Below are 104,239 nucleotides of genomic sequence, written 5' to 3'. Positions count from 1 at the left end.
GGCTACTCCGGCTCCGGCGGCATCGGCGCCCCCTACACCCTGCCGAACGGCCAGGCCTTCGCCGACGACTTCCACACCTTCGCCGTCGACTGGGCCCCCGACTCCATCACCTGGACCGTCGACGGCAACGTCTACCAAAAGCGCACCCCCGCCGACCTCGGCGGCAAGACCTGGGTCTTCAACAAGCCCTTCTTCCTCATCCTCAACCTCGCCGTCGGCGGCTACTGGCCCGGCGACCCCGACGCCTCCACCAGCTTCCCCCAGCAACTCATCGTGGACTCCGTGTCGGTCACGACGAGCTGACGCCGACCGTCCCCTGCCGAGCGGCACGTCCTGCGTGCCGCTCGGCTTTTCCATGCCGTGCGCCCGGGTCCGCTGCCGCCCGATCGACCGTCCACGCGGTGCGGTGCGCCCGTCGCTGGGGAACCCTGGTCGTGGAGGTCACCATGGATCCCGTAGAGGCACTGGACCGGATCGCCTTCCTGCTGGAGCGGTCCCTGGCGCCGACCTATCGCGTCCGCGCCTTCCGCACGGCGTCCCGCGTCCTCGCGGCGCTGCCCGCGGGCAAGGTCCGTGAGCGGGCCGACGACGGGTCCCTGGAGTCGCTGAAGGGCGTCGGCCCGAAGACGGCCCAGGTGGCGCGGGAGGCGCTGGCCGGGCAGGTGCCGGAGTATCTGCGCAAGCTGGAGGACGAGGCCGGGGCCCCGCCCACCGGGGCCGGGGCGGAGCTGCGGGCACTGCTGCGCGGCGACTGCCATCTGCACTCCGACTGGTCGGACGGGGGCAGCCCGATCGAGGAGATGGGGCGGACCGCGGCCGAGCTCGGGCACGAGTGGGCGGTGCTGACCGACCACTCGCCACGGCTGACCGTCGCGCGCGGCTTGTCGCCCGAGCGACTGCGGGAGCAGCTCGACGTGGTGGCGGGGCTGAATGCGGCCTGGGCGCCGTTCCGGCTGCTGACCGGCATCGAGTGCGACATCCTCGACGACGGCTCGCTCGACCAGGAGCCGGAGCTGCTGGAGCGGCTCGACGTCGTGGTGGTGTCCGTGCACTCCAAGCTGCGCATGGACGCCCGCTCGATGACCCGGCGCATGGTGGCGGCCGTACGCAATCCGCACTCGGACGTCCTGGGGCACTGCACGGGGCGGCTGGTGACCGGGCGCGGGCGGCCCGAGTCGGAGTTCGACGCGGACGCGGTGTTCGCCGCGTGCGCGGAGACCGGTACGGCACTGGAGATCAACAGCCGCCCGGAGCGGCTCGACCCGCCGCGGCGGCTGCTGCGCCGCGCGGTGGAAGCGGGCGTGCTGTTCTCGGTCGACACGGACGCGCACGCGCCCGGGCAGCTCGACTGGCAGATCAACGGCTGCGCCCGGGCCGAGGAGTGCGGGGTGCCCGCCGAGCGCGTGGTGACCACCTGGTCCCTGGACGAGTTGCTGGCGTGGACCCGGGAGCGGCGTACGCCGGAGGGAGTGGCGGGGCCCTGACGTGGTACCCGTACGGTGAGCGAACCAGGGAGTGTGCATGGAACGGGCGGCCGTGTTCGACGTCGACGGGACCCTTGTCGACACCAATCATCTGCATGTGGCGACCTGGTGGGAGGCCTTTCGCCAGGCCGGCCACACGGTGCCGATGCACGCCATCCACCGGGCCGTCGGGCTCGGCTCCGAGGATTTGGTGGCGCGGCTGCTCGGCGACCGGCGCGACAAGGACCAGGACGCCGAACTGAGCGCCGCGCACACGGCGTTGTACGGCCAGTACTTCGACCGGCTGCCCGCGCTGCGGGACGCCGGCGAGCTGCTGCGGCGCCTCGACCGCGACGGCTGGACGGTGGTCCTCGCCACCTCCGCGAGCGGCCCCGAACTGTCGGCCCTGCGCCGCGCCATCGACGCGGACGACTCGATCACCGCCACGGCGAGCGCCGACGACGTCGAGGAGGGCAAGCCGGCGCCCGAACCCGTCGAACACGCCCTGGAGCTGGCCGGGGTGCCCGCGGACCGGGCGGTCTTCGTGGGCGACACCGTGTGGGACATGCGGGCGGGCCGCAAGGCGGGGGTGCGCTGCGTGGGTGTGCTGTGCGGCGGGATTCCGCGCGCGGACCTGGAGGAGGCGGGCGCGCAGGCCGTGTACGACGACCCGGCCGATCTGCTGGCGCGCCTGAAGGACAGTCCCCTGGGGCAGAGCTGACCAGCGGCGCCGTCTTCCACTTGACTTCGAGAGCACTCGAATTCGTAGCGTTACGGACATGAGCACTGCACAGCACAAGATCGGATCAGGTTTCGGCGCCACCAGCACCGCGGACGACGTCCTCGCGGGGATCGACCTCACGGGCAGGCTCGGCGTCGTCACCGGCGGCTACTCGGGCATCGGCCTGGAGGCGACCCGCGCGCTCACCAAGGCGGGCGCCCATGTCGTCGTCCCCGCCCGCCGCCGCTCCACCGCCGAGGAGGCGCTGGCGGGGCTCGACGGCGTCGAGGTGGACGAGCTGGACCTCGGCGACCAGGACAGCGTGCGTGCCTTCGCGGAGCGGTTCCTCGCCTCCGGGCGGACCATCGACATCATGATCGACAGTGCCGGGATCATGGCCTGCCCGGAGACCCGGGTGGGGCCCGGCTGGGAGGCGCAGTTCGCCACCAACCACCTCGGCCACTTCGCCCTGGTCAACCGCCTGTGGCCGGCCATCGCACCCGGCGGCGCCCGGATCGTCTCCGTCTCCTCCCGCGCCCACCACTTCTCGGGCATGCGCTGGGACGACGTCCAATGGACGACCGGCTACGACAAGTGGCAGGCGTACGGCCAGGCCAAGACCGCGAACGTCCTGTTCGCCGTCCACCTCGACAAGCTCGGCCGCGACGCCGGCGTACGCGCCTTCTCGCTGCACCCGGGCGGCATCATCACGCCGCTCCAACGGCACATCCCCAAGGAGGAGATGATCGAGCGCGGCTGGATCGACGAGGCCGGCAACGTGCTCAACCCGTCGGGCTTCAAAACCCCGCAGCAGGGCGCGGCGACCCAGGTGTGGGCGGCCACCTCACCCCAGCTCGACGGCCTCGGCGGCGTCTACCTGGAGGACTGCGACATCGCCGAACCCGCCGTCGACGGCAACCAGACCTCCGGCGTCAAGCCCTGGGCGACCGACCCCGAAGAGGCGGCCCGCCTGTGGGAACTGTCGGCCCGCTTGACGGGGGTGAACGCTTTCGGCGCCTAGGAGTTGCCGGGCTCCTTGGGGCCGTAGACGGCGGCCTCCGTTCCCCTCATGAGCGCCCAGTACCGGTCGCCGTACGACCAGTGCCACCGCTCGGTGTTCATCGGCGTGCCGAGATCGAGTTCGCGTCCGTCCGCGTCAGCGAGGGTGAGATCGACCGCCGCGCCGGCGCCGTGCGGGGCTATGTCGGGCGAGGAGACGTAGCGGGTGGCGGCGGTGCGGACGCGTTCCGTCGGCCACTCCGGATGCGCGGCCCGCAGCTCGTCCGCGTACCGCTCGAAGTAGTGACGCTGGAGTGCCGGCGTCCGGTATCCCTCCACGAACAGCAGACGCAGGCCGTCGGGCAGCCGGGACTGCGCGACGAGGAGGCGGTCCACGACGCCTGCCGCAGCAGGGTCTCGGCCCCCTGGGAGTCCTCGTGCTTGCGGTCGTCGACCAGCAGGACGTCGCGTACGTCCACCAGGGGGCTCGCCGTTTTCCTTCACCGTCACGGCGGCGACCCGCGGGTCGGACATCAGGATGATCTCGCTCATGACGTGATCGTCCCCTGGTCGCCGCGTGTCCGGGTGTCGGTTCGGGTACTCGGTGGGCTCTCTGCCGCTGGGCGGTGGGGTTGTCGACCGTGTGGCCGGAAGGAGACGAAGGTGAGCAGTGCAACGGGCAGCAGGATCGTGGTCACGGGTGCCACCGGGAATGTCGGGACCAGTGTGGTGCGTCAGCTCGCGGAGAACTCGCAGGTCGGCTCGGTGCTGGGGCTGGCGCGGCGGATTCCGGACTGGTCGCCCGCGCGAACCGAGTGGTCCCCGGTGGACATCGCGTCCGAGCGGTCGGATCTGGCCGACACGTTCGCGGACGCGGACGCGGTGATCCATCTGGCGTGGGCGTTCCAGCCGACGCACGATCCGGCGACGACGTGGCGGACCAATGTGCTCGGCAGCATCCGGGTGTTCGACGCGGTGGCGGCGGCGCGGGTGCCGACGCTGGTGCACGCCTCGTCGGTGGGTGCGTACTCACCGGGGCCGAAGAACCGCACGGTGAACGAGTCCTGGCCGACGCACGGCTGGCCGGACGCCGCCTACACCCGGGAGAAGGCGTACCTGGAGCGCGTCCTGGACCTGTTTGAGCGCGAGCATCCCGAGGTACGGGTGGTGAGGATGCGGCCCGCGTTCCTCTTCAAGCGCCAGTCCGCCAGTGAGCAGCGCCGGATCTTCGGCGGCCGTTTCCTGCCTGGCCCGCTGGCCCGTCCGGAGCTGCTGCCGTTCCTGCCCGACATTCCCGGACTGCGGGTGCAGGCGCTGCACACCGACGACGCGGCGAGGGCGTATCTCCTCGCGCTGGAGGCCGAGGTGCGCGGCGCCTTCAATCTGGCGGCCGAGCCCCCGGTCGACGCGGAGCTGCTCGGCGAGATGCTGGGCACGCGTCCGGTACGGCTCCCACGCGCCGCCGCCCGCTCGGCGATCGCCGCCGCGTGGGGCCTGCATCTGCTGCCGGCCTCGCCTCACCTGTTCGACGCGGTGCTGCGGCTGCCGCTGATGGACTGCACACGTGCGCGGGTGGAGCTGGGCTGGCGCCCGGAGCGTACAGCGAACGAGGTGCTGGAGGAGTTCCTGCAGGGCCTCCAGCAGGGCGAGGGCGCGAACACCGTGCCGATGCGGGGCCGCAAGGTGGGCTGACGGCGCCGCGTCCGGCCCGGTCAGGCGGTGGAATCGTCCGGGTCCGGGTGCTCGGGCGAGGTCCTGCAGGGCCTCCAGCAGGGCGAGGGCGCGAACACCGTGCCGATGCGGGGCCGCAAGGTGGGCTGACGGCGCCGCGTCCGGCCCGGTCAGGCGGTGGAATCGTCCGGGTCCGGGTGCTCGGGCGAGGTCCTGCAGGGCCTCCAGCAGGGCGAGGGCGCGAACACCGTGCCGATGCGGGGCCGCAAGGTGGGCTGACGGCGCCGCGTCCGGCCCGGTCAGGCGGTGGAATCGTCCGGGTCCGGGTGCTCGGGCGAGGTCCTGCAGGGCCTCCAGCAGGGCGAGGGCGCGAACACCGTGCCGATGCGGGGCCGCAAGGTGGGCTGACGGCGCCGCGTCCGGCCGGGTCAGGCGGAGGACTCGTGCGACTCGGTCAGGCGGCGGCCGCATTCGGCCCAATCAGGGGCGGCCGCATCCGGCCCGGTCAAGGGCGGCCGCATCCGGCCCAGTCAGGCGGAGGGCTCGTCGGACCGGTCAGCGGAGGGCTCGTCCGGCCCGGTCAGGCGGTGGACTCGTCCGGGTCCGGGTGCTCGGGGTGCACGGTCGCCGGGCGCGGGCCGTCCTTGCGGCCGGTGCCGGCCTCGTCGGTCTCGGGTACGTCGTCCGTCTCGGATTCCTCCGTGGGCGGTGGTGGGATGTCCAGCGGGTCGTCGTCCTCGCGCACCTGCTGGTCCGGCAGATCCCTGGGTACGGGCTCCCCGTCCTGGCCTGTGTGATGCCGATCGGCCACGGCGCACTCCCTTCGTGGGGTCGGGCGCCACGCGAGTACCTCCCGGGGCCCGAAGCAAAACTCCGCGCTCAGTGCGGAGCCCGCTCCTGCAGTGCCGTCCGCCAGGCCGGCGCCGGTCCCTCGGGGGCCGGTTCCGGGCGACGTCCGCCGCGGGCGAAGAAGTCCGCCAGGGGCAGGATCGCCGCCCCCACGGTCACCGCGTCCGGCCCGAGCCGCCCCAGTTCGACCGTGACTCGCTCGGCCGGATGCCGCAGCGCGTACGACGTCGCATACCGGCGTACCGCGGGCAGGAACCGTGCGCCCAGCTGAAGCCCGGCCCATCCGCCGATGAGGATGCGCTCGGGCTGGAACAGGTTGATCAGGTCGGACAGTCCGGCGCCCAGGTACTCGGCGGTCTCCTCCAGCACCGCCAGCGCGACCGGGTCCGGCTCCTCCCCGGCCAGGGGATACGCCGCGGCCAGCATCGCCGTCAGCGCCGTCTCCTCGTCGACGCCCTCGGGCGGACGTCCGCCCTCCTCGCGCCAGCGCTCCAGCAGCGACTCGGCACCGGCGTACGCCTCCAGGCAGCCGAGGGCACCGCAGCGGCAGCGGCGCCCCCTGACCCGTACGGTCAGATGGCCCCACTCGACCGCGCGACCGTGCTCGACCTCGGGAGTGACGAGGCTGGCGCCGACACCGGAACCGAACAGCACGACGACCGCGTTGCGCGCGCCCCGTCCGCCGCCGAACCACATCTCGGCCTGGCCGAGGGTCTTGGCGCCGTTGTCGATGAAGTACGGGATCGTCTCCGGGAGCTGGGAGCTGGAGCGGAGCAGATGCTCCAGCTCGACGGCGTTCCAGCCGATTGTCTGGCCGTGGACGACGGCGCCGCGGTCCGCGGTGCGCTCCACGATGCCCGGGACGCCGATGCCGACGCCGAGGAGCTGCCCGGCGTCGATGCCGGCCTCGGCGAGCACCTCGGTGATGCCGTCGCGGATGTGGCCGACGATGACCTCGACCTCGTAGCGCTGCTGCTCCAGGGGGCGTTCGGCGCGGGCCAGTTCGGTCAGGGTCAGGTCGAACAGCTCGATCCGTACGCGGGTCTCGCCGACGTCGACGCCGATCATGTGGCCGCTGGCGGGCGCCACCCGCAGCAGCGTGCGCGGGCGGCCGCCGTCGGAGTCGACGCTGCCCGCCTCCTCCACCAGGCCGTCCGCGACCAGGTCCGCGACGACGTTGCTGACCGAGCCGGAGCTGAGTCCGGTGGCCGGGCCGAGCTCGAAGCGGCTGAGGGGTCCGTCGAAGTAGAGCCGCTGCAGCACGACCGTGCGGTTGGCCCGCCTGAGGTCGCGTACCGTGCGTCCGTTCCGCCCCGCAGCCATGTGGCTCCCTTCGCACCCTGTTCGACCTGCAACATACCTCCCACCGCGGGCCCCGCGCGACTTCCTCCTACCCTTAGTTCATGATGTGAGCTAAGACGCCTCACGTCATGCTCCCTCAGGACACGGCCAGTTCCTCGATCTCGTCGAGGGCGGCGACGAGTTCGGGCGCCACCACGTCCTGCACCCAACGGGTGTGCTCCTCGTCGGCCTTTCGCGGGATCGTCTCGGTGAGCATGATCAGGTAGAGATAGGCGCGGTAGAGGGCCAGACGGAGCAGCGCCGGGGTGTCGAACTCGGCCCGTCCACCCTCCTGGCGGTAGCCCGCGAGGAACGCCTCGTCCTTCTTGATGTCCCCGAGCAGCGCCAGCGAGACGAAGTCGGCCAGCGGATCGCCCCAGAACATCCGCTCCCCGTCGATGAGCCCGCCGATGCGGGGCTCCCCCGCCGTGCGGTCGACCAGGATGTTGCCCTGCCACAGGTCGAAGTGGACGAGGCTCGGAGTGGTGACCTCGCCGAGCGCCGGGTACGCGGCGCGAAGGGTGTGGGCCACCTCGTCCGCGGGACGGGGCAGTGTGGCCCGGTAGTGATGGGCGTCGTCGAGGACGGCATCGAGCATCCCGCGAAAGGCGGTCCGCCAGTCGCGGGCGAGGGGGCCGAGCGCACCGGACGGATAGCCGAAGCCTGGTCCGGTCACCCGGTGCAGTCGCGCCACCTGCCGCCCCAACTCCGCACGCAGCAGCTCCCGTTGGGCGTCGCTGAGCCAGGACCCCCAGGCCTCGCCCGGACAGGCCGTCATCAGCAGATGGCGCCCCTCGGCGTCTCCCCCGACGCACACGAGGCGCGGCGCGGGTACGTCCGCCTCGGCGGCCCGGCGGTAGAACTCGGCCTCGGAGACGAGCAGTTGTTGCTCGTAGCTCAGCCCCGGCGCGTCCGGGGCGAGCTTGAGCACATAGCGGGTGCCGTCGGTGAGCCGGAGTTCCTCGACCGTGTTGTACGTCCCGCCGTCCAGGAGGCGCAGCCCGGCGAGACGTTCGGGTGGGATCTTCGAGCCCTCCAGGATGCGCCGGGCCCGTTCCCAGGAGTCCACCACCGTCCGCCCCTCCCCCTTCGGTCAGCCGGCCGCGTACACGTCCTCGACGTAACGTCCGTCCGCGATCAGGGCGTCGAGCCATGCGTCGGCCGCCGCCGTGTCCGTGCCGGGCGTTCGATCTCGGTACAGCGTACGGAAGGCGTCCCGGACCCCGGGCGCCATTCGCGAACCGTCGCCGCAGACGAACACCCGCGCCCCGGCGCCGAGCAGCTCCCACACCTCGTCGCCCTCGGCGGCGACGCGGTGCTGCACAAAGGTCCCCTCGGTGCTGAACGCGGGGCGCAGCGAGACGGCTCCCGCGGCCTGGGCGGCGCCGAGCTCCTCGGCGTGCAGGAGGTCGGCGTCGGCCGCGTCGCAGCCGAAGTAGCAGAGCGCGGGGGCGAGTCGGGCGCCCGTGGCGAGGGCGGCCGTGCGGTCGGCCACGGCTCCCCGGAAGGGGGCGAGTCCGGTGCCTGCCGCGATCATGATCACGGGGGTCGAGGCGTCGTGTGCGTCGATACGGAAGGCTTCGCGGCAGGGCTGGACCCGGGCGTACACCGTGTCGCCCGGTGCGAGACCGGCCAGGTGACCGGATCCGGTGCCCCGGTAGACGCCCTTGCCCGAGCGTGCGGGGGCTTCCAGCAGGGAGACCATCAGGTCGGCGTGGCCGGGGTCGACGGCGGGCGAGGAGGAGATGGAGTAGTGGCGGGGGCGCAAAGGGGTGAGGATCTCCAGCAGCTGCTGCCAGTCGAGGGCTCCGCGCAGGGCCGGGTGGTCCTCGATGACCTCGACGAGGGTGCGCGGGTCGTCGCCGGTGAGGGCCGCGAGGGCCGTGCGCTCGGGCGGGCAGGGGTTCGCGGCGGCGAGAGCGGCCAGCTGGGCGGCGGTCGGGTGCTCCTGCAACTCGACGTGATGAGTGAGGAGTTGGTGAACCGTCAGGGGCCGGTCCACGGCGAGTGAGTCGCGTCGGGGGCGGGCGGCCCTGATGTCCAGGACGCCGGCGGGGTCGACGCCGAGTGCGGCGGCGGCCCGGTCGACCAGGGCCGGGGCGTTGGCCGGCAGCACGGTGAGGTGGTCGGCGGTGCGGTAGGCGGTGCCGTCGGGGAGCGCGACGCGGACGTAGCGCTTGCGGCGGGGGTGGCCGGGGGCCGTGAGGTCGTACGCCTCGGTGACCGTCATCGGGACGAGCCCGTGCCGTTCGGCGAGCGCCTCCAGGGGGCCGCCGGTGAGGGTGCGGACCTCGTACGCCGCGGTGGGTTCTCCGGGGGCCTCGGCGGCGGCGTCCGGGTCGCCGTACTTCTCCAGCAGGGCGGTGCGCAGCCGAGACGTGAACTCCCTTACGGCGCCGGTCAGATCGCCCGAGGCGTCGGCGGCGACACGGTCGACCAGGCGGGTGGCGCCCAGTTCGGCGAGACGCTCGTCGAAGCGGGTGGGGACCTGCTGGTAGGTGGCGGCCCAGTTGCGGTCGCCGACGCCGAGGACGGCGTAGCTGACGTCCGTCAGGTCGTGGGTGTCCTCCAGCCGGGCGGCGAAGGCGCCGGCGTCGTCGGTGGGGCGGCCGTTGTAGGAGGCGGCGGCGATGACGACGGGCCGGTCGGTGGGCAGCGCGCCGGCGTAGTCGTCCAGGGGCGCGACCTCGGTGGCGCAGCCGATCGCGGCGGCGTCGTCGGCGAGTGCCGCGGCGAACTCGCGGCAGGTGCCGTAGTTGCTGCCGTGCAGCAGCAGGACGCCGGTGCCGGGGCGGACGCGGGCCGGGAGGGCATCCGCGGCGTGCGGCGCGCTCGCGGGTCCTTCGGCGGTCGCACCCGGAAGCGGTGTGTGCCGGCGGTCCGCGGCCGTACGGGGAGTGAGCCTCAACGTGAAGCCCTCGGGTTTGAGGGTGAGGGTCTCCTTCACGCTGAGCGCGTAGTCGGCGTGGTCGTGCAGCCGGTAGCGGTGGACCAGCATGGCGAGCAGCATGGTCGCCTCGTGCAGCGCGAACTGCCGCCCGATGCAGGCGCGTTCGCCGGTGCCGAACGGCTTGAACGCGTGCACCGGCCGCGCCGCCTCCGCCTCGGCGGTGAACCGCGACGGGTCGAACAGCTCGGGGTTGTCGCCCCACACGGGCTGCCGGTGCAGCATCGGGGCGAGTACGGTGACGGCCTGTCCGGCGCGCAGCGGGATGCGTCCGCCGAGCAGCGTGTCCTCGACGGCGTGCCGGCTGAACGCGGCGGCCGTGGGCCACAACCGCAGTGTCTCGTTGAGGACTTGGCGGGTGTACGTCAGCCTGCCGACCTCGTCGTAGGTCGGTTCGGGGTCGGGTTCGTCGCCCCAGAGGGCGTCGGCCTCGCGCTGCACGAGCCGCAGCACGGTCGGATGCTTGGCGAGGTAGTGGAGCGCGAAGGACATCGCGCCGGACGTCGTCTCGTGACCGGCGATCAGGAAGGTGATGACCTGGTTGCGGATGTTGGCGGCGTCCAGGGTGCCGCCGTCGGCGGGGTGCCGTGCGGTCAGCATCAGCCCCAACAGGTCCTCGGCGTACGCCTGTTCGGTGCCGGTGCGTGCGGCGATGACGTCGTCGACGACCTGGGCCAGATAGGCGGCGTCGTCCCGGAAGGCCGCGTCGGCCGAGGAGTGGTCCTGGCCGGGGACGCGGGCCAGGCGGTTCATGCTCCACTCCAGGCAGCGGACCATCGACTCGACGAAGGGGTGGGGCTCGTCCCGTGCGAAGGACCCGAAGTCGTAGCCGAATCCGGCGAGTCCGATGGTGTCGAGGGTCATCCGGGTCATGTCCTCGGGCACTTCGACCGGCCGCCCGGCACCGGCGGCGCGGTCCCAGGACGCGATGAGCCTGCGCGCCACCTTCAGCATCACGGGGTGGTAGGTGCGCATCGAGCCGAGCGCGAAGGCGGGCATCAGGATGTCGTGCGCCCGGGCCCAGTTGGGCTCGTCGTTGTACGCGGTGAACAGTCCGTCGGCCGCGAACTCCCGGACGTTCTCCAGGGCCGGTCCGATGTGCTTGGCGAACCGCCGCTCGTCGGCGAGGTCGGCCACCAGATCCAGGTCGGAGACGAACAGCACCTCGCGCCCGTGCAGCCGCCGTACGAGCACCGGCCCGTGCTCGCGCATCAGGCCCATGACCTGCTGGATGGGGGTACGGCCAGGTCCGGTCGAGGTGATGTCGACGACGGGGACGCCGGGGAGGGTGTCTGCTGTGCTGGGGTGCAGCGCGGTGGGGGGCATGGCGCGACAACTGCCTTTCGCGGTACGGAGGTACTGCGCTCAAGCCTGGTCGAGCACGGCGGGCCGCCCGCGCCGCGCCACTACACGATCGTGTAGTGACAAAACCCCGCGTGCACTTGCGCGGAGCGCCGGTCTGCGCCTCACGTCCGGTCGGCGGGCGGTACGTGTGCGGGTCCGGTGGTGGCCCGTGGGATCAGATGTGTCGGCAGCACCACATGGCGCGCGGGGTCGGCTTGGGGGTCGTTGATGAGTTCCAGGACCAGTTCGCCGGCCACCCGCCCCATGTCGGAGGGCGACTGGGCGATCGTGGACAGATCGAACCAGTCGGCCGGCGGCTGGTCGTCGAAGCCGAGGACGGACATCCGCTCGGGCACCCCGATCCCGGACCGGCGCAGGGCCCGGAGCAGGGAGGCGGCCAGCTCGTCCTGCTCGGCGAAGACGGCGGTGGGCGGCTCGCGCAGGCTCAGCAGCGCGCCGAGAGCCTCCACGACGGCCCGCTGGTCCGCTGGCGGAGCGGCCACCACGAGCGCGTCGTCGCGGGGTACGTCCGCCTCGGCCAGCGCCTGCTGGTAGCCGAGCAGCCGGCCGTACGAACTGAAGGAGAAGCCGGTCGCGCCCTGGCTCTGCACGAAGGCGATGCGGCGGTGCCCCAGGTGCAGCAGATGGCGGGTGCCGTTGCGGGCCGCGGCCACGTCGTCGACGTAGACGCTCGGCCGGCCGTCGGCGTGCTGGCTGACGTAGACGACCGGCATCCCGAGGTCGTCGAGGCGGGCGCTCTCCTCCTCGGTGAGGTCGAAGGAGAACACCAGCAGGGCGTCGGCGTTGCGCCGGGCCGGGAGCTGTTCGAAGAAGGCGGCGCGCTCCGCCAGGTCGGGTGTCACATAGACCGTCAGCTCCATGTCGGCGGCGCGCAGCAGCGGGCCGAGGGCGGACAGGGCCGAGCCCATGAACCACGAGTTGAGCGTGGGCACGAGCACCGCGACGACGCCGGTCCTGCCGGTGACCAGGCTGGAGGCGTGCCGGGACACCGCGAAGTTCAGCTCGCGCGCGGCCTGTTCGACGCGGGCCCGCACGTCCGGCGACACGCTCGACAGTCCCCGCAGGGTGCGCGAGACGGTGGACGCCGAGACCCCGGCCCGTTCGGCGACGTCGGCCATCGTGGGGTGCCGTTGAGCTGCTGGCATGGGCGGACGCTAGCACAGGCGTACAGACCTGCTCAGGGTCTCGTGACAGCGCTGCCATGGGGCTACCCGCGCGTAACGCATTGACGCGTGGCGCGCGGTCCTCAAAGCTTGCAATCGTTGTCTCATGGAGTCGAGCAGAGAATGCGGGGAAGGCTTCGAAAGCCATCAGGAGGTGTACTGAACTGCACAGATGCTCGTGAGATTGCCGTGACAGCGCAGTCAGAGATCCGGTTTCAGCCCTCTTGAACCACAAGGAGCAGGCACCGACATGTCCACCAGCACCGCACCTTGGTGGCGCGACGCCGTCATCTATCAGGTCTACATCCGCAGTTTCGCCGACGGGAACGGCGACGGCGTCGGCGACATCGCCGGCATCCGCTCCCGGCTGCCGTATCTCAAGTGGCTGGGCGTCGACGCGATCTGGATCAACCCCTGGTACAAGTCGCCGATGGCCGACCACGGTTACGACGTCGCCGACTTCCGCGAGATCGACCCGCTGTTCGGCACGGTCGCCGAGGCCGAGCAACTCATCGAGGAAGCGCACGAGTTCGGCATCCGCGTCATCCCCGACATCGTGCCGAACCACACCTCCGACCAACATGCCTGGTTCCGGGCGGCGCTGGCGGCCGGACCCGGAAGTCCGGAACGGGAGCGCTACGTCTTCCGGAGCGGCCGCGGGCCCGGCGGCGCCGAGCCGCCCAACGACTGGGTGTCCTCCTTCGGCGGCCCGGCCTGGACGCGGCTGCCCGACGGCGAGTGGTATCTGCACCTGTTCGCGCCCGAGCAGCCGGACCTGAACTGGGAACACCCGGAAGTACGCGCGGAGTTCGAGTCCGTGCTGCGCTTCTGGTTCGGGCGGGGCGTGGACGGCTTCCGCATCGATGTGGCGCACGGCCTGGTCAAGCACCCCGAACTGCCCGACCTGCCGCCCCGCCCGGACCGGCCCGCCGACGGACGGCGCCGGCACGTCGACCATCCGCACTGGGACCGGGACGAGGTGCACGACATCTACCGCGCGTGGCGCCGGGTGGCCGACGAGTTTCCCGGTGACCGCTCGTTCGTGGCGGAGGCCTGGGCCGACACCCCGGAGCGGCTGGCCGCCTACGTGCGCCGGGACGGACTGCACACGGCGTTCAACTTCGACTTCCTGATGTCCGGTTGGGACGCCAAGGACCTGCGGGCCGTGATCGACGACTCGCTCGCGATGCTCGGCGCGGTGGGTGCTCCGGCGACCTGGGTGCTCTCCAACCACGATGTCGTGCGCCACGCCAGCCGCTACGGCCGTACGGTGGTCAAGCGCTGGGTGGCGAACGAGACGTACCGGCCCGAGGGCCCACTCGACCTGGAGCTGGGCACGCGGCGGGCGCGGGCGGCGGCCCTGCTGATGCTCGCGCTGCCCGGCGGCGCGTATGTCTACCAGGGTGAGGAGCTCGGGCTGCCGGAGGTCGAGGACCTGCCGGAGAGCGTGCTGCAGGACCCGGTCTGGGAGCGGTCCGGGCACACCGACCGGGGGCGCGACGGCTGCCGGGTGCCGATCCCGTGGTCGGGCAGGAGCGCGCCGTACGGCTTCAGCCCGGAGGGTGCGACGGCCGCGCCCTGGCTGCCGCAGCCCGCGCTGTGGGGGGACCTCAGCGTGGCCGTGCAGACCGGGGACGAGCAGTCGATGCTGGAGTTGTACCGCAGCGCCCTGCACCTGCGCCGCGAGCATCCCGCGCTCGGCGACGGCGACATGACCTGGCTCGACGCCCCGGCCGGCGTCCTCGCGTTCGGCCGCGACCCCGGCTTTCGGTGCGTGGTCAACCTCTCGTCCGAGCCGTACCGGCTGCCCGAACACACCTCGGTCCTGCTCGCCAGTGGACCGGTTCCGGACGGCCTGCTGGCGCCGGACCACGCGGTCTGGCTGACCGTGTAGCGGCGCGCCGACCCGCATGATGGGTGGGGCGCACAGGGAGTGCGCCCCTCGCGCCAGGTCGCGCGAGGCGCGTGCGGGAGGTGTGTGTGCGGGAGGTGCGCGTGGAGGACGGCAGCCCGGAGGCCGTGGTGTGGCGCAACCGTGCCCTCACGCTCTTCGACCGGGTCGCCGTGCCCGTCGCCGTGTGCGATGTGTACGGCGCCGTCCTGCTGGCCAATCCCGCGTTGGCGGCCGAGTGCGGTACGACGCCGGGGCGGCTGCGCGGCCGTGATGTGCTGGAGCTGTTCCGGCCGCAGCAGGCCGGCCAGGTGGAGCGGATCGCGGAGGCGCTGCGGCTGCGGCACCGGTCGCGGTACCAGGTCTCGGTGCGCTGGGAGGCGCCGGGCGGGGCCGAGCGGTTCGGGGAGCTGACGGCCGATCCGGTCAGCGACAGCGTGCAGGACACGCCCGCCCTGCTGGTGATGCTGCGCGTGCAGGGCGAGCGCGAGCCGCTCGTCGAGGAGCCTGTGCGGGTGACGCCGGTGGAGGCCCGCATCCTCGCGCTGCTCGCCGGGGGCGCCACCACCGCCAAGGCCGCCAAGGAGACCGGTCTCACCACGGACGGCGTCACCTACCACCTGCGGCGGCTGTCGGCGCGCTGGGAGGCCTCGAACCGCACCGAACTGGTCGCCCGGGCCTATGCGCTCGGCGTGCTCACCCCCGGGGTGTGGCCGCCCGGCGCATAGGCGGTGCCCGCACCCTCGGGGGCGCCGAACCGGGCGAGGGTGTGCCACACCTTCTTCAGATCCTGCAACTCGTAGCAGCCAGTGCGGGCCGCGTCGCCGATGATCCGCGGATCGACGACGCCGTCCTGGGCTATCCGGGCGCCCAGTTCCACGTACTCCTGCCCGCGGAAGTCGGCGTGGCGCAGCAGTTCCGGCACGGTCAGCCGGTAGCCAGGGTGCCACTCGACGGGGCAGGGCAGCAGACGGGCCGCCGCCTCGACGGGTGTGCCGCGGTAGCTCGCGTCCAGGACGAGCGCCTCCGCGTGCGTGGCGAGCAGGACGCCGCCGTGGACCTGGGCCTCGATGTAGTCGTCGAGGGCGTCCTGCTCGTCGGCCTCGGCGAGGGCGATCAGGGACATCCCGGAGGCGATGCCGAAGTGGGTCGGCTCGGCCGCGCTGTCGGGATAGCAGAAGGTGGCACGCGCGAGGGCGTCCGCGCCGAGCCGGAAGTGCGACGAGCCGAACCGCGGTGCCGCGCCGACCACTTGGTGCCGGAAGTTCAGCGCCCCGTACACGGGTCTGTCGTGCGGGTCGGCATCGTCGTAGACACCGCCGAAGATCCTGCTCTCCCAGCGGTGACGGTCACCGCCCGGGTGCGCGGTGAGGCCGCCGTTGCTGGTGCCGGTGACGAACTGCGAGTGGTACGAGCCGTCCTGGGCGAGCGCCCGGAGGATCGGCAGCCCGCCGACGAGCCGGTCGGGGTGGAAGTTCAACGTGATCCGAACACCGGGCTCGACCGCCGGCCCCGCGGAGAGCGCGGCAACATACCGCAACGCCGCCCGCGCCCTCGGTGCCCCGACACCCCTGAAGTCCACGCCTGTCTCAGTCCTTTCCGGTCCCACGGTCCCGGAGCGACGCGGCCGTCACCCGGTGGAAGTGGATCAGGACCCCGCGGGTGGAGGCGAGGGCGACGTCTTACGGGCCGTCCGGGTGGTCGCTGCCGATGGTACGGATCACTCGCGGCTGCGCCAGCCATTTCATGGGGACGATGGCGGTCCGATGCCCCTTCATGATCCAAGGCTCGCGGGCCGCGCTGCCCGTGGACCCGCCGGTGGGCCTCCCTGCCGGGGTACGGGCAGCCACGGGGTGAGGGCGGGGGTTTGCCTCATGGATCGGCGGGGTGTTCGGCAGGGACCATGCGGTGCATGACTACTCGGCGGCACGGCGGCCCCGCCCGCACGGCTACGGTCGGCGCCGATCTGCGGCTGTTCCTGCTCTCGGGCATCGCCACCGTTCTCCTCACACGCCGGCTCCTGGCGAGCACCGGCTATCCGAAGCTCGGCGGTCACGGCACCGGACTGCACATCGCGCACATGCTGTGGGGCGGACTGCTGATGGCAGCCGGGCTCGTGGTGCGGCTGGCGTTCCTCGGCCGCCGGGCGCGGCTGTGCGGTGCGGTGGCGGGTGGGGTGGGCTTCGGGCTGTTCATCGACGAGATCGGCAAGGTGGTCAGCGACGGCGGCGGCTATCTCTACCGGCCGGCTGCCGGGCTGATCTATCTGGCCTTCGTCGCCCTGGTGGTCCTGAACCGGTGGCTGGTACCGCGTGGCGAGGCACGGGACGAGCGGGCACGGACGGCTCGCGCCGCCGACACCGCGCTCACCGGTGTCGTATCGGGGCTGACCGACGCTCAACGCCGTTCGGCGCTGGGGATGCTGGCGGGTTCGACGCGGCCCGTGGACGTGGCACTGGTGCGGTTGCTGGAGTGCGTGGAGACGGCGCCTGAGCGGAGTCGGGTGCGGGTGCCGGGGGTGCTGCGGGCCGCCGCCGTCCGCGCCCGTGCGGCCGTCTCGGCGTCGGTCGCGCATCCTGCCACGCTGTGGGTCGCGCTCACCTGGACCCTGCTGCAGGGCGCCGCCCTCCTCTTCGGCGTGGGCCGTGATCTGGCGGCCGGGCGGCTGCGGCACGAACCGGAGTGGGGTGCCGTGACGGGGCTGGTCGGGTGTTCGGCCGTGATGCTGGCGCCGGCCGTGGCCGGGGTGGTGCGGCTGCGCCGTGACCGGGTGCGCGGCCTCGGCCTGCTCCGTGCCTCGCTCCTGGTGGACCTGCCGGCCGGGCAGGCCTTCAACTTCGTCGTCAACCAGTTCGCGGCCGTGACGAACTGGTTGATCGGACTGTGTCTGCTGGTCGTCGTCACGGGTGCGCTGCACCGTGCGCGTCAGGAGGCCGGGGGCGTCCAGTGCGGGTCGCGGCCGAGGAAGGCGAGCAGGGTCTCGGCGCTGTCGTAGTCCGGCGCGGTCGGCCGCGCGGGCGCGAAGACCTGGTGGGCGTCGCGGAGGTGGTCGACGAGGTGCTCGGCCACCGGCCGGATCCCCTCGGCCGGCTCGGTCGGCAGCGGCCGGTCCTGGCCGGTCGCCACCGCGATGTCCCAGGCGTGCACGGCCGCGTCCATGGCGGCCGCCGCGGCGGCGAACGGCAGGGGCAGCGGTCCCAGCGGCGTGGGCACCCGATCGGCGTCGGCGGGCAGCCCCGCGTACGCGTCCGCCACCGCGCGCAGCACCGTGTCGAGTTCCGCCGCCGGGTCACCGTCGAGGGCGTCGGCCGGGTGGAACGGGTCGGAGTCCGGGCGTCCGCCGGTGATCGCGAGGCCGTAGCCCTGCTGATCGATCCGCGCGTGATGGAGAACCTGCCGCACCGTCCACTCGGTGCACGGCGTCGGCGCTCCCCACGCCGACCGCGGGACACCGGCGACCGCCGTGCCGAGATATCCGTGCGCAAGCGTGAGAACCTCGATGCCCTGGGTGTTCCCCATGTCCGCTCCCCCTTCTGTCACCTTCGACCGACACCGACAATCCAGGTTCCCTTGCGGTCAGTTACGGTCCTCAATGACAGCCGGGACGGCTGTGTCCGATACGCCCGTGGAAGGAGTACGGCCCGAGAATGCGACATGTACGTGAGTGGGCGGCGTCCCTCGTGCGCTTTGTGAAGCTGCGCCGGGACCCGGTGGTCGTACAGACGCTGCGGTCCGCCGCGGCGGCGACGATCGCCTACGTCGTGGCTCTGCGTCTCAGCCCCGAGGCGGCCCCCCTCACCGCCCCGCTGACCGCGCTGCTCGTCGTCCAGGTCACCCTGTACGCCACCCTCACCAACGGCATCCGCCGGGTGAACGCGGTGGTGGCGGGCGTCCTGGTCGCCATCGCCTTCTCCCTGCTCGTCGGTCTGACCTGGTGGAGCCTGGCCCTGCTGATCGTGGCCTCGCTGGCGGTCGGGCGCCTGGTGCGGGTCGACGAGTACGTGCCCGAGGTGGCGATCAGCGCGATGCTGGTGCTCGGCGTCACGACCGTCGGGGACACGGCCTGGGCGCGGGTGGTGGAGACGCTGATCGGCGCGGTGGTCGGCTTCGGCTGCAATCTGCTGTTCGCGCCGCCCGTCTGGGTGGACGAGGCGGGCGAGTCGATCGAGGGACTGGCCCGGCGGGTGCGGCAGCTGATGCTGCGCATGGGCGAGGAGGCCTCGGGCCGCACGCCCGTCGAACGGGCCACGCAGCGGCTGTACGAGGCGCGCCGGCTCGACCACGACATCGTCGAGGTGGACGCGGCCCTGAGGCAGGCCGAGGACAGTCTGCGGCTCAATCCGCGCGTGAGCGAGGGTCTGCTGCACCGGGTGGTGCTGCGGACGGGCCTGGACACGCTGGAGATCTGCACGGTCGTGCTGCGGGTGCTGGCGCGCACCCTCACCGACCTCGCCAAGGAACGCGAGCCCGAGCGGCTGTTCGCGCCCGCGACGGGTGCCGCCGTGGAGCAGCTGCTGTCGGAGATCGCCGACGCCGTGGTGAGCTTCGCGGTGCTGGTGACCAGTCATGTCACCGCCAGCGCCGAGTCGGCGGAGTCCCGGCTCGCCGCCGAGCTGCGGCAGGCCGCGGCCACCCGCGACAAGCTGGCCCAGCTGCTCCTTGAGGAGGTCCAGCGCGACGCCAGGAGCTGGCAGCTGTACGGCGCGGTGCTGACCGAGGTGAACCGCATCATCGACGAGATGGACACCGAGCACCGTTCGCGCCGCCTCTTCGAGGAGCTGGACCGCACCTCCCGCGAACAGCGCGAGCGCCTGCGGCGGCTGACCAGGGTGCGGGAGGGGCTGCGCGACTCCGACCGGCTCCGCGTGCCGGACGTACTGCGCCGGAACCGGTCCGGGAGCGCCGAGGGTTCCGACTGAGGACGCCGACGGACGCGTTTCTTCATTGCACGGTGCGCAACGCCTGTTGCCGGTCTTGCCTGCACCCCTTGGCCCGCGCGATGGTGGCTTGTCACGAACGGGACGAGCGACCACGTGAGGTGCGGACATGGGCAGTGGTGCTGGAGCGGCGAGCGGCGGCTGGAGCAGGCGCCGCTTCGTCGGCGCGCTCGGGGGCGCGGCCGCGGTCACGGCACTGCCGGCTCCCGCACCGCCCCGGCCCGAGCCCGGCCACGGCGCCACGAACCCCGACCGGGCCACGCCCGCCGACCCTCAACCGCACGCCACGGCACCTCGCCCGCTGTACCTCGGCACGTACACCTCGGTCGAGGGCGGCGGCAAAGGCATCGGCCTCGCCACGTACGACCCGACGAGCGGGAGCATCACCGGCACCGGAGTCCTCACCGGGGTCGCCGACCCGTCGTATCTCGCGCTCCACCCGGACGGCCGCACGCTGTACGCGGTGGACGAGCAGGACGACGGCGCCGTCACCGCCGTCCGTCTCGCCGACCGCGCGATTCTGGGCTCGCGGAGCACCGGCGGGGCGGGACCCTGCCATCTGTCCGTGCACCCGAGCGGCAATTGGCTGCTCAGCGCCAACTACACGTCGGGCAGCGTGGCAGTGCACCCGATCGACGGCTCGGGCGCGCTCGGCGAACGAACCGACGTGGTCAAGCACTCGACACCCGCGCCCGGCCCCGGCCAACAGGGCCCGCACGCCCACCAGTTCATCACCGCCCCGGACGGCGGCCACGTACTCGCCGTGGACCTGGGCACGGACACCGTCTACACCTACCGGCTCGACGAGCGCCGCGGCACGCTCACCGAGGTCGCGCAGGCGCACACCCGGCCGGGCGCGGGTCCGCGCCATCTCACCTTCCACCCCGGCGGGCGGTACGCCTATCTGGCCAACGAGGTCGACGACACCGTCACGGTCTGCACGTACGACTCCACCACCGGCGGCCTGACGATCGGCGAGCCGCAGCCCACGGGCTCCGGTTCGGGCACCAACTACCCGGCGCAGATCCTGGTGACCGCGGACGGCTCGTACGCCTATCTCGCCAACCGCGGCCACAACAGCCTCGCGCGCTACGCCGTCGAGGCGGACAGAGCGCAACTCAGGCTGCTCGACACGGTGCCGGTGTCCGGTGACTTCCCGCGCCAGATCGCCTTCTCCCCGGACGGGACGCTGCTGTTCGCGGCGAACCAGAAGTCCGGCACCGTCAGTGTCTTCCAGGTCGATGCCGGCAACGGTGAACTGCGGCTCGCGGGCGAGCCGTTCGCCTCACCCGTCGCGGTCTGTGCGCTGCCGCTGTAGGGGGCGTGGGCAGGACGCGGCGCCGGCCTGCGCGAGCAGGGCGTGCATGCGCTCGGTGAGCTGCGCGACGTCGTCGGCGGGAGTGTGGAACGGCAGTCGTACGTCGCCGTCGGCGCGGTTGCGCTCGATGCGCAGGGTCAGTCCGTGCCGGTCGACGGCGAGGGGCTGGACGCGGACCGCGCCGTGCAGGCTGGCGTGGTCGACGAGCCGGGTGAGCCGTTCGACGGCGTCGGGATGGCAGTCCGCGAGATGCGTCAGCAGGTGGGCCTCGGCGAGTGCGAGCGGGTCGGGCTCGGCGGCGGCGAAGTCGTCGAGGTCGACGACCACCGCGCCGGACGACTGGCGCAGCACGATCCTGGTGGCCCGGAACGCGAGTCGACCGTCCTCGGGCACGAAGTACCCCGCGAGCCAGAGCCTGGCCCGGATACGGTCTCTGACCGGGACGGGCGCGACGTCGGCGAACTCCAGCACCGCGTGCGGCTCTCCGCGCGGCGCGCAGATCGCGGCGGCGAGCAGCGCGCTGTCCTCGGGCACCTCCAGCAGCACCCGACCGTCCTGGTCCACGGTGTGCGCACCGACGAGTTCCTCGCGGCCGCCGTCCGCGGTCACCGCGCAGGACCAGGCGGTGGCGAGCACCGACCGGGCCCGTTGGGCCGCCGAAGGCGCGGCCGTCCAGCTGGGGCTGTCACCCATCCCGAACCTCCTTAGGTAAGGCTCACCTAACCTATCGAAGATCGGGGTGAAGGCCAACCCTGAGAACACGCCTGCCTCAGGGCGCGATGACCCCGAGCAGTGCCCGTGCGCACAGATCACGCACCTGTTCCCGCGGCAGATCCGAGCGCCGCAGCCACTCCAGGCAGACGGCCGTGGTGAAGGCCAGCCAGCCGCGGACGGCCAGCTGGAGGTCCGGACGCAGTCGGGCGGCCTCGCCGAGTTCGGGGTCGGCGGCGATCGTCGCGAGGATCTGCCTCTCCTGCGCGGCCAGCGCCCGCTGGTAGATCCGGCGGATGGTCGTGTCCCCCGCCGCGTCCGCGCGATGGAAGGCGCGGAAGCCATGGGCATGGGCGTGCGCGTACTCCAGGAACGTGTCGAGGCCCGCCGCGAGCTGCTCGCGCGCGGGGACCCCTGGCACGGCAGCCGTCATCCGCAGCATCCGCCCGCTCTCGCGCTCGACGACCGCCGCGAAGAAGTCCCGTTTGGTCGGGAAGTAGTGGTATAGCAGCCCGCGTGAGACACCGGCGATCTCGGCGACCTGCTCGATCCACACGTCGTCGTACGGGCTCTCCGAGAACAACCGCGCCCCCACCGACAGCAGCTGCTCCCTGCGCTCCTCGGTGCTGAGCCGACGCCGTGCGCGTTCGCCCTGGTTCGCGGCCATGTCCGCACTTTACTTGACGTCGGTTCAACGGCAGGACCAGACTGAGCCACGTTATTGAACTCACGTACAACAGCTGCACGACAGCTCAACCTGCCGCTGATTCAAGGGAGATCGCGTCATGGCGGAGACGACGGCGGGGAGCGGACCGGCGACGGCGGCCCCGCTTCCCAAGGGGTTCCGGAGCGCCGAACAGGGCTGGCCCGAACTGCACCGCGTGCCGCATCCCCCGCACCGCGTCCCCCTGCTCGGTGACGTCCTCGGCGCCGACCGGCGCACCCCCGTCCAGGACTCCATGCGCTACGCACGGCAGCTGGGCCCGATCTTCCGGCGCAAGGCGTTCGGCAACGAGTTCGTGTTCGTGTGGGGTGGCGAGCTCGCGGCCGACATGGCGGACGAGTCGCGGTTCGCCAAGCACGTGGGCCTGGGCGTCGCCAATCTGCGCCCCGTCGTCGGGGACGCGCTGTTCACGGCGTACAACCACGAGCCCAACTGGCAGCTGGCGCACGACGTCCTGGCACCGGGCTTCAGCCGTGAGGCCATGGAGGGCTACCACCCGATGATGCTGGCGGTGGCGGACCGGCTCACCGACCACTGGGACCGCGAGCGGGCGGCGGGCCGGGCGGTGGACGTGCCGGGCGACATGACCAAGCTGACGCTGGAGACGATCGCGCGCACCGGTTTCGGGCACGACTTCGGATCCTTCGAGCGCTCCCGGCCGCACCCCTTCGTGTCCGCGATGGTGGGCACGCTGTCGTACGCCCAGCGGCTGAACACCGTGCCCGCGCCGCTGGCCCCGTACCTGCTGCGCAAGGCCTCGCGGCGCAACGAGGCCGACATGGCGTACCTCAACAGCACGGTCGACGAGCTGGTCCGGGCCCGGCGCGCCTCCGGCGGCCGCGGGGACGGGGACCTGCTGGACCGGATGCTGGAGACGGCCCACCCGAGGACCGGGGAGCGGCTGTCCGCCGAGAACGTACGGCGGCAGGTCATCACGTTCCTGGTGGCGGGCCACGAGACGACGTCGGGCGCGCTCTCCTTCGCCCTGCACTATCTCTCCCGGCACCCCGAGGTGGCCGCCCGCGCCAGGGCCGAGGTGGACGCCGTGTGGGGCGACACCGCTGCGCCCGGCTACGACCAGGTGGCCAAGCTGCGGTACGTGCGCCGGGTGCTGGACGAGGCGCTGCGGCTGTGGCCGACGGCTCCGGCCTTCGCCCGGGAGGCCCGCGAGGACACCCTGCTGGCCGGGGACCATCCGATGAAGCGCGGTGCCTGGGCGCTGGTCCTGACGATGATGCTGCACCGCGACCCCGAGGTGTGGGGCGCCGACGCGGAGCGGTTCGACCCGGACCGCTTCGACCCGAAGGCCGTACGGTCGCGTCCCCCGCACACCTTCAAGCCGTTCGGTACGGGCGCGCGGGCCTGCATCGGGCGGCAGTTCGCGCTGCACGAGGCGACGCTGGTGCTCGGCCTGCTGCTGCGCCGCTACGACCTGCGACCCGACCCGGACTACCGGCTGCGCGTCACCGAGCGGCTCACGCTGATGCCGCAGGGGCTGCGGCTGCATCTGGAGCGGCGCACGGCGAGCGCCGGGGCGGTGGCTGGGACGGCCGTCGACGCCGGGACGGCCGTGGACGAGGCGCCGTCAGAGCTGCGCTGTCCAGTGCACGGGGCGGGTGACTGACTCCGGCAGCCGGGTGCCCGTGCCGCCGCGGGCCGCGTTGACCTGGGGCTGGGTGAGGAAGAAGGCGCCGGTCAGGTCGGCGTCGGTGAGATCGGCGTCGCGCAGGTCGGCGCCGATCATGTCCGCGCCGCGCAGATCGGCCCCGGTGAGGTCGGCGGCGATGAGGTAGGCGCCGCGCAGGTTCGCGCCGCGCAGATCGGCGCCCCTGAGGCGGGCGCCCATCAGGTCGGCGCCGCGCCGTTCCTTCTTGCGACCGCGGACGCCCGCCCGCGCCAGCTCGCTGGTTTTCAGCAGCAGTACGTTGACCTCCTGCCGGTGCGCGGCCACGTCCAGCGCGGCCAGTTGCTCGGGCGCGAGGAGGGTGAGTTCCTCGGTCGCTTCGAGGGCGCGGCGCAGGTCGGTCGCGAGCGGACGGGCGGCCGGCAGGGTCAGCGCCTCGGTGAGGTACCAGAGCAGTTCGTGCAGCTGTCGTACGACGGGGAACACGTCGAACATGCGCCGGGCCTGCTCCGGTGGCCCGGTCCGCCAGTCCTGGCCACCGAAGGTGACCTGCGAGACCTTCTGCCCGGCGCCGAAGCAGTCGTAGACCGTGCAGCCGGTGAAGCCCTTGTCGCGCAGCCGGGCGTGGATGCCGCAGCGGTGGTCGGTCCGCAGGTTGGGGCAGGGCCGGCCGGCCTCCTTGTCGATCGCGAAATCGGCGGAGGCGGTGAAGGGCAGGGCGACGCAGCACAGCCCGAAGCAGTGCTCGCAGTCACCGCGCAGGCCGGTCCGGTCGGCTGTCTGATCCGGCATGACGCCCAGCGTATCCGGGCGGGGCGGGGCCGCCGTCCCGCCCGCTGTCGCGGCCGTTCTCCTCGATCCGCCGGATCTCCTCCCGCAGCTCGGCGATCCTCGCCCGCTTGGAGCCGATCCCGCGCTCGATGAGCCGCAGATGGGTCGGCGACCGCGGTACGGCCGCTTCGAACTCCGCCAACCGGCGCCGCTCGACGGCGAGTTCGGTCCGCAGCCGGGACGCGGGGTCCGCGGGCGGGGGCGGGTGGCTGTCGTTGAAGACGACGTTGTACTTGGGGCGTTCGGTGAAGACGGCCTCCCGCTCGGCGGCCTCGGCGTCCTCGGGGTAGTCGATCTGTATGCCGATCACGCTAGGACCCCACGGCTGCTCCCGCAGATGCGTGCGGACGCGCGTGAGCGGGGAGACCGAGATGCCGACGTACAGCAGGCCCTCCGGGCCGTGCAGCCGGTACAGCGCCGTCCGGCCCGCCGTGTACAGCGTGCCCTCCTCGTCGAACAGGCCCCGCAGGAACTGCGCGTCGACGTCACCCACGTCACCGCCCCCCTTCGCCCGCGCCCCTCTCCTCCTCCCCCAAAGGTCGCACGCGGGTCTGACATCGACGTCGGCGAGGCCCGGGCGCACCGATGAGATTCAGTACCGCTGCGCCTTCACCAGCTTCGGGGTCAGCACCGGCTCGGGCGGTTTGCGGCTGATGGCGATCGGTCGGGCCTTCTCGCCCGGGTCGAGGTTCTCCGCGCCGACGTAGCGGGTCTCCACGGTCTTGCCGGAGGAGTCGAGGAAGTCGACCTGGACGGCGTAGGACGCCTTCTTGGCGGTCTTGTTGGTGATGGTGACGACGACGGCGAGCAGGCCGCCGGTCTTGGAGCGCGGTTCGCCGGTCATGGCGACCTCGGACATGGCGTTGCCCTGGCCCTTGACGTTCTTCAGTGCATTCTCGGCGGCCTTGTCGGCCCGCTTGGTCTCAGCCGACACGGACGCCTCGAAGGAGGACGCGGCGGCGGAGGCGGACGAGGCCGCCGCGGAGGCGCGCGCGCGTGCGGACGCCGCGGCCGACGACAGGGCGGAGGGCGCCGTCCCGGAGAAGGACGCCGTGTCCGGGGGTGTGGGCCGTTCGGTGGACGGTGTGCTCGAACCGCCGCTGTCGTCGTCCGAGCCGCACGAGACCAAGCCGATCGTGCTCGCCGCGACCGCGGCCAGCGCGACGGCGACCGGCCGGGACGGGCCCGCTCGCCGCGCCCGGTGGGATGCCCCTGACCTCATCGTCGACGTCCTCTCGCGCGATCACGGAACACAGCGAGATGAACCTTATGTCCGAATACGGCGCGGGGCATGTCGTCGGGGAGCGTCGGGGAGCGGTCGCGCGCCGGTCCGTGGCCGGGAGGTCAGGCCTCGTCTCGGGTGAGGGCGAGCAGCCGGTCGAGGACCCTGGGCCCGCCGGCTCGCACCCCGTCGTGCTCGAACTCGTCGGTCACCCAGGTGCGCAGGCCGCGGATGCCGCGCGCCGTCCGCAGGGCGTGGGCGGTGTCGACGTACATGTCGTCGTGGTAGACGGCCGCCGCGACGGGCACCTCGTTGACGGCGAGGCGGGCGGGGTCGTAGAGGGGGCGCCAGTCGGTGCGGGCGGCGAGGAGTTCGGCGGTTTCGCGCAGGGGGCGCAGCGCCGGGTCGCACTCGAACATCCAGGGGTGGACGGACTCGCCCGTGAACAGCAGGGGGCCGTCGCCGGTGAGCGCCTTCGCGGCGTCGAACTGCGGGAACTCCGCGCGGACGCGTTCGGCCGACCAGGCCGTGGGGCGCTCGTCCTGTGCGTAGCAGGCCTCGTGGACGAGGGCGTAGAGCGGATGGCTCGCGTACGACAGCATGCCCTGGACGTCCTCCTGGAAGGCGTCGGAGAGCGCCGGGCCCTGCGGGGTGCGGACGAAGGCGTGCTCCAGGAGGAAGTGCAGCCGGTGGCTGCCCTCGCTGCCGCCGAGGACGGTGCCGAGGGACTGGAAGGCCTCGACGGTGAAGCGGTAGCCGTTCGGCAGGGTCACGTCGTGGGTGAGGAGGTGGTCGGCGATACGGCGGGCGCGCTCGACGTCCTGCGGGTAACGCGCGTAGTGCGCGGCGACCTTGCGTTCGATACGGGGATAGGCGGCGCGGTAGACGTCGTCGGCGTGCGCGTCGAGGGAGGGCAGACCGCCGGTGATCACGGCGGCGGCGAGGCCCTCGGGGGCGGTGGAGAGGTAGTTGACCGTGCAGAAGCCGCCGAAGCTCTGGCCGAGGGCGGTCCAGGGGGCGCCGCCGGTGACCTGGGCGCGGATCGCCTCGCAGTCGCGGACGATCGCGTCGGCGCGGAAGTGCGCGAGGTAGTCGGCCTGTTCGGCGGGGCCGCCGCGCAGCGGGAGCGTCTGGCGGTTGGCGGGCGTGGAGTGGCCGGTGCCGCGCTGGTCGAGGAGGAGCACGCGGTGGTCCTTCAGGGCGCGGCCGAGCCACGCCTGCTTCCCGACGAAACGATTCGCCCCGAAACCGGGCCCGCCCTGCAGATAGACCATCCACGGCAGGTTCTGCTGTGCCTTGTCGCTCGCGACGACTTCACGCGCGTAGAGCTCGATGGTCTCTCCGGCCGGGTCGTCGTGGTCGAGGGGCACGGTGAAGTACCGGTCGGTGAGGACGACTCCGGGCTGGCGGTAGGTGGCGGTCAACTGGTCTCCAGGGACGGACGGGTTTCGGGCCGCGTCCCACTTCATCACATGTTCGTCCGGTAACCGAGCCCTGGGATCATGAAATCCTACTGAACGACTGATCAGCGGACGGAGAGGCTGGAACGCCGTACGACCAGTTCCGGCTGGAGCACCACCCTGCGGTGCTCGTGCCGCTTGGTCCCGGCCTCCGCCTCGCTCTCCTCCAGCAGCAGTTCGGCGGCCAGGGCGCCCATGGTGACGGCCGGCTGGCGGACCGAGGTGAGCGGGACGGCCGCGGCGGCCGCGAACTCGATGTCGTCGTAGCCGACGATCGCGAGGTCGTCGGGGACGCCGACGCCGGCCGCGTACATGGCCTGCAGGACCCCGAGGGCCAGCAGGTCGTTGGCGCAGAAGACGGCGGTGGGCCGATCGGCGAGGCCGAGCAGCCGGGCTCCGGCGTCGCGGCCGGCGGCCACGTCGAGGCGCTCGGTGGGCAGTTCGCGCAGGCACTCGGGGTCGAGGCCCGCCTCGGCGAGCGCGTTCAGGGCGCCGGTGCGGCGGTCGCGCACCTGGTTGAGTCCGGGCGGCCCGCTGACGTACGCGATGCTGCGGTGCCCGGCGTCGGCGAGGTGCCGCACGGCCAGCGCGCCGCCCGCCACGTCGTCGACCGACACCGAGCACTCGGTGGTGCCCTCGGCGACCCGGTCGACGAGCACGAAGGGGATGTTGTGCCGCCGGAACGTCTCGATGTTGCGGCCGGAGGCGTCCGACGGCGTCAGCAGCACGCCCCGCACCCGCTGCTCGGCGAAGAGCGCCAGATACTCGGCCTCCTCGCCGGCGCTCTGGGCGCTGTTGCAGACCATCACGCCGAGCCCGGCGTCGCGCGCGGCGCGCTCGGCACCCCGTGCGACGTCCACGAAGAACGGGTTGCCCATGTCCAGCACGAGCAGCCCCATGATCCGGCTGCGGCCCGCCCGCAACTGCCGCGCGGACTCGCTGCGGACGTAGCCGAGCCGGTCTATCGCGGACTGCACCCGGGCCCGGGTCTCCGTGGCGACCGTGTCCGGACGGTTGATCACGTTCGACACCGTGCCGACGGAGACTCCGGCGGCGCGGGCGACGTCCTTGATACCCACCGACTGGGACATCAGGCAGGGACCTCCAGGGGAGAACAGGACGGCCTAAAGGCCATCACATTACCGTCAACATCCGGCGTATCGTGCCCGGTCACGCGGGCAGTCCGAAGTCGACGACGTGGAGTGCCGAGGGTGTCGTACCGCTCGACTTCTCCTGGTACATGAAGGACAGGACGCCGTCCGCCCTGACCCGCGGCTCGTCGATGACGACCTCGCCGAAGGCGTTCAGCCCGCCGCCGTCGTACAGCGGTGTCCAGTCCGTGTATCCGGACCTTTTCGAGGCGCCCGCGATCCGGCCGCGTGGGAAGACCGCGTAGGCGTTGTCGTGGCCGTCCAGGACCAGCTTGGTGCGTTGGCTCGAGTCGAGTGGGACCGGGATCTCGGTCTTGCGCCAGTCGCCCGAGGCGTCCTTGCGCAGGTGGAAGGCGCGGCCGTGGGCGGTGCGGTCGGCCACGTAGTCCGTGGTGCACGGGCCGAAGCGGTCGGGGACGTGGCTGATGATCGCGTGCGGGAGGCCCGCGGAGTCCGTCCACTGGCTCTCCTGGTTCATCAGCGCGTGGTCGGGGTCCAGGGCGTCGACGACCAGTCCGCCGTCGGTGACGGCCACCGTGTCCGACGTGCCGGTCCTGCCTACGACGGTGCCCGCGTCGTTGTGCCAGGTGCGGCCGCGGTCGGCCGAACGGACGTAACCCGTGTCGTGGTTGGTGATGCCGCCGCCCGCGCCTACGACGGCGGGGTTCTGCTCGCGCCAGGTGAACAGGGCGTGCAGGACGCCGTTCGCGTCGTAGTCGATGCCGTGCAGATACATGTTGCGGGCGGTCGAGGAGCCGTGCGCGCTGGTGTACGTCCCCGTGGAGCCGGTCCACTCCCCCAGTTCCGTCCAGCCCGAACCGTCGTACTCCGCAAGGGCGTTGCGGCCGTTCCCGGAAATCCCTGCGCGGTAGCTCAGCTGCAGCCGGCCCTCCGGGGTGGAGATGAACTGGGGGTAGGTGAACGCGGTCGTGAGCGGCAGGCCGTCGAGCGAGGTCTGCACGGGGCCGAAGACGGACGGGGTCCAGGGCGTGTTCGCCGGGTCGTCCAGGAGCCCGGCGACCGAGTTCATGTAGAAGAAGCCGTCGCTGTGGGCGTCCATGACGATGTGGAGCCGTCCGTCGGTCCCGGAGGCACCGAGACAGATGACGTTGTGCGAGTCGTCGCTCTTGAGCCGGTGCGGCAGCGTGAGCGTCGACCAGTGCGATGTGCCCGTCTCCCGGCGGGCGACGACGGCCTCGCGCGTGGCCGTGTACCAGGCGGCGTACTGGTGGCCGCCGTGGGTGAACAACCCGTTCTTCTGGAAGGAGTTGGTGTTGACCAGGCCGTCGTAGGAGACGAAGTAGAGGGCGGTGGCGTCGAGTCGGGTGCGGCCGAGGAGGGTGACCGCGGGGACGACGAGCCCGGTGTCGGCGGCAGTCATGCGAGGTGGAACACCTCCGTGAGAGGCTTCATGGCCTCGTCGGGGCGGGCGCCGTCCAGCGACTCGAAGAACGGCGCCATCTCCGCCTGCCAGCGGGCGTTGACCTCGGTGGCCTCCATGCCGGCCTGCGCGGCCGCGAAGTCCTCGGTCTCCAGATAGCCCACCAGCAGACCGTCGTCGCGCAGGAAGAGCGAGTAGTTGTGCCAGCCGGTGGCGGAGAGTGCCTCGCACATCTCCGGCCACACGGCTGCGTGCCGTTCGCGGTACTCGGCGAGCCTGTCCTCGCGGACCTTGAGGAGGAAACACACGCGCTGCATGAGGTACCCGCTCCCGAACGGTACGGAAATGCCTAGAAGTTGAACTGGTCGATGTTCTTCGCGTCGAACACGGTCGGCTTGCCGAGGGTGATCACGCCGTCCTTGCCGATGGTGTACTCGGTGGAGCCGGCCTTGAAGGTCTCGCCCTCCTTGCCGGTGATCTGCCCGGAGGACAGCGCGACGGCCGTGCGGGCGGCGAGGTCGCCGAGTTTGGCCGGGTCCCACAGCTCGAACGCCTCGACGGTGCCGTTCTTGACGTACTTGCGCATGTCGTTGGGGGTGCCGAGGCCGGTCAGCTTGACCTTGCCCTTGTACTTGGAGCCGGACAGGTACTGGGCGGCCGCCTTGATGCCGACGGTGGTCGGGGAGATGATCCCCTTCAGGTTCGGGTACTGCTGCAGCAGGCCCTGGGTCTGCTGGAAGGAGGCCTGGGCGTCGTCGTTGCCGTAGGCGATCTTGACCAGCTTGACGTTCTTGTACTTCGGGTCCTTGAGCTCGTCCCTCATGAACCCGATCCAGGTGTTCTGGTTCGTGGCCGTCTGGGCGGCGGACAGGATCGCGATCTGGCCCTTGTAGCCGATCTGCTTGGCGAGCAGCTGCACCTCGGTGCGGCCGAGGTCCTCGGCGGAGGCCTGCGAGACGAAGGCGTTGCGGCAGTCCGGCTTGGTGTCGGAGTCGTAGGTGACGACCTTGATGTTGTTCTTCATCGCCTGCTTCAGCGCGGTGCACAGGGCGCCCGGGTCCTGCGCGGAGACCGCCATCGCGTTCACCTGCTGCTGGGTGAGCGTGTTGACGTAACTCACCTGGCCCGCGGTGTCGGTGGCGCTGGAGGGGCCGACCTCCTTGTACTTGCTGCCCAGTTCACCGAGCGCCTTCTCACCGCCCTTGTCCGCCGAGGTGAAGTAGGGGTTGTTGACCTGCTTGGGCAGGAAGCCGACGGTCAGGCCCTTCTTGAGCGCGGCGTTCGGGTCGGCCTTGGCGGTCGAGGTGGCCGCCGCGTCGTCGCTGCCGGAGTTCTTCTTGGTGGTGCCGCCGCAGGCGGTCACGGCGAGCGCGAGAGAGGTGACGGCGGCCAGGGCCGCGCAGGTACGGCGGATGGATGACTTGCGCATGACGGAGGTCCTTTTCGAGCGGGGTTCAGGAGGTCGGAGTCGAGGCGGCTCTGCGCCCCGCACGTGCTATTGAGATCTGACGCGCGACCCGGGGGCCGAGCACGGAGATGACCAGCAGTACGCCGGTGACGACGATCTGCGACTGTGCCGAGACGTTGAGCAGGCTCATCACGTTCTGCAGTGCGCCGAGCAGGAACACGCCGGCGATGGCGCCGCCGAGCGTGCCCTTGCCGCCGTCGAAGTCGATGCCGCCGAGCAACACGGCTGCGACGACGGAGAGTTCGAGTCCGGTGGCGTTGTCGTAACGGGCGCTGGCGTAGTGCAGCGCCCAGAAGATGCCGGTGAGGGAGGCCATCAGACCGGTCACCGTGAACAGGATCAGCTTGTGCCGCTTGACGCGGATCCCGGCGAAGCGTGCCGCCTCCTCGTTGGCGCCGATGGCGAACAGGGAGCGGCCGAACGGGGTGGCGTGCAGGACGACGACGGCGATCGCGAGCAGCACCAGGAAGGGCAGGAAGGCTTGCGGGACGAAGGAGTTGCCGATGCGTCCGGACGCGAAGTCCAGGTACTGGCTGGGGAAGTCGGTCACCGCGTTCGAGCCGAGCACGATCTGTGCGATGCCCCGGTAGGCGGCGAGGGTGCCAATGGTGACGGCGAGGGAGGGCAGTCCGAGCCGGGTGACGAGCAGGCCGTTGACCAGCCCGCACACCACACCGAGCAGCAGGCACAGCGGGATGATCGTCTCGATCGCCATGCCGTCGTTCCACAGCTTGCCCATCACCGCGCCCGACAGACCGGCCGTCGAGGCGACGGACAGGTCGATCTCGCCGGCGACGACGAGCAGGGTCATCGGCAGGGCGATCAGCGCGATCGGCAGGGTGTTGCCGATCAGGAACGACAGGTTGAGCGAGTTGCCGAAGCCGTCGACGGTGCCGAACGACAGCAGGAGCAGAACGACCAGGAGCGCGCCGACAACCGTGTCCCAACGGACCGCGCGCGTCAGGGAGTCAGGCATGGCGGGCGTTCCTCTTCTTCAGGGCGGAGGCCACGCGCAGCGCGACGATCCGGTCGACCGCGATGGCGAGGATGAGCAGGATGCCGTTGATGGCGAGCACCCACACGGAGCTGACGCCGAGGGCGGGCAGCACGCTGTTGACGGAGGTCAGCAGCAGGGCGCCCAGCGCGGCTCCGTACACGCTGCCGGAGCCGCCGGTGAAGACGACGCCGCCGACCACGACCGCGCTGACGACGGTGAGTTCGTAGCCGTTGCCGGTGCCGGAGTCGACGTTGCCGAAGCGGGCCAGGTACAGGGCGCCCGCGAGGCCGGCGAGCGCGCCGCAGAAGGTGTACGCGGCCAGGATCCGCTTGCGCACCGGGATGCCGGCCAGCCGCGCGGCCTCCGGGTTGGAACCGAGCGCGTACAACTCCCGTCCGCTGCCGAAGTGTTTGAGGTAGTACGCCGTCGCCACCAGCACCCCGAGCGCGATCAGCGCCAGCCAGGGCACCGCCGACAGGCCGCCCGAGCCGAAGTCCACGAAGCCGCCGGGCAGGTCGGCCGCGGTGATCTGGCGGGAGCCGACCCAGATGGAGTCGATGCCGCGGATGATGTAGAGGGTGCCGAGGGTGACGACGAGTGCGGGTACTTGGCCGAGGCTGACGAGCAGGCCGTTGAGCAGGCCGAAGCCGATGCCCAGGAGCACCGCGAGGACGAGGGCGACGAACGAGTTGCCGCCGCCGTGCAGATAGTCGCCGGCGGCGAAGGCACAGATGCCGAGGGTGGAGCCGACCGACAGGTCGACGTTCCTCGTGATCACCACCAGGGACTGGCCGGTGGCGACCAGCACCAGGATCGTCGCGTTCAGGAGCAGGTCCTTGATGCCCTGCTCGGACAGGAACTCGCTGTTGCCCGCCTGGGTGATGGCGATCATCACCAGGAAGACGAGCAGGATGGCGAGTTCGCGCATCCTGAAGACGCGGTCGACGAGGCGGGTGCCGCTGGACTTGGGCACCTCGGCGACGGGGGTCTCGTTGGGAGTGGTCACCGTCATGCGGCGGCCCTCCCGGTTGCTGCGGCCATCACGGTTTCCTCGGTGGCTTCGGCGCGTGGGATCTCTGCGGTGAGCCGGCCCTCGTGCATCACGAGCACGCGGTCGGCCATGCCGAGGATCTCAGGCAGGTCGGAGGAGATCATCAGGACGGCCACGCCGTCCGCGGCCAACTCGCTGAGCAGCCGGTGCACTTCGGCCTTGGTGCCGACGTCGATGCCGCGGGTGGGCTCGTCGACGATCAGCACCCTGGGGCCGGTGGCGAGCCACTTGGCGAGCACGACCTTCTGCTGGTTGCCGCCGGAGAGCGTGGAGACGGTGTCGGCGATCCGGGCGTACTTGACCTGGAGTTTGACGGCCCAGTCGAGGGAGCGGCTGCGTTCGGCGCCGCGGTCCATCAGCCCGGCCCGCACCGTGGTGCGCAGTCCGGTCAGGCCGATGTTGCGCTCGATGGACATGCCCATCACCAGGCCCTGGGCGCGCCGGTCCTCGGGAACGAGGGCGACGCCGGCGGCCATGGCGGTGGAGGGGGCGCCGTTGGTGAGCTTCTTGCCGTGCACCTCGACCTCGCCGCCGTCCCAGCGGTCGATGCCGAAGACGGCGCGTGCGACCTCGGTGCGTCCGGCGCCGACGAGCCCGGCGAGTCCGACGATCTCTCCGTGGCGTACGTCGAAGGAGACGTCGGTGAAGACGCCCTCCCGGGTCAACCGCTTGACCCTCAGGGCCACTTCGCCGGGCTCGACGTCCTGCTTGGGGTACAGCTCGTCGAGGTCACGGCCGACCATGCGCCGTACGAGATCGTCCTCGGTCATGTTCGCGATCGGCTCGCTGGAGATCCAGGCGCCGTCGCGCAGGGTCGTCACCCGCTGGCAGATCTCGAAGATCTCCTCCAGCCGGTGCGAGATGAACAGCACCGCGGCGCCCTGTTCGCGCAGGGTGCGTACGACGCCGAAGAGCCGGGCCACCTCGCTGCCGGTGAGCGCGGCGGTCGGCTCGTCCATGATCAGGACGCGGGCCTCGAAGGAGAGCGCCTTGGCGATCTCGACGATCTGCTGGTCGGCGATGGACAGTCCGCGGGCCGGGCGGTCGGGGTCGAGCTCGACGCCGAGCCGCTCCATCAGGGCCAGGGTGGCGGCGTGGGTGGCCTTGTGGTCGATACGGCCGAGGGCGCGGCGCGGCTGGCGGCCCATGAAGATGTTCTCGGCGATCGAGAGGTCGGGGAAGAGCGTGGGTTCCTGGTAGATGACGGCGATGCCGGCGTCGCGGGCGTCGCCGGGTCCGTGGAAGACGACGGGCTCACCGTCGAGCAGCACCCGGCCGGCGTCCGGCCGGTGGACACCGGCGAGCGTCTTGATCAGGGTCGACTTGCCCGCGCCGTTCTCTCCGGCGAGCGCGTGCACCTCGCCGGGGAACAGCTCAAGGGAAACGTCCCGCAGGGCGCGCACCGCGCCGAAGGACTTCGAGATGTCCTCGAGCGCCAGCACCGGGGCCGGACCCGTGTCGGACGGGTGGGTCATGAGGGGCTCCTCGACGACGTCGACCGGTTGCTCGCGACGTCGTGAAAGGTTTCAACTTGGTTGCCGGGACGTTAGGCGCGCAGCCCGCGTTCCGTCAATGGGTGCGCCTCGAAAAAGTTCCGAGACCCCTTCGAGAGCCAAAGGTCACGGTCAGGCCACGAGCAACAAGGTGTGCGAGAGCGCTTGACACCCCTGCTGACGCGCCTAAGCTTCGCTTTCTGAATCGATTCACACGGATGCCGTTCCGGCCCGACGTCACAGGAGCCCTGAAGTGACCGAGCTCGCCGCGGTGAAGGCCGCACTCAAGACCCAGGCAGTCGAGACGCCGTCATGGGCGTACGGGAACTCGGGGACCCGGTTCAAGGTGTTCACGCAAGCGGGCGTGCCCCGCGATCCCCAGGAGAAGCTGGCGGACGCGGCCCAGGTGCACGCGTTCACCGGCGTGGCCCCGACGGTCGCCCTGCACATCCCGTGGGACAAGGTCGACGACTACGGCGCACTGGCGAAGTACGCCGAGGACCACGGCGTGAAGCTGGGAACGATCAACTCCAACACCTTCCAGGACGACGACTACAAGCTCGGCAGCATCTGCCACCCGGACGCGGCGGTCAGGCGCAAGGCGCTGGACCATCTCATGGAGTGCGTCGACATCATGGACGCCACCGGATCCAGCGATCTGAAGCTGTGGTTCGCCGACGGCACGAACTACCCCGGCCAGGACGACCTCCGCGGCCGCCAGGACCGGCTCGCCGAGGGACTGGCCCAGGTCTACGAGCGCCTCGGCGACGGCCAGCGCATGCTGCTGGAGTACAAGTTCTTCGAGCCCGCCTTCTACTCGACGGACGTGCCCGACTGGGGCACCGCCTACGCCCACTGCCTCAAGCTGGGCGACAAGGCGCAGGTCGTCGTCGACACCGGGCACCACGCGCCCGGCACCAACATCGAGTTCATCGTCACCACCCTGCTGCGGGAGGGCAAGCTCGGCGGCTTCGACTTCAACTCGCGGTTCTACGCCGACGACGACCTGATGGTGGGCGCGGCGGACCCCTTCCAGCTGTTCCGGATCATGTACGAGGTGATCCGCGGCGGTGGGTTCACCTCCGACATCGCCTTCATGCTCGACCAGTGCCACAACATCGAGGCCAAGATCCCCGCGATCATCCGGTCGGTGATGAATGTGCAGGAGGCGACGGCGAAGGCGCTGCTCGTGGACCGGGACGCGCTGGGTGCCGCTCAGCGTGACGGTGACGTGCTGGAGGCGAACGCGGTGCTGATGGACGCGTACAACACGGACGTACGGCCGCTGCTCGCCGAGGTGCGCCAGGAGATGGGGGTCGATCCGGACCCGATGCGGGCGTACCGGCGCTCCGGCTGGCAGGAGCGGATTGTTGCCGAGCGTGTGGGTGGCACTCAGGCCGGCTGGGGGGCGTGAGGCTGCGCCGCTTGTGCCGGGTTCGGTTGTTCGCAGGCTGCGGGTGGTTCGTGGCTTGTCGCGCAGTTCCCCGCGCCCCTTTGGGGCGCTTTACATCCGTATCGTTTTGAAGGACTGAATGGACATGGCATCGCATCCCGAAGCCGCTGCTCTGCTGGCCCGGTCCCATCGGTTGGGCGCTGATCCGCGCAACACCAACTACGCCGGGGGGAACGCCTCGGCGAAGGGCACCGCGACCGATCCCGTGACCGGTGGTGACGTGGAGCTGATGTGGGTCAAGGGGTCCGGTGGCGACCTGGGCACGCTCACCGAGGGCGGTCTCGCCGTGCTGCGGCTCGACCGGCTGCGGGCGCTCCAGGGCGTCTATCCGGGCGTCGAGCGCGAGGACGAGATGGTCGCCGCCTTCGACTACTGCCTGCACGGCAAGGGCGGTGCGGCGCCGTCCATCGACACGGCCATGCACGGGCTCGTCGAGGCCCCGCACGTCGACCATCTGCACCCCGACTCCGGGATCGCGCTGGCCTGCGCCGCCGACGGGGAGAAGCTGACCGCCGAGTGCTTCGGCGACTCGGTGGTGTGGGTGCCGTGGCGGCGCCCCGGGTTCCAGCTCGGCCTGGACATCGCGGCGGTCAAGGAGGCCAACCCGCAGGCCGTCGGCTGCATCCTGGGCGGGCACGGGATCACGGCGTGGGGCGACACCTCCGAGGAGTGCGAGCGCAACTCGCTGCACATCATCCGCACCGCCGAGGCGTTCCTCGCCGAGCGGGGGAAGGCCGAGCCCTTCGGGCCGGTGATCGAGGGCTACGAGCAGCTGCCCGAGGCCGAACGGCGGGAGCGGGCCGCGGCGTTGGCGCCGTACGTCCGTGCCGTCGCCTCCCAGGACAAGCCGCAGGTGGGGCACTTCACCGACGCGGACGTGGTGCTGGAGTTCCTGGCCCGCGCCGAGCACCCGCGCCTCGCCGCCCTTGGCACCTCCTGCCCGGACCACTTCCTGCGCACCAAGGTCCGCCCGCTGGTGCTGGACCTGCCGCCCACCGCCCCGCTGGAGGAGGCGATCGCACGGCTCAAGGAGCTGCACGCCGGCTACCGCGAGGAGTACGCCGCCTACTACGAGCGGCACGCGGCCCCCGACTCCCCCGCGATGCGCGGCGCCGACCCGGCGATCGTGCTCGTGCCGGGCGTCGGCATGTTCTCCTTCGGCAAGGACAAGCAGACCGCGCGCGTGGCGGGCGAGTTCTACGTCAACGCCATCAACGTGATGCGCGGCGCCGAGGCCGTGTCGACCTACGCGCCCATCGAGGAGTCGGAGAAGTTCCGCATCGAGTACTGGGCGCTGGAGGAGGCCAAGCTGCAGCGCATGCCCAAGCCCAAGGCGCTGGCCACCCGGGTGGCACTGGTGACCGGCGCGGGCAGCGGGATCGGCAAGGCGATCGCGCAGCGGCTGGTCGGTGAGGGCGCCTGCGTCGTCGTCGCCGACCTGAACGCCGACAACGCGGCAGCCGTCGCCGAGGAGTTGGGCGGCCCGGACAAGGCCGTCGCCGTGACCGTCGACGTCACGTCCGAGGAGCAGATCGCCGAGGCCTTCAAGGCCGCCGTGCTCGCCTTCGGCGGGGTCGACCTGGTGGTGAACAACGCCGGTATCTCCATCTCCAAGCCGCTGCTGGAGACGTCGGCGCGCGACTGGGACCTGCAGCACGACATCATGGCGCGCGGCTCCTTCCTGGTCTCGCGCGAGGCGGCCCGGGTGATGACCGCGCAGGACCTCGGCGGCGACATCGTCTACATCGCCTCCAAGAACGCCGTCTTCGCCGGCCCCAACAACATCGCCTACTCCGCGACCAAGGCCGACCAGGCCCATCAAGTACGGCTGCTGGCAGCCGAGTTGGGCGAGCACGGCATCCGCGTCAACGGCGTCAACCCGGACGGCGTGGTGCGCGGCTCGGGGATCTTCGCCGGCGGCTGGGGCGCGCAGCGTGCGGCCGTCTACGGGGTGCCGGAGGAGAAGCTGGGCGAGTTCTACGCCCAGCGCACCATCCTCAAGCGCGAGGTGCTGCCCGAGCACGTCGCCAACGCCGTGTTCGCGCTGACCGGCGGGGAGTTGACGCACACCACCGGGCTGCACGTCCCGGTCGACGCCGGCGTCGCGGCCGCCTTCCTGCGATGAGCGCGCAGCTCCAGTCGTACGCCGCGGTCGACCTCGGCGCGTCCAGCGGGCGCGTCATGGTCGGCCGCGTCGGCCCCGACAGCCTGGAACTCACCGAGGCACACCGGTTCGTGAACCGGCCGGTGCGGGTGCCGGAGGGGCTGCGCTGGGACATCCTCGCGCTGTACGGCGGCGTCCTGGACGGGCTGCGGGCCGCGGGCCGGGTGGACTCGGTCGGCATCGACAGCTGGGCCGTGGACTACGGACTGCTCGACGCTGACGGGGCGTTGCTGGGCAATCCCGTGCACTACCGGGACGCGCGCACCGAGGGCGTCGCGGAGAAGGTGTGGGCGACACTGCCCGCCGAGCGGCTGTATGCGGCGACCGGGCTGCAGTACGCGCCCTTCAACACGCTCTACCAGCTGGTGGCGGCGCGCGAGTCGGCTCAACTGGCAGCGGCGGAGCGGTTGTTGCTGATCCCGGATCTGCTGTCGTACTGGCTGACCGGCGAGCAGGGCACCGAGCTGACCAACGCCTCCACCACCCAGCTGATCGATCCCCGCACCCGGGACTGGTCGTACGACGTCGCCTCGCGGCTGGGAGTCGACCTCGGCCTGTTCGCGCCCCTGCGGCAGCCGGGCGATCCGGCGGGTCTGCTGCGGCCCGGGGTGCTGGAGGAGACCGGTCTGCGCGGCCCGGTGCCGGTGACGACCGTCGGCTCGCACGACACGGCGTCCGCGGTGGCCGCCGTACCGGCCGACGGCGAGCGGTTCGCGTACATCTGCACGGGGACCTGGTCGCTGGCCGGTCTGGAGCTGGGCGCGCCGGTGCTGAGCGAGGCGAGCCGGGCCGCGAACTTCACCAACGAGCTGGGTCTGGACGGCACGGTCCGCTATCTGCGCAACATCATGGGGCTGTGGCTGCTCCAGGAGTGCGTACGGGCCTGGGGCGAGCCGGAGTTGGGCGGGCTGCTGTCGGCGGCGGCCGAGGTGCCGGCGCTGCGGTCGGTGGTGGACGCGGGCGACGCGGCGTTCCTCGCGCCGGGCCGGATGCCGGAGCGGATCGCCGAGGCGTGCCGTGCCTCGGGGCAGCCGGTGCCCGCCTCGCCCGCCGAGACCACCCGCTGCATCCTCGACTCCCTCGCCCTCGCACACCGCAAGGCCATCGAGGACGCCCAGCGGCTGGCCGACCATCCGGTGGACGTCGTGCACATCGTGGGCGGCGGCACCCGCAACGCCCTGCTGTGCCAGCTGACCGCCGACGCCTGCGGGCTGCCGGTGGTGGCCGGTCCGACGGAGGCGGCGGCACTGGGGAACGTCCTGGCGCAGGCCCGGGCCCACGGGCTCGTCGGCGACCTCGCGGGCATGCGGCGCCTGCTCACCCGCACCCAGCAGCTCACCCGGTACGAGCCGCGCGGCGACACCGCGCGCTGGACCGAGGCGCAGACCCGGCTCGCCGGACGGTGAGCGGGGTCTCCCCCGGACCCTTGCGCCCGGACTACGCTTCACCCATCCGATGATCGACAACTAGGAGCCGCGATGCGTGTCGCCCTGTTCCTGACCTGCGTCAACGACACGCTCTATCCGGACACCGGGCGCGCCGTGGTGAAACTGCTGACCAGGCTGGGCGTCGAGGTCGACTTCCCGATGGCCCAGACCTGCTGCGGGCAGGCGCACTACAACACCGGATACCGCCATGAGACCGAGCCGCTGGCCCGGCATTTCTCCGATGTCTTCGCGGACTACGAGGCGATCGTGACGCCGTCCGGTTCCTGCGGGGCGATGGTGCGGGAGCTGTATCCGCGGATGGGTGAGCGGGCCCGGGCCGAGGGGCGCGGAGACTCGCTCGCGGCGACCCTGGAGCGGGTGGTGCCGAAGACGTACGAGCTGACGGAGTTCCTGGTGGACGTCCTGGGCGTGACCGACGTCGGCGCCTGCTATCCGCACCGGGTCACCTATCACCCCACCTGTCACGGGCTGCGCAGCCTCGGTCTCGGGGACCGTCCGCGCCGTCTGCTGGAGGCCGTGAAGGGCCTGGAGCTGGTCGAGCTGCCGGGCGCCGAGGAGTGCTGCGGGTTCGGCGGCACCTTCGCCCTGAAGAACGCCGACGTCTCGGCGGCGATGGGCACGGACAAGGTGCGCAACGCCGAGTCGACCGGCGCCGAGGTGCTGTGCGCGGCCGACAACTCCTGTCTGATGCACATCGGCGGCACGATGACGCGGCTCGACAGCGGGATGCGGCCGGTGCACATCGCGGAGATCCTGGCCAGCACGGAAGAGGAGCCTGCGGCATGAGCGGGACGTTCGTCGGGATGCCGGCCTTCCCGAAGGCCGCGCACGAGGCGGTGGGCAACCAGACGCTGCGCGGGAACCTGCGCCACGCCACGCACACCATCCGGGCCAAGCGGGCCAAGGCCGTGGCGGAGGTGTCCGACTGGGCGGCGCTGCGGGAGGCCGGCAAGCGGATCAAGGACCACACGCTGCGTCATCTCGACCGGTATCTGGAGCAGTTGGAGGAGTCGGTCACGGCCGCGGGCGGCACGGTGCACTGGGCGGCCGACGCCGAGGAGGCCAACCGGATCGTCGCTCAACTGGTCAAGGAGACGGGCGAGTCGGAGGTCGTCAAGGTCAAGTCGATGGCCACACAGGAGATCGGGCTCAACGAGGCTCTGGAGGCGGAGGGCATCCGCGCCTACGAGACCGATCTCGCCGAGCTGATCGTGCAGTTGGGCAAGGACCGGCCCTCGCACATCCTGGTCCCGGCCATCCACCGCAACCGCGGTGAGATCCGGGACATCTTCGAGCGCGAGATGAGCGAGTGGGGCCGCCCGGCACCGGAGGGCCTCACCGACACGCCCGCGGAGCTCGCCGAGGCGGCCCGTCTCCATCTGCGCGAGAAGTTCCTGCGCGCCAAGGTCGGCATCTCCGGCGCCAACTTCATGGTCGCCGAGACCGGCACGCTGGTGGTCGTCGAGTCCGAGGGCAACGGACGGATGTGCCTCACCCTGCCCGAGACGCTGATCTCGGTCGTCGGCATCGAGAAGATCGTGCCGACCTGGCGGGACCTGGAGGTCTTCCTGCAGACCCTCCCCCGCTCCTCGACGGCCGAGCGCATGAACCCGTACACCTCGATGTGGACCGGCACGACCGACGGGGACGGCCCGCAGACCTTCCATCTGGTCCTGCTCGACAACGGCCGCACCGACACCCTCGCCGACGAGGTCGGCCGGCAGGCCCTGCGCTGCATTCGCTGCTCGGCCTGCCTCAATGTCTGCCCGGTGTACGAACGGGCGGGCGGCCACGCCTACGGCTCGGTCTACCCGGGCCCGATCGGCGCCATCCTCAGCCCCCAACTGCGCGGCACGGCAAGCGAGATCGACGCCTCACTGCCGTACGCGTCGAGTCTGTGCGGTGCCTGCTACGAGGTGTGCCCGGTCGCGATCGACATCCCCGAGGTGCTGGTGCATCTGCGCGAGCGGGTCGTGGAGGGCGGGCAGGTGGTCCGCGAGGGCAACAAGGTGGTATTGCAGCCCGCGAAGGGTCATGCCGCCGAGCGGACCGCGATGCGTGCCGCACGCTGGGCGTTCACCCACCCCGGCGCCCTGCGCACTGGCCAGCGCCTCGCCTCCCGCACGCGCCGACTGCATCCGCGCACCCTGCCCGGGCCGGGCAGGGCATGGAGCGACAGCCGGGACCTGCCGGCGGTTCCGGCCGAGCCGTTCCGGGACTGGTGGCAGCGGACCAACGGTGGAAAGGGCGGCGCCAAGTGAGCAGCAGGGAACGGGTTCTGGGCCGGGTGCGGCGGGCGCTCGCCGACGTACCGAAGGACGACACGCCGTACGAGCAGGTGGTTCCGCGCGACTATCTGCGGGAGCACGGCGAGCGGAGTGTCGAGGAGACGGTGAACCTCCTCGCCGAGAATCTGGCGGACTACCGGGCGCTCGTGCACCGCACGACGACGGACGAACTGCCGTACCTCATCATGCGGTTGCTCGCCGAGCGGGGACCCCAGTACGTGCTGGTGCCGCCGTGGCTGCCGCCCGAGTGGATGTCGGCCGCCGACCCCACCAGGGTCCACGACCGTGCGGTGAGCACGCCGCACGAGCTGGACAAGGTGGACAGTGTCGTCACCGGCTGCGCCGTCGCCATCGCCGAGACCGGCACCATCGTCCTCGACGGCTCCCCCGACCAGGGCCGCCGCCGCATCACCCTGGTCCCCGACCACCACATCTGTGTCGTACGGGTCCCGGAGCAGGTCGTCTCCTCCGTGCCCCAGGCTCTCGAACGCCTCGACCCGGCCCGCCCGTTGACGTGGATCTCCGGTCCGTCGGCGACCAGTGACATCGAGCTGGACCGGGTCGAGGGGGTGCACGGTCCGCGCACCCTGGAGGTGGTGCTGGTGAGCGATCAGCCGAGCGCCGACGTCAACTCGTAGGCCCCGGACGGGAGTCGGTACGAAGCCGTGCCGTCCGCGAAGCCCAGGAACTTCACGCCCCGCACCCGGGCGAGCGGGGTGCGGCCCTCGCGGACGGTGTCCGGATCGGTGGTGGGGATGCGCAGGGTGGCCGTGCTGTTGGCGGGCACGGTGGCCCGGTAGGTCAGCCGCCGGTCCGTGGCCGACCAGGCGCTGGTGATCTCGCCGTACGGGGACAGGTGCGAGCCCGACACCTGGGTGATCTTGCCCGTCGGGTCGACGTGCGGCCGCAGGAAGAAGTGCTTGAATCCGGGCTCGGCCGGATCCTTGGCGATGCCGGCCATGCTCTCGTACATCCACTCCATGATCGCGCCGTAGGAGTAGTGGTTGAACGAGTTCATGTCGACCGGGCCGAACCCGTCCTTCTTGGAGTACGAGTTCCAGCGCTCCCAGACGGTGGTGGCGCCGTTCTCCACCGAGAACAGCCAGGACGGCATCGCGTCCTGGTGCAGCAGTTTGTACGCCAGGTCGACGCGGCCCTCGTCGGTGAGGACCGGGGCCAGGACGTTCACGCCGAGGAAGCCGACGGAGAGGGTGTTCTCGGCGTACTTGACCCGTGTGCTGTCGGGGTGGGCGGCCTTGTAGGCCGCGTCGTTGCCGATGTTGTCGGCGAGCATCGCCACCAGCTCGCGGCGCTGGGCCTCGGTGTCGTAGAAGCCGAGTTTGAGGATCCACAGCAGCGACGTCTGCGTGTTGTCCTCCGGCTTGCCGCCCGTGGACGGCGCGTTGCCGAGGCTGGAGCGGACGGTGATCTTCCCGGTGGCCGGGTCGGTGACGACGTACTTGGTGATGAACGCACGCTTGATGTGGCCGAACAGGTCCTCGTAGGCGGCGGTTTCGGCGGTGCGGCCGGTGGCGCGGGCCATGTCGATCATGAGGCGGGCGCTGTGGCCGTAGTAGAGGTCGCTGATGAACTGGGTGCTGGTGTCCTGGAAGGCGAGCCAGTCGCCGAAGATCGCGCCCTGCCCTGCGTAGGTGTCGCCGGTGCGCGCGTGGATCCAGTCCATGTACGCCGTCATCGCCGCCCAACTGCGGTCGACGATCGTGGTGTCGCCGGACATCTGCCAGACGGTCCACGGCACGACCACGCCGACGTCGGCCCAACCGCTGGCCGGTTCGGGCCCGTTGTAGCGGTTGCCGGGGGCGACGTGGGTGAACTGGGTGCCGTCCGCGCCGTAGGTCTTCTGGGACTCGATCAGGGTGTCCTCGAAGTGGCTGAGGAAGTTGACGGCGTCGGCGTTGTAGAGGCCGGTGTTGGAGAAGAGCTGGGTGTCGCCGGTCCAGCCGAGGCGTTCGTCGCGCTGCGGGCAGTCGGTGGGCACCCACAGGTAGTTGCCGCGCTGGCCCCAATGGACGTTGCTGATGAGCTGGTTGACGGTGGCGTCGTCGGTGCTGATCGCGCCGGTCTCGCGGATCGCGGAGGTGGCGACCTTGCCGGTCAGTCCGGTGAGGGTGACGGTGTCGGTCGCGGTGACGGAGGCGTAGCGGAAGCCGTAGAAGGTGAGGGAGTCCTGGTGGGTCTCCCCCGCCGGGTCGCCCTTGAGGGTGTAGGTGCTGGTGGCTTTGGCGGAGCGCAGGTTGGCGCGGTAGACCGAGCCCTCGGGGCCGTCGGCGCCCGCGCTCGTGTCGTTGAGCATCTCGCCCAGTTTGAGGGTGACTTGGGCGCCGGCCGGGCCGCGCAGGCTGTAGCGGGGGACGCCGACCATGTTCTGGCCGAGGTCGACCACGGCGGTGTCGCCGGGGTGCAGGGTGACCTGGGCGGTGGCGGCCTTCGCCGGGTCGGTGACCGTGCGGGCGGGGTCGACGACGACGTGGCCCCTGCCGTTGGGGCTGCCGGCCTCGCCGGTGACCCCGGTGTACACGGTGACCGACTGCGGGCGCCGGTCCCAGCGGGACATCAGCCGGGCGCTCTCGCCCGGGTAGGCGACCAGCTTGGCGTCCGGGAACCTGCGAGCGTACGGGTGTTCCTCGGTGCCTGCCCACGCGGAGGCGTCGAAGCCGCTCGCGGTCCAGCCGGGTATCTCCTTGCGGGCGTCGTAGGTCTGCCCGTCGTAGATGTCGTCGGCGCGGTAGGGGCCGGTGTCCGTGGCCCGCCAGTCGTCGCCGGGTGTGGTCACGACGGTCTGCGTGGAGCCGTCGGCGTAGCGGATCAGCAACTTGGCCTTGAGGGCGAGAGGGTTGCCGTCCCTGGACCAGTAGACGCTGTTCTCGCCGATGCGGCCGTTGTACCAGCCGTTGCCGAGCACGGCCGCGAGCGTGACCTGTCGGTCCTGGCCGATCAGCTCGGTGACGTCGTAGGTCAGGTAGCTGACGGTGGTGTCGTAGTTGGTCCAGCCCGGGGTGAGCAGTTCGGGGGTCGTGCCGCCGTCCTGCGGTGCCTCGACGCGCCGGCCGTTGACGTAGGCCTCGTACACGCCGAGAGCGGAGACGTAGAGCCGGGCCTCGCTCACCCGGCGGCCCTTGAGAGCCGTCTCCCGTCTGAGCAGTGGCGATCCGGCGCTGCCTGGCGCCTTGCCCGCCATGCTGATCCACTTCGCGCCGTCCCAGCCGGTCACGCCGTCGGTGCTGAGCAGACCGGTCTCGAAGTGGGCGGGCGGGGCGGCCGGGAGGGGACGGCCGCGCTCGTCCCACACCTGAACCGTCCAGTGGTGGCGGGTCGAGGGGCGCAGCGCGTTTCCGGCGTAGCGGATGGCCACCGAGTCGGCGGCGGCGATCCGGCCGCTGTCCCAGACGTCGGCGCGGCCCCGGACCAGGCGTTCGGCCGAGGACGCGACGAGGATGCGGTACGCGGACTGGCGCCGGCCCCGGGCCGAGGAGGCCATGCGCCAGCCGAAGCGCGGGTGGGCGGCGTCCACGCCCAGGGGGTTCGTGCGGTGCTCGACGGTCAGGCCCTCGACGGCAGCGCGCTCCCCGAGCGGCGCGGCCTCGGCCGGTACGGCGCCTGCCGTGCCACCGGCGAGGGCGACGGGCACCACGCCCAGCGCGGTGGTGAGCACCGTTCTCCGGCGCACTGTCCTGCCGTTCCTGTTGTCGACTCCGTCGGTCATGCCGTGTCCCTTCGGCTGGTCGGAGTTGTAACGTTTCAGAGCGGTCGACGGTGAAGCTAGTGGCAGTTGGGGCGGCCGTCTACCGTTCGGGCAGCGGAAATTGCGTACAGGCTCCAACAATGGCCGAATGCGTCAAGCCCGTTCATTGAAACCGTTCAAAAACGGAGCGAGGGCTTCATCCCCGGTGGGACGCCGCTGAAGGGCCGAGCGGGAGCCGCGCCGTTAGCGTGTGATCATGATCCGGTTCGAGCAGGTCACCAAGCGGTATCCGGACGGTACGACGGCCGTGGACGACCTGAGTTTCGAGGTGTCCGAGGGCGAACTCGTCACGCTCGTCGGGCCCTCCGGCTGCGGCAAGACGACCACCATGATGATGGTCAACCGGCTCATCGAGCCGACCTCCGGGCGGATCCTCGTGAACGGCGAGGACATCGCCGGGGTCGACCCCGTGCGGCTGCGGCGGCGGATCGGCTACGTCATCCAGCAGGTCGGGCTCTTCCCGCACCGCACAGTCCTCGACAACACGGCGACCGTGCCCGCGCTGATCGGCTGGAAGCGGGCGAGGGCCCGCGAGCGGGCCGCCGAGCTGCTCGATCTGGTGGGCCTCGACCCCAAGCGGTACGGGCCGCGCTATCCCGACCAGCTCTCCGGCGGCCAGCGGCAACGGGTCGGCGTGGCGCGGGCCCTCGCCGCCGACCCGCCGGTGCTGCTGATGGACGAGCCGTTCGGTGCCGTCGACCCCGTCGTGCGGGAGCAGTTGCAGGACGAGTTCCTGCGGATGCAGGCGGCGGTGCGCAAGACGGTGCTGCTGGTCACGCACGACATCGAGGAGGCGGTACGGCTCGGCGACCGGATCGCCGTGTACGGGCAGGGGCGGATCGAGCAGTTCGACACGCCCGGCGCGGTGCTCGGCACCCCGGCGACGCCGTATGTCGCCGGGTTCGTCGGCGCCGACCGGGGGCTGAAGCGGCTGTCGGTCACCGAGATCGAGGCCGACGACCTGGAGCAGCCACCGGTCGCGCGGCTGGACGAGACGGGCGAGAACGCGGCAGAGCGACTGCGGGCGGAGGGGGCGCGCTGGGCCGTCGTCCTCGACACGCAGGGCGATCTGCACGGCTGGGTCGGCATCGACGACCTCGGCACGTCCCGTCCGGTCGGGGACCGGGTGCACCGGATGAAGGCCTGGGTGCCCGTGGGCGCGCCCCTCAAGCAGGCGTTCGGCGTGATGCTCCAGCACGACGCCGGGTGGGTCGCGGTGCTGGACGGCTCACGCTTCCTGGGCGTGCTGACCCCGGCGAAACTGCACGAGGCGCTACGGCGCTCGGTGGACGCGGACGCGCTGGGCGTGACGCGGGGTCAGGTGGACTTCGAATCGGTGGCGGACGCGTGACGACCCGCCAGCGCGTCGCACGGTGAGGCGCGGTTCAGCTTCAGCTGTAGGCCACGGGACACTTCAGCTGTAGGCCACGGGACATCCGTGGCGCATCGAGTGCTGTGCCGCCCGTAGATAGAGCGCCACGTAGAAGGCGGTGTCCAGGTCCTCGGACCAGGGCCCGGGCCGGGTGGCCGCGAGTGCCTCCGCCTCCCCTTCGAGGAACCAGAACGTCAGTCCGAGATTTCCCGCTTCCTCCGGCACCTCGGCGGGCAGGCCGAGGATCGTGGCCAGCCGCTGGGCGAGGGCGAGCACCTGCGGCGCTCCCGCGATCACCGTCGTGTCCGTGTAGCCCGAGGCGATGGGCAGTCGTATCTCCTCGTCGAGCGAGACCGGCACCAGCACCGACCAGTCGCTGAGGGTCTGCTGCTCCGCCGGCGTCAGATGCGCCCGGCACAGCGCGGCGAACCCGTCCATGGAAGGGCCGAGCTTCTCCTCGAACCAGGCCGGCTCCTCCCTCGCCGCGACCTCGTACGGCGGAAGCCCCCGCCGCCGCAGCTCGGCGTCGAGCCCAGCGGCGATCTCCACCTTGCCGCCCTCCTCCTCGGCGTCGGACCATTCCTGCGCACTCACATTGACCAGATAGACACCCATGCCCGCAAGGTACAAGCCGCCACTGACAACGCCCGCGCCTACTTGAGGAGACCGCCTACTTGAGGCAACCGCCTACTTGAGCAGACCGCCTACCTGAGCAGACCCTTGTCCCGCAGATAGCTGCGCGCCACGTCCTTCGCCAACCGCCGCCAGCTGTCGACCTGCTCGTTCATGGAGGCGAGATCGGCGGTGGTGAGCACGTCGTTGAGCCGGTCGAGCGCGGCGGCGGCGCCCTTGCCGCCCGCGCGGGAGCGGTTGACGACGGGGACGACGTAGTCGGCGTTCTGGAGGTGCTTGTCGTCGGCGAGGAGGACCAGGCCGAAGCCGGGGAGCGTCGCGTCGGTCGTGGTGGTCAGCACCAGCTGGTCCTCGCCGCTCTGCACGGCACGCTTGGCCTGGGTGGTGCCGACGCCCTTGGGGTCCACGGCGGTGACGCGGATGCCGTAGGTCTTCTTCAACCCGGGTTCGCAGTACGGCCGTTGCACGCACTCGTCGCCCGCCGCGAGCCGCACGCGCAGGCCCGAGGCGCCGAGGTCGCCGAGGGTTCTCAGGCCGTGTTTGCGGGCGTAGGACGCGCTCACCGCGAAGGCGTTCTGGTCGACGGCGCGTCCGGCGTCGAGGACGGTGAGGCCGCGGGGCGCCGCCAGTTCGCGCAGGGCCCCCATCGTGGCGCCGAGGTCGGGCGAGCCGACCGGGGCCGCGTCGGCCCCGTGGGTCTTGGCGTTGAGCCAGTCGGCGAAGGTGGCCGCGTATTCGGGCACGACGTCGATCTGGCCCGATTCCAGGGCGGGTTCGTACAGTTCGCGGTTGGCGACCGTGAGCAGGGACGTCTTGTAGCCGGCCTTGTCGAGCAGCAGGGCGTACATCTGCGCGAGCAGGTCGCTCTCGGTGAAGCCGGCCGAGCCGATGGTCAGATGGTGGCTGTCGCCGGGTGGCGCGGTGACCTCTTCCTGGGTCTCCAGGGACGGTCCGGTGGTGCAGCCGGCGAGCAACAGCACGGTGGTCAGCGCGAGCGGCCGTTTCATCGCGCGCTCCGTGCCCAGTGCGGTGCCAGGCGTTCCGCCGTCTCGAAGATTGCCTCCACGATCAGCGCGAAGGCGGCGACAAGGATCGCTCCGGCGACCACCTGCGGGGTGCTGGCGAGGTTGAAGCCCGCGGTGATGATCCGGCCGAGTCCGCCCCCGCCCGCCAGGGCGGCGATGGTCGCGGTCGCCACGAGCTGGACGGCGGCGATCCGCACCCCGTTCATGATCATGGGGAGGGCGAGGGGCAGCTCCACCCGGAACAACATCTGCCGGCCCGTCATCCCCATGCCCCGTGCGGCCCGTACGACGTCGCGGTCCACCTCGCGCATGCCGACGTAGGCGTTGGTGAGCAGGGGCGGCACGGCGAACAGCACCAGGGCGAGGACCGTCGGGCCCTCGCCCCAGTTGCCGACCGGCGTCAGCAGCAGCAGGACGAGGACGGCGAAGGTGGGGATCGCGCGCCCCGCGTTGGAGATGTTGACCGCGAGCGCGCCGCCCTTGCCGAGGTGGCCCAGGACCAGCGCGACCGGCAGGGCGATCAGGCAGCTGACGGCCAGGCAGACGACGGTCAGCACCAGGTGCTGCACGAGCCGGTGCCCGATGCCGTCGTCGCCCGGCCAGTGGGCGGGGTCGGTGAGCCAGTGCCAGGCGTCGGTCAGGGTCGTCATGAGCGGGCCGCCCTGGTCCACGGGGTGAGCAGGCGCTGGATGCCGAGGAGCAGGACGTCGGCGACGACCGCGATCACCACGCACAGCACGGACGCGGTCAGCACCTGTGCCTTGAAGTAGGTGTTCATGCCGGAGTAGATGAGGTTGCCCAGGCCCCCGAAGCCGACGATCGCGCCCACCGTGACCAGGGAGACGGCCGAGACCGTGGCGACGCGCAGTCCGGCCATCGCGGCGGGCACGGCGAGCGGCAGTTCGACGGTGAGCAGCAGACGGATCGGGCCGTAGCCCATGCCGCGCGCGGCCTGCCGGGTCTCCTCGGGCACCGCCCGCAGCCCGGCCAGGATGTTGCGCACGAGCAGGGTCAGCGAGTACAGGACGAGTCCGGCGACGACCAGGCTCGCCGAGAGACCGTAGACGGGCAGGAGCAGCGAGAACATCGCCAGCGACGGGATCGTGTAGAGGATCGTCGTGACGGCGAGGACGGGCGCCGCCGACCAGCGCCAGCGGCGCGCCAGCACCGCCAGGGGAACGGCCAGGACCAGGCCGATGAGCACGGAGATCCCGGTCAGCTGCAGATGCTGCAGGACCGCGTCGAGGAGGATCTGGCGGCGGGTGCTCAGATACTCACCGCAGATCCACTCGTTGCGCGCGAGGCAGTCGTCCGGTGGCCCGGTCACGGCTCCATTGCACCGGCGGGCGGCGGGCCCGGCGCGTTGTGGTGACCCGTACGGGGGTGTCGCCGCCCGCACGGGTGGTGCTGGGTACACCCCGCGATACGGGTTCTGCGCCCCATGTGGTCCGGCCTCGCTCTCCGTAGCTTCGTGGACAGGGCACAGGGGGTGCCGGACGGAGAGTGATGACGATGTTTCGCGCAGGTTCGCGACGCACGCAGGACACGGGACCCGCCGCCGAGGCGCTGCGGCTGGTCAAGGTCAGCAAGACGTACGGCACGGACGGCGGCGCCGTGAAGGCCCTGGACGGGGTCACTCTGGGGCTCGGCCGTGGCACGTTCACCGCGGTGATGGGGCCGTCCGGCTCGGGCAAGTCCACGCTGCTGCAGTGCGCGGCGGGGCTGGACCGGCCGGACAGCGGCATCGTGCAGGTGGACGGCACCGAGCTGACGGCCGGGAGCGAGGCCGAGTTGACCCGGTTCCGGCGCGGCCGGATCGGGTTCGTCTTCCAGCAGTACAACCTCCTGGACACCCTGACGGTCGCGCAGAACACGGTGCTGCCGCTCAAGCTCGCCGGGCAGCGCGTGGACCGCGGGCGGGCCCGGGAGGTGCTTACGCAGGTCGGTCTCGGCGACCGTCTCGGGCACCGTCCCGGCCAGCTGTCGGGCGGCCAGCGGCAGCGTGTGGCGATCGCCCGGGCGCTGGTCGCGGAGCCCCGGGTGATCTTCGCGGACGAGCCGACGGGCGCGCTGGACACCCGCAGTGCCCGCGATGTGCTGCGGCTGCTGCAGGAGGCGGTACGGGTGCACGGCCGGACCGTGGTGATGGTGACGCACGACCCGGTGGCCGCCTCCTACGCCGACGCCGTGCTGTTCCTGGCGGACGGGCGGCTGGTGGGCCGGATGGACGCGCCGACCGCGGACGCGGTGGCGGAGCGCCTCGCGCACCTGGGCGACGACGTGACGGTGGGGGTGTGAGCGATGTTCGTACTGGCGATGCGATCGGTCCGGCAGCGGCCCGGGCGCTTTCTCGCGACGCTGTTGTCCGCCTTCCTGGGCGCGGCGATCGTCATGATGTTCAACTCGCTGCGGGACACGGCCGGACAGGCCGGCGTGGACCCGGTCAGCCACGACATCCTGAGCACGTCGGCGAGCGTGGTCGGCGGCTACGGCACCCTGCTGGTGTTCTTCGCCGTCGCCTCCACGCTCACGGTCAACGTCCGTCAGCGCACTGCCGAGTTGGAGCTGCTGCGCTGCTCGGGGGCGACCCCGGCGCAGATCAAGCGGATGGTCGTGGGTGAGGCGGTGGCCGTGGCGCTGATCGGGGCGGTGCTCGCGATCGGCCCGGCGATGCTCGGCGGACGGGCGCTGCTGGACGCCTTCCAGGACAGCGGGCAGGTCGCGCGGTCGGTGGACTACTCGTTCGGGGTGTACGCGCTGGACTCGGGCATCGCGGTCACGCTGCTCGCGGCGGCGGGCGCCGCCTTCCTCACCGTACGGCGGGCCACGCGCCGGCGTGAACAGCGGGGCAGGGCACGGACGTTGCTCGCCTACGCGGCTCTCGGTGTCGGCGGTGTGTCGGCGCTGTCGACGTTCGCGTTCTCGGCGAAGGACGCCGCGCTGATGGCGCCGCCCGCGTACGGCGCGATCCTGCTGTCGGTCGGTTTCGCGCTGCTGGCGCCCCGGCTGCTGAAGGGGGCGCTGGACCGACTTGAACTGACCGGCGCGAGCGGCTGGTTGGCGGTGCGCAATCTGCGCGAGCGGGCGGACCATCTCGCGGGGATCCTGATGTCGCTGATCCTGTTCACCGCGATGGCCACGGCAACGCTCTACATGCAGGCGGTCGAGAGCGACGCCATCGAGTCCTCGGGGCTGAAGAAGTCCGTCGACGCCAAGAACCTTCAGACACTGAACCTCACGGTCGTCGGCATCATCGTGGTCTTCGTCTGCATCATGCTCGTCAACTCCCTGTACGCGGCGACCACTTACCGCCGCCGGGAGTTCGGCCAGCAGCGGCTGGCGGGCGCGACGCCCGGGCAGGTGCTGAGCACGGTGGGCGCCGAGACGCTGATCGTGACGGTCGTCGGGGTGTCCTTCGGGACGGTGGCGGCGCTCGCGGGGATCGTCCCGTTCACGATCGTCCGCAGCGACTCGGTACTGCCGCACCAGGGGTTCGGCATCTACGTCGCGGTCGTCGCGCTCGCGGTGGCGGTGACGCTGGGGACGAGCCTGGTGACGGCGCGGCGGGTGCTGCGGACTTCGGCGGGGGAGGCGGTGGGGCTCGCGGCGTGAGGGGTAGGCGCGGGGCCCGTCAGGGGGCGGGGGCGGTTGCTGCGGCGGCCGCCCCCTTCGCCGTGCCGCGGCCGTAGCGCTGCGCCACGGTCGTTCGGCTATGCCACGCCCGCCGCGTCCAGCAGGGTCGTCGCCGTCGCCATGGTGAGTCCGTCCAGCTTCTCGATTCGGGCTCCGGCGCGGGCGCTGGCACCGTCGAAGACCAGCATCAGCTGACGGGCCAGGAGCTCCGGGTCCCGGGCGCCGCCGAGCTCCGCCTCCGCGCGGAACGCCCCCTGCAGCCGCTCCTTGGCGTCGCGGGCCACCAGGCTCGCCGGGTGCTCGGGGTTCTTCAGCTCGACCAGGGCGGCCAGAAAGGGACAGCCCTGGTAGTCGGGCTCGACCGACATCTTCTCGGCCTTCTCGAAGACGTACAGGATGCGTTCGCGCGGCGTACGGACCTCGTCCGGGCCGGGGGTGAGCTGGGCCGCGTATCCGGGTGCGCGGCGCTCCAGACTCGCCGCGAGCACCTCGTCCTTGCTCGCGAAGAGCTGGTACATCGACCTCTTGGAGACTCCGGCCGTCCTGCACAGGGCCTCGACGCCGATGGAGACGCCGTCGCGGTAGAAGAGCTCGGCGGCCGCGTCGAGCAGCCGGTCCTTCGTGGAGGCCTTGTCCGTCGTGGTCATACGGCGAGGTTACCTCCGCCGACGGCGACATGGAAACCGATCGGTATACCGACGGCCACCGCGAAGGAGCGACCTCGCCCACGGAGCCGCGTGACAGATTCGGTGAACAAGCGCTTAGATAGTAGTTCCGTCCGTTTCCCGAGCCGTGTAGAGCCGTGTCGCGCTGGAGGCCCCGTTGCTGTTCACATCCGTCGACGACGTCTCCGAGCGCCTGGCCGCGACCGGATACCTCGCCTCGCCCGCGGTCGCCACGACCGTCTTCCTCGCCGACCGCCTGGGCAAGCCGCTGCTGGTGGAGGGCCCCGCCGGCGTCGGCAAGACCGAGCTCGCCAAGGCCGTGGCCGAGGTGGCCGGGGCGCGGCTGGTCCGGCTGCAGTGCTACGAGGGCGTGGACGAGTCCCGGGCGCTGTACGAGTGGAACCACGCCAAGCAGCTGCTGCGGATCAGCGCGGGCCGCGACGAGTCGTGGGACGAGACGCGCACCGACATCTTCAGCGAGGAGTTCCTGCTCACCCGCCCGCTGCTCACGGCGATCCGCGGCGACGACCCCAAGGTGCTGCTGATCGACGAGACCGACAAGGCCGATGTCGAGGTGGAGGGCCTGCTGCTCGAGGTGCTGAGCGACTTCCAGGTCACCGTCCCCGAGCTGGGCACGATCACCGCGACCCGCCGCCCCTTCGTCGTCCTCACCTCGAACGCGAGCCGCGAGCTGTCCGAGGCACTGCGCCGCCGCTGCCTGTTCCTGCACATCGGCTTCCCGGACGAGGAGCTGGAGCAGCGGATCGTACGGCTGAAGGTGCCCGGCCTGGACGAGGCGCTGGCCTCCTCCGTGGTCCGGGTGGTCGGTGCGCTGCGCGCCATGGATCTGCGCAAGGTGCCCTCGGTCGCCGAGACGATCGACTGGGCGCGCACGCTGCTCGCGCTCGGCGCCGACACGCTGGACGAGACCGTCGTGCACGACAGTCTGGGCGTCCTGCTCAAGCATCAGGACGACGTCCTCAAGGCGGCGGCCAAGCTCGACCTGGACGCCGTGTGACCGCCCCCGAAGTGACCGCCCTTGGCGTGGCGGAGCGCCTGACCTCCCTGGTCGGGGCGCTGCGGGCGCACGGCATGCGGATCGGCACCGGCGAGACCGTGGACGCGGCGCAGGCGGTGGCGGCGCTGGGTCTGGCCGACCGGGAGACGCTGCGGGAGGGCCTGGCCGCGACGCTGCTGCACGGCACGGTCCAACGGCAGGTGTTCGACCCGGTCTTCGACCTGTACTTCCCGAGCGGCATCGGCGCGCCCGACAGCGGGCCCGCGGACCGGGAGGAGCTGCGCGAGCGGCTCGCCGAGGCGCTGGCGGCGGGCGACGAGGCCCTGATGGCGCGGCTGGCGGCCGAGGCCGTGGACGGCTTCGGCGGTTACGGCTCCTCCCCCGGTTCGGACGGCTGGTCCTCGCAGCAGACGCTCGACCGGCTCCGCCCGCAGACGCTGTTCGCCCGCGTCCGCGACAACCTCCGTGCGCAGGGCGGCACTTCGGGGTTCACCGACCGGCTGCTCGAGGACGAGATCAGGCGGCGTATCGAGACCTTCCGGCGGCAGGTGGCCACCGAGGCGCGGCGCCGGGTCGCCGAGCGGCGCGACCGGGACCAACTGGCCCGGCGCGCGGTGGCCACGACGCCCGACCGGCTCGACTTCCTGTATGCGGGCAAGCTCCAACTGGCCGAGCTGCGCCGCATGGTTCAGCCGCTGGCCCGCAAGCTCGCCACCCGGCTCGCGGCCCGCAGACGGCGTGCCGCACGCGGCAGCATCGACCTGCGCCGCACCCTGCGCGGCTCGCTGTCCACCGGCGGTGTGCCGGTCAAGCCGGTGCTGCGCCGGCGCCGTCCCGTACGGCCCGAACTGGTGCTGTTGTGCGATGTGTCGGGCTCGGTGTCCGGGTTCTCCGACTTCACGATGCTGCTGGTGCAGGCGCTGCACGACCAGTTCAGCAAGGTGCGGGTGTTCGCCTTCGTCAACCGGCTCGACGAGGTGACCCCGCTTCTCGAACACGGCGCCGCCGACCCCCAGGGTCTGGGCGCGCGCATCCAGGCGGAGGCGACCCTCACGGGCTGGCACGGCAGCAGTGACTACGGCGTCGCGCTGGGCGAGTTCGCCGAACGGTACGGCGCCGCGGTCGGCCCGCGCACCACGGTGTTCGTGCTCGGTGACGCCCGTACGAACATGAGCGACCCGAACCTCGCGGCGGTGCGGCAGATCGCCGAACGCTCCCGGCGCGTCTACTGGTTGAACCCCGAGCCGCGCGCCCAGTGGGGCACGGGCGACTCCGCCGCGCCCGAGTACGCGGAGCTGGTGGAGATGCACGAGTGCCGCAACGCCCGCCAGCTCGGCGCACTCATCACCCGACTGCTCCCGGTCTGAGCGTCAGCTCCTCCCTCCCCCGTCCTGGAGTGAGCGCACTCCGCCAAGCGCCCCTACTCCTTGGCCTTGGCGTAGTCCGTCGCCATGGTGCCCGCGAAGTCGTACACCACGCACGGTTCGTCGCCGACGATCCAGGCGTCGTGCCCGGGGCTGATGACGAAGACGTCGCCCGGTCCCACCTCGCGTTCGCCGCCGTCGTCCATGCGGACGTGCATGCGTCCCGATACGCAGTAACCGTTGTGATGGACCTGGCAGCTCTGTGTCCCGGCGATCGGCGCCACGGACTCCGACCAGCGCCAGCCCGGCTCGAACGTACCCACCGCGAAGTCGAGTCCGGTCATATGGACGGCTTCCAGATGGCCGCGCGGGAAATCGCGCCGTTCGTCCGGCTTGTCGACAGCCTTGACCTCGATCATGACGGCTCCCTTCCGTGCCGGCCCCGCCCACCACACCATCGTCCGCCCGTCCAGTCGGCACCGCCATTCGGGTGAACACGGGCTTCGCAGAGCAGCGGACAAGTCCGGCATAAAGGAGCAGACTGATGCGAGAGCCGCAGTCGCCGAAACACCAGAAAGGTGGCGATCATCGTGGCCGAACACCCTCACGCACTGCTCATCCGCAAGGGCTACGAAGCCTTCTCACGCGGTGACATGGACACTCTGCGCTCGCTGATGACGAGCGACGCCTCGCAGCATGCGCCCGGCAGCCACCCGCTGTCCGGGGACTTCAAGGGGGTCGACGCGGTCCTCGGCCACTACGGCAAGCTCATGGAGCAGACGGGCGGCACCTTCAGGGTCGAACTGCGCACCGTGCTGGTGGACGGCCGAGGCCACGCCGTCTCCCTGCACCACGCCACCGCACGGCGCGGTGACAAGAGCCTGGACCAGAACGGAGGGATCGTCTTCCGGATCGTCGGGGACAAGATCACCGATCTAGACGAGTGCGTCGAGAACATCGACGCGGACGACGCGTTCTGGTCATGACCGCGCCGCCCGGCCGCACAGCCGGGCGAAGCGGTCCGCGTCCACGTTGCCGCCGGAGAGGACGACTCCGATCCGCGGCGGCAGGGACTCCACGCGTCCGGCGAGCAGCGCGGCCAGCGGGGTGGCACCGCTCGGCTCGACGACGATCTTCAGGCGCTCGAACGCGAAGCGCATGGCGTCCCGGATCTCGTCGTCGGACACGAGGGCGATCCCGTCGACGAGCCTGCGGTTGACGGAGAACGTCAGCTCGCCGGGCGTCTCGGCCGCCTGCCCGTCGGCGATCGTGCGCGGTACGGGAATGGTGACGCGCCGTCCCGCCTCGAGGGACTGCTTGGTGTCGTCCCCGGCCTCCGGCTCGACGCCGAGCACCCGGGTCGCGGGGTACAGCCCCTTGGCCGCCGTGGCGGAGCCGGCGATCAGTCCCCCGCCGCCGACGGGCACGATCAGGGCGTCCAACTCGCCCGTCTCCTCCAGGAGTTCGAGGGCCGCGGTGCCCTGTCCTGCCAGTACGTGCGGGTGCTCGTAGGGCGGGATGAGGGCGAGGGAGCGCTCGGCGGCCAGGGCTTCGCCGACCGCGACACGGTCCTCGGTGTAGCGGTCGTAGGTGACGACCTCGGCGCCGTAGCCGAGGGTGGCCCCGCGCTTGGAGGCCGGGGTGTCCTCGGGCATGACGATCACGGCGGAGGTGCCGAGTTCGCGGGCGGCGAGGGCGACGGCCTGGGCGTGGTTGCCGGAGGAGTAGGCGGCGATGCCCCGGGACAGTTGCTCCGGGGTGAGCCGGGAGGCCGCGTTGTAGGCGCCGCGGAACTTGAAGGCGCCCACGCGCTGGAAGTTCTCGCACTTGAGGTGGACCTCGGCGCCGACGAGTGCGTCGAGGGTCCGGGAGCGGAGCACCGGGGTGCGGTGGGCGATGCCCTTGAGCCGGGCGGCGGCGTCGCGGATGGAGTCGAGGGTGACCGGTGCGGTGGTGGTCGTCACGCGTGTCCTTAGGTGGTGGTGGTCGGGTCGGTGGCGGCACGCGCCTGGGAGAGATAGCTGTAGGCCGAGGCACGGGAGATGCCGAGCCGGGCGGCGACGTGTTCGACCGCCCGGCGCACGGCGAACACACCGTGCTCGTCGAGGCTGTGGAACAGGTCGAGGCGTTCGGTGCGGTCGAGCCCGGACCAGCTCTGGTGATGCCCGAGCCGGTGGGCGTCGAGGATGGCGTCCACGACGGAGTCGATGTCGTTGCCGAAGGCGGTGACCGGTGGTTCGGCGGCTGCCGCGGAGGGGCCGGCCAGCGCGCCGAGCAGCGCCTGCGCCTCGTTGACCACGGTGATGTCGACATTGACGCACAGGGCGCCGAACACCGCTCCCGTGGAGTCGCGCAGCACCATCGTGGAGGACTTGACCAGCTTTCCGGCTCCGGTGCGGGTGACGTAGTTCAGGTCGTCCGCGGCTTCGTCGCCGCGCGCGAGCATCCGCATGCCGATCTCGCTCATCGCCCCGCCCACGGCCCGCCCGGTCACCGAACCGGCCACGGCGACGACCGACTGCTCCGGCCGCCGGTAGTCGTGCAGGACGACCTCGCACATCGGGCCGAAGGTGGCCACGAGTCCGTCGACGACGGGACGCAGCGCGGCGAGGATCGCATCGCGCTCGGCGTCCTCGATCTCCGTGGTCTGGTGGGCGGTCATGCCTCTTAGACTAACAGTCCAGTCGTTGGACGGATATTCCAACCTGTCCAGCCTTCCGTCCACCGGGAGACCACCGCTCCCGGTCGATGCATCTAGAACGCGGAGTCGTGAGTGGCCGCATACGTCAGTGCCTCGCGCGCGGCGTGACGATCACCGACGGTCTCCCACCAGGGATGGGTGTGCATCTCCTCGGCCAGGCGCCGGCAGCGCTCGCGGGCGTTGCCAAGCCGCTCGCGCTGCTCCGCGGTGATCTCGGCGCGTCCCTCCACGATGTCCGCGCCGCTGGGCAGATGCGCCGCGATGTCGGCGCTGTGCTCCAGGGCCCGGGTGAAGGTGCGCCGTGCTGCCACGAGGTCGCCCGGTATGACGAACTCGCCCACCGTGAACGGCCGGGAGAAGGCGGCCGGTCCCGGTTCGGTGTGCCAGAGCGAGGCGTCGATGGGCCGCTCGTCGTCGCGCGCCCGGGTGAGCTCGGAGTGCACGCCCTCGGCCGATCCGTCGGACCCCGCCTCCACCCGGGGAGCGGGCAGCAGCGGCGCGCCGTCAGGCGGGCTCTGTGGCGGCGCGCCCGGTACGGGCTCGGGGCGGCCTTCGAGGAACTCCTCCTTGTCGGCCGGGGTGACCCACATGTGCCAGCCGCGGCGGCCCGCCGGGTGGGGCAGATAGAGCGAGACGAGTTCGCCGGTGGCGGTACGGCGGATGACGTCGTCGTAGTACAGGCCCCGCACCGGCTCCCACAGCGCGTGCCTGCCGCCGCAGCGGCCGGCGCCCCGGCGGCGGCACGGCACCGGGTTGCTCCAGTCGCAGCGGGACATGTGCAGATGCTTGATGCCTCCGCGCACCGGCAGGGCGGCGCGGTCGGTGACGTCGCGCCAGCTCTGCACGTTCAGCCGGGCCCAGGGGGCGCGGTCGATGGGGATCGCGTTCTCGTTGTTGACGAGCCACAACGGGGTGAGGCCCTGCCCGCGGGCGCCACGGGTGCGCTCGTCCACGGAGCCGCCCGCTATCGCCGCGAGCTGAATTTCATACGCGAGCCGGTGTTCGCCGGCGCCTTCCACCGTCACGTCCGTACGCCGTTTTCCGCCGCCGGCGTCTTCCGCCCGTGTCACCCGGAATCCCTCGTTTGAGGCGACCCCGGCCGTGTAATCCCTGAGCGCTTTGTGGAGATCGCTTTCCGCCTTTGTCTCGGGGCGTTCCCCTTTTGCCACATGCATGGCGTGCGGGCGGCCGCTGACCTTGCGGATGGCCATGAAGCCGGGGCAGACGAACCCTTCGTCCTCGTGGGCTTCCAGGCAGTAGAGAAGATCGGGCTGGTAATTGCCGTAGATCTCGTCGAGCAGCCCCGGGTATTCGGGGTGCCCGAGATCCGCCTCGGTCAGATCGAGCGTGATACCGAGGCCCCTGTGCCAGACGCTGTAGGTCATATTGCGAGAGTAGGACGCACCACTGACAATGGGCCTTTTCCTTGATCGTCAGCCCCATTTCACGCATACCCGCTTCACGCATACCCGCGCGGTCGGACAGGTCAAGTGCGCAGGTAGGACGCGCCGTTGACGTCGACGACGGTGCCCGAGGCCCAGACTGCCGCGGGAGATGCCAGGAAATGGACCGTGGCGGCGATCTCGGCCGGGGTGCCGACCCTGCCGAAGGGGCTTTCCTGCCGCAGCCGTTCGCCCTCCGGTCCGGACAGCTTCGCGGCCTGCCGCTCGGTGGCCACGAATCCGGGCGCGACGGAGGTGACGGAGATGCCGTGCGGGGCCAGTGCCACGGACAACGACTGGCCGAGGGCGTGCAGTGCGGCCTTGGTCGCCCCGTAGGCCGGGAAGTCCGGTTCTCCGCGGAACGCGCCGCGTGAGCCGATGTTCACGATCGCTCCGTGCGCGCCGCGGTCGATCAGGTGGCGGGCGACGGCCCAGCTCAGGTCGGCCGCACGGAGCAGGTTGACCTGGACCATACGGCGCCAGATCCGCTGCCAGTCGGCCAGCGGGACGTCGGAGATCGTGTGCCGGGTGTCCGCCGTGGGCGCGAGACCCGCGTTGTTCACCAGTACGTCCACCACGCCCAGCGCGGTCACCGCCTCGGCCACCAGCCGCTCGGCCGCGTCGGGATCGCCCAGGTCCGCCTGGAGCAGTGCGTGTCCTTCGCCGGGCAACTGCCGCAGGGTCTCCTCGGCGTCCGAGCGGCGGCCGGCGTACTGGATCGCGACGCGGTCGCCGCCTTCGGCGAAGGCCAGCGCGATCGCCCGGCCGATGCCCCGCGAGCCGCCGGTCACCAGTACGCCCCTGTGCCGGTTCACGGCCCGCTCCCCCACGTGCTTCGCCTGAAGTGCCGCACGGTCAGCGGACCCTGCCCCGCGGCTTCAGCGGGACCGGGGGCAGTTCGGGCGCCGGGAGCGGGTCGCCGTCGTAGCCCTTGACCTCGCCGAAGCGCGTGCCGGTCATCCAGTCCGTGCGGGCCTGTTCGATCTCCTGCTGTGTGCGGCCGATCCAGTTCCAGAACATGATCAGCTCCTCCTCGAACGGCTCACCGCCCAGGAGCATCAGCCCCGCCTCCGACTCGGCGCGCAGCGGCAGTTCGGCGCGACCGCAGCCGAGGTAGAGCATCGAGCCCGGCAGCAGCGGCACACCGTCGACGTGCGCCTCGCCGGACATGGAGAGCACGGCGTACTCGAAGTCCGGCTGGAGCGGCAGCCGTACGTCCGCGCCCCGCGCGAGGGCCAGGTCGGCGCCGACGATCGGGGTGTACGTCGTACCGGGCGAGGTCGCGCCGTCGAGGTCGCCCAGGATCAGCGCGGCCCTGAGGCCGGGCGCGGTGACGAGGGGCAGTTCGGCGTGGTGCTCGAAGCGCGGGTCGGTGTGCCGGTGGTCGTCGGGCAGGGCCACCCACAGCTGCGCGCCGTGCAGCAGACGGGCGTGCGGGCGGGGGCTCTCCTCGGAGTGGCTGATCGCCCGGCCCGAGGTCATCAGGCCCAGTTCGCGGGGGCGGATGGTCTGCAGGCTGCCGGTGGAGTCGCGGTGCAGCACCTCGCCCTCGTGCAGCCAGCTGACGGTCTGCAGGCCCATGTGGGGGTGCGGTGGCACCTGCATGCCGGGCTCGTCGGCGATGTCGTCGGGGCCGTAGTGATCGACGAAGCACCAGGCGCCGACCATGCGGCGGCCCAGGTTGGGCAGCAGCCGGCGGACCTCGGTCGACTCGCCGAGCTTGACGCGGCGGGGGCTGAGGAGTTCACGCACGGGCTCCGCCACCACGAAGCCGCGGCCGCCGCACAGAGCGGGCACGGGCTCGCGATCAAGATTGCTCATGGCGCCAAGGTAGTCCTGTCGCGGGCGTCGCGTCAGTCCGTCACCCGGGCGGTGCGGCCCGCCGCAAATAGTAGCCATGGCTATAGTAGCCATGTACCGTATTTGTCATGAGCCAAGGTTTCGAGAAGGCGACGCCCGGCTTCCTGGTGTGGCGTCTGTCGATGAAGTGGCGTGTGGCCGTCGACCGGGCGGTCGCCCCGCTCGGACTCACCCACGCCCAGTACTCGCTGGTGGCCTCGCTGTACGGCATGCAGCGCGGCGGAGAGCGCCCCAGCCAGCGCCGGCTCGCCGACCGCACCGGGCTCGAACCGCTCTACGTGTCCAAGCTGGCCCGCGCCCTGGAGGCGGCCGGCCTGCTGGAGCGCACCCGGGACCCCCGGGACCCCCGCGCCGTGCAACTGGCCCTGACCGAACAGGGCCAGGAGGTCACCGGACGCGCCATCGAGGTCGTACACGGACTGCTGCAGCAGCTGCTCCGGCCGCTCGGCGGTCTCGACAGCCCGCGCGCACGGGAGTTCAGCCGCGACCTCGTGACCCTGCTCGACGCACCGCTCGACCATGCAGCGCTCGACCATCCAGCCATGGACAGCGATTCCGACAAGGAGCAGTCATGACCACCACCACTCCCACCACTCCCACTCCAACCACCTCTCCCCTGCTGGACCCCAGGACCATCGCCCTGGCCCACTACGCGGGCCGCGCCCTCCTGGAAAAGGTGCTGGCCCGTCACGGCATTACCTTCCAGCAGTCCGTCACGCTCCGGCTCGCCGCCGTCGCCGAGGGCCCGGTCGGGCGCAGCGCCGTCACCGACGGCATCACCGGCTCGCTGAAGATCGACACGACGGAGGCGGACTCCGTGGTGGACGAGCTGATCGCGGCAGGGCTGCTGGCCCCCGAGGAGCCGTCCCTGGTGCGGATCACGGACGCCGGACGGGAGGCGTACGAGACGACCTCGGCGGAGACCGCACCGATCACGGCCCGCATCTACGCCGGCATCTCCACGGAGGACCTCGCCGCCGCCGGACGCGTGCTGACGCTCATCACCGAACGGGCGGACGCGGAGCTCGCGGCCCTCACCGAGTGACCCACCCAAGTGACCCGACCCAAGTAGTGGAATCAAGTAGTGGAATATTGAACCACTCCTGATCCGTTGTGGGCCTCGAAGGAGGTCACGAGTGGACACGACGTACTACGACCACGGAACACCGGCGGAGCGCTGGGAGCGCGCGCGGACGTTCTTCGACGCCAAGGACTACGCCGCCGCGGCGCGCGTGCTGGGCGGCCTGGTCGAGGAGGTGCCCGAGCAGACCGGACCGCGGCTGCTGCTGGCGCGCTCCTACTACCACTCGGCCCAACTGCGCCGTGCGGAGTCCGAGTTGCGTGTCATCGTCGAGCGCGACCCGGTGGAGCACTACGCCCGGCTGATGCTCGGCCGCACTCTGGAGCGGCAGGGACGGCAGGACGAGGCCGACACGCATCTGCGCATCGCCTCGGCGCTGGCGGGCGACTTCGAGCAGGCCTGAGCGAGGTCGCGCCGCACCACGGCCGGGCCCGGTTCCCCACAGGGGCCGGGCCCGGCCTTCGTCATCCTGCTGCCGTGCGCCGGGCGCGTCGGTGCGCAATCTCGCCCAGTACGACGTCCACGACGACGAAGGCGGCCAGCGTGATCCCGAGCAGCGGCACGAAGTAGCCGAGGACCGCGACGACCGCGGCCGCCGGGACGAGGAGCTGCGGAGGCACCTGCTGCCAGGCGCCGCGCGGGACGGGCCTGCCGAAGGCGGAGCCACGACCGCGCTGCCACCACATGCGGTAGCCCCAGACGATCAGCAGGATCAGGGCGAGCGCGAGCAGCATCAGGGCGATCTGGTTGACCAGGCCGAACAGCGTGCCCGTGTGCAGGTCGATGCCCCAGCGGGTCAGCTTGGCGAGCAGCGGATAGTCGTCGAAGCGCAGTACGTCGGTGACCTCGCCGCTGGTCGGGTCGACGGCGACGGAGTCCTGCTTCTCGGGCCAGCTGCGCTGCACCTGCTGCACCACATACGCCGAGTGCGCGTCGGCGGGCGGCACGATCTCCACCGGGTTGCCCAGGCCCTCGGCGCGGGCCGCCGCGAGCACCTTGTCGAGGCCCACGCCGTGCTCGCCGCCTCCCATGGGCGCGGAAGCGCCGTGGCCCGCGTGCGCGCCGCCGGCCGCCGCGGAGACGGACGGGGTGGCCTGGCCCAGCGAGGTGCGCAGTTCGTCGATGTTGGCGCCGGCATACGTCGACCAGGTCAGACCGGTGGCCGAGAGGAAGACGAACCCGGCGGCGGCCCAGACGCCGATCGTGCCGTGCAGGCCGAGCGTGCGGCGCCGACCGCTGGTGCCGCGGACCTTGCGCAGGGCGCGGCGACGGGAGAACCACAGCACCAGACCGCCGCCCGCGATCACCCACAGCCAGCTCGCGGCGAACTCGCTGTAGAGGCGGCCGGTCTCACCGAGGTGCAGATCGCGGTGGAACTCGTCGATCCAGGTGCGCAGCGGCAGGGCACCGGTCGCGCCGTACTGTTCCAGGGCGCCGCGCACCTCGCCGGTGTACGGGTCGACGAAGACGGCGAGGGAGTGGTCGGGGTCGACGCCCTTGACGCCGGACAGCAGCACGCGGGTGGTGGCATCGGCCTTCGGAGCCGGCCGTATCGCCGACACGGTGCCTTCCGGGTGGGCCTTGCGGGCGGCCGTCACCTGCTCGGAGATCGGCAACTCGGTGTGGCCGACCTGCGCGACGGTCAACTCGTGCGCGTAGAGCAGCTTTTCGGCTTGGAACGCTCCGGCGTACAGGAATCCGGTGACCGCCGCGAGGAGCAGGAAGGGCGCGACGAGCACTCCGGCGTAGAAGTGCAGGCGCAGCAGCAGGGGGCGCAGGGGCGCCCAGCGGCTGGGGGACGGGGTTGGGGCGGTGGCCGGTTGCGGGGCTTCGTCCGATGGGGGTCCCTCCGCTCGATCGGAGCCGTGAGAGGGGGACGTCGAGGGGGCAGTGGACATCGGCGGCTGCTCCGGGGGACGGGGACAGGAGTGGCGTAGCGGTCCAGTAGTCGGAGGGAGGAGGCGCCGAGTTCCCCGGGTGCCACGTGGGGTCTGCCACATGGCGCGCCGTGGGTCCCGTGGCATCCTGGGCCGATGGCAACTCCCCCCAATCATCCGCCTCTTGCCGAGCAGGTCGAGGCACTGCTCGCCGCCGGTGGCCCGCTGCCCATCGTCGCCGCCGGGGACCCGGTGCTGCGGCGCGGCACCGAGCGCTTCGACGGACAGCTCGACTCGGCGCTGCTGGCCCGCTTCGTCGAGGCTCTTCACGTCACGATGCGTGCGGCGCCGGGCGTGGGACTGGCCGCGCCGCAGGTCGGTGTGCCGCTGCGGATCGCGGTGATCGAGGACCCGGCCGAGGTGCCCGACGAGGTGCGGCAGGCCCGCGGCCGGGTGCCGCAGCCGTTCCGGGTGCTGGTCAACCCCTCGTACGAGCCGGTCGGTTCGCGGCGGGCGGCCTTCTTCGAGGGCTGTCTGAGCGTGCCGGGCTGGGCGGCGGTGGTGGCGCGGCACAGCGAGGTGCGGCTGACCGGCGAGGACGAGCACGGCCGCGCGCTGGACGAGGTCTTCCGCGACTGGCCCGCGCGGATCGTCCAGCACGAGACGGACCACCTCGACGGGACGCTGTACCTCGACCGCGCGGAGCTGCGGTCGCTGTCGTCGAACGAGGTGATGGCCCAGCGGTGGACCCAACCGGTTCCGGACGAGGCGGCGCGGGCGCTCGGGTTCCCACTGCCGTAGCGAAAGCGGCGCCCCCGCCACGTCGGCCTGCGGGCGGGGGCGCCGAACTCTCTTTGCGGGTACGTCAGTTGTCGCGGTAGGTCTCCAGCAGCCGCAGCCACACCTCGCTGATCGTCGGGAACGACGGGACGGCGTGCCAGAGGCGGCTGATCGGGACCTGCCCGGCGACCGCGACGGTCGCAGAGTGGATGAGTTCGCTGACGCCGGGTCCGACGAAGGTGACGCCGCGCAGGATCTCCTCGTTCATGTCCACGATCATGCGGGCCCGGCCGCGGTAGCCGTCGGCGTACAGGCCCGCGCCTGCCGCCGAGGCCATGTCGACGTCGACGGCACGCACCCGGTAGCCGGCCTGTTCCGCCTCCGCGAGGGAGAGGCCGACGGCCGCCGCCTCCGGGTCGGTGAAGACGACCTGGGGTACGGCGTGGTGGTCGGCGGTGGCCGCGTGGGCGCCCCACGCGTCCGACTCCAGGATCGGTACGCCGGAGGCGCGGGCGGCGATGGCGGCACCCGCGATACGGGCCTGGTACTTGCCCTGATGGGTGAGCAGCGCGCGGTGGTTGACGTCGCCGACCGCGTAGAGCCAGTCGCTGCCGCTCACCAGCATGCTGTCGTCGACCGGCAGCCAGCCGCCCGGCTTCTGACCGACCGTGTCCAGGCCGATGTCCTCGGTGCGCGGCTTGCGGCCGGTGGCGAAGAGGATCTCGTCGGCCTCGATGCGCTCGCCCGTGTCGGTGACCACCACGACCGTGCCGTTCTCGCGCGTGACCGACTCGACCGAGGTGCCGGTGCGGACGTCGGCGCCGGCCTCGATGAGCGCCTCGGCGACGAATTCGCCCGCGAAGGGCTCCATGCGGTTGAGCAGGCCCTTGCCGCGGACGAGGAGCGTGACCTTCGAGCCGAGCGCCTGCCACGCGGTGGCCATCTCGGCGGCGACCACTCCCCCGCCGACCACCACGAGACGGCCGGGCACCTCCTGTGCGCTGGTGGCGTCGCGGCTCGTCCACGGCCCCACCTCGGCGAGGCCCGGCAGATCCGGCAGCACGGCGTCGGTGCCGGTGCAGACGGCGACGGCGTGCCGGGCGGTGAGCACCTTGCGGCCGCCGTCGGAACCGGTGACGGTCACCGTACGGGGGCCGTCCAGCCGGCCCTGGCCGCGGTACAGGTCGGCGCCGACGCCGACCAGCCACTGGGCCGCGCCGTCGTCGTGCCAGTCGGATGTGTAGTAGTTGCGGTGCGCGAGGACCTCGGCCGCGTCGAGGGGGCCCTGCACCATCTGGCGCAGGCCGGGGACCCGGCGAGCGTCCGCACGGGCCAGGGCGGGGCGCAGCAGGGCCTTGCTCGGGATGCACGCCCAGTACGAGCATTCGCCGCCGACCAGCTCGCGCTCCACGACCGCGGTGGAAAGGCCCGCCGCACGGGTGCGGTCGGCGACGTTCTCCCCCACGGGCCCGGCCCCGAGCACCACGACGTCGTACGCGATGGTTTCCGATTCCGTCATGGGGTCAGTCTGGTGGGTGGTGTGCGCTCAGGCCACACGGGTAGGGGCGCGGAATACGTGACCGGTCGGCCGCGTTGTGCCGACGGCTTCGCCATCGACAGCAGGAAGAGGGATTCGCGTCATGAGCAGCACCGTGGAGCTCACCAAGGAGAACTTCGACCAGACGGTCACGGACAACGAGTTCGTCCTGATCGACTTCTGGGCGTCCTGGTGCGGCCCGTGCCGTCAGTTCGCGCCGGTCTACGAGAAGGCGGCCGAGGAAAACCCCGACCTGGTGTTCGGCAAGATCGACACAGAGGCGCAGCCGGAGCTGGCCGCGGCCTTCGGCATCCAGTCGATCCCGACGCTGATGATCGTCCGCGACCAGGTCGCCGTGTACGCGCAGCCGGGCGCACTGCCCGAGGCAGCCCTCACCGACGTCATCGGTCAGGCCCGGAACCTGGACATGGACGAGGTCCGCAAGGCGGTCGAGCAGCAGCAGGCCCAGGCAAAGCAGAACGGCGAGTAGGCGCCGCTTTCGCAGCAGGCCCTGGGGCCTGCTGCGCCCGGACCGGCGCTCTGTGGCGGGACGTGCCCGAGCGGGACGGGCCGTGGAACACGGTTGAGTACGTGTGCGGTGCCGGTCGCCGTCAGGTCGCCGCCGCATAGCAGCGGACGGTCACCGTCTGCTGCGGGCTCCACTGCTGCTCGACCGTGTCCAGCAGCCGCCAGCCGAGCCGCTCGTACAGGGCCGCCGCCGCGGTGTCGGATGCCACCACGTCGAGCACCGGATGCAGGCCGCGCTCCCGTGCTTCGGCAACGGCCTGCTCCATCAGCGACGCACCGATCCGGTGGCCGCGGGCCGACGGGGCGACGAACAGCCGGTTGACCACGGCGATCGCGTCGATGCCCACACCTGCGCGAGCGCTCCAGAGCCCGGGCGCAACGTCTCCCGCTCCGCTCCGGGACAGGCCGATGTGTCCGGCGACGCGGCCGTCCAGTTCCGCCACCCACGAGGCGATGAGCGAGTCAGGTGTGAGCCATGCGCCGGGGTGGTCGGGCCAGTTCACCGGATAGCCGTCGTGTTCATGGACCTCTGCCAGCACCCGCACACAGTCGCCGAGGTCGTGATCAGCCCGGTACCGGACACTCGGGGTGGGGCCTTCGCCGGACTCGTTCTCGCTCTTCACTGCGGAATGGAATCACGGGCCGAGCGCCCGTGACCAGCCGCTTTCGCCGTACGCCCGGGAAGGGGTGTGCCCTAGAAGGGGTGTGCCCTAGTAGGGGTACGGCGCGACGTCGCCGCGCACCGTCGTCCAGCGCACGTCGGTGAAGGCGTCCAGGTTGGCCTCGCCGCCGAAGCGGGCGCCGGTGCCGGACGCGGCGACGCCGCCGAAGGGGGCCACGGCCTCGTCGTTGACCGTCTGGTCGTTGATGTGCACGATCCCGGTCGGGATCCGCTCGGCCAGATCCAGACCGCGTGCCGCGTCCCGGGTGACGATGCCGAGCGAGAGCCCGTACTCCCCGCTCGCCGCCAGGGCCGCCGCCTCGTCGGCGGTGCCGAAGGGGCGTACGGGTGCGACGGGCCCGAAGACCTCCTCGGCGTAGGCGGGGCTGTGGTCGTCGACGCCGGCGATGACCGTGGGCCGGTAGAAGAGCCTGTCGTGGGTGCCGCCCGCGGCCAGCCTGGCGCCGCCCGAGGTGCTGTCCTGCACGAGCCGGTGCACCTTGGTGAGCTGGGCGTCGTCGATGATGGGGCCGAGGTGGACCTGTGCGCGGTGCGGGTCGCCGACCGCGAGCGAGTCGGCCTTGGCCGCCAGACGCTCGACGTACTCCTCGTAGATCGACCGGTGGACGAGGTGCCGTCCGGTCGTCATGCAGATCTGGCCCTGGTGGAAGAAGGACCCCCAGGCGGCCGTGGAGATCACGGCGTCGAGGTCGGCGTCCTCCAGTACGACCATGGCGGAGTTGCCGCCGAGTTCCAGGTGGACGCGCTTGAGGTGGCGGCCGCCCGCCTCGCCGACCGCGCGGCCTGCCGCGGTGGATCCGGTGAAGGAGATGACGGGTACGCGCGGGTCGGCGACCAGCGCCTGTCCGACGTCCGGGCCGCCCGGCAGCACGTGCAGCAGATCGTCCGGCAGGCCGGCCTCGGCGAAGACCGCGGCGAGGGAGAGGCCGCCGCAGACCGCCGTGCGCGGATCCGGCTTCAGGACGACCGCGTTGCCGAGCGCGAGGGCCGGGGCGACGGAGCGGATCGAGAGGATCAGCGGGGCGTTGAACGGCGCGATCACGCCCACCGCGCCGACCGGGACGCGTCGCGTGTACGACAGCCGCGGTGCCTCCGTGGGCAGGACCTGACCCGCCGGGCGGGACGCCAGGGCGGCGGCCTCGTAGCACTCCTGGGCGGCGACGTGCAGTTCGAAGTCGGCCTTGCCGGGGATGGAGCCGGACTCGCGCACGATCCACTCGCGCAGTTCGTCGGCGTGTGCCGCGAACAGGTCGCCGGCCTTGCGCAGGACGCCCGCGCGGACGAAGTGCGGCTGGTGCGCCCATGCGGTCTGGGCGGCGCGGGCGGCCTCGGCGGCCGTGCCGACGTCCTCGGCCGAGGCGAGGGCGACGGTGGCGAGCGTGTCCCCGGTGGCGGGCTCCGTGACGGCGTACTCGGGCCCCGACAGGGGGCGGGACTGCCAGGTCTTCGGGTCGAGCAGCGGCATGACGGCTCTCCGTTTCGTCGCCGGCGGGACTCACGGCATCAGCGGAAGTCCCGTGTAGTTCGCGGCCAGTTCGGCGGCCGCATGGCGGGATGCGGCGATCCGGCGCAGACGTGCCAACTGCAGACGGCTCTCGAACGCATCCCCGTCTGGTTGAGCATGCAACATCTTAGTCATGTCGTACGAGAACCGCGTGGCCTGCCACACGCGGGCGAGGCAGATCCGCGAGTAGGCGTCGAGGAGTTCCTCCGAGCCCGTGCGGTGCAGTTCGGCGAAGGCGCGGCCGAGGACGCGGACGTCGGAGACCGCGAGGTTGAGCCCCTTGGCGCCGGTCGGCGGCACGATGTGGGCGGCGTCGCCGGCCAGCAGCAGCCGTCCGTGGCGCATCGGTTCGTGGACGTAACTGCGCATCGGCGTCACGGACTTGGCGGTGATCGGGCCGCGGCGCAGGGTCCAGTCGGCGTCGATGGCGAAGCGGGCGGAGAGCTCGTCCCAGATGCGGTCGTCGGGCCAGTCGTCCGCTTCGGTGCCGTTGGGGACCTGCAGATACAGCCGTGAGACATGCGGGGAGCGCATGCTGTGCAGGGCGAAACCGCCCTGACCGCGCGCGTAGATCAGCTCCTCGCAGGAGGGCGCCACGTCGGCGAGGATCCCCAGCCAGGAGTACGGGTAGTCGCGTTCGTACGAGTGACTGACGGCGTCCGGGAAGGTGTCGCGGGAGATGCCGTGGAAGCCGTCGCAGCCGACCACCCAGTCGCAGGTCAGGGTCTGCTCGCGGCCCTCGTGCACGAAGCGCACGACGGGCGAGGTGCTCTCCGGCTTCTCGATCGCGAGCGCCTCCGCCTCGAACAACAGCGGTGGCCCCTCGGCCAGTTGGAGGGCGACGAGGTCCTTCACGATCTCGGTCTGGGCGTAGATGGTGACGGTGCGGCCGCCGGTGAGGGTGGGGAAGTCGATGTGGTGGCGCTCGCCGTCGAAGCGCAGCTCGATGCCCTGGTGCACCAGCCCCTCGGCGTGCAGCCGCTCGGCGGCGCCGGCTTCGTCAAGGGCGTCGACCGTGCCCTGTTCCAGCATGCCGGCGCGCTGACGGTGCTCGACGTACGCCCGGTCGCGGGCCTCCAGGAGGACACAGTCGATGCCCGTGCGGTGCAGCAGCCGGGCCAGGAGCAGCCCGGCGGGACCGCCGCCGATGATGCCGACTGTCGTACGCATGGGCCCTCCTCGGTTCAGCTGGAGTCGCGGTGGATCACCGTGGCGCCCAGTACCTTGTGCGTCTCGGGCGCGGCGCCGGGGTTGCGGACCGCGCGGTCGACCAGTTCGGCCAGATCACGGCCGGACGGCAGCTCTATGTGGACCGTGCTCAGCCGGGGCCGCAGCAGCCGGCCGAGCATCAGGTCGTCGGCGCCGATGACGGCCACGTCCTCGGGGATGGTCAGGCCCGCGTCCTGCAGGGCCCGCATCAGCAGCATCGCGTACTCGTCGTTGTAGGCGAACACGGCGTCGAGGTCGAGGTCGCGCCAGCGGGCCGCGAGGCGGGTGGCGCACTCCTCCTCGTAGGCGAGGGGCAGTTCGGTGACGGTGGCGTCAGTGCCCTGCAGGGCCTGGCGCACCCCTTCGAGCCGGGCCAGGGAGAAGGACTCCAGGCCGTCCTCCTCGGGGACGACGACGCCGATGCGGCGCCGGCCGCGGTCGAAGAGATGGCTGCCGGCGCAGTGGCCGACGGTCTCGTGGTCCATGAGCAGGGCGTGGGCGCCGTCGACGGACTCGGCGCCGAGGGTGACGACGGCGCGTGCGCCGGAGCGCTTGAGCACGGTCACGCCCTGCGGGCCGAGGTGCCCGGCGCCGGGCACCAGGACCGCGACGGGGCGCAGTTCGGCCCAGGCACGGGCGGCCTCGTCGCCGTACTCGCCGACGGAGCCGTACTGCACGACGGTGTAGTCGAGGCGGCCGAGCGCCCACTGGAGTTCGCCGATGAACCGGCTGTAGAGGGGGCCGACCGGGAAGCTGGGGGCGGGCATCAGGACCATACGGCTGTGTCCGGCGCGCAGGCTGCGCGCGGCGGCGTGCGGCACGTACCCGAGTTCCTTGGCGGCCTCGTGGACCCGGCGGCGCGTGGGCTCGCTGATCCGCACGGCGCTGGTGTTGTTGAGGACGTAGGAGACGGTGGCGCGCGAGACGCCGGCCAGGCGGGCCACATCGGCGCTCGTGGGCACGGAGCGCGATGCGGGCGAGGAGTGCGCGGGCGTTTTCGGTATCTGCACCATGACGTACGGCATCTTTGCAGAACCTGTGGCGCGGGCCACAGGCGGGCCACGGTCGGAGCACGGTGGGACGCGACGAACATGTTCGTCCCGAACTTGTTCGCAACGAACATGTTCGTTATGGTGAAGGCGTGACAGACCGACCCGACTCCCCGCGCAGCCGTCGTGAGCGCCCCGCCAAGCCCGCCCTGACCAGGGAGGGCATTGTCGCCACCGCCGCCGCGGTGCTGCGCGCCGAGGGACTGCGGAAGGTGACCATGCGGCGCCTGGCGCAGGAGCTCGACACCGGCCCGGCCTCGCTGTACGTGTACGTCCGCAACACCGCGGAGCTGCACGCGGCGGTCCTGGACGAGCTGCTGGGGACGGTCGGGCCCGCCCCGACGGAGGGACCGTGGCGGGAGCGTCTGGAGCAGGTGCTCACCGCGTACACCGCGATGCTCTTCGAGCACCCGAGCCTGGCCCGCTCCGCGCTGACGGCGCGGCCGAGCGGCCCCAACTACCTCGCTCTCATCGAGACGTTGCTGGGTCTGCTCGACGAGGGTGGTGTCCCGCCCGCGCAGGCCGCGTGGGGCGTGGACCTGCTGCTGCAGCACGCGACCGCGACCGCCGCCGAGCACAGCGCGGACGAGGCGTCCGAGGAGGACTGGGACGCGCTGCGGCGCGTGGTGCACGACGCGTCCGCACGCACCCATCCGCACATCGCGGCGCTCGGCGGCGCGCTGCTGTCGGGAGCGCCGCACGAGCGCCTGTCCTGGGCGCTGCGGACGCTGATCGCCGGCATCGAGCACGCGCCCGCACCCAACTGACCTCAAGGAGACACGACATGACGACGCATCACCCCATTACGATCGTCGGCGCCGGTCTCGGCGGCCTTGCTCTCGCCCGTGTACTGCATGTGCACGGCGTCGAGGCCGCCCTCTACGACCTGGACGCCTCCCCCGCCGCCCGCACCCAGGGCGGCATGCTCGACATCCATCACGACTCCGGCCAGGTGGCGTTGCGCGCCGCGGGCCTGTTCGAGGAGTTCCGCGCCCTCGTCCATCCCGGCGGCGAGGCGACCCGGGTGCTGGACAAGGACGCCGTGGTCCGCATGGAGCAGACCGACGGGGACCGGGGCAGGCGGCCCGAGATCGACCGCGGCGACCTGCGCGATCTGCTGCTGAACTCCCTGCCCGAGGGCGCCGTGCGCTGGGGCGCCAAGGTCACCGGCGCGCGCCCCCTCGGCGACGGCCGGCACGAGGTGACGCTCGCCGACGGCACGGTCTTCACCACCGGCCTGCTGGTGGGCGCCGACGGCGCCTGGTCGCGGGTCCGCCCGCTGGTCTCGGACGCCCGGCCCGCCTACACCGGCGTCTCGTTCGTCGAGGCGGACCTCAGGGACGCGGACCTGCGCCACCCCGTGAGCGCCGAGGTGGTCGGCGGCGGCATGCTGTTCGCCCTCGGCGCGGGACGGGGTCTCCTCGCACACCGCGCGACCGACGGGAACCTGCATGTCTACGCCGCTGTGGAGGCCGCCGAGGAGTGGCTCGACGGCATCGACTTCACCGACGGCGAGGCGGCCCGTGCGCAGGTGCTGGAACACTTCGCCGACTGGGACAAGAGCCTGCGGGCCTTGATCGCGGACGCCGACGGGCCCCTGGTGCCGCGGCACATCCACGCCCTGCCGGTGGGGCACCGCTGGCCGCGGGTGCCCGGTGTGACGCTGCTCGGTGACGCGGCGCACCTGATGTCGCCCTTCGCGGGCGAGGGCGCCAACCTCGCCCTGCTCGACGGAGCCGAACTGGGCCTCGCCCTGGCCGCCCACCCGGACGACACCGAGAAGGCCCTGGCCACCTACGAGCAGAAGATGTTCCAGCGCAGCGAACTCTCGGCACGCGATTCGGCAGAAAGCGGAGCCATGCTGTTCCGCGCGGACGCACCACAGGGGTTGCTGGACATGTTCGCCAGTCACGCGTGAACCGGCCGCGCCTGAACCGGCCGGCGTCCGAGCCGACCGCGCCCGAGTCAGTCGAGCGGGAGCCGACCATGCTTGAGTCGGCCGCGCGGGAGCGGTTCCGCCTGAGCCGACCCGCCGAAACCAGCCCTGCGGGAGGGGGTCGAGCCCGAACCGACCCCGGCGGTGCTGGTCACCCCGGTGTCGGCCACGCGAGAGCGGGCCACACCTGAGCCGACGGCTGGAGCCGGTCTCGCCCGAACCGACCCTGCCGGGGCCGGTCAAGCCCGAACCTGCCATGCCGGAGCTGGTCACGCTTGAGCCGACCGCGCACAAGCCGGCCACGCCGACCGACCCACCGGAGTCGCCATGCCCGGAGCCCGGCTTGCCCGAGCCGACCACGCCCAAGCCGACCCGCCGGAGCCGGTCTCGCCCGAACCGGCCCTGCCGGAACCAGCGACGTCAGCGTCGACCGCGACCGAGTGGGTCGCGCCGGAACCGGCCGTGTGTCTCAGCCCGGTGGCTCGGTGCCCGTCACCCTGGCGACCAGTTCGATCCAGCCCGTCTCCAGTCGTTCCATGGGCATCTCGCGCTGTCTGGTGAGGTGGTGGATCAGGGCGGGGTCGAGGTACCCCATGAGGGACTGCGCCAGGAGCTCGCAGTCGGCGTTCGGTGTGAGCTGTCGTAGCAGCATCAGGACGTGCATGGTGAGGGCCTCGGCCGAGGGGTGGACGAAGCGGCGTGAGGGCTCGGGCTGGGCGGCCAGTTGCAGATCCAGTTGTTCGGCCGTGCGGTAGAGCATGGCCACGCCGAACGCCCGCAGCCGCTCCAGCGGCGGCGCGCCGGGGCCCAGCGGCGGCGGCCCGCCCATGAAGTCCGCCTGCAGTGTGCGCGCCGAGTGGTCGAGCAGCGCCATCAGCAGCCCGGTGCGGTCGCCGAACCGGCGAAAGACCGTACCCTTGCCCACCTGCGCGGCAGCGGCCACCCCTTCCATGGTGACGGCAGCCACACCGTGCTCGGCGATCAGCCGGGTGGCGGCCTCCAGCAGCCTGGCCCGGTTGCGCGCGGCGTCCGCACGCAGGCAGGGCTCGTCGTCGGCAGCGCTCAGCTGCAGCAACCCGGGCTCGCCGACGGGCTCCTGAGGCGCCGGAAAGGGCGGAAGGGCGGCGGACATGAAGCCAGCGTAAAGCATCGGGAACAAAACTGGACCGCGGTCCGCTTAAGGTGCTACAACAATTAAACGGACCTCGGTCCGGATCGTAACGGCAATGTTTCAGCCCCCCATTGGAGTCGTCATGTCTGTCCGCATCCTCGCGCTCGTCGGCAGTCTTCGCGCCGGTTCGCACAACCGCCAGCTCGCCGAGGCGGCCGCCAGGTTCGCGCCCGAGGGCGCGGACGTCGAGATCTTCGAGGGTCTGGCCGAGATCCCGTTCTACAACGAGGACATCGACGTCGAGGGCGACGTACCGGCCCCCGCCGCCAAGCTGCGCGAGGCCGCGCAGTCCGCCGACGCCTTCCTGTTCTTCTCCCCCGAGTACAACGGCACGATCCCGGCCGTCCTGAAGAACGCCATCGACTGGCTGTCCCGCCCGTACGGCTCCGGCGCCTTCGGCGGCAAGCCGGTCGCCGTGGTCGGCACCGCGTTCGGCCAGTACGGCGGCGTGTGGGCGCAGGACGAGACCCGCAAGGCGATCGGCATCGCCGGCGGCAAGGTGCTCGAGGACGTCAAGCTCTCCATCCCCGGCTCGGTGACCCGTTTCGCCGAGACCCACCCGGCCGACGACGCCGAGGTCGCCGCGCAGCTGACCGAGGTGGTCGCCCGTCTGCACGGCCACGCGGACGAGACCGTCGCCGCCTGATCCACGACCGCACAGTTCCGAAAGGGGCCGGGGCCGACGAGCCCCGGCCCCTTTCGCGCCGTCAAGAACCCCGGCCCGCAGGCCACCGCTCACGCCACCGCCGTAACCGCCAGCTCCCGCAGCTCCTCCAGCGCTGCGGCGACCGCGGGCCGCTCGCGGCCGCCGCGGCGGGTGCAGGTGAGCAGCTTGCGATGCGGGTTTCCGGTGCAGCGGACCCGGGTGATCGGCAGGTGCGGGGTCAGCTGGGCCAGCCGGGGGATGAGCGCTATGCCGAGCCGGTTGGCCACCAGGTGGGCGATGACGTTCCAGTCCAGGGCGTGATGGACGATGCCGGGGCTGAAGCCGGCCTCGCCGCACGCCGACATCACATGCGTACGGCAGGGGTCCGCGAGCGGCGCGATCCAGTCCTCGTGCGCCGCGTCGGACAGGCCGATCAGCTCGCGTCCGGCCAGCGCGTGGTCCTCGTGGACGACGAGGTCGAACGGGTCGTCCAGGAGCGGCTGCTGGTCGAAGCGGGCGTCGTTGAGCGGCGGGTTGTGCGGGCTGGCCTCGACGACGGCCAGGTCGGCGTCCCCCTCGAAGAGCAGGTCGAAGCTCTCGGTCCCGCTGACCTCCTGGATACGCACGGACAGCCGGGCGTACCGCTTCTGCAGGCGCGCCGCCACCGGGGCCAGCAGCACCGACACGGCTGTGGAGGGCCCGCTCACCCGGAGCGGTCCGGCGGGCGCGTGTTCGGCGCGCAGGTCCAACTCCGCCTGCTCCCAGCGGGCTTGGATGGCGTCCGCGTGCGCGAGCAGGCTCTCGGCGGCCGGGGTGAGCCGTACCCCTCGGCCCTGCGGTTCGAGGAGATCGACGTCGAGGTCGCGGGCGAGCTGGCGGATCTGCTGGGATGCCGCCGACGTGGTGAAGTGCAGCGCGTTGGCGGCCGCGGTGACCGTGCCGTAGTGGGCCACCGCCCTGAGGACATGCAGTCGGCGCAGGTCAATCATGAAGTCCAGGCTTCAAGGTGGAGTCCATAAAGTCAACCTGGACGTGAACGGACGTAGGGCCGCACTCTGGATGTGTCGCGACGGCCAACCAGTCAGCACGTACGAGGAGTTGCCATGATCAGCTCGACCGGCGCTCGCTGCCCGCACTGCGGCTGGCCCGACGGTGCCGAGCCGTTCCGGGTCGTGTCGCGGCACGGCACCGCTTCCGGCAGCACGGTGTGGACCCGGTGCGGCTGCGGCTCGCTGCAGGTCCGGGTGGTGGACGGCTGCGGCACGCGCATCATCTCCCGCAGCCGCCCCGCGGAGCCTCAGTCCAGCTGGGCCAGTCGCTGAACGACCTCGGCCGCGAAGCCCTCGATCCACGCCGCGGGCTCACCCAGCCGCGGCGTGAGGATCACCGTGTCGATGCCCAGCCCGGTGTAACCGGCGATGTCCCGCATGAAGGCGTCCAGGTCTCCTTCGGTGGCCGCCTGGCCCGTGTAGGCGATCGTCTTGCGGATACGGCCGTAGTCGCGCCCCAGATCGTCGCAGTGCCGGCGCAGCACATCGAGTTTGTGCCCGGCCTCGTCGGCGGAGGAGGGGATCAGATTGCAGGCGTCCGCGTACTGGGCGACCAGGCGGAGCGTCTTCTTCTCCCCTCCCCCGCCGATCATGATCTCGGGGCGGGGGTCGCTGACCGGCGCCGGGACACACAGGGTCTCGGCCAGCCGGTAGTGCTTGCCCTCGAACGGGCCGTTCGCCTGCGGGTCCCACATCTGCAGACAGATCCGCAGCGTCTCCTCCAGTCGCTCGAAGCGCTCGGCCGGCGGCGGGTACGGCACGCCGAGCCCCTGGTGCTCACGGTCGTACCAGGCGGCACCGATGCCGAGGGTGGCGCGGCCGCCGGACAGGACGTCGAGCGAGGTGGCGATCTTGACGAGGAGGCCCGGGTGCCGGTAGGTCACGCCCGTGACGAGGGCGCCCAGCCGGACGGTGGAGGTGTGGCCCGCGAGATAGCCGAGGGTCGTGTAGGCCTCCAGCATCGGGGCCTCGGCGCCGCCGTTGGACTCCATCTGGAAGTAGTGGTCCATGACCGACATCCAGCTGATCCCCGCCGCATCGGCCGCCGCGCCCGCCGCGGCGAGTTCGGCGCCGAGCGCGGGCCCGCCACCGCTGTGGTCGAACCGGTTGATGTGTACGCCCACCCGCATACCGTTCTCCGTTCGCACGGACCCTGGTTGTCGCCGCCGACGCTAGGTCTTCGAGCACTCTCGAAGTCAAGCGCCGCAAGCCGCACCGCTGGGGAACCGGCTACCGGAGCGCGAAAGACGCCCGGTGCTTCCAGTGCGTGCCGTCGTGCACCACGAGGTCGACCGTGGGCACGCGGGCCGTGAACGGGAGTCCGGGCTGCAACTCGGACTCGATCTCGTCGAGGACCGCGTCCTCCTGTCCCTGGGCGACCGTCAGATGCGGATGGGGCTCGTACTTGCCGCCGTAGGGCAACGCCTCCGGCCACCGCTCCACGACCGCGTCGGTGAGCCGGCGGAAGGGCGCGTCCGGCACGGGTGCGAGATAGAGCACCCCGGGAAAGCGTCCGCACTTGTCGAACTGCACGTCGAAGGACTCGTACCGTCCGAAGATCTGGTCCAGGGCGGCACAGGTCGCGGCGTCGACGAGGGAGGCGTGCAGAAAGGGGAAGAGCACGGTGATGTGCGCCGGTACGCCGGCGCGGGCCGCGGGGTCGAAGCGGTTGCGCAGGCCCCGCACCCGGGGTTCCGCCTCCGGCACGGGCACCACCAGCGCCGATTGTCCCGCCACGAAGCGCTCGGATTCGTCGTCTGCCATCCCATGGGTGTACCAGGCGGACCCCGGTCGTCGCGACCGGACATCACATACGCGCGCGCACCTCGTGTGCATGCGCACGCGCACTACATGCCAACGCCGACAATTTCACTGTTGGCCTATCCTGGAAGGCACCCACCCGGGACGGAGGACCCAGGCCCATGACCGCGACCGATCCGGCGCTCACCGCCCTCGCCCAGGGCTGGTGCGCCCTCTCGCTTCTGCACGGCAGGATCGAGGCCCACATCGAGCGCGCCCTGCAGTCGGGGCACGGCCTCAGCGTGCGCGAGTACTCCCTGCTCGACGTCCTGAGCCGGCAGCACGACGGGGAGGGCGGGCATCTGCAGATGAAGCAGGTCGCCGACGCCGTCGTACTGAGCCAGAGCGCCACGACACGCCTGGTCACACGCCTGGAGGACCGCGGGCTGCTGAGCCGGTACCTGTGCCCCACCGACCGGCGCGGCATCTACACCAACGTCTCCGAGGCCGGCCTGAAGCTCCTGGAGGAGGCCCGCCCGACTAACGAGGCCGCCCTGCGCGAGGCCCTGGACGCGGCCGCGCAGAATCCGGAACTCGCCCCGCTGGTCAAGGCCGTCGAAACGCTCCGCGTGCCCGCCTGACGACGACGCCCCCGCCCGCACCACAGGGCGGGGGCTTCCCTCTGGGCAAATACTTGCAGACACGTGATACCCGCCTCAGACGTTCACCGCGCTTGCATTTATCCCGCGTCTGCAATTATTGTCAACGCTCGTAAGCGTTACACGCAATCGCCTGGAAGGTACTCCCCATGCCTCTCGCCCTCCTGGCCCTGGCCATCGGGGCCTTCGGGATCGGCACCACGGAATTCGTGATCATGGGCGTGCTGCCCGAGGTCGCGGGCGACTTCGGCGTCTCCATCCCCACCGCGGGCTGGCTCGTCTCCGGCTACGCCCTGGGCGTGGTCTTCGGCGCTCCCCTGCTGACGGTCCTGGGCACCAAGGTCTCCCGCAAGAAGATGCTCATGTTCCTGATGGGCCTGTTCGTGGTCGGCAACACCCTGTCCGCGCTCGCCCCCACCTTCGGCCTGATGCTCATCGGCCGGATCGTCGCCTCGCTCGCGCACGGCGCGTTCTTCGGCATCGGCTCCGTCGTCGCGGCCGATCTGGTCGCGCCCGAGAAGAAGGCCTCCGCGATCTCCCTGATGTTCACGGGCCTGACCGTCGCCAACATCGTGGGCGTCCCGTTGGGCACCTACATCGGACAGGCCGCCGGCTGGCGCGTCACCTTCGCCGGTGTCGCCTCGCTCGGCATCGTCGGCCTGCTCGGCGTGGCGCGGCTCGTGCCCGAGACGGGCAGGCCCGAGTCCGCCGACATACGGGTCGAGTTCGCCGCCTTCCGCAACGTCCAGGTCTGGCTCGCGATGGCGATGACCGTCCTCGGCTACGGCGGTGTCTTCGCGGCGATCACCTACATCACGCCGATGATGACCGAGATCGCCGGCTACTCCTCCGGCGCGGTCACCTGGCTGCTGGTGCTGTTCGGGACCGGCATGTTCCTGGGCAACCTGATCGGCGGCCGGTTCGCCGACCGCGCGCTGATGCCCATGCTGTTCACCGCGCTCGGCGCCCTGTCCCTGGCACTGCTGCTGTTCACGGCGACCGCCCACAACAAGGTCCTCGCCGCGATCACGCTGACGCTGATCGGGGCGCTGGGCTTCGCCACGGTGCCGCCGCTGCAGAAGTGGGTACTCGACCAGGCCTCGGCCGCGCCGACCCTGGCGTCCGCCGCCAACATCGGGGCCTTCAACCTCGGCAACGCGCTGGCCGCCTGGCTGGGCGGCGTCGTCATCGCGGCCGGGCTCGGCTACACGTCACCGAACTGGGTCGGCGCTCTGCTGTCCGGTACGGCGCTGCTGCTCTCCTTCCTGGCAGCCGCGCTCGACCGCCGCGCCCGGCCGACCGGACGGGGCGTGGCGGAGTCCACCCCGGCCGAGCAGGTCCCGGCGACCGCCCGGCACTGATCCACCCGGCCATCACCCCATTCTTTTCCTGATCCACGTGAGGAAGCACCACCCATGACCCCCACCGTCCCCACCGTGACCCTCAACAACGGCGTCGAGATCCCCCAGCTCGGCTTCGGTGTCTTCCAGGTTCCCGACGCCGAGACCACCGACGCGGTGAGCGCGGCCCTGGAGGCCGGATACCGCAGCATCGACACCGCCGCGATCTACGGCAACGAGTCCGGCGTCGGCGCCGCCCTCGCCTCCTCCGGCATCGCACGGGAGGAGCTGTTCGTCACCACCAAGCTGTGGAACGCGGACCAGGGGCACGACGCCACGCTCCGCGCCTTCGACGCGAGCCTGGCCAAGCTCGGCCTGGACCACGTCGACCTGTACCTCATCCACTGGCCCACTCCGGCCCGCGACCTGTACCGGGAGACCTGGCAGGCCATCGAGAAGCTGGCCGCCGACGGGCGGATCCGGGCCGCCGGTGTCTCCAACTTCCAGCCCGCCCATCTGCGCCGGCTGCTGGAGGGCTCGGCCCTGGTGCCGGCCGTCAACCAGATCGAACTGCACCCCGGTCTGCAGCAGCGTGAACTGCGTTCCCTGCATGCCGAGTTGGGCATCGCCACCGAGGCATGGAGCCCGCTCGCGCAGGGCGCGGTGCTGGGCGAGCCGGCGCTCACGAGGATCGCAGAGCGGCACGGCAAGTCGCCCGCCCAGGTGGTGCTGCGCTGGCACCTTCAGCTCGGCAACGTCGTGATCCCGAAGTCCGTGACCCCCGCCCGGATCCGCGAGAACCTCGACGTCTTCGACTTCGTACTCGACGACGAGGAGATGTCCGCGATCGCCACCCTCGACCGCGGTCTGCGCACCGGCCCGGACCCCGACATCCTCAACTGACCACAGTCAGCTGCCCGTTCGGTCCTCACTGCGCCCACTTCGGTGTCCATGTGTCCCGGTCCCCGTCCGGGGAGCCGAGGTGGGCGCGCAGGGCGCTCAGCGCCGGGTGGGGGTTGTCGCCCCGCCAGATCAGCGAGTGCGGATAGACCGGCGTCGGACCGTGCACGGGGATGCGGCGCAGGTCGTGGTCGGCGGGCCAGAGCACCCGGGTCTGCTCGCCGACGAAGGTCGCGAGCTGCGGGGAGTCCGCGATCGTGTCGAGGAGCGGCTCGGTGCCGAAGTCGGGCCCGGTCACCTCGATGACGATCCCGAACTCTGCCGCGAGGTCGTCGTAGAACGCGGACCATTCGGTGCCCGCGACATTGCCGGGCATCCAGATCCGGTGGCCCGCCAGCTGCGCCGGGGTGACGGTGCGTGCCGACGCCAGCGCATGGCCCGGTCCGGTGAGCAGTTGTACGGGTTCGTCGTGGACGCGGGCGGCCTCGATCCCGTCGGGCAGTTGCCGGGCAGGCCTGGTCAGGGCGCGGAAGGACGCGTCGATCGTGCCGGCGCGCACGGCGGCGACGGCCGCCTCGGCGTCGAAGAGGGTCACCACGTCGAGGACGGCCTCGGGGTGTGCGTGGTGGAAGCCCCGTACCAGATCCGCCGGTGCGAGCCGTCGGCCGATCACGTCGACACGCAGCGCACGACGGCCGGGCTGCACCGAGGCGGCGGCCCGCTCCTCGGCCCGCAGCAGCTCGCGGGCGTGCGGCAGGAAGACCTGCCCGTCGACGGTGAGGAGGGCGCCGCGCGCCGTGCGCGTGAACAGGCGCACCCCGAGATGCTTCTCCAGCGCGGCGACCCGCTTGGAGACGGCCTGCTGGGTGACCGACAGGGCGAGGGCGGCCTCCCGGAACTGTCCGGCGTCGGCGACGGTGACGAAGGTGCGTACGGCGTCGAGATCCACGGACACATTCTTACGTCGACACCCTCTCCGCTGTTCCCGCTCCCCGAGCGAGCCCTACAACCTGTGGTTGTCGACCGTCGGGCGAGTCGGTTGTTTGCTCCTGCGCCTCGGGACCCGCTTTGATGTCGCGGTCGGGGTCGCGGGGCGGTGGAGAGGTGGGCATGCGGGGCACACGGTCGCTCGGGCGGCAGTTCGGATGGCTGTGGGCGGCGTTCGCCGTCAGCATGGCCGGTACCTGGCTCGCCTTCGACGCGTTTCCCTTGATCGCAGTGCTCGTTCTGCACGCCGGGACGACCGAGGTGTCGGCGCTGGCGGCCGCGGGGCTCGCGGTGGGAGCGGTCGTGGCGATGCCGCTCGGGCCGTGGGTGGAGTTCCGCAGCAAGCGTCCGGTGATGGTCGCGGCGGACCTCGTGCGGTTCGCGGCCCTGATGACCGTCCCGGCGGCGTACGCCCTGGGCGCGCTCACCTTCGTACAACTTCTGGTTGTGTCGATCGTGGTCGCGGCGGCCGACATCAGCTTCACCGCGGCCAGCGGCGCCTTCCTCAAGTCGCTGCTGCCCGCACAGGACCTGCTCGTCGCCAACGCCCGCTTCGAGAGCACGAGCTGGACCGCCACCGTGCTCGGGCCGCCGCTCGGCGGGGCCGCCATCGGCCTGTTCGGGCCGGTGATGACCGTGGTGGCCAACGCGGTGAGCTTTCTGCTGTCGGCGCTGGGGCTGCGCGCGATCGGCGGCAAGGAGACGCCTCCCGTACGGAATGAGGCGGCCCGCAGCGGCAGCCTCCTCGACGGCTGGCGGTTCATCCTGGCGCATCCGGGACTGCGTCCGCTGTTCTTCAACACGGTGCTGTTCAACGCCCTGATCATGGCGATCGCGCCGCTGCTCGCCGTGCTGATGCTCGGCGACCTCGGGTTCGCGCCCTGGCAGTACGGCCTCGCCTTCGCCCTGCCCGCTCTCGGCGGCCTGGTCGGCTCACGGCTGGCGCGCCGGCTCGTCGCGCGGTTCGGGGAGCACCGGATCCTGGCCACCAGCGGGACACTGCGCGCGTTCTGGCCGTTGGGGCTCGCTTTCGTGCAGTCCGGTACGGCCGGGCTGACGCTCGTCATGATCCTCGAGTTCGGGCTGATCACCTGCTGCGGCGTGTTCACCCCGGTGTACGCGACCTACCGGCTGGAGCGCACGCGGTCGGACCGGGTCGCCCGTACCCTCTCGTCGTGGACGGTCGCCACCCGGTGGACGACCGCGGCGCTCACCGCGCTGTGGGGCGTGCTCGCCGGGGTCACCGGCACGCGCACGGCGATCGCACTCGCCGGTCTGGTCGTCCTGCTCACCCCGCTCTTCCTGCCCCGCCGGGACCGCGCGGCGCAACCCGCCGTGGAGCCCGCCCCCACCTCGGCGGGCTGACGGCAGCCGCGGTGCTGCCACCACCAGTATCACCGGGCTCACGTGAAGCCCACGTCCGCCCTGGCGTGGGCCTCCTCGCGATGGCTCGCGATCCGCAGGCGGGCGGTGCCGTCGGGCTCAGGTCCGCCGCAGGCGAGGAGTCGCTCCCCGCAGAAGGCCGGTGTGTTCAGGCGGTACGAGAGGGTGTGCACCGGCCGACCCGGCCGCTCACGGCGCACCAGCTCCAGCATCGCGAGCACCAGCAGCGGGCCGTGCACCACCAGTCCCGGGTAGCCCTCGACGCCGGTCGCGTACGGGGCGTCGTAGTGGATGCGGTGCGCGTTCGCGGTCAGGGCGCTGAATCGGAACAGCAGGGCGGGGTCCGTGCGCCATTCCTGCCGCCAGGGGGAGGCGTCGGCGGACGGACGGCTCTCGGTGTCCAGGGTCTCGGCGGCCGGTACGGGTGGCGCACCGCCGCTGCGGTACACCAGGTCCTGCTCCTCCGCCAGGCACAACCGGCCGTCCTGGCGGTACTCGCTGCGCACGGTGACGAACAACAGGCTGCCGCTGCGCCCGCGCTTCGGCACCACCCGGCTCACCCGGCTGTGCTGCTGCGCCGGCCGTCCCGCCGTCAGGGGCACGGCCACCTCCAGCCGCCCGCCCGCGAACATCCTCCGCCGCTGCGGCAGCGGAGGCAGGAAGCCGCTGTACCGAGGATGTCCGTCGACTCCGAGCGCACTGCGCCGGGGCCACGACAGGAAGTACAGCCAGTGCCACAGCGGCGGGAGCGACTCGCCGTCGACCGCGGCAGGGGCGGGCAGGTCCAGTACGGCGGAGAGGGCCGCTGCCGGGGCGGGGTCCAGGGTGTCGGTCGTATGCACGTCGTCCGGGCGCCAGGTGCGCGCGATCTCTTCGAGCACCCCGAAGCTGTCAGGTGCGGGATCGGACCCGGATGGGGATGCAGGATCGGATGCGGATGGGGATGGGGAGGAGGAAGGGGGATGGGGCAACCGAACTCCCGGAGGCGTGATCATTGACATGGCTTGCGATCGGGCCGTACAAGTCTCCGCACCGAACGGGGGCCTCGCATGCCAGAACCAGGAGGCATGACCGTGCACGAGCTTCCCCTGTCCGGCATCACGGTGGTCAGTCTGGAGCAGGCCGTGGCCGCTCCGTACGCCACCCGGCAGCTCGCCGACCTCGGCGCCCGTGTCATCAAGCTGGAGCGGCCGGGCGAGGGCGATTTCGCGCGCCGCTACGACACGACGGTGCACGGCCACTCCAGCTATTTCGTCTGGCTCAACCGCTCCAAGGAGTCGCTCACCCTGGACGTCAAGGACCCGCGCGGCAAGGAGATTCTGCACCAACTCCTCGACGGCGCCGACGTGTTCGTACAAAACCTCGCACCTGGAGCCGCCGGCCGGCTGGGCCTCGGCGTCGACGCGCTCGCCGAGCGGTACCCGCGGCTGATCCCCTGCACCATCTCCGGCTACGGCACGACGGGCCCATGGGCCGACCGCAAGTCCTACGACCTGCTGGTGCAGTGCCAGACCGGTTTGGTCTCGCTCACCGGCACCGCCGAGGAGACAGCGCGCGTCGGGATCTCGGTCGCCGACATCGCGGCCGGGATGTACGCCTACACGGGCGTCCTGACCGCGCTGTACACACGGGCCACCACCGGCCGGATCCATCCCGTCGAGGTGTCGCTGTTCGAGGCGCTGGCGGAGTGGATGGGCCAACCCGCCAACTACACGCGCTACGGCGGCAGTCAGCCCGCCCGGATCGGCACCCAGCACGCGACCATCGCGCCCTACGGTGCCTTCACCGCGGCCGACGGGAGGCAGGTGCTGTTCTCCATCCAGAACGAGCGCGAGTGGGCCGCCCTGTGCGCGGACTTCCTGCTGCGACCTGCTCTGACGGACGATCCACGCTTCGCCACGGGCTCCGACCGCGTCGCACACCGCGCCGAACTCAACGAGATCATCACCGAACGCTTCGCCCGCTCCGACGCCGAGGAGATTCTGAAGGACCTGGAGGACATCGGCATCGCCTGCGCCGGGGTCAACGACGTCACCGATTTCCTGGACCACCCGGTACTCGCCGCCCGCGACCGCTGGCGCGAAGTGGCCGTACCCGGCGCGAGGGTCCAGGCACTGCTCCCCCCGGCCGACCTCGCGGGACTGCCCGCCCGCATGGACCCCGTACCGGCCGTGGGCGAGCACACGACCACCATCCTCACCGCCCTCGGCCTGTCCGCCGCCGAGATCGATGCGCTGCGCGCTGACGGTGTTGTCTGAACCCGCCGGGCAGCCGGCTCCGGTCGCCGTCCGACCCCACCGATCACCAGCCCCGACGGCTGTCCGACTCGCGGATATGGAGCCCCACCCGATGAGCACCCTGGACATCCTCCCCGACCACGAACGCCTCGTCGTGCGCACCGTGCGGGAGTTCGTCGACAAGGACGTCAAGCCTGTTGTGCGGGAGCTGGAGCACACCGACACCTATCCGGAGCGGCTCATCGAGCGGATGAAAAAGCTCGGGGTGTACGGCCTGGTCGTTCCGGAGGAGTACGGGGGCAACCCAGTCTCCATGCCGTGCTTCGTGCTGGTGACCGAGGAGCTCGCGCGGGGCTGGATGAGTCTGGCCGGGGCGATGGGGGGCCACACCGTCGTGTGCAAACTGCTGTTGTTGTACGGCACCGAGGAGCAGAAGCGGCGGTATCTGCCGAGGCTGGCGAGCGGGGCGGTGCGCGCGACGATGGCGCTCACCGAGCCGGGCGGTGGCTCCGATCTGCAGGCGATGACGACCGTCGCGCGCCGCGAGGGCGGGGAGTACGTGGTCAACGGGGCGAAGACCTGGATCACCAACTCCCGCCGCGCGGGCCTGATCGCGCTGCTGTGCAAGACCGACCCGGCGGCGAGCCCGGCCCACCGGGGCATCTCCGTCCTGCTGGCCGAGCACGGCCCCGGCCTGGTCGTCTCGCGCGATCTGCCCAAGCTCGGCTACAAGGGCGTCGAGAGCTGCGAGTTGTCGTTCGAGGACTACCGCGCGCCGGCCGACGCACTGCTCGGCGGCGAGGAGGGCCACGGCTTCGCCCAGATGATGAAGGGACTGGAGACCGGACGGCTCCAGGTCGCCGCCCGGGCGCTCGGTGTGGGGCGGGCGGCGCTGGAGGACTCGCTGCGGTACGCGCAGCAACGTGAGTCCTTCGGCAAGCCCATCTGGCGCCACCAGTCCGTCGGCAACCACCTCGCCGACATGGCCACCAAGCTCACCGCCGCCCGCCAGCTGACGCTGTACGCCGCCCGCGAGGCCGACGCCGGACGCCGTGTCGACATGGAGGCGGGCATGGCGAAGCTGTTCGCGTCCGAGACGGCGATGGAGATCGCCCTCAACGCCGTGCGGATCCACGGCGGTTACGGCTACTCGACGGAGTTCGACGTCGAGCGCTACTTCCGTGACGCTCCGCTGATGATCGTCGGCGAGGGCACGAACGAGATCCAGCGGAACGTGATCGCGGCCCAGCTGGTGGCCAGGGGCGGGCTCGACGACTGAGTCCTGGGTCCTGCGGTCGAATACGGAGGCAAACCTCCGATCGGATGGTAGCCTCCGTATTGGCACGATCCTCTTCGCTCTGACGGGAGCATGATCCGATGACGGAACACCGTTCACCCGCAGCCCCGGCCACCACCCCGCCGGGCGGCACCGCGAAGCTCGCGGACCGCACCGTCGCCCGTGTCGGCTTCGGTGTGATGCAACTGCACTACGCGACGGACGGACGCGAGGCGGCCCTCGGGCTGCTGCGCCAGGCGCTCAGCCTCGGCGTCAACCACCTGGACACCGCACACTTCTACGGCCCCTGCAACGAGCTCGTCCGCGCGGCGCTGTTCCCCTACCCCGACGACCTGGTACTGGTCAGCAAGGTGGGAGCCGACGAGGTCGACGGCAAGCTGGTCGCCGCCCAGCGGCCCGAACAGCTCCGGGCCCAGGTCGAGGACAACCTCTCGGTTCTCGGCGTGGAACGGCTCGACGTGGTGAACCTGCGCCGGGCCGACGCCCCGCCCGGACTGATCGCCGAGGGCGACCAGAAGGTCGACCTCGACAGCCAGCTCGCCGAACTCGTCGCGCTGCGCGACGCCGGGAAGATCGGTGGCATCGGGCTGAGCAACGTCTCCGCCGACCAGCTCCGCCAGGCCCTGCCGACCGGCGTCGCCTGTGTGCAGAACGACTACAGCGTCATCGAGCGGGCCACCGAGCCGGTGCTCGACCTGTGCCGGGAGCACGACATCGCCTGGGTGCCGTTCTGCCCGCTGGGCTCACGGTTCCCCAACCGTCCCAAGGCGACCGCGCATCCCGAGGTCGTCGCGGTCGCCGAGGAGATCGGCCGCACTCCGGCGCAGGTCGCGCTCGCCTGGCTGCTCGCGCGATACCCGCACACCCTGCTGATCCCGGGGACCGCCGACCCGGTCCACCTCGGCGAGAACATCGCCGCGGGAGACGTCAGCCTCCCTCCGGAGGCCGTCGCCCGCCTGGACCGGGTCCAGCCGTAGAACCGCCACGGCTCACCACAGCAGCGGGCCTCCATGGCTCATCGGGGCAGCGGACCGCCGATGGCTCACCAGGACGGCGAGCCGGCGCGCCTCACCAGGGCAGCGGCCCATTGACGTCGAAGAAGCCGCCGGTCGGCCCGTCGGGCCCGATCTGCGCCATGCGTACGATGATCTCGGCGCCCTGCTCGACGGTCTGATGGCCGGTGTTGCCGTTGAGGTCCGTCTTGGTGAAGCCGGGCTCGACGGCGTTGATCCGCATGGCCGGGAACGCCTTCGCGTACTGCACGGTCAGCATGTTGACCGCGGTCTTGGACGTCGGGTAGGCGATGCCCGGGTAGAAGTGCGCGGGGTGGTCGGGGTCGGAGAGGTTGGCCAGCGAGGCCAGGCCGCTGCTGACGTTGACCACGACGGGCGCGGCCGAGCGCTGCAGCAGGGGCAGGAAGGCGTGCAGCACCCGGACCACGCCGAAGACGTTCGTCTCGAAGGTGTTGCGCATCTGGTCGGCGGTCACGGTCTCGGCGGTGGGCACGGCGTTGCCCTCGCCCCTGGTCTCGATTCCGGCGTTGTTGATCAGTACGTCGAGTCCGCCGTCGGCCTCGACGGCCTTGACCGCCGCGTCGACCGTGGCGTCGTCGGTGACATCGAGCAGGACGAACCGTGCGCCCAGCTCCTCGGCGGCACGGCGGCCGCGCTCCGCGTCACGGGCACCCACGTAGACGGTGTGGCCCGCGGCGACGAGCCGACGGGCGGTCTCGCGGCCGATGCCCTTGTTCGCTCCGGTGATCAGTGTTGTCGTCATGCGTCCAGCCTGCGACGCGGCCGCAGCGGCAGCCAGGAGTCCCTTCTTCCTGGGACTGCCGGTACCAGGCACCGGCCCGGCCCACGGTGTTCACTGGGGGCATGACGGCGACGGAACTCGGCAAGGCCCTGCGGCGCTGGCGCGACCGGGTCTCCCCGCAGGCGGCGGGGCTGCCCGCCGGAGGCCACCGGCGCGCGAGCGGACTGCGGCGCGAGGAGCTGGCCCTGCTGGCGGGGATCTCGGTCGACTACGTCACGCGCCTCGAACAGGGCCGGGCGGCCAACCCCTCCGCGCAGGTGGTGGAGGCGCTGGCCCGGGCGCTGCGGCTGTCGGGGGACGAGCGGACGTATCTGTACGGGCTGGCGGAACTGGTGCCGCCGGGTCCCGAAGTGGTGCCGCAGTACATCACGCCCAGTGTTCAGCGGCTGCTGGACCGGCTGGTGGACACGCCCGTCACGGTCTCCGACGCGGCCATGACGCTGCTGCTGGCCAACCCGATGTACTCGGCGCTGATGGGCGACTTCTCCGGCCTGCGCGGCTTCGAACGCAACAGCGTGTGGCGCAACTTCCTGGGCCGGCCGTCCCGTGTGCGGCACACCCCCGAGGAACAGCGCGCCTTCCACGCGGGCCTGGTCGCCGAGCTGCGGGCGACCTCCGCGCGCTACCCGGCGGACCGCCAACTGCGGCGTATGATCGGTGAGTTGAGGGCGCAGAGCGAGCGGTTCGCGGAGCTGTGGGACGCGGGTGTCGTGGGCCGGCTCGACGCCTCCCACAAGACGATCGAGCACCCGCAGGTGGGGCTGATCACCCTGGACTGCGACCTGCTGCGGGTGGAGGAGAACGATCTGCACATTCTCGTCTACTCGGCTGAACCGGGCACCGAGGCCGCCGAGAAGCTGGAGCTGATCTCGGTGCTCGGCACCCAGAACCTGGTCGACACGATTTAGGACCTGTACCCGCGGGCCTGCTACCGGTACCGGCTTTCCTGGGCGCCGCGGGCGAGGCTCCGGCGCAGCGCCCGGGTGACGATCGGGGGCAGCAGGTCCGCGCCGATGCGGCGGGCCCGGGACCGAGGGCGGGGGCGGGCAGGCGTGGTCGTGGGCGCCGTCGTCTTCGCCGCGGGCTGCGGCGGCTCGGGTGCGGTGTAGTGGCGGGAGCGCGGGAAGGACGGCGGCTGCATTCCCTTCTGCGCGCGGGTACGGACCAGTCGGTGCCCGGCGGCGTGCTGGATGCTCAGACCGCAGTCCTCTCGCCCCCTGAGCAGCTCCAGCAGCTCCTCCTGGACCGGCGCCGGATCGCCCCAAGTGCCGTACAGCTTCTGGGTGCTGAGGCATATCGGGCGCAGTCCGCGGTTGAGCACGGCCTCCCAGGTGGCGACCGAGACGCCGGGGGTGTGCTCGGAGCGGAAGTCGTCGAGGACGACGATGCCGTCGGGGAGCAGCAGGTCGCGGGCCGCGCCGATGTCGTCGTGGACGTGCTCGTACAGGTGCGAGGCGTCGATGTGGACGAAGCGGCAGGTGCCGGCCTCCACCTCCTTGGAGATCACGGAGGTGGGGGCTTCGATCACCCTGGGCAGCGCGTCGTGGAAGGCCAGGTAGTTGCGTTCGAAGGTCTGGCGGGTGAGCGAGGAGTACGACTTCGCCGTCTCGGCCGCGTTCGCCCCGTCCGGCGCCTCGCCGCCGAACAGGTCGCAGACCGTGAACTTCTCGCCCTCCTGGAGGTGATGGCCGAGGAGGATCGCGCTCTTGCCCATGTACGCGCCGAGCTCCACCAGGTCGCCCCCGAAGCCCCGCGTCTCCTGCCGCTGAAGGAACCAGGTGAACAGCAGCTGGTCCAGCGGCGGGAACCACCCGGGGACGTCCTTGAGCTCGCCGGGAATCTTGTCGGTTGCTTGTGCAGTCGCCATGAAACGAGTGTGCTCACTGGGGACCGCACAAACTGTCGACCGATTGAACGTCCCATGAACAGCTCGGCCCGCCCCGTCCCCCGCGGGGTTAAACCCGCAGGCCAAGCAGGAAATCGGTCACCTGAGTGGGGTCCTCGGGTCCCAGGTGCCCCGCGTCGGGTACGTCATGGACGGTGAAGCGGTTGTCGGGGGTGAGCGCGTCGGCCTCGGCGATCATGCGGTCCTGGAGCTCGGGGGCCACGGTCCGGTCCTTGCCGAACCGCAGATAGGTGCGCGGGATCCGGCCCCAGGTGTCGGCACGCCCCACCGCCCGGCCGTCGTACGCGGTCATCGACTCGTCCGTCTGCAGGCCCTCCAGCACGCGCAGGAACCCGACGTCCGAGTAGTCGGCACAGATCATCTCCCGGAAGACGGCGAGGTCCCGCCGGTTCGAGGTGCGCCAGTTGAGGCGCACCACACCCAACTTCTCGGGGTCACCGACGAATTGATCCACCGGGACGATGCCGCGCCGTCCTTCCGGGGAGTCGGAGCAGGCGTTCGCCGACGGCATACTGCGACTCGGGCAGAACGCGGCCATGTAGCAGATGTGCGCGAGGAGTTCGGGCACGGCGTTGGCAACCCTGCTGACCGACGCGCCGCCCAAGCTGTGCCCGACCAGCACCACGGGATCGCCGAGTCGCGCGGCGCGGCGCACCGCGCCCGTGACGCGCCGTTCGAAGTCGTCCAGGGTGAGGGCGGCGACGGGCGAGGGTTCCGTGGCGAGCGCGCGCAGGTCCTGCGTCTGGTACGCCTGCGGCACGAACCGCTCGGTGCCGTGCAGGGGTTGGTCCACGGCGACGACACGATGACCGCGCAGCGCCAGCTCGCGCCCGATCGCCGTCCAGAACGCTCCGGCGCTGTGGGTGCCGTGGACCAGGACGTAGGTGCGTACGCGGTCGCCGTGGCGGGCTTTCGTCCTGCCGGCCGCTTCGGCGGCCGTGGCCCCGATGCCGGAGGCGAGCGCCACTCCTGCGGCGCCCGCCGAGAGCCGCAGCGCGTGCCGCCGGGAGGTCGGACGGGAGGCCGCACCCGAAGTGCGCGTCCGGTCAGGGGTGTTGGTCGTGTCGAGGTACTCGTTGTCAGCCATGCCCACGACGCTACGAAGCCGGTCGACACCCCACCATGGGCCTGCGCACCCGCCCGACGGTGCACCTGGCACCACCCCACGCACGACCGTCCGCGCGCGTCAGGTGGATTCGCGGACCACCAGACGGCATGCCACCGTGTGCACTCCCGGCACCGGCTCGGAGTCGATGGCCTCCAGGAGTCTCAGGGCGGCGATCCGGCCGATCTCGGCGAGGTTCATGTCGATGGTGGTGAGCGGCGGGCGGCTGGCCAGGGCCATGGTGTCCCAGTTGTCGTAGCCGACGACGGCGATCTCGCCGGGCACGTCCCGGCCCCGCTCGCGCAGGGTGTCGGCCACGCCGCGGGCGATCTGGTCGTTGCCGCAGAAGAAGGCGTCGGTGTCGGGTGCCGTGCGCAGCACCAGGTCGGCGGCGCGGCGCCCCCACGCCTCGCTCCACTCGCCGAAGTGCACGCGTCCGCCCGCGAGTTGAGCCTCCGACCGCTCCAGCAGCCCGACCGCGTGGCGGGCCCGGTCGCGGGCGGCGGCGTGGTGCTCGGGGCCGGTCACATGGGCGATCCGGCCGCGTCCCGTGGCCAGCAGGTGCTCGATCGCGAGGTGTGCGCCGCCCCGGTCGTCCGAGGCCACCGAGGTGTCGGAGGAGTCGGTGGAGGGTGAGAGCGCGTAGACGATCGGTATGCCCTCGACGCCGTTCAGCGGCGGGCGGGGGTCCGTGCGGCGGCCGGTGACGATGATGCCGTCCACCCTGCGGTCCATGAGGTTGCGCAGGTGGTGCTGCTCGCGGATGGTGTCGCCGCGGGTGTCGCACAGCAGAACGGAGATCTTGCCCGCGCCGAGCGCGTCCTCGGCGCCCAGCAGCACGGGTGTGCTGAAGCGGCCGATGCCGTCCGTGGTCATCAGGCCGACCGTCCAGCTGCGGCCCGCGTGCAGGCTCTGGGCGTGCTGGTTGGGCCGGAAGCCGAGCGTCTCCACGGCGTCCAGGACCCGCTGCCGGGTCTCGGGGCGCATCCGGCCGCTGCCGCTGAGGGCCTTGGAGGCCGTGCCCACGCTGACTCCGGCGAGGGCGGCGACGTCGGCGAGCTTCGCCCGGCCGGTGGGGGTGGAACGCTGAGCGGCTTCGGTCACGGGCAATCCTTTTCTCGCTGGTCGTTCCTGCCGGGTGGGGCGCGGCCCATGGTGGCAGGCGGCCGGGTGGAGTACCAGTCTCTGCGCAAGTGGAGAAAACTCATGCAGAACCCTTGACCTGCATTCCCCGGCTCCACTCTACTCTTCGGCGAGGAAAACGGTTGCTCAACGAGTTGCGCACAGCGTTGCTCAGCCGTAGTCCGCACACCCCGCTGCCACCTCCCGGAGAGCCATGCCCCGCACCCGCTCCGCCCAGCCCTCCCCCGCCGGCCCCGTCCGTCCCGGCGCCGACGCCCGCACCGCCCTGCGGCCCGCCACCGCCGAGGTGAACGCCGGCTTCTGGCACACCCGTCGTGAGGTCAACGCACGCACCTCCATCCCGCAGGGACCCGGCCTGCTGGAGTCCGCGGGCAATCTGCACAATCTGCGGCTGGCGGCAGGGGCCGCCGAGGGCGCCTTCCAGGGCGCGTATCCGTTCATGGACACGGACGTCTACAAGTGGCTGGAGGCCGCGGCCTGGCAGCTGGCCCAGGAGCCCTCCGCCGAGCTCGAGGCCGAGGTGGAGCGGATCGTCTCCCTGGTCGCCGCCGCCCAGCAGCCGGACGGCTATCTCAACACCTGGTACCAGCTGGTCAAGGGCGGCGAGCGCTACCAGGACCTGCGCTGGGGCCACGAGCTGTACTGCGCGGGCCATCTGATCCAGGCGGCCGTCGCCCACCACCGGGCCACCGGCCGCCGCGAACTCCTCGATGTGGCACGGAAGTTCGCCGACCACATCGACTCCGTCTTCGGACCGCCCGGCAGCGGCCGGCCGATCGACGGCATCGACGGCCACCCCGAGGTGGAGACCGCCCTGGTCGAGCTGTACCGGGAGACCGGCGAGCGCCGCTATCTCGATCTCGCCGGCTACTTCGTCGACCGGCACGGCCACGGGCTGCTCGGCGGCGAGGCCTACTGCCAGGACCGCGTCCCGGTGCGCGAGGCGACGAACGTCGAGGGCCACGCCGTACGGCAGCTGTACCTGCTGGCCGCCGTCGCCGATCTGGCGACGGAGACCGGGGAGCCCGAACTGCGCGGCGCCGCCGAGAGGTTGTGGCACGCGATGACCGCCACCAAGACCCATCTCACCGGCGGTCTGGGCGCCCATCACGAGTGGGAGGACTTCGGCGACCCGTACGAACTGCCCAACGAGCGCGCCTACTGCGAGACCTGCGCCGCGATCGCGTCCGTGCAGTGGAGCTGGCGCATGGCCCTGCTCACCGGCGGCGCCCGCTACTCCGACCTGATCGAGCGCACCCTCTTCAACGGCTTTCTGGCCGGTGTCTCCCTGGACGGCGAGCGCTGGCTGTACGTCAACCCGCTCCAGGTCCGCGACGGGCACACCGACCACGGCGGCGACAAGTCCGCCCGCCGCACCCGCTGGTTCCGCTGCGCCTGCTGCCCGCCCAACGCGATGCGACTGCTGGCCTCGCTGGAGCACTACCTCGCCAGCGGCGACGAGGACGGCCTGCAGATCCACCAGTACGTCACCGGACGGTACAGCTCCGGCTCGATGGCCGTGCGCGCCGAGACGGACTACCCCTGGCACGGCACGATCGCCCTCACCGTCGAGGAGAGCCCGGCCGACCGGCCCCGGACACTCTCTCTGCGCATCCCGCAGTGGTGCCGCGAGTTCCGGGTGCGCTGCGGTGAGCTGACGTACGACCAGACCGACGCTCCGGTCGACGAGGGCTGGCTGCGCATCGCGCGCACCTGGGCGCCGGGCGACCAGGTGGTGCTGGAACTCGGTCTGGAGCCCCGGCTCACGGCGGGCGACCCGCGCGTGGACGCGGTGCGCGGCTGCGCGGCGATCGAGCGCGGGCCGCTCGTGTACTGCCTGGAGGAGGCCGACCACCCCGGCGGCGGGCTCGACGACCTGGTCCTCGACCCGTCCCGCCCGCTCGCCGCCAAGCACCGCCCGGACCTGCTCGGCGGGGTCACGACCGTGGTGGCGGCCGGACGGCGGCGCGAGATCCCCGACGCGGGCTGGTGGCCGTACGGTCCGGCCTCCGGCGACGCGTCCCCGACGGCGGGCGAGCCCGTCGAGCTCACCGCCATCCCCTACTACGCGTGGGCCAACCGGCAGGACGGCGCCATGCGCGTCTGGCTGCCCACCTTCTGACGATCCGTCAACTCCGCCTACGACAACGAGGTCACCCCGTGATATCCACCCGCCGCACTCTCCTCGCCGCACTGGCCGCCGTCGGCACGCTCGTCTCCCTCACCGCGTGCGGAGGCGGCTCCGGCTCCTCGGACTCCTCCGACGGCGCCCCCTCGGGCACGTACACCTTCTGGGACCCGTATCCGCAGCTCGACGCCTCCTCGGCCTGGGGCAAGCTCGTGACCTCCTGCGGAACCAAGGCCGGGGTGAAGCTCAAGCGCACCCCGTACGACACCACCGACCTGGGCAACAAGGCCCTGCTGGCCGCCCAGCAGGGCAACGCCCCCGATGTGATGCTGGTGGACAACCCAGTGGTCTCCACGCTGGTGGAGGCGGGCATCCTGAACAAGACCAGCGACCTCGGGCTGGACACGAAGTCGATCCAGAAGAACATCATCGGCGCCGGCACCATCGACGGCCAGGCCTACGGCGTGCCGATCGGCGCCAACACCCTTGCCCTCTACTACAACAAGAAGGTCCTGTCCGCCGCCCACGTCGACCCGGCCTCGATCAAGGACTGGAACTCGCTCACAGCGGCGCTGCAGAAGGTCAAGGCTGCGGGCAAGAAGGGCATCACCTTCTCCGCGATCAACACAGAGGAGGGCAGCTTCCAGTTCCTGCCCTGGTTCTGGGGCGCGGGCGGTGATCTGACAAAGCTCGACAGCCCCAAGGGAGTTGCCGCTCTGACGCTCTGGCAGCAGTGGGTGAAGGAGGGCTACGCGCCCAAGGACGTTTTGCAGAACACCCAGACCACCGCCTGGCAGGAGTTCGCGACCGGCGACTACGCGTTCGGCGAGAACGGCACCTGGCAGCTGGGCAACGCGGACAAGGCCGGGTTCGACTACGGCATCATCAACATCCCCGGGCAGAAGGGCGGTTCGGCGCCGGTGCCGACGGGCGGCGAGTTCGTGACCGTGCCCGTGCAGAAGGACACCGCACGCTACGACGTCAGCAAGAAGATCGTCACGTGCCTGACCAGCGACAAGAATCTGCTGCCCACCGACACGACCCTGATGTACATCGCGCCCACCTCAGCGGTACAGACCGAGCAGGTGAAGCAGAACCCGAAGCTGAAGCCCTGGGTGGACGCGGTGGCAGCGGCCCGCGGCCGCACCAGCGGGGGTCTGGGCACCAAGTACCCGACCATCTCCCAGCCGATGTGGACCGCCGTCCAGGCAGCGCTGTCGGGCAGCAAGAGCCCCCAGGACGCCCTGGACACCGCCCAGTCGAGCGCGCAGAAGGGCTAGGAACGGCATGACCATCGCCCGGGTCGACCGTCCGCGGCGCGCGCCGGCCGGCGCGGGGACGGGCACCGCCGACGCCCCGTCCCTGTACCGCCGGCACCGGCGCAGGTCCCGGCTGACCGCACTCGCCTTCGTGGCCCCGCTGCTCGCCTATCTCGCCGCCTTCTACCTCTACCCGCTCTACCGCAACCTCGACCTGAGCCTGCGCGACTACACCGTCCGCTCGTTCGTGGCCGGTGACGCGCCCTTCACCGGCTGGGACAACTTCCAGAAGGTCCTGGACGACCCGGTGTTCGGCCCGGCGATGCGGCACACGATGGTCTTCACCTTGGTGTCGATCGCCTTCCAGTACGCCATCGGGCTCGCCCTCGCCATCTTCTTCAACCGGCACTTCAGGCTTTCGACCGTGCTGCGGGCGCTGTTCTTGATCCCCTGGCTGCTGCCGCTGATCGTGTCGGCGTCCACCTGGTCGTGGATGTTCAACAGCGAGTCCGGGGTGGTCAATTACTTCCTGCACTTCTTCGGTGCCGATCCGGTCGGCTGGCTCACCTCGCCGGACTGGGCGCTGACGTCGGTGATCATCGCCAACATCTGGATCGGCATCCCGTTCAACCTGGTCATTCTCCACAGCGGACTGCAGAACATCCCCGCCGAGCTCTACGAGGCGGCGGCGCTGGACGGGGCGGGCGCCTGGCAGCAGTTCCGCCGCATCACCTTTCCGCTGCTGCGCCCGGTGTCGGCGATCACTGTGCTGCTCGGCCTCGTCTACACCCTCAAGGTGTTCGACCTGATCTGGATCATGACCAAGGGCGGTCCGGGCGACGCCTCGTCGACGCTAGCGACCTGGTCGTACCAGCTCGGCTTCGGCACGCTGCTGCCCAAGTTCGGTCCCGGGGCCGCGGTCGGCAACATCCTCATCCTCATCGCGCTCGTCTTCGGACTGGCGTACATCCGCGTCCAGAGGAGGCAGGAAGCATGAAGTCCCGTGCCCGCGCCCGCGGTTACACGGTCATCGGGATCGTTCTCACCGCGCTGATGCTGTTCCCGGTGTACTGGATGCTCAACGTGTCCCTCACCCCGCAGCAGGACATGCGCAAGGACCCGCCGGACCTGCTCCCGCTGCACCCCACCTTCGAGGGCTACCGGGCCGTCCTGGACGACCAGTTGCCCTACCTCGGCACCAGCCTGCTGATCGGCCTGGGCACCGTCGCGCTCACCCTGCTGCTCGCCGCCCCGGCCGGTTACTCGCTGGCGAAGCTCCGGCCCAGGGGCGGCGGCGCGCTCGGACTGGCCCTGCTCATCGCGCAGATGATCCCCGGGATCGTCATGGCGATGGGCTTCTACGGCATCTTCCTGGACCTCGGGATGCTGAACTCCTGGTGGGGTCTTGTCATCGCGGACTCCACCATCGCCGTGCCCTTCGGCGTCATGATCTTCGCCGCGTTCATGTCGGGGATCCCGGGCGAGCTGATCGCCGCCTCGCGCATCGACGGGGCGGGGACCTTCCGCACCTTCTGGTCCGTCGTACTGCCGGTGAGCCGCAACGCCCTGGTCACCGTCTCGCTGTTCAGCTTCCTGTGGGCCTGGTCCGACTTCGTCTTCGCCAACACCCTCGACGGCGGGGGCGATCTGCGGCCCATCACCCTCGGCATCTACAAGTACATCGGCAACAACAACCAGGAGTGGAACGCGATCATGGCCACCGCCGTGGTCGCTTCCGTACCGGCGGCTGTGCTGCTGGTTCTCGCGCAACGGTATGTGGCGGCCGGGGTCACGGCCGGCGCCGTCAAGGACTAGCCCTGGCTGGTCACGGAAGCCGACGTCCCGGTGGCCCGGTGCTCGTACGCCCAACGGCGCGCCCCTGGCGCCGGGTTCGCCGCAGTCCCTGTGCGGCAGACGGCGGACCCGCCACTCCCCCAGGTGGTCGCCCACTCCTGGCCACCGGAACATCTTCCATCTCGTCCCGGTTTCTGGTGAGTTGGAAGACGAAGACGCGCTCGGCGTCCGGCTTCGATTCGAGGGGACCGAAGGCATGGCGACGACGGAAGCCCTGAGCACGCACAACGCCCATCCGACACAACTGTCAGCCCGTCTGGACCCACAACTCTCCCGCTGGCTCTGGCTGGTGAAGTGGCTGCTCGCGCTCCCGCACTACCTCGTGCTGGTCTTCTTGTGGCTGGCCTTCTTGGTGGTGAGCGTGGTGGCGTTCTTCGCGATCCTGTTCACCGGCCGCTATCCGCGCCCGCTCTTCGACTTCGTGGTCGGGGTGCTGCGCTGGAACTGGCGGGTGGCCTACTACGCGTACGGCGCCCTCGGCACGGACCGCTATCCGCCCTTCTCCCTCTCGGAATCCCCTGACTACCCGGCCCGGCTGGACGTGGCCTACCCCGAGCACCTCTCCCGCGGCCTGGTCCTGGTGAAGTGGTGGCTCCTCGCTATTCCGCACTTCCTGGTCCTGTACCTCATCGGCGGGGGCGTCCGTGTGGTCTGGTCGACGGGCGGACTGCTCGGTCTGCTGACCTTCTTCGCGGGTGTGGCCCTGTTGTTCACCGGGCGCTATCCGCGCGGGATCTTCGACCTGGTGATCGGGCTGAACCGCTGGGCCATGCGCGTGGCCGCCTACACGGCCCTGCTGACCGACGAGTACCCGCCGTTCCGGCTCGACCTGGGCGGCTCGGAGCCGGTCAGCCCGGCCCTGTAGACGTGGCGCCGAGTGCCGCGCGCAGCTCCGCGGCGGGGAACGGCGTGCGTTTGCTGCGGTGGAGCAGGCGGTTGGCGAAGTCGTCCAGGACGGCCGCGGTGCGGGCGTGCCGGTCGAGGAACGCGGCGGCCTCGGGAGGGACGCCGGCGGCTCGGCGCCCCGTGCTCCAGTCGCGCAGGAACGTCTCGCGGTCGACGTCGCCGCGCACGCGGTCCAGCAGGTGGTGGCGCAGGACGTGCGTGGGTACGTAGCAGCGGTCGTAGACAAGATGGTCCTTGAGGAACTCGGCTTCCTGTGGGGCGAGTTCGAAGCGGGAGCTCAGGGCGAGGCCGAAGTCGGCGACGTACACGCGGCTGCCGTCGGTCAGCAGGTTGTTGAAGTGCGCGTCGAAGTGGAACCAGGCCCCGCGAGCTCATGAACTCCGTCGCGCGGAGCACTTCGCGCTCCACCCACGGTAGGGCGTCGGGGTGTCCGTCCAGCCAGGCGGCGAGCATGTGCGGCACGTGTTCCAGGAAGAGGACGAGACTCGCGGACGCACCGCCGATGGCCTCCAGTCGGCGACGGACCGCCTGCGAGCCCTCCCAGTGCGCGACCGCTCCGTCCACTCCCCCGAACACATCGGCGAAAGCCTCCGGCGGGCTGTCGGGCAGGACCCGCCAGTGGTACAGCAGCGGGAACCCCGCCTCCTCGCCGCGCATCACCCAGGCGTTGGCCATGAGGTGCGCGGCCAGCTCCCGCCAGGCTCCGAAGCCGGCCGAGCCGATGCCGTACTGGTAGAAGAGCGGCAGCTCGAACAGGTTGGCCGTCGACCGCAGGTTCTCGGGGCGCCGTTCGAGGTCCGTCAGCGGGACGCGCTTCACGAAGACGCGCACGCCGTCGACCTCCAGCTCCGCCACCCGACCGCCGATGCCGGAGCCGAGGGCGGAGGCCGCGGCCACGGCGTCGGCGAGGCGGCGGTCGTCGAGCCGGTCGAGTGCGGAGTTCACCGTCGCGTAGGCGTTCAGGCGGGCGGGGCACAGGGCCTGGTCGCCGGACATCGACGGACCTCCTCGACCGGTCGGGTGTTCAGGAGCGTTCGCGTTCCTCCACCCAGATCTTCACCTTCCGGGGTCCCGACCGCACGACGTTTTCGTGCCTGTCACCGCCTCCTGGGACTTCGCGCCCGCCACGATGGCCTCGCGGATGCGGTGGTACGTACCGCAGCGGCAGACGTTGCGGATCTCGTCGAGGTCGGCCTCGGTGATGTCGCGGCCCTCCTCGCGCACTTGGCGGACCTTGGCGACGGCGGCCATGATCTGCCCGGGCTGACAGTAGCCGCACTGTGCGACGTCGTACTCGAGCCAGGCCTCCTGCATGGGGTGCAGGTCCTTGCCGACGGTGGCGGGCAGTCCCTCGATGGTCGTCACCTCGTCGGTCGGGGCGAGGTCCCCGACCGGCACGCTGCACGGGTTGAACGCCTTGCCGTTGATGTGGCTCGTGCAGGCCTTGCACACGCCGAGGCCGCAGCCGTACTTCGGCCCGGTGACGCCCAGGACGTCCCGCAGCACCCACAGCAGCCGTACGTCGTCCTCGATGTCCACGGTGACCGGTTCGCCGTTGAGGATGAAGGTGTGTTCGGGCACGGAGGGCCTCCTCGGCTCCTAGTGGGCGCGGCTCAGGCCGTCGGTGGGGGACGCCGGGATCGGCGGGACGGTGGGCAGCGGCTCGAAGCCGAGCGGGCCGTCGTGGTTGATCGGGAAGGTCGTCGGCATGGTTCCGGTGGCGCGTCCGTAGGCGCAGGCGACGGCCGCCATCGCGCCGGCCACGGCGAGTTCACCGGCGCCGCCGGGCTTTCCGGTGGTCGGCGGCATGACGACGATCTGCAGCTCCGGCGGGGTGTTCCACTGCCGGGTGTAGAAATAGTTGTCCCAACTGCCTTCCAGGAAGTGCCCGTTGTCCAGGTGCAGCCCCGAACTGAGGGCGATCGCAATGCCGTCCATGATTCCGCCCATCATCTGGGCCTGAAGGCCACGCGGGTTGACGGCGAGCCCCACGTCGACGGCGCAGACCACCTTGGTGACCCGCGGCCCGGTGTAGGCGTCGGGGACCTTGCGGCCGGTGGTCTCCGGGCGGCAGTCGATCTCCGCGAGGACCGCGACGTAGCCGTGGTACTCGGGGTGCAGGGCGATGCCCTGGGCCGTTCCGGCGGGCATGTCGCGCCCCCAGGCACCCCCCTCGGCGACCTTGTCGAGCACGGCCCGCGCGCGGTCGTCCTTCAGGAAGGTGCGTCGGAACTGATAGGCGTCCTTGCCCATCCTCCTGGCCAGCTCGTCCACCACCAGCTCCTGTGCGCACCGCACATTGGGCGAGTAGATGTTGCGCATCGAGCCGGTGTGGAAGCCCTTGTCGGTCTCACTGAGCAGCTGGGTGACCACGCCGAAGTTGTACGGCGTCTGCTGGGTGAGGGTGAAGATCGTCTCGGAGAACGTGAGGTCGCCGACGGGCAGTTGGGCCGCCTCGGCGGTGATGATCTCGCCGACGCCGTGGCCGAAGTCGGTGGCCACGGAGGTGTGGTGCTGGGCGTAGGTGAGGACTTGACCGAGGGCGTAGGAGGCGCGCACGCGCGAGGTGGACATGGGGTGGGCGCGTCCGTGCCGGAAGTCGTCGGTACGGTGCCACATCAGCCGGACCGGCTTGCCCGTCGCCCGGGAGATCTCGGCGGCCTCGGCGGCGCCGTCGTGGAAGAGCTTGCGGCCGAACGAGCCGCCGCCTTCGGTGACATGGACCTTGACGGCGGTCGTCGGCAGCCCGAGCGAGAGCGCGATCTGCTCCTGCGCGGTGATCGGGGACTTCAGGCTCGCCCAGATCTCGGCGGAGTCCTCGCGTACGTCGGCGACGGCGCAGTTGGGCTCCAGGGCGCTGTTGCCGGCGAAGTGGAAGGTGAAGCGGGCGTCGACGGACTTGGTGAGCAAGTCGAGCGCTGGCAGCGGGAGTTCGGCCCTGCGGAGTTCCTCGCGGATGGTGTCGTCGGACTCGCCTTCCGCCGTGCCGGGGCCCCAGGTGACCTGCAGGGCGCGTACCGCGTCGATGCACTGTCCGAAGGTGCGGCCGCGGACGGCGACGCCGGTGGAGATCCGTACGACGTCGGTGATGCCGGGCATGGCCCGCACCTCGTCCAGGTTGTCGACGGAGCGGACCGTACCGTTGATCGTCGGCGGCCGGCACACCATCGCGGGCAGCGCGCCCGGCACCTTCAGATCCATCGCGTACTGCTTGCGCCCGGTGACGGCTGCCAGCGCGTCGATGCGCCGCTGCGCGGTCCCGACGACCTTGAACTCGGAGGTGTCCTTGAGTACGACCGACACCTGACCGGTCGTCACCGACGCGGCCTTCTCGGCCAGTTCGCCGTAGGACAGGCTCCTGCCGGTGACGGCGGAGGTGATGACACCGGCCTTGGCGGTCAACGTGCCGAGGGCTTCGCCCAGTTCGAGCGCCGCGGCGTGCAGCAGCCGGCCGCGGGCGACGGCGGCCGCCACCCGGATCGGGGTGAAGGTGGAGATGGTGGTGTTGGAGCCGCCGGTGAGCTGGTTGAACAGCAGCTCGGGGCGGGCGTCGGCGAGGGTGACACGGACCTGGTCGAGCGGGAGGTCCAGCTCCTCGGCGACGAGCATGGCGCTGGAGGTGGTGATGCCCTGACCGACCTCGGCGCGGGGCAGGGCGAAGTGCGCGGTGCCGTCGGGGTCGAGCCGGATGGTGATCAGGTTCGCCGTGGGCAGCGCGGCATGGGTGAGCATGTCGTTGAGGTCGTAGATCTCGGCCGGTCCCGGCACGGAGGGGACGAGCGCCGCCGCCGGGGTGGGTGCTAGGACGGCCTCGCCGAGTTCGGCGGCGACGGTCAGCGTCGAGGCGGCGACGACGTATCCCAGGAATCTTCGTCGCCCCGGACCACTCGGCGCGGCGACGGCGTCCTGCGGCTGCGGGTTCTCGTGGGCTCCCATCGGCTGACCTCCCGGCACACGGCACTCGCCTCGATGGCGGCTCCTGACTGTGCACGCCGGGCGGGTGCCGCGATAGATCTCCGTGTCGCTTCCACACGGAAAAGCCATAAGTGGTCCGGCGTGTGAAGCGCCGGGGCCGTTCGTCATGCCAGGGCGCTTCGCGCCGCCGTGAGGGCCTGTTCGGCGTAGCCGCGGCCGAAGAGGACGGCGTGCACCAGGAGCGGGAAGAGTTGATGGAGGGCGATGCGGTCCGCCCATCCGTCCGCGAGCGGGGTCGTGTGGCGATAGCCGTCGAGGATGTCCCGCAGGTGCGGGCAGCCGAAGAGGTGGAGCATCGCGAGGTCGGTCTCCCGGTGGCCGCCGTGCGCGGCCGGGTCGATCAGCCACACCTCGCCGTCGGCTCCCCACAGCACGTTGCCGCTCCACAGATCGCCGTGCAGCCGGGCGGGCGGTTCGGCGGGACCGGCGAGTTCCGGCAGCCGCTCGCAGACGCGCTCGACGACGGCCGTCTCGGTCGGGCGGATCGTGCCCCGGTCGACCGCGGCACGCAGATACGGCAGCACACGGTGCTCGGCGTACCAGTGCGGCCAGTCGGTGCCGGGGACGTTGCGCATCGGGGCGAGTCCGATGTACGCGTCGACCGGACCGCCTGGTGGTGGCGCGCCGAACGCGGGTGCCCCCGCGGCGTGCAGGGCGGCGAGCCGCTGCCCGAACCGCCGGGCCGCCCGCGCCGTCGGCCGGCCCTGTGCCACCAGGTCGGTCACCAGCCAGCGGGCCTCGTGGCCGTGGACGTACGGGACGGGGACCGTTCCCGCCTCGGCCAACCAGCGCAGCCCCGCCGCCTCGGCCCGCGCCGACCCCGGATCCTCGGCGCGCTTGACCATCACCGACCGGCCGTCGTCCAGGCGGACTTCGGCGACCGCGCCGGAGAGCGGGCGCGCGCCACGCACCGTACGGCCGGTGATCCGGGCGGCGGCCGATCCCGGCC

General features: G+C 71.5%; 96 protein-coding genes and 2 pseudogenes. 45 read left to right on the top strand and 53 right to left on the bottom strand.

Annotated features, from left to right (window positions below; translation table 11 throughout):
- The 4 genes from JYK17_RS04510 to JYK17_RS04495 all read left to right on the top strand — a co-directional run.
- On the top strand, nucleotides 1-303 hold a 303-nt coding region (locus JYK17_RS04510), incomplete at its 5' end, for a glycoside hydrolase family 16 protein (RefSeq protein ID WP_222809803.1).
- A gap of 143 nt (nucleotides 304-446) precedes the next feature.
- The gene (locus JYK17_RS04505; RefSeq protein WP_222809802.1) at nucleotides 447-1,484 is read left to right on the top strand and encodes a PHP domain-containing protein; all 1,038 of its coding nucleotides are present in this window, start codon (nucleotides 447-449) and stop codon (nucleotides 1,482-1,484) included.
- A gap of 37 nt (nucleotides 1,485-1,521) precedes the next feature.
- A complete protein-coding gene (locus JYK17_RS04500; RefSeq protein ID WP_222809801.1) occupies nucleotides 1,522-2,184 on the top strand; it encodes an HAD family hydrolase in 663 nt (220 codons plus the stop codon).
- A 58-nt stretch (nucleotides 2,185-2,242) separates the two neighbouring features.
- The gene (locus JYK17_RS04495) at nucleotides 2,243-3,205 is read left to right on the top strand and encodes an SDR family NAD(P)-dependent oxidoreductase (protein ID WP_108012491.1); all 963 of its coding nucleotides are present in this window, start codon (nucleotides 2,243-2,245) and stop codon (nucleotides 3,203-3,205) included.
- Here the strand turns inward: JYK17_RS04495 and JYK17_RS04490 are convergent.
- A pseudogene (locus JYK17_RS04490) lies at nucleotides 3,202-3,735 on the bottom strand (M15 family metallopeptidase domain-containing protein). The gene JYK17_RS04495 and the pseudogene JYK17_RS04490 sit on opposite strands and share 4 nt — an antisense overlap.
- A gap of 111 nt (nucleotides 3,736-3,846) precedes the next feature.
- Between JYK17_RS04490 and JYK17_RS04485 the strand changes: the two are divergent.
- Nucleotides 3,847-4,875: an SDR family oxidoreductase gene (locus JYK17_RS04485; protein ID WP_128801103.1), complete on the top strand. Its 1,029-nt coding sequence runs from the start codon at nucleotides 3,847-3,849 to the stop codon at nucleotides 4,873-4,875.
- 559 nt (nucleotides 4,876-5,434) lie between these two features.
- On the opposite strand, the gene JYK17_RS04480 is transcribed toward JYK17_RS04485, so the two are convergent.
- The 5 genes from JYK17_RS04480 to JYK17_RS04460 form a co-directional block, all read right to left on the bottom strand.
- Entirely contained in the window at nucleotides 5,435-5,665 is a 231-nt protein-coding gene (locus JYK17_RS04480; RefSeq protein ID WP_222809800.1) for a hypothetical protein, read from the bottom strand.
- Between the two features lie 68 nt (nucleotides 5,666-5,733).
- A complete protein-coding gene (locus JYK17_RS04475; protein ID WP_128801104.1) occupies nucleotides 5,734-7,026 on the bottom strand; it encodes an ROK family transcriptional regulator in 1,293 nt (430 codons plus the stop codon).
- 115 nt (nucleotides 7,027-7,141) lie between these two features.
- On the bottom strand, nucleotides 7,142-8,116 hold the full coding sequence (locus tag JYK17_RS04470; protein ID WP_222809799.1) for a phosphotransferase family protein: 975 nt from the start codon (nucleotides 8,114-8,116) through the stop codon (nucleotides 7,142-7,144).
- Nucleotides 8,117-8,137: 21 nt separating this feature from the next.
- A complete protein-coding gene (locus tag JYK17_RS04465; RefSeq protein ID WP_222809798.1) occupies nucleotides 8,138-11,317 on the bottom strand; it encodes a cytochrome P450 in 3,180 nt (1,059 codons plus the stop codon).
- Nucleotides 11,318-11,457: 140 nt separating this feature from the next.
- Nucleotides 11,458-12,501: a LacI family DNA-binding transcriptional regulator gene (locus tag JYK17_RS04460; protein ID WP_308011641.1), complete on the bottom strand. Its 1,044-nt coding sequence runs from the start codon at nucleotides 12,499-12,501 to the stop codon at nucleotides 11,458-11,460.
- Between the two features lie 268 nt (nucleotides 12,502-12,769).
- Between JYK17_RS04460 and JYK17_RS04455 the strand changes: the two genes are divergently transcribed.
- Both JYK17_RS04455 and JYK17_RS04450 read left to right on the top strand, forming a co-directional pair.
- Nucleotides 12,770-14,413: a glycoside hydrolase family 13 protein gene (locus JYK17_RS04455; protein WP_108012484.1), complete on the top strand. Its 1,644-nt coding sequence runs from the start codon at nucleotides 12,770-12,772 to the stop codon at nucleotides 14,411-14,413.
- Nucleotides 14,414-14,499: 86 nt separating this feature from the next.
- Nucleotides 14,500-15,138, top strand: coding sequence for a PAS domain S-box protein (locus tag JYK17_RS04450; RefSeq protein ID WP_372464933.1), 639 nt, complete (start codon nucleotides 14,500-14,502; stop codon nucleotides 15,136-15,138).
- Here the strand turns inward: JYK17_RS04450 and JYK17_RS04445 are convergent.
- Nucleotides 15,090-15,992 carry a DUF3626 domain-containing protein gene (locus tag JYK17_RS04445; protein WP_108012483.1) on the bottom strand — a complete coding sequence of 301 codons (903 nt, stop codon included), beginning with the start codon at nucleotides 15,990-15,992 and terminating at the stop codon, nucleotides 15,090-15,092. The two genes, JYK17_RS04450 and JYK17_RS04445, sit on opposite strands and share 49 nt — an antisense overlap.
- A 330-nt stretch (nucleotides 15,993-16,322) precedes the next feature.
- On the opposite strand from JYK17_RS04445, the gene JYK17_RS04440 reads away from it, so the two are divergent.
- A complete protein-coding gene (locus JYK17_RS04440) occupies nucleotides 16,323-17,405 on the top strand; it encodes a hypothetical protein (RefSeq protein WP_108012481.1) in 1,083 nt (360 codons plus the stop codon).
- Here JYK17_RS04440 and JYK17_RS04435 read toward each other — a convergent pair.
- Nucleotides 17,336-17,929, bottom strand: a complete 594-nt coding sequence (locus JYK17_RS04435; protein ID WP_108012480.1) for a TIGR03086 family metal-binding protein — start codon at nucleotides 17,927-17,929, stop codon at nucleotides 17,336-17,338. The two genes, JYK17_RS04440 and JYK17_RS04435, sit on opposite strands and share 70 nt — an antisense overlap.
- Before the next feature lie 128 nt (nucleotides 17,930-18,057).
- On the opposite strand from JYK17_RS04435, the gene JYK17_RS04430 reads away from it, so the two are divergent.
- Together JYK17_RS04430 and JYK17_RS04425 are read left to right on the top strand one after the other, a co-directional pair.
- Nucleotides 18,058-19,329, top strand: a complete 1,272-nt coding sequence (locus JYK17_RS04430; RefSeq protein WP_128801109.1) for an FUSC family protein — start codon at nucleotides 18,058-18,060, stop codon at nucleotides 19,327-19,329.
- Between the two features lie 127 nt (nucleotides 19,330-19,456).
- Entirely contained in the window at nucleotides 19,457-20,665 is a 1,209-nt protein-coding gene (locus tag JYK17_RS04425; protein ID WP_222809797.1) for a lactonase family protein, read from the top strand.
- Here the strand turns inward: JYK17_RS04425 and JYK17_RS04420 are convergent.
- Together JYK17_RS04420 and JYK17_RS04415 are read right to left on the bottom strand one after the other, a co-directional pair.
- A complete protein-coding gene (locus JYK17_RS04420) occupies nucleotides 20,633-21,358 on the bottom strand; it encodes a DUF2470 domain-containing protein (protein WP_108012477.1) in 726 nt (241 codons plus the stop codon). The genes JYK17_RS04425 and JYK17_RS04420 overlap by 33 nt on opposite strands.
- A 76-nt stretch (nucleotides 21,359-21,434) precedes the next feature.
- Entirely contained in the window at nucleotides 21,435-22,043 is a 609-nt protein-coding gene (locus JYK17_RS04415) for a TetR/AcrR family transcriptional regulator (protein ID WP_108012476.1), read from the bottom strand.
- 118 nt (nucleotides 22,044-22,161) lie between these two features.
- Between JYK17_RS04415 and JYK17_RS04410 the strand changes: the two genes are divergently transcribed.
- The gene (locus JYK17_RS04410; RefSeq protein ID WP_222809796.1) at nucleotides 22,162-23,724 is read left to right on the top strand and encodes a cytochrome P450; all 1,563 of its coding nucleotides are present in this window, start codon (nucleotides 22,162-22,164) and stop codon (nucleotides 23,722-23,724) included.
- On the opposite strand, the gene JYK17_RS04405 is transcribed toward JYK17_RS04410, so the two are convergent.
- The 11 genes from JYK17_RS04405 to JYK17_RS04355 all read right to left on the bottom strand — a co-directional run bounded on the left by JYK17_RS04405 (nucleotide 23,686) and on the right by JYK17_RS04355 (nucleotide 34,760).
- Nucleotides 23,686-24,516, bottom strand: a complete 831-nt coding sequence (locus JYK17_RS04405; RefSeq protein WP_222809795.1) for a pentapeptide repeat-containing protein — start codon at nucleotides 24,514-24,516, stop codon at nucleotides 23,686-23,688. The two genes, JYK17_RS04410 and JYK17_RS04405, sit on opposite strands and share 39 nt — an antisense overlap.
- Complete coding sequence (locus JYK17_RS04400) at nucleotides 24,476-25,048, bottom strand: GIY-YIG nuclease family protein (RefSeq protein WP_222809794.1); 573 nt, start codon at nucleotides 25,046-25,048, stop codon at nucleotides 24,476-24,478. The genes JYK17_RS04405 and JYK17_RS04400 overlap by 41 nt, the downstream gene beginning before the upstream one ends.
- A gap of 99 nt (nucleotides 25,049-25,147) precedes the next feature.
- Complete coding sequence (locus JYK17_RS04395) at nucleotides 25,148-25,777, bottom strand: FxLYD domain-containing protein (protein ID WP_108012472.1); 630 nt, start codon at nucleotides 25,775-25,777, stop codon at nucleotides 25,148-25,150.
- 122 nt (nucleotides 25,778-25,899) lie between these two features.
- The gene (locus JYK17_RS04390; protein WP_108012471.1) at nucleotides 25,900-27,201 is read right to left on the bottom strand and encodes an alpha/beta fold hydrolase; all 1,302 of its coding nucleotides are present in this window, start codon (nucleotides 27,199-27,201) and stop codon (nucleotides 25,900-25,902) included.
- 101 nt (nucleotides 27,202-27,302) lie between these two features.
- Nucleotides 27,303-28,328 (bottom strand): LacI family DNA-binding transcriptional regulator, encoded by a 1,026-nt coding sequence (locus tag JYK17_RS04385; protein ID WP_108012470.1) that lies wholly within the window; start codon nucleotides 28,326-28,328, stop codon nucleotides 27,303-27,305.
- Between the two features lie 79 nt (nucleotides 28,329-28,407).
- Entirely contained in the window at nucleotides 28,408-29,769 is a 1,362-nt protein-coding gene (locus tag JYK17_RS04380; RefSeq protein WP_222809793.1) for a BNR repeat-containing protein, read from the bottom strand.
- Nucleotides 29,766-30,086 (bottom strand): L-rhamnose mutarotase, encoded by a 321-nt coding sequence (locus JYK17_RS04375; RefSeq protein WP_108012468.1) that lies wholly within the window; start codon nucleotides 30,084-30,086, stop codon nucleotides 29,766-29,768. Before JYK17_RS04375 ends, JYK17_RS04380 begins: the two co-directional genes overlap by 4 nt.
- 32 nt (nucleotides 30,087-30,118) lie before the next feature.
- A complete protein-coding gene (rhaS, locus tag JYK17_RS04370) occupies nucleotides 30,119-31,198 on the bottom strand; it encodes a rhamnose ABC transporter substrate-binding protein (RefSeq protein WP_108012467.1) in 1,080 nt (359 codons plus the stop codon).
- 25 nt (nucleotides 31,199-31,223) lie between these two features.
- Nucleotides 31,224-32,213, bottom strand: coding sequence for an ABC transporter permease (locus JYK17_RS04365; protein ID WP_108012466.1), 990 nt, complete (start codon nucleotides 32,211-32,213; stop codon nucleotides 31,224-31,226).
- Nucleotides 32,206-33,246, bottom strand: coding sequence for an ABC transporter permease (locus JYK17_RS04360; RefSeq protein WP_108012465.1), 1,041 nt, complete (start codon nucleotides 33,244-33,246; stop codon nucleotides 32,206-32,208). The genes JYK17_RS04365 and JYK17_RS04360 overlap by 8 nt, the downstream gene beginning before the upstream one ends.
- On the bottom strand, nucleotides 33,243-34,760 hold the full coding sequence (locus JYK17_RS04355) for a sugar ABC transporter ATP-binding protein (protein ID WP_108012464.1): 1,518 nt from the start codon (nucleotides 34,758-34,760) through the stop codon (nucleotides 33,243-33,245). Before JYK17_RS04355 ends, JYK17_RS04360 begins: the two co-directional genes overlap by 4 nt.
- A 271-nt stretch (nucleotides 34,761-35,031) precedes the next feature.
- Between JYK17_RS04355 and rhaI the strand changes: the two genes are divergently transcribed.
- From rhaI to JYK17_RS04325, 6 genes are all read left to right on the top strand, one after another.
- Entirely contained in the window at nucleotides 35,032-36,192 is a 1,161-nt protein-coding gene (gene rhaI, locus JYK17_RS04350) for an L-rhamnose isomerase (protein ID WP_128801118.1), read from the top strand.
- A 124-nt stretch (nucleotides 36,193-36,316) separates the two neighbouring features.
- On the top strand, nucleotides 36,317-38,356 hold the full coding sequence (locus tag JYK17_RS04345; RefSeq protein WP_108012526.1) for a bifunctional aldolase/short-chain dehydrogenase: 2,040 nt from the start codon (nucleotides 36,317-36,319) through the stop codon (nucleotides 38,354-38,356).
- Complete coding sequence (locus JYK17_RS04340; RefSeq protein ID WP_222809792.1) at nucleotides 38,353-39,801, top strand: rhamnulokinase; 1,449 nt, start codon at nucleotides 38,353-38,355, stop codon at nucleotides 39,799-39,801. Before JYK17_RS04345 ends, JYK17_RS04340 begins: the two co-directional genes overlap by 4 nt.
- 72 nt (nucleotides 39,802-39,873) lie before the next feature.
- A complete protein-coding gene (locus JYK17_RS04335; protein WP_222809791.1) occupies nucleotides 39,874-40,629 on the top strand; it encodes a (Fe-S)-binding protein in 756 nt (251 codons plus the stop codon).
- Entirely contained in the window at nucleotides 40,626-42,104 is a 1,479-nt protein-coding gene (locus tag JYK17_RS04330) for a LutB/LldF family L-lactate oxidation iron-sulfur protein (RefSeq protein WP_108012460.1), read from the top strand. The genes JYK17_RS04335 and JYK17_RS04330 overlap by 4 nt, the downstream gene beginning before the upstream one ends.
- The gene (locus JYK17_RS04325; protein WP_108012459.1) at nucleotides 42,101-42,769 is read left to right on the top strand and encodes a LutC/YkgG family protein; all 669 of its coding nucleotides are present in this window, start codon (nucleotides 42,101-42,103) and stop codon (nucleotides 42,767-42,769) included. Before JYK17_RS04330 ends, JYK17_RS04325 begins: the two co-directional genes overlap by 4 nt.
- On the opposite strand, the gene JYK17_RS04320 is transcribed toward JYK17_RS04325, so the two are convergent.
- Nucleotides 42,742-45,855 carry an alpha-L-rhamnosidase gene (locus JYK17_RS04320; protein ID WP_108012458.1) on the bottom strand — a complete coding sequence of 1,038 codons (3,114 nt, stop codon included), beginning with the start codon at nucleotides 45,853-45,855 and terminating at the stop codon, nucleotides 42,742-42,744. The two genes, JYK17_RS04325 and JYK17_RS04320, sit on opposite strands and share 28 nt — an antisense overlap.
- 235 nt (nucleotides 45,856-46,090) lie before the next feature.
- On the opposite strand from JYK17_RS04320, the gene JYK17_RS04315 reads away from it, so the two are divergent.
- The gene (locus JYK17_RS04315; RefSeq protein WP_222809790.1) at nucleotides 46,091-47,245 is read left to right on the top strand and encodes an ABC transporter ATP-binding protein; all 1,155 of its coding nucleotides are present in this window, start codon (nucleotides 46,091-46,093) and stop codon (nucleotides 47,243-47,245) included.
- Nucleotides 47,246-47,308: 63 nt separating this feature from the next.
- Here the strand turns inward: JYK17_RS04315 and JYK17_RS04310 are convergent, their stop codons facing one another.
- The 4 genes from JYK17_RS04310 to JYK17_RS04295 all read right to left on the bottom strand — a co-directional run bounded on the left by JYK17_RS04310 (nucleotide 47,309) and on the right by JYK17_RS04295 (nucleotide 50,251).
- Nucleotides 47,309-47,881 (bottom strand): hypothetical protein, encoded by a 573-nt coding sequence (locus tag JYK17_RS04310; protein ID WP_108012457.1) that lies wholly within the window; start codon nucleotides 47,879-47,881, stop codon nucleotides 47,309-47,311.
- A gap of 89 nt (nucleotides 47,882-47,970) precedes the next feature.
- On the bottom strand, nucleotides 47,971-48,906 hold the full coding sequence (locus JYK17_RS04305) for an ABC transporter substrate-binding protein (protein WP_108012456.1): 936 nt from the start codon (nucleotides 48,904-48,906) through the stop codon (nucleotides 47,971-47,973).
- A complete protein-coding gene (locus tag JYK17_RS04300) occupies nucleotides 48,903-49,574 on the bottom strand; it encodes an ABC transporter permease (protein WP_108012524.1) in 672 nt (223 codons plus the stop codon). The genes JYK17_RS04305 and JYK17_RS04300 overlap by 4 nt, the downstream gene beginning before the upstream one ends.
- On the bottom strand, nucleotides 49,571-50,251 hold the full coding sequence (locus JYK17_RS04295; protein WP_222809789.1) for an ABC transporter permease: 681 nt from the start codon (nucleotides 50,249-50,251) through the stop codon (nucleotides 49,571-49,573). The genes JYK17_RS04300 and JYK17_RS04295 overlap by 4 nt, the downstream gene beginning before the upstream one ends.
- A 185-nt stretch (nucleotides 50,252-50,436) precedes the next feature.
- Here JYK17_RS04295 and JYK17_RS04290 point away from each other — a divergent pair, with 185 nt between their 5' ends.
- Together JYK17_RS04290 and JYK17_RS04285 are read left to right on the top strand one after the other, a co-directional pair.
- Nucleotides 50,437-51,222, top strand: coding sequence for an ABC transporter ATP-binding protein (locus tag JYK17_RS04290; RefSeq protein WP_181362473.1), 786 nt, complete (start codon nucleotides 50,437-50,439; stop codon nucleotides 51,220-51,222).
- A gap of 3 nt (nucleotides 51,223-51,225) precedes the next feature.
- Nucleotides 51,226-52,536: an FtsX-like permease family protein gene (locus JYK17_RS04285; RefSeq protein ID WP_108012453.1), complete on the top strand. Its 1,311-nt coding sequence runs from the start codon at nucleotides 51,226-51,228 to the stop codon at nucleotides 52,534-52,536.
- Between the two features lie 98 nt (nucleotides 52,537-52,634).
- On the opposite strand, the gene JYK17_RS04280 is transcribed toward JYK17_RS04285, so the two are convergent.
- Nucleotides 52,635-53,204: a TetR/AcrR family transcriptional regulator gene (locus JYK17_RS04280; protein ID WP_108012452.1), complete on the bottom strand. Its 570-nt coding sequence runs from the start codon at nucleotides 53,202-53,204 to the stop codon at nucleotides 52,635-52,637.
- Nucleotides 53,205-53,382: 178 nt separating this feature from the next.
- Here JYK17_RS04280 and JYK17_RS04275 point away from each other — a divergent pair, with 178 nt between their 5' ends.
- Together JYK17_RS04275 and JYK17_RS04270 are read left to right on the top strand one after the other, a co-directional pair.
- Complete coding sequence (locus JYK17_RS04275; RefSeq protein WP_108012523.1) at nucleotides 53,383-54,240, top strand: AAA family ATPase; 858 nt, start codon at nucleotides 53,383-53,385, stop codon at nucleotides 54,238-54,240.
- Nucleotides 54,237-55,607, top strand: a complete 1,371-nt coding sequence (locus JYK17_RS04270; RefSeq protein ID WP_504739968.1) for a vWA domain-containing protein — start codon at nucleotides 54,237-54,239, stop codon at nucleotides 55,605-55,607. Before JYK17_RS04275 ends, JYK17_RS04270 begins: the two co-directional genes overlap by 4 nt.
- Before the next feature lie 53 nt (nucleotides 55,608-55,660).
- On the opposite strand, the gene JYK17_RS04265 is transcribed toward JYK17_RS04270, so the two are convergent.
- A complete protein-coding gene (locus JYK17_RS04265) occupies nucleotides 55,661-56,023 on the bottom strand; it encodes a cupin domain-containing protein (protein WP_108012451.1) in 363 nt (120 codons plus the stop codon).
- Between the two features lie 171 nt (nucleotides 56,024-56,194).
- Between JYK17_RS04265 and JYK17_RS04260 the strand changes: the two genes are divergently transcribed.
- A complete protein-coding gene (locus tag JYK17_RS04260) occupies nucleotides 56,195-56,590 on the top strand; it encodes a nuclear transport factor 2 family protein (RefSeq protein WP_108012521.1) in 396 nt (131 codons plus the stop codon).
- Here the strand turns inward: JYK17_RS04260 and JYK17_RS04255 are convergent.
- The 5 genes from JYK17_RS04255 to JYK17_RS04235 form a co-directional block, all read right to left on the bottom strand.
- Nucleotides 56,585-57,568, bottom strand: a complete 984-nt coding sequence (locus tag JYK17_RS04255) for a pyridoxal-phosphate dependent enzyme (protein WP_108012450.1) — start codon at nucleotides 57,566-57,568, stop codon at nucleotides 56,585-56,587. The genes JYK17_RS04260 and JYK17_RS04255 overlap by 6 nt on opposite strands.
- A gap of 8 nt (nucleotides 57,569-57,576) precedes the next feature.
- Nucleotides 57,577-58,266, bottom strand: coding sequence for a helix-turn-helix transcriptional regulator (locus JYK17_RS04250; protein WP_108012449.1), 690 nt, complete (start codon nucleotides 58,264-58,266; stop codon nucleotides 57,577-57,579).
- 92 nt (nucleotides 58,267-58,358) lie between these two features.
- Nucleotides 58,359-59,690 (bottom strand): competence protein CoiA family protein, encoded by a 1,332-nt coding sequence (locus JYK17_RS04245; RefSeq protein WP_108012448.1) that lies wholly within the window; start codon nucleotides 59,688-59,690, stop codon nucleotides 58,359-58,361.
- Between the two features lie 101 nt (nucleotides 59,691-59,791).
- Entirely contained in the window at nucleotides 59,792-60,562 is a 771-nt protein-coding gene (locus tag JYK17_RS04240) for an SDR family NAD(P)-dependent oxidoreductase (protein ID WP_222809788.1), read from the bottom strand.
- Between the two features lie 40 nt (nucleotides 60,563-60,602).
- Entirely contained in the window at nucleotides 60,603-61,568 is a 966-nt protein-coding gene (locus JYK17_RS04235; RefSeq protein WP_222809787.1) for a pirin family protein, read from the bottom strand.
- Nucleotides 61,569-61,675: 107 nt separating this feature from the next.
- On the opposite strand from JYK17_RS04235, the gene JYK17_RS04230 reads away from it, so the two are divergent.
- From JYK17_RS04230 to JYK17_RS04220, 3 genes are all read left to right on the top strand, one after another.
- A complete protein-coding gene (locus JYK17_RS04230; RefSeq protein WP_128801125.1) occupies nucleotides 61,676-62,182 on the top strand; it encodes a MarR family winged helix-turn-helix transcriptional regulator in 507 nt (168 codons plus the stop codon).
- On the top strand, nucleotides 62,179-62,652 hold the full coding sequence (locus JYK17_RS04225; RefSeq protein ID WP_128801126.1) for a winged helix DNA-binding protein: 474 nt from the start codon (nucleotides 62,179-62,181) through the stop codon (nucleotides 62,650-62,652). Before JYK17_RS04230 ends, JYK17_RS04225 begins: the two co-directional genes overlap by 4 nt.
- A gap of 91 nt (nucleotides 62,653-62,743) precedes the next feature.
- Nucleotides 62,744-63,091, top strand: coding sequence for a tetratricopeptide repeat protein (locus tag JYK17_RS04220; RefSeq protein WP_128801127.1), 348 nt, complete (start codon nucleotides 62,744-62,746; stop codon nucleotides 63,089-63,091).
- A gap of 61 nt (nucleotides 63,092-63,152) precedes the next feature.
- Here JYK17_RS04220 and JYK17_RS04215 read toward each other — a convergent pair whose 3' ends face one another.
- Entirely contained in the window at nucleotides 63,153-64,586 is a 1,434-nt protein-coding gene (locus tag JYK17_RS04215) for a PepSY-associated TM helix domain-containing protein (protein WP_222809786.1), read from the bottom strand.
- 135 nt (nucleotides 64,587-64,721) lie between these two features.
- Between JYK17_RS04215 and JYK17_RS04210 the strand changes: the two genes are divergently transcribed.
- A complete protein-coding gene (locus JYK17_RS04210; protein ID WP_108012441.1) occupies nucleotides 64,722-65,366 on the top strand; it encodes a peptide deformylase in 645 nt (214 codons plus the stop codon).
- 64 nt (nucleotides 65,367-65,430) lie between these two features.
- Here JYK17_RS04210 and JYK17_RS04205 read toward each other — a convergent pair whose 3' ends face one another.
- Nucleotides 65,431-66,864, bottom strand: a complete 1,434-nt coding sequence (locus JYK17_RS04205) for a dihydrolipoyl dehydrogenase family protein (RefSeq protein ID WP_222809785.1) — start codon at nucleotides 66,862-66,864, stop codon at nucleotides 65,431-65,433.
- A gap of 121 nt (nucleotides 66,865-66,985) precedes the next feature.
- Between JYK17_RS04205 and trxA the strand changes: the two genes are divergently transcribed.
- Nucleotides 66,986-67,372 carry a thioredoxin gene (trxA, locus tag JYK17_RS04200; RefSeq protein ID WP_108012439.1) on the top strand — a complete coding sequence of 129 codons (387 nt, stop codon included), beginning with the start codon at nucleotides 66,986-66,988 and terminating at the stop codon, nucleotides 67,370-67,372.
- Between the two features lie 121 nt (nucleotides 67,373-67,493).
- Here trxA and JYK17_RS04195 read toward each other — a convergent pair whose 3' ends face one another.
- From JYK17_RS04195 to JYK17_RS04180, 4 genes are all read right to left on the bottom strand, one after another.
- The gene (locus tag JYK17_RS04195; protein WP_128801131.1) at nucleotides 67,494-68,033 is read right to left on the bottom strand and encodes a GNAT family N-acetyltransferase; all 540 of its coding nucleotides are present in this window, start codon (nucleotides 68,031-68,033) and stop codon (nucleotides 67,494-67,496) included.
- An 87-nt stretch (nucleotides 68,034-68,120) separates the two neighbouring features.
- Complete coding sequence (locus JYK17_RS04190) at nucleotides 68,121-69,557, bottom strand: benzaldehyde dehydrogenase (protein WP_108012437.1); 1,437 nt, start codon at nucleotides 69,555-69,557, stop codon at nucleotides 68,121-68,123.
- Nucleotides 69,558-69,587: 30 nt separating this feature from the next.
- Nucleotides 69,588-70,766, bottom strand: a complete 1,179-nt coding sequence (locus JYK17_RS04185; protein ID WP_108012436.1) for a 4-hydroxybenzoate 3-monooxygenase — start codon at nucleotides 70,764-70,766, stop codon at nucleotides 69,588-69,590.
- 14 nt (nucleotides 70,767-70,780) lie between these two features.
- Nucleotides 70,781-71,830, bottom strand: coding sequence for a LacI family DNA-binding transcriptional regulator (locus JYK17_RS04180; RefSeq protein ID WP_181362466.1), 1,050 nt, complete (start codon nucleotides 71,828-71,830; stop codon nucleotides 70,781-70,783).
- A 116-nt stretch (nucleotides 71,831-71,946) separates the two neighbouring features.
- On the opposite strand from JYK17_RS04180, the gene JYK17_RS04175 reads away from it, so the two are divergent.
- Nucleotides 71,947-72,621, top strand: a complete 675-nt coding sequence (locus JYK17_RS04175) for a TetR/AcrR family transcriptional regulator (protein WP_108012435.1) — start codon at nucleotides 71,947-71,949, stop codon at nucleotides 72,619-72,621.
- A 17-nt stretch (nucleotides 72,622-72,638) separates the two neighbouring features.
- Complete coding sequence (locus JYK17_RS04170; RefSeq protein ID WP_222809784.1) at nucleotides 72,639-73,772, top strand: FAD-dependent oxidoreductase; 1,134 nt, start codon at nucleotides 72,639-72,641, stop codon at nucleotides 73,770-73,772.
- 487 nt (nucleotides 73,773-74,259) lie between these two features.
- Here JYK17_RS04170 and JYK17_RS04165 read toward each other — a convergent pair whose 3' ends face one another.
- A complete protein-coding gene (locus JYK17_RS04165) occupies nucleotides 74,260-74,940 on the bottom strand; it encodes a TetR/AcrR family transcriptional regulator (RefSeq protein ID WP_181362465.1) in 681 nt (226 codons plus the stop codon).
- Nucleotides 74,941-75,043: 103 nt separating this feature from the next.
- On the opposite strand from JYK17_RS04165, the gene JYK17_RS04160 reads away from it, so the two are divergent.
- Nucleotides 75,044-75,607 carry an NAD(P)H-dependent oxidoreductase gene (locus tag JYK17_RS04160; protein WP_108012432.1) on the top strand — a complete coding sequence of 188 codons (564 nt, stop codon included), beginning with the start codon at nucleotides 75,044-75,046 and terminating at the stop codon, nucleotides 75,605-75,607.
- Between the two features lie 89 nt (nucleotides 75,608-75,696).
- On the opposite strand, the gene JYK17_RS04155 is transcribed toward JYK17_RS04160, so the two are convergent.
- Complete coding sequence (locus JYK17_RS04155; RefSeq protein WP_108012431.1) at nucleotides 75,697-76,596, bottom strand: LysR family transcriptional regulator; 900 nt, start codon at nucleotides 76,594-76,596, stop codon at nucleotides 75,697-75,699.
- A 114-nt stretch (nucleotides 76,597-76,710) separates the two neighbouring features.
- Between JYK17_RS04155 and JYK17_RS04150 the strand changes: the two genes are divergently transcribed.
- Nucleotides 76,711-76,929 (top strand): hypothetical protein, encoded by a 219-nt coding sequence (locus JYK17_RS04150; protein WP_108012430.1) that lies wholly within the window; start codon nucleotides 76,711-76,713, stop codon nucleotides 76,927-76,929.
- On the opposite strand, the gene JYK17_RS04145 is transcribed toward JYK17_RS04150, so the two are convergent.
- Nucleotides 76,905-77,786 (bottom strand): LLM class F420-dependent oxidoreductase, encoded by an 882-nt coding sequence (locus JYK17_RS04145; protein ID WP_222809783.1) that lies wholly within the window; start codon nucleotides 77,784-77,786, stop codon nucleotides 76,905-76,907. The genes JYK17_RS04150 and JYK17_RS04145 overlap by 25 nt on opposite strands.
- 100 nt (nucleotides 77,787-77,886) lie before the next feature.
- Nucleotides 77,887-78,420 carry a 2'-5' RNA ligase family protein gene (locus JYK17_RS04140; protein ID WP_222809782.1) on the bottom strand — a complete coding sequence of 178 codons (534 nt, stop codon included), beginning with the start codon at nucleotides 78,418-78,420 and terminating at the stop codon, nucleotides 77,887-77,889.
- Nucleotides 78,421-78,578: 158 nt separating this feature from the next.
- Here JYK17_RS04140 and JYK17_RS04135 point away from each other — a divergent pair, with 158 nt between their 5' ends.
- The 3 genes from JYK17_RS04135 to JYK17_RS04125 all read left to right on the top strand — a co-directional run bounded on the left by JYK17_RS04135 (nucleotide 78,579) and on the right by JYK17_RS04125 (nucleotide 81,298).
- Nucleotides 78,579-79,037 (top strand): MarR family winged helix-turn-helix transcriptional regulator, encoded by a 459-nt coding sequence (locus tag JYK17_RS04135; protein ID WP_222809781.1) that lies wholly within the window; start codon nucleotides 78,579-78,581, stop codon nucleotides 79,035-79,037.
- 167 nt (nucleotides 79,038-79,204) lie between these two features.
- Nucleotides 79,205-80,416, top strand: coding sequence for an MFS transporter (locus tag JYK17_RS04130; protein ID WP_108012426.1), 1,212 nt, complete (start codon nucleotides 79,205-79,207; stop codon nucleotides 80,414-80,416).
- Between the two features lie 54 nt (nucleotides 80,417-80,470).
- On the top strand, nucleotides 80,471-81,298 hold the full coding sequence (locus JYK17_RS04125) for an aldo/keto reductase (protein ID WP_222809780.1): 828 nt from the start codon (nucleotides 80,471-80,473) through the stop codon (nucleotides 81,296-81,298).
- A 25-nt stretch (nucleotides 81,299-81,323) separates the two neighbouring features.
- On the opposite strand, the gene JYK17_RS04120 is transcribed toward JYK17_RS04125, so the two are convergent.
- Nucleotides 81,324-82,244, bottom strand: coding sequence for a LysR family transcriptional regulator (locus JYK17_RS04120; protein ID WP_222809779.1), 921 nt, complete (start codon nucleotides 82,242-82,244; stop codon nucleotides 81,324-81,326).
- Nucleotides 82,245-82,405: 161 nt separating this feature from the next.
- On the opposite strand from JYK17_RS04120, the gene JYK17_RS04115 reads away from it, so the two are divergent.
- Nucleotides 82,406-83,647 carry an MFS transporter gene (locus tag JYK17_RS04115; protein ID WP_222809778.1) on the top strand — a complete coding sequence of 414 codons (1,242 nt, stop codon included), beginning with the start codon at nucleotides 82,406-82,408 and terminating at the stop codon, nucleotides 83,645-83,647.
- Between the two features lie 38 nt (nucleotides 83,648-83,685).
- Here JYK17_RS04115 and JYK17_RS04110 read toward each other — a convergent pair whose 3' ends face one another.
- Nucleotides 83,686-84,546, bottom strand: a complete 861-nt coding sequence (locus JYK17_RS04110; protein ID WP_222809777.1) for an HTD2 family dehydratase — start codon at nucleotides 84,544-84,546, stop codon at nucleotides 83,686-83,688.
- 186 nt (nucleotides 84,547-84,732) lie between these two features.
- Between JYK17_RS04110 and JYK17_RS04105 the strand changes: the two genes are divergently transcribed.
- The 3 genes from JYK17_RS04105 (at nucleotide 84,733) to JYK17_RS04095 (ending at nucleotide 88,176) form a co-directional block, all read left to right on the top strand.
- Nucleotides 84,733-85,923 carry a CaiB/BaiF CoA transferase family protein gene (locus JYK17_RS04105; protein WP_222809776.1) on the top strand — a complete coding sequence of 397 codons (1,191 nt, stop codon included), beginning with the start codon at nucleotides 84,733-84,735 and terminating at the stop codon, nucleotides 85,921-85,923.
- A gap of 91 nt (nucleotides 85,924-86,014) precedes the next feature.
- Nucleotides 86,015-87,181, top strand: a complete 1,167-nt coding sequence (locus JYK17_RS04100; RefSeq protein ID WP_128801137.1) for an acyl-CoA dehydrogenase family protein — start codon at nucleotides 86,015-86,017, stop codon at nucleotides 87,179-87,181.
- A 98-nt stretch (nucleotides 87,182-87,279) separates the two neighbouring features.
- A complete protein-coding gene (locus tag JYK17_RS04095; protein ID WP_222809775.1) occupies nucleotides 87,280-88,176 on the top strand; it encodes an aldo/keto reductase in 897 nt (298 codons plus the stop codon).
- Between the two features lie 91 nt (nucleotides 88,177-88,267).
- Here the strand turns inward: JYK17_RS04095 and JYK17_RS04090 are convergent, their stop codons facing one another.
- A complete protein-coding gene (locus JYK17_RS04090) occupies nucleotides 88,268-88,975 on the bottom strand; it encodes an SDR family NAD(P)-dependent oxidoreductase (protein WP_108012419.1) in 708 nt (235 codons plus the stop codon).
- 101 nt (nucleotides 88,976-89,076) lie between these two features.
- Here JYK17_RS04090 and JYK17_RS04085 point away from each other — a divergent pair, with 101 nt between their 5' ends.
- Nucleotides 89,077-89,922, top strand: a complete 846-nt coding sequence (locus tag JYK17_RS04085) for a helix-turn-helix transcriptional regulator (protein WP_222809774.1) — start codon at nucleotides 89,077-89,079, stop codon at nucleotides 89,920-89,922.
- Nucleotides 89,923-89,942: 20 nt separating this feature from the next.
- Here the strand turns inward: JYK17_RS04085 and JYK17_RS04080 are convergent, their stop codons facing one another.
- The 3 genes from JYK17_RS04080 to JYK17_RS04070 form a co-directional block, all read right to left on the bottom strand.
- Nucleotides 89,943-90,881, bottom strand: coding sequence for a class I SAM-dependent methyltransferase (locus tag JYK17_RS04080; RefSeq protein ID WP_222809773.1), 939 nt, complete (start codon nucleotides 90,879-90,881; stop codon nucleotides 89,943-89,945).
- Between the two features lie 88 nt (nucleotides 90,882-90,969).
- Nucleotides 90,970-92,007: an alpha/beta hydrolase gene (locus JYK17_RS04075; protein WP_234548299.1), complete on the bottom strand. Its 1,038-nt coding sequence runs from the start codon at nucleotides 92,005-92,007 to the stop codon at nucleotides 90,970-90,972.
- A 99-nt stretch (nucleotides 92,008-92,106) separates the two neighbouring features.
- Nucleotides 92,107-93,129 (bottom strand): LacI family DNA-binding transcriptional regulator, encoded by a 1,023-nt coding sequence (locus JYK17_RS04070; protein WP_222809772.1) that lies wholly within the window; start codon nucleotides 93,127-93,129, stop codon nucleotides 92,107-92,109.
- A gap of 232 nt (nucleotides 93,130-93,361) precedes the next feature.
- Between JYK17_RS04070 and JYK17_RS04065 the strand changes: the two genes are divergently transcribed.
- From JYK17_RS04065 to JYK17_RS04045, 5 genes are all read left to right on the top strand, one after another.
- Nucleotides 93,362-95,290, top strand: a complete 1,929-nt coding sequence (locus tag JYK17_RS04065; protein WP_108012414.1) for a glycoside hydrolase family 127 protein — start codon at nucleotides 93,362-93,364, stop codon at nucleotides 95,288-95,290.
- 38 nt (nucleotides 95,291-95,328) lie between these two features.
- The gene (locus JYK17_RS04060; RefSeq protein WP_108012413.1) at nucleotides 95,329-96,576 is read left to right on the top strand and encodes a sugar ABC transporter substrate-binding protein; all 1,248 of its coding nucleotides are present in this window, start codon (nucleotides 95,329-95,331) and stop codon (nucleotides 96,574-96,576) included.
- Nucleotides 96,577-96,583: 7 nt separating this feature from the next.
- Nucleotides 96,584-97,552 carry a carbohydrate ABC transporter permease gene (locus tag JYK17_RS04055; RefSeq protein WP_108012412.1) on the top strand — a complete coding sequence of 323 codons (969 nt, stop codon included), beginning with the start codon at nucleotides 96,584-96,586 and terminating at the stop codon, nucleotides 97,550-97,552.
- Nucleotides 97,549-98,370 (top strand): carbohydrate ABC transporter permease, encoded by an 822-nt coding sequence (locus JYK17_RS04050; RefSeq protein WP_222809771.1) that lies wholly within the window; start codon nucleotides 97,549-97,551, stop codon nucleotides 98,368-98,370. The genes JYK17_RS04055 and JYK17_RS04050 overlap by 4 nt, the downstream gene beginning before the upstream one ends.
- Before the next feature lie 235 nt (nucleotides 98,371-98,605).
- Nucleotides 98,606-99,274: a DUF4389 domain-containing protein gene (locus JYK17_RS04045; protein ID WP_108012410.1), complete on the top strand. Its 669-nt coding sequence runs from the start codon at nucleotides 98,606-98,608 to the stop codon at nucleotides 99,272-99,274.
- Here the strand turns inward: JYK17_RS04045 and JYK17_RS04040 are convergent.
- From JYK17_RS04040 to JYK17_RS04025, 4 genes and pseudogenes are all read right to left on the bottom strand, one after another.
- Nucleotides 99,258-100,311: pseudogene (locus JYK17_RS04040) on the bottom strand (protein kinase family protein). The gene JYK17_RS04045 and the pseudogene JYK17_RS04040 sit on opposite strands and share 17 nt — an antisense overlap.
- A 60-nt stretch (nucleotides 100,312-100,371) precedes the next feature.
- Complete coding sequence (locus tag JYK17_RS04035; RefSeq protein WP_128801144.1) at nucleotides 100,372-100,896, bottom strand: (2Fe-2S)-binding protein; 525 nt, start codon at nucleotides 100,894-100,896, stop codon at nucleotides 100,372-100,374.
- An 18-nt stretch (nucleotides 100,897-100,914) separates the two neighbouring features.
- Nucleotides 100,915-103,251, bottom strand: a complete 2,337-nt coding sequence (locus tag JYK17_RS04030; RefSeq protein ID WP_222809770.1) for a molybdopterin cofactor-binding domain-containing protein — start codon at nucleotides 103,249-103,251, stop codon at nucleotides 100,915-100,917.
- Between the two features lie 143 nt (nucleotides 103,252-103,394).
- The coding region (locus tag JYK17_RS04025) for a fructosamine kinase family protein (RefSeq protein WP_222809769.1) at nucleotides 103,395-104,239 on the bottom strand (845 nt) is incomplete at its 5' end.

Source organism: Streptomyces plumbidurans (assembly GCF_019857225.1).
Lineage (GTDB): Bacteria > Actinomycetota > Actinomycetes > Streptomycetales > Streptomycetaceae > Streptomyces > Streptomyces plumbidurans.
The sequence above is the reverse complement of the archived record's forward strand: the minus strand, read 5'-3'. Positions and strand labels throughout refer to the sequence as shown.

What these genes read in the sequence shown, in the direction of transcription:
- JYK17_RS04505 (WP_222809802.1), top strand. Translation starts at nt 447, where the DNA reads ATGGATCCCGTAGAGGCACTGGACCGGATCGCCTTCCTGCTGGAGCGG.
- JYK17_RS04500 (WP_222809801.1), top strand. Translation starts at nt 1,522, where the DNA reads ATGGAACGGGCGGCCGTGTTCGACGTCGACGGGACCCTTGTCGACACC.
- JYK17_RS04495 (WP_108012491.1), top strand. Translation starts at nt 2,243, where the DNA reads ATGAGCACTGCACAGCACAAGATCGGATCAGGTTTCGGCGCCACCAGC.
- JYK17_RS04475 (WP_128801104.1), bottom strand. Translation starts at nt 7,026, where the DNA reads ATGGCTGCGGGGCGGAACGGACGCACGGTACGCGACCTCAGGCGGGCC.
- JYK17_RS04465 (WP_222809798.1), bottom strand. Translation starts at nt 11,317, where the DNA reads ATGCCCCCCACCGCGCTGCACCCCAGCACAGCAGACACCCTCCCCGGC.
- JYK17_RS04460 (WP_308011641.1), bottom strand. Translation starts at nt 12,501, where the DNA reads ATGCCAGCAGCTCAACGGCACCCCACGATGGCCGACGTCGCCGAACGG.
- JYK17_RS04455 (WP_108012484.1), top strand. Translation starts at nt 12,770, where the DNA reads ATGTCCACCAGCACCGCACCTTGGTGGCGCGACGCCGTCATCTATCAG.
- JYK17_RS04440 (WP_108012481.1), top strand. Translation starts at nt 16,323, where the DNA reads ATGACTACTCGGCGGCACGGCGGCCCCGCCCGCACGGCTACGGTCGGC.
- JYK17_RS04435 (WP_108012480.1), bottom strand. Translation starts at nt 17,929, where the DNA reads ATGGGGAACACCCAGGGCATCGAGGTTCTCACGCTTGCGCACGGATAT.
- JYK17_RS04430 (WP_128801109.1), top strand. Translation starts at nt 18,058, where the DNA reads ATGCGACATGTACGTGAGTGGGCGGCGTCCCTCGTGCGCTTTGTGAAG.
- JYK17_RS04425 (WP_222809797.1), top strand. Translation starts at nt 19,457, where the DNA reads ATGGGCAGTGGTGCTGGAGCGGCGAGCGGCGGCTGGAGCAGGCGCCGC.
- JYK17_RS04420 (WP_108012477.1), bottom strand. Translation starts at nt 21,358, where the DNA reads ATGGGTGACAGCCCCAGCTGGACGGCCGCGCCTTCGGCGGCCCAACGG.
- JYK17_RS04415 (WP_108012476.1), bottom strand. Translation starts at nt 22,043, where the DNA reads ATGGCCGCGAACCAGGGCGAACGCGCACGGCGTCGGCTCAGCACCGAG.
- JYK17_RS04410 (WP_222809796.1), top strand. Translation starts at nt 22,162, where the DNA reads ATGGCGGAGACGACGGCGGGGAGCGGACCGGCGACGGCGGCCCCGCTT.
- JYK17_RS04405 (WP_222809795.1), bottom strand. Translation starts at nt 24,516, where the DNA reads ATGCCGGATCAGACAGCCGACCGGACCGGCCTGCGCGGTGACTGCGAG.
- JYK17_RS04395 (WP_108012472.1), bottom strand. Translation starts at nt 25,777, where the DNA reads ATGAGGTCAGGGGCATCCCACCGGGCGCGGCGAGCGGGCCCGTCCCGG.
- JYK17_RS04385 (WP_108012470.1), bottom strand. Translation starts at nt 28,328, where the DNA reads ATGTCCCAGTCGGTGGGTATCAAGGACGTCGCCCGCGCCGCCGGAGTC.
- JYK17_RS04380 (WP_222809793.1), bottom strand. Translation starts at nt 29,769, where the DNA reads ATGACTGCCGCCGACACCGGGCTCGTCGTCCCCGCGGTCACCCTCCTC.
- JYK17_RS04375 (WP_108012468.1), bottom strand. Translation starts at nt 30,086, where the DNA reads ATGCAGCGCGTGTGTTTCCTCCTCAAGGTCCGCGAGGACAGGCTCGCC.
- rhaS (WP_108012467.1), bottom strand. Translation starts at nt 31,198, where the DNA reads ATGCGCAAGTCATCCATCCGCCGTACCTGCGCGGCCCTGGCCGCCGTC.
- JYK17_RS04365 (WP_108012466.1), bottom strand. Translation starts at nt 32,213, where the DNA reads ATGCCTGACTCCCTGACGCGCGCGGTCCGTTGGGACACGGTTGTCGGC.
- JYK17_RS04360 (WP_108012465.1), bottom strand. Translation starts at nt 33,246, where the DNA reads ATGACGGTGACCACTCCCAACGAGACCCCCGTCGCCGAGGTGCCCAAG.
- JYK17_RS04355 (WP_108012464.1), bottom strand. Translation starts at nt 34,760, where the DNA reads ATGACCCACCCGTCCGACACGGGTCCGGCCCCGGTGCTGGCGCTCGAG.
- JYK17_RS04345 (WP_108012526.1), top strand. Translation starts at nt 36,317, where the DNA reads ATGGCATCGCATCCCGAAGCCGCTGCTCTGCTGGCCCGGTCCCATCGG.
- JYK17_RS04340 (WP_222809792.1), top strand. Translation starts at nt 38,353, where the DNA reads ATGAGCGCGCAGCTCCAGTCGTACGCCGCGGTCGACCTCGGCGCGTCC.
- JYK17_RS04335 (WP_222809791.1), top strand. Translation starts at nt 39,874, where the DNA reads ATGCGTGTCGCCCTGTTCCTGACCTGCGTCAACGACACGCTCTATCCG.
- JYK17_RS04330 (WP_108012460.1), top strand. Translation starts at nt 40,626, where the DNA reads ATGAGCGGGACGTTCGTCGGGATGCCGGCCTTCCCGAAGGCCGCGCAC.
- JYK17_RS04320 (WP_108012458.1), bottom strand. Translation starts at nt 45,855, where the DNA reads ATGACCGACGGAGTCGACAACAGGAACGGCAGGACAGTGCGCCGGAGA.
- JYK17_RS04315 (WP_222809790.1), top strand. Translation starts at nt 46,091, where the DNA reads ATGATCCGGTTCGAGCAGGTCACCAAGCGGTATCCGGACGGTACGACG.
- JYK17_RS04310 (WP_108012457.1), bottom strand. Translation starts at nt 47,881, where the DNA reads ATGGGTGTCTATCTGGTCAATGTGAGTGCGCAGGAATGGTCCGACGCC.
- JYK17_RS04305 (WP_108012456.1), bottom strand. Translation starts at nt 48,906, where the DNA reads ATGAAACGGCCGCTCGCGCTGACCACCGTGCTGTTGCTCGCCGGCTGC.
- JYK17_RS04300 (WP_108012524.1), bottom strand. Translation starts at nt 49,574, where the DNA reads ATGACGACCCTGACCGACGCCTGGCACTGGCTCACCGACCCCGCCCAC.
- JYK17_RS04290 (WP_181362473.1), top strand. Translation starts at nt 50,437, where the DNA reads ATGTTTCGCGCAGGTTCGCGACGCACGCAGGACACGGGACCCGCCGCC.
- JYK17_RS04285 (WP_108012453.1), top strand. Translation starts at nt 51,226, where the DNA reads ATGTTCGTACTGGCGATGCGATCGGTCCGGCAGCGGCCCGGGCGCTTT.
- JYK17_RS04280 (WP_108012452.1), bottom strand. Translation starts at nt 53,204, where the DNA reads ATGACCACGACGGACAAGGCCTCCACGAAGGACCGGCTGCTCGACGCG.
- JYK17_RS04265 (WP_108012451.1), bottom strand. Translation starts at nt 56,023, where the DNA reads ATGATCGAGGTCAAGGCTGTCGACAAGCCGGACGAACGGCGCGATTTC.
- JYK17_RS04250 (WP_108012449.1), bottom strand. Translation starts at nt 58,266, where the DNA reads ATGACCGCCCACCAGACCACGGAGATCGAGGACGCCGAGCGCGATGCG.
- JYK17_RS04245 (WP_108012448.1), bottom strand. Translation starts at nt 59,690, where the DNA reads ATGACCTACAGCGTCTGGCACAGGGGCCTCGGTATCACGCTCGATCTG.
- JYK17_RS04235 (WP_222809787.1), bottom strand. Translation starts at nt 61,568, where the DNA reads ATGAGCAATCTTGATCGCGAGCCCGTGCCCGCTCTGTGCGGCGGCCGC.
- JYK17_RS04230 (WP_128801125.1), top strand. Translation starts at nt 61,676, where the DNA reads ATGAGCCAAGGTTTCGAGAAGGCGACGCCCGGCTTCCTGGTGTGGCGT.
- JYK17_RS04225 (WP_128801126.1), top strand. Translation starts at nt 62,179, where the DNA reads ATGACCACCACCACTCCCACCACTCCCACTCCAACCACCTCTCCCCTG.
- JYK17_RS04215 (WP_222809786.1), bottom strand. Translation starts at nt 64,586, where the DNA reads ATGTCCACTGCCCCCTCGACGTCCCCCTCTCACGGCTCCGATCGAGCG.
- JYK17_RS04210 (WP_108012441.1), top strand. Translation starts at nt 64,722, where the DNA reads ATGGCAACTCCCCCCAATCATCCGCCTCTTGCCGAGCAGGTCGAGGCA.
- JYK17_RS04205 (WP_222809785.1), bottom strand. Translation starts at nt 66,864, where the DNA reads ATGACGGAATCGGAAACCATCGCGTACGACGTCGTGGTGCTCGGGGCC.
- trxA (WP_108012439.1), top strand. Translation starts at nt 66,986, where the DNA reads ATGAGCAGCACCGTGGAGCTCACCAAGGAGAACTTCGACCAGACGGTC.
- JYK17_RS04190 (WP_108012437.1), bottom strand. Translation starts at nt 69,557, where the DNA reads ATGCCGCTGCTCGACCCGAAGACCTGGCAGTCCCGCCCCCTGTCGGGG.
- JYK17_RS04185 (WP_108012436.1), bottom strand. Translation starts at nt 70,766, where the DNA reads ATGCGTACGACAGTCGGCATCATCGGCGGCGGTCCCGCCGGGCTGCTC.
- JYK17_RS04180 (WP_181362466.1), bottom strand. Translation starts at nt 71,830, where the DNA reads ATGCCGTACGTCATGGTGCAGATACCGAAAACGCCCGCGCACTCCTCG.
- JYK17_RS04170 (WP_222809784.1), top strand. Translation starts at nt 72,639, where the DNA reads ATGACGACGCATCACCCCATTACGATCGTCGGCGCCGGTCTCGGCGGC.
- JYK17_RS04165 (WP_181362465.1), bottom strand. Translation starts at nt 74,940, where the DNA reads ATGCTTTACGCTGGCTTCATGTCCGCCGCCCTTCCGCCCTTTCCGGCG.
- JYK17_RS04160 (WP_108012432.1), top strand. Translation starts at nt 75,044, where the DNA reads ATGTCTGTCCGCATCCTCGCGCTCGTCGGCAGTCTTCGCGCCGGTTCG.
- JYK17_RS04155 (WP_108012431.1), bottom strand. Translation starts at nt 76,596, where the DNA reads ATGATTGACCTGCGCCGACTGCATGTCCTCAGGGCGGTGGCCCACTAC.
- JYK17_RS04150 (WP_108012430.1), top strand. Translation starts at nt 76,711, where the DNA reads ATGATCAGCTCGACCGGCGCTCGCTGCCCGCACTGCGGCTGGCCCGAC.
- JYK17_RS04145 (WP_222809783.1), bottom strand. Translation starts at nt 77,786, where the DNA reads ATGCGGGTGGGCGTACACATCAACCGGTTCGACCACAGCGGTGGCGGG.
- JYK17_RS04140 (WP_222809782.1), bottom strand. Translation starts at nt 78,420, where the DNA reads ATGGCAGACGACGAATCCGAGCGCTTCGTGGCGGGACAATCGGCGCTG.
- JYK17_RS04135 (WP_222809781.1), top strand. Translation starts at nt 78,579, where the DNA reads ATGACCGCGACCGATCCGGCGCTCACCGCCCTCGCCCAGGGCTGGTGC.
- JYK17_RS04130 (WP_108012426.1), top strand. Translation starts at nt 79,205, where the DNA reads ATGCCTCTCGCCCTCCTGGCCCTGGCCATCGGGGCCTTCGGGATCGGC.
- JYK17_RS04125 (WP_222809780.1), top strand. Translation starts at nt 80,471, where the DNA reads ATGACCCCCACCGTCCCCACCGTGACCCTCAACAACGGCGTCGAGATC.
- JYK17_RS04115 (WP_222809778.1), top strand. Translation starts at nt 82,406, where the DNA reads ATGCGGGGCACACGGTCGCTCGGGCGGCAGTTCGGATGGCTGTGGGCG.
- JYK17_RS04105 (WP_222809776.1), top strand. Translation starts at nt 84,733, where the DNA reads ATGACCGTGCACGAGCTTCCCCTGTCCGGCATCACGGTGGTCAGTCTG.
- JYK17_RS04100 (WP_128801137.1), top strand. Translation starts at nt 86,015, where the DNA reads ATGAGCACCCTGGACATCCTCCCCGACCACGAACGCCTCGTCGTGCGC.
- JYK17_RS04095 (WP_222809775.1), top strand. Translation starts at nt 87,280, where the DNA reads ATGACGGAACACCGTTCACCCGCAGCCCCGGCCACCACCCCGCCGGGC.
- JYK17_RS04090 (WP_108012419.1), bottom strand. Translation starts at nt 88,975, where the DNA reads ATGACGACAACACTGATCACCGGAGCGAACAAGGGCATCGGCCGCGAG.
- JYK17_RS04085 (WP_222809774.1), top strand. Translation starts at nt 89,077, where the DNA reads ATGACGGCGACGGAACTCGGCAAGGCCCTGCGGCGCTGGCGCGACCGG.
- JYK17_RS04080 (WP_222809773.1), bottom strand. Translation starts at nt 90,881, where the DNA reads ATGGCGACTGCACAAGCAACCGACAAGATTCCCGGCGAGCTCAAGGAC.
- JYK17_RS04075 (WP_234548299.1), bottom strand. Translation starts at nt 92,007, where the DNA reads ATGGCTGACAACGAGTACCTCGACACGACCAACACCCCTGACCGGACG.
- JYK17_RS04065 (WP_108012414.1), top strand. Translation starts at nt 93,362, where the DNA reads ATGCCCCGCACCCGCTCCGCCCAGCCCTCCCCCGCCGGCCCCGTCCGT.
- JYK17_RS04055 (WP_108012412.1), top strand. Translation starts at nt 96,584, where the DNA reads ATGACCATCGCCCGGGTCGACCGTCCGCGGCGCGCGCCGGCCGGCGCG.
- JYK17_RS04050 (WP_222809771.1), top strand. Translation starts at nt 97,549, where the DNA reads ATGAAGTCCCGTGCCCGCGCCCGCGGTTACACGGTCATCGGGATCGTT.
- JYK17_RS04045 (WP_108012410.1), top strand. Translation starts at nt 98,606, where the DNA reads ATGGCGACGACGGAAGCCCTGAGCACGCACAACGCCCATCCGACACAA.
- JYK17_RS04030 (WP_222809770.1), bottom strand. Translation starts at nt 103,251, where the DNA reads ATGGGAGCCCACGAGAACCCGCAGCCGCAGGACGCCGTCGCCGCGCCG.